General features: G+C 65.7%; 116 protein-coding genes and 5 pseudogenes (2 of these 121 only partly in view). 75 read left to right on the forward strand and 46 right to left on the reverse strand.

Going from position 1 to position 112927, the window contains the following annotated elements; all coding sequences use genetic code 11:
- From BTH_RS05000 to BTH_RS05015, 4 genes are all read right to left on the reverse strand, one after another.
- Window positions 1–864, reverse strand: partial view of an aminomethyltransferase gene (locus BTH_RS05000; protein ID WP_025370228.1) — the 5' portion only. Its footprint begins 36 nt before the window's first position; the window shows 864 of its 900 coding nt (coding positions 1–864); the start codon lies at window positions 862–864; its stop codon lies beyond the left edge, outside the window.
- A 130-nt stretch (window positions 865–994) separates the two neighbouring features.
- Window positions 995–1210, reverse strand: a complete 216-nt coding sequence (locus BTH_RS05005; protein ID WP_009896379.1) for a hypothetical protein — start codon at window positions 1208–1210, stop codon at window positions 995–997.
- Between the two features lie 569 nt (window positions 1211–1779).
- Window positions 1780–2967, reverse strand: coding sequence for a hypothetical protein (locus BTH_RS05010; RefSeq protein ID WP_223297106.1), 1188 nt, complete (start codon window positions 2965–2967; stop codon window positions 1780–1782).
- 577 nt (window positions 2968–3544) lie between these two features.
- Complete coding sequence (locus BTH_RS05015; RefSeq protein ID WP_009896383.1) at window positions 3545–4207, reverse strand: NADPH-dependent FMN reductase; 663 nt, start codon at window positions 4205–4207, stop codon at window positions 3545–3547.
- 400 nt (window positions 4208–4607) lie between these two features.
- Here BTH_RS05015 and BTH_RS05025 point away from each other — a divergent pair.
- From BTH_RS05025 to BTH_RS05040, 4 genes and pseudogenes are all read left to right on the forward strand, one after another.
- Window positions 4608–6237: pseudogene (locus BTH_RS05025) on the forward strand (glycine betaine/L-proline ABC transporter ATP-binding protein).
- Entirely contained in the window at window positions 6230–7132 is a 903-nt protein-coding gene (gene choW / locus BTH_RS05030) for a choline ABC transporter permease subunit (RefSeq protein WP_009896389.1), read from the forward strand. The pseudogene BTH_RS05025 and the gene choW overlap by 8 nt, the downstream one beginning before the upstream one ends.
- Window positions 7133–7247: 115 nt before the next feature.
- The gene (locus BTH_RS05035; RefSeq protein WP_009896391.1) at window positions 7248–8246 is read left to right on the forward strand and encodes a GlxA family transcriptional regulator; all 999 of its coding nucleotides are present in this window, start codon (window positions 7248–7250) and stop codon (window positions 8244–8246) included.
- A gap of 100 nt (window positions 8247–8346) precedes the next feature.
- Window positions 8347–9297 carry a choline ABC transporter substrate-binding protein gene (locus BTH_RS05040; protein ID WP_009896393.1) on the forward strand — a complete coding sequence of 317 codons (951 nt, stop codon included), beginning with the start codon at window positions 8347–8349 and terminating at the stop codon, window positions 9295–9297.
- A 270-nt stretch (window positions 9298–9567) separates the two neighbouring features.
- Here BTH_RS05040 and BTH_RS05045 read toward each other — a convergent pair whose 3' ends face one another.
- The 9 genes from BTH_RS05045 to BTH_RS05085 all read right to left on the reverse strand — a co-directional run bounded on the left by BTH_RS05045 (window position 9568) and on the right by BTH_RS05085 (window position 18763).
- Entirely contained in the window at window positions 9568–10569 is a 1002-nt protein-coding gene (locus BTH_RS05045) for a hypothetical protein (protein ID WP_009896395.1), read from the reverse strand.
- Window positions 10570–10774: 205 nt separating this feature from the next.
- Window positions 10775–11467, reverse strand: coding sequence for an aspartyl/asparaginyl beta-hydroxylase domain-containing protein (locus BTH_RS05050; RefSeq protein ID WP_009896398.1), 693 nt, complete (start codon window positions 11465–11467; stop codon window positions 10775–10777).
- 346 nt (window positions 11468–11813) lie between these two features.
- The gene (gene denD / locus BTH_RS05055) at window positions 11814–12785 is read right to left on the reverse strand and encodes a D-erythronate dehydrogenase (RefSeq protein WP_009896400.1); all 972 of its coding nucleotides are present in this window, start codon (window positions 12783–12785) and stop codon (window positions 11814–11816) included.
- Complete coding sequence (gene otnI, locus BTH_RS05060) at window positions 12782–13591, reverse strand: 2-oxo-tetronate isomerase (protein WP_009896402.1); 810 nt, start codon at window positions 13589–13591, stop codon at window positions 12782–12784. The genes denD and otnI overlap by 4 nt, the downstream gene beginning before the upstream one ends.
- A gap of 76 nt (window positions 13592–13667) precedes the next feature.
- Window positions 13668–14990, reverse strand: a complete 1323-nt coding sequence (locus tag BTH_RS05065; RefSeq protein ID WP_009896404.1) for an MFS transporter — start codon at window positions 14988–14990, stop codon at window positions 13668–13670.
- A gap of 103 nt (window positions 14991–15093) precedes the next feature.
- Entirely contained in the window at window positions 15094–15735 is a 642-nt protein-coding gene (locus BTH_RS05070; RefSeq protein ID WP_009896405.1) for an aldolase, read from the reverse strand.
- Window positions 15732–17075: a 3-oxo-tetronate kinase gene (otnK, locus tag BTH_RS05075; protein WP_009896406.1), complete on the reverse strand. Its 1344-nt coding sequence runs from the start codon at window positions 17073–17075 to the stop codon at window positions 15732–15734. Before otnK ends, BTH_RS05070 begins: the two co-directional genes overlap by 4 nt.
- Window positions 17076–17097: 22 nt before the next feature.
- On the reverse strand, window positions 17098–17988 hold the full coding sequence (ltnD, locus tag BTH_RS05080; RefSeq protein ID WP_009896407.1) for an L-threonate dehydrogenase: 891 nt from the start codon (window positions 17986–17988) through the stop codon (window positions 17098–17100).
- Window positions 17989–18058: 70 nt separating this feature from the next.
- Complete coding sequence (locus BTH_RS05085; RefSeq protein WP_009896409.1) at window positions 18059–18763, reverse strand: FadR/GntR family transcriptional regulator; 705 nt, start codon at window positions 18761–18763, stop codon at window positions 18059–18061.
- A 189-nt stretch (window positions 18764–18952) separates the two neighbouring features.
- Here BTH_RS05085 and BTH_RS05090 point away from each other — a divergent pair, with 189 nt between their 5' ends.
- A complete protein-coding gene (locus BTH_RS05090; RefSeq protein ID WP_009896411.1) occupies window positions 18953–19567 on the forward strand; it encodes an HAD family hydrolase in 615 nt (204 codons plus the stop codon).
- 317 nt (window positions 19568–19884) lie between these two features.
- The gene (locus BTH_RS05095; RefSeq protein ID WP_009896413.1) at window positions 19885–21777 is read left to right on the forward strand and encodes an SAM-dependent methyltransferase; all 1893 of its coding nucleotides are present in this window, start codon (window positions 19885–19887) and stop codon (window positions 21775–21777) included.
- Between the two features lie 266 nt (window positions 21778–22043).
- Here the strand turns inward: BTH_RS05095 and BTH_RS05100 are convergent, their stop codons facing one another.
- From BTH_RS05100 to BTH_RS05120, 5 genes are read right to left on the reverse strand one after another with little or no spacing between them, the layout of a single operon-like run.
- Window positions 22044–22859, reverse strand: a complete 816-nt coding sequence (locus tag BTH_RS05100; RefSeq protein ID WP_009896414.1) for an amidohydrolase family protein — start codon at window positions 22857–22859, stop codon at window positions 22044–22046.
- Entirely contained in the window at window positions 22856–23863 is a 1008-nt protein-coding gene (locus BTH_RS05105) for a hydroxyacid dehydrogenase (protein WP_011401096.1), read from the reverse strand. The genes BTH_RS05100 and BTH_RS05105 overlap by 4 nt, the downstream gene beginning before the upstream one ends.
- Window positions 23864–23867: 4 nt before the next feature.
- Complete coding sequence (locus BTH_RS05110) at window positions 23868–24947, reverse strand: LacI family DNA-binding transcriptional regulator (protein ID WP_025404172.1); 1080 nt, start codon at window positions 24945–24947, stop codon at window positions 23868–23870.
- Window positions 24948–24966: 19 nt separating this feature from the next.
- Complete coding sequence (locus BTH_RS05115; protein ID WP_009896418.1) at window positions 24967–26862, reverse strand: TRAP transporter large permease subunit; 1896 nt, start codon at window positions 26860–26862, stop codon at window positions 24967–24969.
- Window positions 26863–26877: 15 nt separating this feature from the next.
- Complete coding sequence (locus tag BTH_RS05120) at window positions 26878–27909, reverse strand: TRAP transporter substrate-binding protein (RefSeq protein WP_009896420.1); 1032 nt, start codon at window positions 27907–27909, stop codon at window positions 26878–26880.
- A gap of 421 nt (window positions 27910–28330) precedes the next feature.
- On the opposite strand from BTH_RS05120, the gene BTH_RS05125 reads away from it, so the two are divergent.
- A complete protein-coding gene (locus BTH_RS05125) occupies window positions 28331–29059 on the forward strand; it encodes a glutathione S-transferase (protein ID WP_009896424.1) in 729 nt (242 codons plus the stop codon).
- 172 nt (window positions 29060–29231) lie between these two features.
- Here the strand turns inward: BTH_RS05125 and BTH_RS33220 are convergent.
- A protein-coding gene (locus BTH_RS33220; protein WP_099005207.1) for an IS5 family transposase occupies window positions 29232–29989 on the reverse strand; the annotation gives its coding sequence in 2 pieces (ribosomal slippage) (window positions 29232–29674 and window positions 29674–29989; 759 coding nt in all).
- A 208-nt stretch (window positions 29990–30197) separates the two neighbouring features.
- On the opposite strand from BTH_RS33220, the gene BTH_RS05135 reads away from it, so the two are divergent.
- A complete protein-coding gene (locus tag BTH_RS05135) occupies window positions 30198–30902 on the forward strand; it encodes a YceH family protein (RefSeq protein ID WP_009896426.1) in 705 nt (234 codons plus the stop codon).
- A 266-nt stretch (window positions 30903–31168) separates the two neighbouring features.
- On the opposite strand, the gene BTH_RS05140 is transcribed toward BTH_RS05135, so the two are convergent.
- Complete coding sequence (locus BTH_RS05140; protein WP_009896427.1) at window positions 31169–31981, reverse strand: AraC family transcriptional regulator; 813 nt, start codon at window positions 31979–31981, stop codon at window positions 31169–31171.
- 95 nt (window positions 31982–32076) lie between these two features.
- Between BTH_RS05140 and BTH_RS05145 the strand changes: the two genes are divergently transcribed.
- Complete coding sequence (locus BTH_RS05145; protein WP_009896429.1) at window positions 32077–32328, forward strand: hypothetical protein; 252 nt, start codon at window positions 32077–32079, stop codon at window positions 32326–32328.
- A gap of 292 nt (window positions 32329–32620) precedes the next feature.
- On the opposite strand, the gene BTH_RS05150 is transcribed toward BTH_RS05145, so the two are convergent.
- A complete protein-coding gene (locus tag BTH_RS05150) occupies window positions 32621–33853 on the reverse strand; it encodes a GlxA family transcriptional regulator (RefSeq protein WP_009896431.1) in 1233 nt (410 codons plus the stop codon).
- A gap of 288 nt (window positions 33854–34141) precedes the next feature.
- Between BTH_RS05150 and BTH_RS05155 the strand changes: the two genes are divergently transcribed.
- The 6 genes from BTH_RS05155 (at window position 34142) to BTH_RS05180 (ending at window position 41301) form a co-directional block, all read left to right on the forward strand.
- Window positions 34142–35527 (forward strand): L-serine ammonia-lyase, encoded by a 1386-nt coding sequence (locus BTH_RS05155; protein ID WP_009907526.1) that lies wholly within the window; start codon window positions 34142–34144, stop codon window positions 35525–35527.
- Between the two features lie 16 nt (window positions 35528–35543).
- Complete coding sequence (locus BTH_RS05160; RefSeq protein ID WP_009896433.1) at window positions 35544–36788, forward strand: sarcosine oxidase subunit beta family protein; 1245 nt, start codon at window positions 35544–35546, stop codon at window positions 36786–36788.
- A 128-nt stretch (window positions 36789–36916) separates the two neighbouring features.
- Window positions 36917–37210 (forward strand): sarcosine oxidase subunit delta, encoded by a 294-nt coding sequence (locus tag BTH_RS05165; protein ID WP_009896434.1) that lies wholly within the window; start codon window positions 36917–36919, stop codon window positions 37208–37210.
- The gene (locus BTH_RS05170; protein ID WP_009896435.1) at window positions 37207–40215 is read left to right on the forward strand and encodes a sarcosine oxidase subunit alpha family protein; all 3009 of its coding nucleotides are present in this window, start codon (window positions 37207–37209) and stop codon (window positions 40213–40215) included. Before BTH_RS05165 ends, BTH_RS05170 begins: the two co-directional genes overlap by 4 nt.
- Window positions 40205–40840, forward strand: coding sequence for a sarcosine oxidase subunit gamma (locus tag BTH_RS05175; protein ID WP_011401100.1), 636 nt, complete (start codon window positions 40205–40207; stop codon window positions 40838–40840). The genes BTH_RS05170 and BTH_RS05175 overlap by 11 nt, the downstream gene beginning before the upstream one ends.
- Entirely contained in the window at window positions 40840–41301 is a 462-nt protein-coding gene (locus tag BTH_RS05180) for a dihydroneopterin aldolase (protein ID WP_009896437.1), read from the forward strand. Before BTH_RS05175 ends, BTH_RS05180 begins: the two co-directional genes overlap by 1 nt.
- 278 nt (window positions 41302–41579) lie before the next feature.
- Here BTH_RS05180 and rpsU read toward each other — a convergent pair whose 3' ends face one another.
- Window positions 41580–41792 carry a 30S ribosomal protein S21 gene (gene rpsU / locus BTH_RS05190; protein WP_009896439.1) on the reverse strand — a complete coding sequence of 71 codons (213 nt, stop codon included), beginning with the start codon at window positions 41790–41792 and terminating at the stop codon, window positions 41580–41582.
- A gap of 650 nt (window positions 41793–42442) precedes the next feature.
- Here rpsU and BTH_RS05195 point away from each other — a divergent pair.
- Together BTH_RS05195 and BTH_RS05200 are read left to right on the forward strand one after the other, a co-directional pair.
- The gene (locus BTH_RS05195) at window positions 42443–42646 is read left to right on the forward strand and encodes a cold-shock protein (protein WP_009896440.1); all 204 of its coding nucleotides are present in this window, start codon (window positions 42443–42445) and stop codon (window positions 42644–42646) included.
- 200 nt (window positions 42647–42846) lie between these two features.
- The gene (locus BTH_RS05200) at window positions 42847–43062 is read left to right on the forward strand and encodes a hypothetical protein (RefSeq protein WP_009896441.1); all 216 of its coding nucleotides are present in this window, start codon (window positions 42847–42849) and stop codon (window positions 43060–43062) included.
- Window positions 43063–43354: 292 nt separating this feature from the next.
- Here the strand turns inward: BTH_RS05200 and BTH_RS05205 are convergent, their stop codons facing one another.
- The gene (locus BTH_RS05205; protein WP_009896443.1) at window positions 43355–43801 is read right to left on the reverse strand and encodes a DUF3761 domain-containing protein; all 447 of its coding nucleotides are present in this window, start codon (window positions 43799–43801) and stop codon (window positions 43355–43357) included.
- Window positions 43802–44073: 272 nt separating this feature from the next.
- Between BTH_RS05205 and BTH_RS05210 the strand changes: the two genes are divergently transcribed.
- The 6 genes and pseudogenes from BTH_RS05210 to BTH_RS05235 all read left to right on the forward strand — a co-directional run bounded on the left by BTH_RS05210 (window position 44074) and on the right by BTH_RS05235 (window position 50018).
- A complete protein-coding gene (locus BTH_RS05210; protein ID WP_009896448.1) occupies window positions 44074–44334 on the forward strand; it encodes a hypothetical protein in 261 nt (86 codons plus the stop codon).
- Between the two features lie 189 nt (window positions 44335–44523).
- Window positions 44524–44862: pseudogene (locus BTH_RS05215) on the forward strand (NAD(P)-dependent oxidoreductase); the annotation flags it as partial.
- A 39-nt stretch (window positions 44863–44901) separates the two neighbouring features.
- Entirely contained in the window at window positions 44902–45387 is a 486-nt protein-coding gene (locus BTH_RS05220; RefSeq protein ID WP_009896451.1) for an OsmC family protein, read from the forward strand.
- Window positions 45388–45914: 527 nt separating this feature from the next.
- Window positions 45915–48065 (forward strand): sensor histidine kinase, encoded by a 2151-nt coding sequence (locus BTH_RS05225; RefSeq protein ID WP_025370236.1) that lies wholly within the window; start codon window positions 45915–45917, stop codon window positions 48063–48065.
- A gap of 25 nt (window positions 48066–48090) precedes the next feature.
- Window positions 48091–48543 carry a response regulator gene (locus BTH_RS05230; protein WP_009896454.1) on the forward strand — a complete coding sequence of 151 codons (453 nt, stop codon included), beginning with the start codon at window positions 48091–48093 and terminating at the stop codon, window positions 48541–48543.
- Window positions 48540–50018, forward strand: a complete 1479-nt coding sequence (locus BTH_RS05235; protein WP_009896456.1) for a hybrid sensor histidine kinase/response regulator — start codon at window positions 48540–48542, stop codon at window positions 50016–50018. Before BTH_RS05230 ends, BTH_RS05235 begins: the two co-directional genes overlap by 4 nt.
- A gap of 63 nt (window positions 50019–50081) precedes the next feature.
- On the opposite strand, the gene BTH_RS05240 is transcribed toward BTH_RS05235, so the two are convergent.
- The 14 genes from BTH_RS05240 to BTH_RS05295 all read right to left on the reverse strand — a co-directional run bounded on the left by BTH_RS05240 (window position 50082) and on the right by BTH_RS05295 (window position 59868).
- Window positions 50082–51278 (reverse strand): MFS transporter, encoded by a 1197-nt coding sequence (locus BTH_RS05240; protein WP_011401103.1) that lies wholly within the window; start codon window positions 51276–51278, stop codon window positions 50082–50084.
- Between the two features lie 24 nt (window positions 51279–51302).
- A complete protein-coding gene (locus BTH_RS05245) occupies window positions 51303–52430 on the reverse strand; it encodes a tyrosine-type recombinase/integrase (RefSeq protein WP_004548994.1) in 1128 nt (375 codons plus the stop codon).
- On the reverse strand, window positions 52420–52629 hold the full coding sequence (locus BTH_RS35840; RefSeq protein WP_076881460.1) for an excisionase: 210 nt from the start codon (window positions 52627–52629) through the stop codon (window positions 52420–52422). The genes BTH_RS05245 and BTH_RS35840 overlap by 11 nt, the downstream gene beginning before the upstream one ends.
- 36 nt (window positions 52630–52665) lie before the next feature.
- Window positions 52666–54420, reverse strand: a complete 1755-nt coding sequence (locus BTH_RS05250) for a hypothetical protein (protein WP_009896459.1) — start codon at window positions 54418–54420, stop codon at window positions 52666–52668.
- 14 nt (window positions 54421–54434) lie between these two features.
- Entirely contained in the window at window positions 54435–54713 is a 279-nt protein-coding gene (locus BTH_RS05255; RefSeq protein WP_009896461.1) for a hypothetical protein, read from the reverse strand.
- The gene (locus tag BTH_RS05260) at window positions 54713–55108 is read right to left on the reverse strand and encodes a hypothetical protein (RefSeq protein WP_009896463.1); all 396 of its coding nucleotides are present in this window, start codon (window positions 55106–55108) and stop codon (window positions 54713–54715) included. Before BTH_RS05260 ends, BTH_RS05255 begins: the two co-directional genes overlap by 1 nt.
- 2 nt (window positions 55109–55110) lie before the next feature.
- Window positions 55111–55782, reverse strand: a complete 672-nt coding sequence (locus tag BTH_RS05265) for a hypothetical protein (RefSeq protein ID WP_009896464.1) — start codon at window positions 55780–55782, stop codon at window positions 55111–55113.
- Window positions 55783–55795: 13 nt separating this feature from the next.
- Window positions 55796–56503: a hypothetical protein gene (locus BTH_RS05270; RefSeq protein WP_009896465.1), complete on the reverse strand. Its 708-nt coding sequence runs from the start codon at window positions 56501–56503 to the stop codon at window positions 55796–55798.
- 261 nt (window positions 56504–56764) lie between these two features.
- On the reverse strand, window positions 56765–57538 hold the full coding sequence (locus BTH_RS05275; protein WP_201762981.1) for a prohibitin family protein: 774 nt from the start codon (window positions 57536–57538) through the stop codon (window positions 56765–56767).
- Window positions 57539–57573: 35 nt separating this feature from the next.
- A complete protein-coding gene (locus BTH_RS05280; protein WP_009896469.1) occupies window positions 57574–57723 on the reverse strand; it encodes a hypothetical protein in 150 nt (49 codons plus the stop codon).
- A gap of 183 nt (window positions 57724–57906) precedes the next feature.
- The gene (locus tag BTH_RS35445) at window positions 57907–58029 is read right to left on the reverse strand and encodes a hypothetical protein (protein ID WP_009896472.1); all 123 of its coding nucleotides are present in this window, start codon (window positions 58027–58029) and stop codon (window positions 57907–57909) included.
- A gap of 144 nt (window positions 58030–58173) precedes the next feature.
- Complete coding sequence (locus BTH_RS35450) at window positions 58174–58305, reverse strand: hypothetical protein (protein ID WP_009896475.1); 132 nt, start codon at window positions 58303–58305, stop codon at window positions 58174–58176.
- Between the two features lie 10 nt (window positions 58306–58315).
- Window positions 58316–58591 (reverse strand): hypothetical protein, encoded by a 276-nt coding sequence (locus tag BTH_RS05290; RefSeq protein WP_011401105.1) that lies wholly within the window; start codon window positions 58589–58591, stop codon window positions 58316–58318.
- A gap of 884 nt (window positions 58592–59475) precedes the next feature.
- Window positions 59476–59868: a hypothetical protein gene (locus BTH_RS05295; RefSeq protein ID WP_009896479.1), complete on the reverse strand. Its 393-nt coding sequence runs from the start codon at window positions 59866–59868 to the stop codon at window positions 59476–59478.
- A gap of 85 nt (window positions 59869–59953) precedes the next feature.
- On the opposite strand from BTH_RS05295, the gene BTH_RS29925 reads away from it, so the two are divergent.
- Both BTH_RS29925 and BTH_RS05300 read left to right on the forward strand, forming a co-directional pair.
- Entirely contained in the window at window positions 59954–60196 is a 243-nt protein-coding gene (locus BTH_RS29925; protein WP_076912134.1) for a YdaS family helix-turn-helix protein, read from the forward strand.
- Between the two features lie 122 nt (window positions 60197–60318).
- Complete coding sequence (locus tag BTH_RS05300; protein ID WP_011401108.1) at window positions 60319–60651, forward strand: hypothetical protein; 333 nt, start codon at window positions 60319–60321, stop codon at window positions 60649–60651.
- On the opposite strand, the gene BTH_RS34945 is transcribed toward BTH_RS05300, so the two are convergent.
- A complete protein-coding gene (locus BTH_RS34945; RefSeq protein WP_011401109.1) occupies window positions 60648–61001 on the reverse strand; it encodes a hypothetical protein in 354 nt (117 codons plus the stop codon). The two genes, BTH_RS05300 and BTH_RS34945, sit on opposite strands and share 4 nt — an antisense overlap.
- 79 nt (window positions 61002–61080) lie before the next feature.
- Between BTH_RS34945 and BTH_RS05310 the strand changes: the two genes are divergently transcribed.
- From BTH_RS05310 to BTH_RS05490, 44 genes and pseudogenes are all read left to right on the forward strand, one after another.
- A complete protein-coding gene (locus tag BTH_RS05310) occupies window positions 61081–61521 on the forward strand; it encodes a phage regulatory CII family protein (RefSeq protein WP_009896483.1) in 441 nt (146 codons plus the stop codon).
- Window positions 61469–61987: pseudogene (locus BTH_RS34950) on the forward strand (DNA cytosine methyltransferase); the annotation flags it as partial. The gene BTH_RS05310 and the pseudogene BTH_RS34950, both read left to right, overlap by 53 nt.
- A gap of 235 nt (window positions 61988–62222) precedes the next feature.
- Window positions 62223–62720, forward strand: coding sequence for a hypothetical protein (locus BTH_RS34955; protein ID WP_226383136.1), 498 nt, complete (start codon window positions 62223–62225; stop codon window positions 62718–62720).
- A 4-nt stretch (window positions 62721–62724) separates the two neighbouring features.
- The gene (locus BTH_RS05320; RefSeq protein WP_009896486.1) at window positions 62725–63861 is read left to right on the forward strand and encodes a DNA-methyltransferase; all 1137 of its coding nucleotides are present in this window, start codon (window positions 62725–62727) and stop codon (window positions 63859–63861) included.
- Window positions 63858–64856: a phosphoadenosine phosphosulfate reductase family protein gene (locus BTH_RS05325; RefSeq protein WP_009896489.1), complete on the forward strand. Its 999-nt coding sequence runs from the start codon at window positions 63858–63860 to the stop codon at window positions 64854–64856. Before BTH_RS05320 ends, BTH_RS05325 begins: the two co-directional genes overlap by 4 nt.
- 34 nt (window positions 64857–64890) lie before the next feature.
- Window positions 64891–65712, forward strand: coding sequence for a ParB/RepB/Spo0J family partition protein (locus tag BTH_RS05330; protein WP_009896491.1), 822 nt, complete (start codon window positions 64891–64893; stop codon window positions 65710–65712).
- Window positions 65709–65969, forward strand: a complete 261-nt coding sequence (locus BTH_RS05335) for a helix-turn-helix domain-containing protein (protein WP_004526650.1) — start codon at window positions 65709–65711, stop codon at window positions 65967–65969. Before BTH_RS05330 ends, BTH_RS05335 begins: the two co-directional genes overlap by 4 nt.
- A 153-nt stretch (window positions 65970–66122) precedes the next feature.
- On the forward strand, window positions 66123–67115 hold the full coding sequence (locus BTH_RS05340; RefSeq protein WP_015967393.1) for a helix-turn-helix domain-containing protein: 993 nt from the start codon (window positions 66123–66125) through the stop codon (window positions 67113–67115).
- The gene (locus tag BTH_RS05345; RefSeq protein ID WP_011401112.1) at window positions 67112–67663 is read left to right on the forward strand and encodes a DUF1064 domain-containing protein; all 552 of its coding nucleotides are present in this window, start codon (window positions 67112–67114) and stop codon (window positions 67661–67663) included. The genes BTH_RS05340 and BTH_RS05345 overlap by 4 nt, the downstream gene beginning before the upstream one ends.
- A complete protein-coding gene (locus tag BTH_RS05350; protein WP_009896497.1) occupies window positions 67660–68016 on the forward strand; it encodes a hypothetical protein in 357 nt (118 codons plus the stop codon). Before BTH_RS05345 ends, BTH_RS05350 begins: the two co-directional genes overlap by 4 nt.
- 14 nt (window positions 68017–68030) lie before the next feature.
- A complete protein-coding gene (locus BTH_RS34960; protein WP_038712799.1) occupies window positions 68031–68453 on the forward strand; it encodes a DUF1364 family protein in 423 nt (140 codons plus the stop codon).
- Window positions 68454–68455: 2 nt separating this feature from the next.
- Complete coding sequence (locus tag BTH_RS29935; protein ID WP_011401114.1) at window positions 68456–68788, forward strand: hypothetical protein; 333 nt, start codon at window positions 68456–68458, stop codon at window positions 68786–68788.
- A complete protein-coding gene (locus BTH_RS05355) occupies window positions 68764–69024 on the forward strand; it encodes a hypothetical protein (RefSeq protein ID WP_009896498.1) in 261 nt (86 codons plus the stop codon). The genes BTH_RS29935 and BTH_RS05355 overlap by 25 nt, the downstream gene beginning before the upstream one ends.
- A complete protein-coding gene (locus BTH_RS05360; RefSeq protein WP_009896499.1) occupies window positions 69021–69464 on the forward strand; it encodes a hypothetical protein in 444 nt (147 codons plus the stop codon). Before BTH_RS05355 ends, BTH_RS05360 begins: the two co-directional genes overlap by 4 nt.
- 49 nt (window positions 69465–69513) lie before the next feature.
- Window positions 69514–69783: a BrnT family toxin gene (locus BTH_RS05365; RefSeq protein ID WP_004549731.1), complete on the forward strand. Its 270-nt coding sequence runs from the start codon at window positions 69514–69516 to the stop codon at window positions 69781–69783.
- Window positions 69767–70051, forward strand: a complete 285-nt coding sequence (locus BTH_RS05370; RefSeq protein ID WP_011401115.1) for a BrnA antitoxin family protein — start codon at window positions 69767–69769, stop codon at window positions 70049–70051. The genes BTH_RS05365 and BTH_RS05370 overlap by 17 nt, the downstream gene beginning before the upstream one ends.
- Before the next feature lie 137 nt (window positions 70052–70188).
- Complete coding sequence (locus BTH_RS35555; RefSeq protein ID WP_043288996.1) at window positions 70189–70590, forward strand: HNH endonuclease; 402 nt, start codon at window positions 70189–70191, stop codon at window positions 70588–70590.
- A 91-nt stretch (window positions 70591–70681) separates the two neighbouring features.
- A complete protein-coding gene (locus BTH_RS05375; RefSeq protein ID WP_025404174.1) occupies window positions 70682–71161 on the forward strand; it encodes a terminase small subunit in 480 nt (159 codons plus the stop codon).
- Window positions 71161–72903, forward strand: coding sequence for a terminase large subunit (locus BTH_RS05380; RefSeq protein ID WP_011401117.1), 1743 nt, complete (start codon window positions 71161–71163; stop codon window positions 72901–72903). Before BTH_RS05375 ends, BTH_RS05380 begins: the two co-directional genes overlap by 1 nt.
- Before the next feature lie 7 nt (window positions 72904–72910).
- Window positions 72911–74206, forward strand: a complete 1296-nt coding sequence (locus BTH_RS05385) for a phage portal protein (protein ID WP_009896509.1) — start codon at window positions 72911–72913, stop codon at window positions 74204–74206.
- The gene (locus BTH_RS05390) at window positions 74184–75026 is read left to right on the forward strand and encodes a head maturation protease, ClpP-related (RefSeq protein ID WP_011401119.1); all 843 of its coding nucleotides are present in this window, start codon (window positions 74184–74186) and stop codon (window positions 75024–75026) included. Before BTH_RS05385 ends, BTH_RS05390 begins: the two co-directional genes overlap by 23 nt.
- A gap of 4 nt (window positions 75027–75030) precedes the next feature.
- Window positions 75031–76308, forward strand: a complete 1278-nt coding sequence (locus tag BTH_RS05395) for a phage major capsid protein (protein ID WP_025404175.1) — start codon at window positions 75031–75033, stop codon at window positions 76306–76308.
- A gap of 71 nt (window positions 76309–76379) precedes the next feature.
- The gene (locus BTH_RS34295) at window positions 76380–76544 is read left to right on the forward strand and encodes a hypothetical protein (RefSeq protein ID WP_009896514.1); all 165 of its coding nucleotides are present in this window, start codon (window positions 76380–76382) and stop codon (window positions 76542–76544) included.
- 3 nt (window positions 76545–76547) lie between these two features.
- Window positions 76548–76889, forward strand: coding sequence for a head-tail connector protein (locus BTH_RS05400; RefSeq protein WP_009896515.1), 342 nt, complete (start codon window positions 76548–76550; stop codon window positions 76887–76889).
- A gap of 2 nt (window positions 76890–76891) precedes the next feature.
- Window positions 76892–77221, forward strand: a complete 330-nt coding sequence (locus tag BTH_RS05405) for a phage head closure protein (protein ID WP_009896516.1) — start codon at window positions 76892–76894, stop codon at window positions 77219–77221.
- A complete protein-coding gene (locus tag BTH_RS05410) occupies window positions 77214–77636 on the forward strand; it encodes an HK97-gp10 family putative phage morphogenesis protein (RefSeq protein WP_011401121.1) in 423 nt (140 codons plus the stop codon). Before BTH_RS05405 ends, BTH_RS05410 begins: the two co-directional genes overlap by 8 nt.
- The gene (locus tag BTH_RS05415; protein ID WP_009896520.1) at window positions 77633–77980 is read left to right on the forward strand and encodes a hypothetical protein; all 348 of its coding nucleotides are present in this window, start codon (window positions 77633–77635) and stop codon (window positions 77978–77980) included. The genes BTH_RS05410 and BTH_RS05415 overlap by 4 nt, the downstream gene beginning before the upstream one ends.
- Before the next feature lie 62 nt (window positions 77981–78042).
- Window positions 78043–78501 (forward strand): phage tail tube protein, encoded by a 459-nt coding sequence (locus BTH_RS05420; protein WP_009896521.1) that lies wholly within the window; start codon window positions 78043–78045, stop codon window positions 78499–78501.
- 27 nt (window positions 78502–78528) lie between these two features.
- Window positions 78529–78993 (forward strand): phage tail assembly chaperone, encoded by a 465-nt coding sequence (locus tag BTH_RS05425; protein WP_009896522.1) that lies wholly within the window; start codon window positions 78529–78531, stop codon window positions 78991–78993.
- Window positions 78993–79277 (forward strand): phage tail assembly protein T, encoded by a 285-nt coding sequence (locus tag BTH_RS05430; protein WP_004526674.1) that lies wholly within the window; start codon window positions 78993–78995, stop codon window positions 79275–79277. Before BTH_RS05425 ends, BTH_RS05430 begins: the two co-directional genes overlap by 1 nt.
- A gap of 13 nt (window positions 79278–79290) precedes the next feature.
- Entirely contained in the window at window positions 79291–83391 is a 4101-nt protein-coding gene (locus tag BTH_RS05435) for a phage tail tape measure protein (protein WP_009896523.1), read from the forward strand.
- The gene (locus tag BTH_RS05440) at window positions 83388–83726 is read left to right on the forward strand and encodes a phage tail protein (RefSeq protein WP_009896524.1); all 339 of its coding nucleotides are present in this window, start codon (window positions 83388–83390) and stop codon (window positions 83724–83726) included. The genes BTH_RS05435 and BTH_RS05440 overlap by 4 nt, the downstream gene beginning before the upstream one ends.
- Before the next feature lie 8 nt (window positions 83727–83734).
- Complete coding sequence (locus BTH_RS05445) at window positions 83735–85141, forward strand: tail fiber domain-containing protein (RefSeq protein ID WP_009896526.1); 1407 nt, start codon at window positions 83735–83737, stop codon at window positions 85139–85141.
- Window positions 85138–85821 carry a phage minor tail protein L gene (locus BTH_RS05450; RefSeq protein WP_009896528.1) on the forward strand — a complete coding sequence of 228 codons (684 nt, stop codon included), beginning with the start codon at window positions 85138–85140 and terminating at the stop codon, window positions 85819–85821. Before BTH_RS05445 ends, BTH_RS05450 begins: the two co-directional genes overlap by 4 nt.
- Window positions 85822–85870: 49 nt before the next feature.
- A complete protein-coding gene (locus tag BTH_RS05455) occupies window positions 85871–86623 on the forward strand; it encodes a C40 family peptidase (protein WP_009896529.1) in 753 nt (250 codons plus the stop codon).
- Window positions 86620–87204 (forward strand): tail assembly protein, encoded by a 585-nt coding sequence (locus tag BTH_RS05460; protein WP_009896531.1) that lies wholly within the window; start codon window positions 86620–86622, stop codon window positions 87202–87204. Before BTH_RS05455 ends, BTH_RS05460 begins: the two co-directional genes overlap by 4 nt.
- Entirely contained in the window at window positions 87201–90506 is a 3306-nt protein-coding gene (locus BTH_RS05465; RefSeq protein ID WP_011401124.1) for a host specificity protein J, read from the forward strand. The genes BTH_RS05460 and BTH_RS05465 overlap by 4 nt, the downstream gene beginning before the upstream one ends.
- A complete protein-coding gene (locus BTH_RS35560; protein ID WP_025404176.1) occupies window positions 90506–90814 on the forward strand; it encodes a hypothetical protein in 309 nt (102 codons plus the stop codon). The genes BTH_RS05465 and BTH_RS35560 overlap by 1 nt, the downstream gene beginning before the upstream one ends.
- Window positions 90814–91530 carry a hypothetical protein gene (locus BTH_RS29950; protein ID WP_080511277.1) on the forward strand — a complete coding sequence of 239 codons (717 nt, stop codon included), beginning with the start codon at window positions 90814–90816 and terminating at the stop codon, window positions 91528–91530. Before BTH_RS35560 ends, BTH_RS29950 begins: the two co-directional genes overlap by 1 nt.
- 53 nt (window positions 91531–91583) lie before the next feature.
- Window positions 91584–91868 (forward strand): holin, encoded by a 285-nt coding sequence (locus BTH_RS05470; RefSeq protein WP_009896536.1) that lies wholly within the window; start codon window positions 91584–91586, stop codon window positions 91866–91868.
- Window positions 91869–91870: 2 nt separating this feature from the next.
- Window positions 91871–92320, forward strand: coding sequence for a D-Ala-D-Ala carboxypeptidase family metallohydrolase (locus BTH_RS05475; RefSeq protein WP_009896538.1), 450 nt, complete (start codon window positions 91871–91873; stop codon window positions 92318–92320).
- Window positions 92317–92799 (forward strand): DUF2514 family protein, encoded by a 483-nt coding sequence (locus BTH_RS29955; protein ID WP_043288963.1) that lies wholly within the window; start codon window positions 92317–92319, stop codon window positions 92797–92799. Before BTH_RS05475 ends, BTH_RS29955 begins: the two co-directional genes overlap by 4 nt.
- Before the next feature lie 138 nt (window positions 92800–92937).
- Entirely contained in the window at window positions 92938–93726 is a 789-nt protein-coding gene (locus BTH_RS05485; protein ID WP_009896543.1) for a DNA adenine methylase, read from the forward strand.
- Window positions 93727–93828: 102 nt separating this feature from the next.
- Window positions 93829–94725 carry a hypothetical protein gene (locus tag BTH_RS05490; protein WP_011401129.1) on the forward strand — a complete coding sequence of 299 codons (897 nt, stop codon included), beginning with the start codon at window positions 93829–93831 and terminating at the stop codon, window positions 94723–94725.
- A gap of 44 nt (window positions 94726–94769) precedes the next feature.
- On the opposite strand, the gene BTH_RS29960 is transcribed toward BTH_RS05490, so the two are convergent.
- The 7 genes and pseudogenes from BTH_RS29960 to betI all read right to left on the reverse strand — a co-directional run bounded on the left by BTH_RS29960 (window position 94770) and on the right by betI (window position 104422).
- Complete coding sequence (locus BTH_RS29960; protein WP_009896547.1) at window positions 94770–94973, reverse strand: hypothetical protein; 204 nt, start codon at window positions 94971–94973, stop codon at window positions 94770–94772.
- Window positions 94970–95431, reverse strand: coding sequence for a hypothetical protein (locus tag BTH_RS05495; protein ID WP_009896550.1), 462 nt, complete (start codon window positions 95429–95431; stop codon window positions 94970–94972). The genes BTH_RS29960 and BTH_RS05495 overlap by 4 nt, the downstream gene beginning before the upstream one ends.
- A gap of 215 nt (window positions 95432–95646) precedes the next feature.
- Window positions 95647–95940, reverse strand: a pseudogene (locus tag BTH_RS33230) (MFS transporter); the annotation flags it as partial.
- A 233-nt stretch (window positions 95941–96173) separates the two neighbouring features.
- Window positions 96174–99551 carry a 3-keto-5-aminohexanoate cleavage protein gene (locus BTH_RS05505; RefSeq protein ID WP_009896555.1) on the reverse strand — a complete coding sequence of 1126 codons (3378 nt, stop codon included), beginning with the start codon at window positions 99549–99551 and terminating at the stop codon, window positions 96174–96176.
- 1050 nt (window positions 99552–100601) lie between these two features.
- Window positions 100602–102299, reverse strand: a complete 1698-nt coding sequence (betA, locus tag BTH_RS05510) for a choline dehydrogenase (RefSeq protein WP_009896556.1) — start codon at window positions 102297–102299, stop codon at window positions 100602–100604.
- A gap of 19 nt (window positions 102300–102318) precedes the next feature.
- Window positions 102319–103788 (reverse strand): betaine-aldehyde dehydrogenase, encoded by a 1470-nt coding sequence (gene betB, locus BTH_RS05515; protein ID WP_009899904.1) that lies wholly within the window; start codon window positions 103786–103788, stop codon window positions 102319–102321.
- 46 nt (window positions 103789–103834) lie between these two features.
- Window positions 103835–104422: a transcriptional regulator BetI gene (betI, locus tag BTH_RS05520; RefSeq protein ID WP_009896559.1), complete on the reverse strand. Its 588-nt coding sequence runs from the start codon at window positions 104420–104422 to the stop codon at window positions 103835–103837.
- 997 nt (window positions 104423–105419) lie between these two features.
- Between betI and BTH_RS05525 the strand changes: the two genes are divergently transcribed.
- On the forward strand, window positions 105420–106319 hold the full coding sequence (locus BTH_RS05525) for an alpha/beta fold hydrolase (protein ID WP_009896560.1): 900 nt from the start codon (window positions 105420–105422) through the stop codon (window positions 106317–106319).
- Window positions 106320–106378: 59 nt separating this feature from the next.
- Here BTH_RS05525 and BTH_RS35845 read toward each other — a convergent pair.
- Window positions 106379–106709, reverse strand: a pseudogene (locus BTH_RS35845) (hypothetical protein).
- On the opposite strand from BTH_RS35845, the gene BTH_RS05530 reads away from it, so the two are divergent.
- The 5 genes from BTH_RS05530 to BTH_RS05550 all read left to right on the forward strand — a co-directional run.
- The gene (locus BTH_RS05530) at window positions 106599–107876 is read left to right on the forward strand and encodes a glycosyltransferase (protein WP_009896562.1); all 1278 of its coding nucleotides are present in this window, start codon (window positions 106599–106601) and stop codon (window positions 107874–107876) included. The pseudogene BTH_RS35845 and the gene BTH_RS05530 overlap by 111 nt on opposite strands.
- Window positions 107873–109444, forward strand: a complete 1572-nt coding sequence (locus BTH_RS05535) for a DHA2 family efflux MFS transporter permease subunit (RefSeq protein ID WP_009896564.1) — start codon at window positions 107873–107875, stop codon at window positions 109442–109444. The genes BTH_RS05530 and BTH_RS05535 overlap by 4 nt, the downstream gene beginning before the upstream one ends.
- 132 nt (window positions 109445–109576) lie before the next feature.
- A complete protein-coding gene (locus BTH_RS05540) occupies window positions 109577–110542 on the forward strand; it encodes a glycosyltransferase family 2 protein (protein ID WP_009896566.1) in 966 nt (321 codons plus the stop codon).
- Between the two features lie 52 nt (window positions 110543–110594).
- Entirely contained in the window at window positions 110595–112157 is a 1563-nt protein-coding gene (locus BTH_RS05545) for an efflux transporter outer membrane subunit (RefSeq protein ID WP_025404178.1), read from the forward strand.
- Window positions 112158–112351: 194 nt separating this feature from the next.
- On the forward strand, window positions 112352–112927 hold the beginning of the coding sequence (locus BTH_RS05550) for an efflux RND transporter periplasmic adaptor subunit (RefSeq protein WP_048901535.1). 693 nt of this gene lie beyond the right edge of the window; 576 of the gene's 1269 nt are visible here — the first part of the coding sequence; it begins with the start codon at window positions 112352–112354; its stop codon lies beyond the right edge, outside the window.

Here is a 112927-nt window from a genome sequence, read left to right on the forward strand (position 1 = left end):
CCGCGGCACGATCGTCGGCCGCAGCAGCCGCGTGTCGTAGCCGGCCATCCGGCGGTCGTTCTCGGCAAGACACAGCTCGATCAACTCGCGCGGATTCAGTGCGTCGCCGACGGTTGCCGCCGTGTTGGCCGGAAAATTCGCATCGCGCGCGACGCCGTCGACGTCGGTGCCGCGAGCGATGCCGATGCGCTCCCAGATCAGGAACGCCCATACCGCGGCGACGCGCGCGAACAGCCACGGCCTGCGCCACCATCGCGTGTTGCGCCAGTACCATCCGAACCAGTTCGCGAAGAACAGGATGTGGCGGCCTTCCTCCTGGATCACGGGCTCGAATGTCTCGACGAGTTCTTCCGGGAAATAGCCGGAGCGCTGCGCGCAGCGGAACAGGCCGAATGCGAAGAAGCTGTCGATGCACTCGCTGAAACCGGTGACCATCCATGCCCATTCGGCGTCCTTCGGCGCCGGATACGCGGGCTCGCGCGCGAGCCGGATGCCGTACGCTTCGACGAGCTTCGAGAGCACGACCTTGTGGCGCGCTTCCTCCGCGGCGTCCATGTCGAGCGCGGCGCGCAGCAACGGATCGCTCACCGTCGCCGCGAACGTCGCGACGCGAATCGACGCGCGCCCTTCGGTCTGCACGGCGATGTCCCAGATCGGCAGCGACGTCAGGCGCTGAAGCGCTTCGGGGGGGAGGGCGGGCCAATCGATGACGGCCGGCTTGTACGGGTTGTGGGTATCGAGCAGCATCTTGCAGAACATCTGCTTGTGCGCGTCGGAACCGATTTGCACGGGGCCTCGACTCTCATGGACCCAGTTGCGCATAGCGTGATCCGCCGCTTGCTCTTGTCGCAGCGTGTCAGACATGGCTTGATTGGTATCGTGATGTCAGGAGCGGACGATTCTTGCATAGCTCGAGGAATCACGTATTTTGGCGGCCGTCGCCGCAGGCGCCGCCCGTCGGGGCCGCGCGTGCCGGCCGGCGGCGGCGACAGGCTCAACAGTGGGAGTCGACCCACAGGCGTCCCCAGCGGAACGCGTAGGCGAGCGCGTGTTCTTCGTCGAAAAAGAAATCGATGGCGTCGAACGAGTAGGCGCGCGCGGGCGCCGGGCCGGTTTTCTCGATCGTGAGGTTCGCGGCGAACAGGCCGTTCGGCAAGCGCGCCGCCGCGGGCGCGACCTCATAGCCCTTGTAGCGGATCGAACGATTCATGGCTTTCGCGAAGGTGGAACGAGACTGCAGCGTAAGCAATCGACGCGTGCGCGTGAACCAATCTTTATGCGTAAGCAAATCACCCGCTCGCGCGTTCTTTGACGATGCGAGAGCGATGGAATGACCGATGCTCCGACGCTGCGTCTACACGTCAACGGCCGGCATCGGGGCGCATGGCGCGCAGACGGGATCGGCGCGGCCGACGGGGGGCGGCCGCAAGCGGCGATGGCCGTTGCGGGTACGACGACGAGGGGGCGTGACGGACCGGGGCGGGCGTGTTTGCAGCCGGTCGTATCGATTGCTCCCGGACGGCAGCGGGATCTGACCTGACGCGCGATCGGTGTCGCGCGGGTGACGCGCAACCGCGCAAGCGGGCCGCCATACGCCGGGCTGTCGCGCGAAACGCGTGGCGTGGCTGCGCCACGCGGGCGGCAAGTCGGATGCCGCACGGATATCGCGCCGCGCGTCCGCCCCGCCCGCGTTCGTGCCGTCGAGGAGCGTCGCGAAGGGATCGGTCGAGGGGGCGGCGGGGCCGCGGGGCAGGTGGCCGAGAACCGGATCAACCGTGCTTATCGAAACCTCGGAGAAGCCGGGTCCGGTACGCGTTGATGGCCCTGGAACAATTCAGACATCAGTTCAGTGGCCGCTCCCTGGCCGAACAGATGCCCTGCGTCTCTTTGGCCCGCTCCGAGTACGTCGTGGCGGCGCATGGATTGGCCGAGATAGGTCAGCGCGCCCTCGATCACTTCCACCGTGCTGTGGTAGCCGAGGCCGACCAGGAACGCGCATGCGCCCGCCGCGCGCGCGAGATGCTGCACTTGCTGCGCGGGAGAATGCACCTGCATGGGGTCGTGATGCTCGGCGCGCGTCTCGAGGCGCGTATGCAGCGTTCCGACGAATTGCCGTTCGGCCGGCTCGCCGCGCAGCATGTCCCAGGTCTGCAGGATTTCCGCGGGCGATCCGGACATGTGTCCGGCAAAAGGCTCGACGGTGCCGTCGACGCGATTCTCGGCAATATGGGCGACATCCCATTGGGTGGGGGGAATGCGTGCATGACGGGGAACGCCAATGATCTCGTCGGCGTCCTCTCCCAGATTGTGTATGCCGGTGCGATCGAAATGCGCGGCGGCCGGCCGGGTTCTTTCGGCTGTCTTGTCCGGCCCGACCGCGCGAGACCCGCCTTCCTCCTGCACACTCTGGATGGAGCGGGGGGGCGGCGGAGCCAGTCCTGCCTCTGCGAGCCTTTCGGAGAGGTTCGCGCGAAGTCGTACGGACGCTTCAGGAAGGCGATCGGTGCCCGTGGTCGCGCCGGTCGCCGCATACAGAGCGCCGATGTCCCCCATGAGCGCGATGACGATCGCTCGATCGTGCGCGGACGAACGATCGGGGGTCCGGCCGACCCGACTGAGCACGTCGAGCAACGCGCTGGGGGACCGACCGGGCATCAATCCTTCCGCTCCGAACAGGCGGGCCCCCAGGGCCTGCTTGTCCTGGGCGTCCAGCGCCGCGTAGATTGGGTGCAGACTGTTTGCGGCTTGACCGAGTTCGTGTCGCAGCGACTCGCTCGGCTGGTACAGAACCTGTCTGGCGGCGGTGGTTTGTAGCGCCGCCAGTTGCCGCGTGTCGCCGCACGTTTCCGAACGTGTGGCGGGATCGACATGCTTGACGGCCGCCCGCGCGGCGCCGGGCGCGCCTGGCGACGGCATCGCGAGCGACGGTTGCGCGATGGCGGTTGCGCCCGGGCTTTTGGAAGGCAAATGACTTAGCACGCCTGACGGAGGTTGCCGGCCGGATGGCGACGAACGCGCGGACACCGGATCGCCCGGAGCGCGGTCGGAATCCGAATTCGCTTGCCCGCAGCTCGGATGACCGATGCCGCTAACGCTTGAGTCCATGGTGGCGGTTGATGATCGAGAAGAGTGGTGCGAGCCCTTCACGCGTCCTGTGCTCACGGGGCTTGCATGCGAGAGCGTATGGCTCACGGTATTTCGCTTCCGGAGCGGGCGCCGGCGCGTTTGCGAATTGCGGTCTGCGGAAGCGAACGTCCTTCTCGGATCGGCCGCTCGGTTGAATCGCCGAGGCAATGACGGCGACCATCGGGGCGCTCGATTGATTCGCCGGAATTCCGGATGCGCGACGGCGGCCTTCTCCGGATGGCCGAGGCGTTTCGCATGACGCCGGGCGCGCCGGCCGCAGCGGGCTCCGACGCGCTTGGGCGAAACGTGGCGGCAAGGGCTTCGAGCAGGCCGCGGGGCATCGCCGCTCGTTCGCCTTGCAGGTCCGCTCCGCCGGTCCGTTGTCGCCGTCTTCGCGGGCGGGGCCGGCGTGCGCTCTTCAGTTCGTCGCCGCTTCCAGCGCAGGCGCGAGCGCGTTGCCGTTCGTGACGCGAGTTGCCGCTCGGTGCGACGCGAACGCGAGCGCGAATTCAGCGGCCTGCGCGCCGACGGTTTCGAGTTGCGCGGCGACCTTCGAATCCGAGCAGCCGTCGAATGTCTCGAAACGGGTTTCGAGCGTGTTGACCGCCGCGCCGAACGGCGTCGGCCAGCCGCGCAGCGCGTGGACGATCGCGCGCAGCGACGTCAGCACGGTGCCCGCCGCCTGCCAGCCGTATGCGGTGACGATGCAGCCGACCGCGCGCCCGTCGAGATACGGGCGCTCGTCGGCGCGCAGTTCCTCGAGCGTATCGAGCGCGTTCTTCACGAGACCGGACACGCCGCCGTGGTAGCCGGGCGTCGCGATGACGATCGCGTCGGCCGCGCGCACCGCGTCGATCAGCTCGCGCTGCGCGTCGGTGAGCGCGCGGCATTCGGGCGCGTAGTGCGGCAGCGTATGCAGGAACGGGCCGTCGAACAGGCGGGTGCGGGCGCCCGCGGCCTGCGCGCCGCGCAGCGCGAAGCCGAGTGCGCGCTCGGTCGACGAAGCCGCGCGGGTCGTGCCGCCGATGCCGACGATGAATGGTCGGCGGTGTTGATCGAATGCGGTCAAAGTGCGCTCCATGAGGGTGCGGCGCCTGGCGGGTGCAGGCCGAGCGTTGCATGTTAGCGATCCGATCGGCGCGCGGGAAACGACTTTTCGTTCTATCGATATACCCGTCGGCCGCTCGCGCGGCTTCGCGCGCAATGCAATTGGATAGCAGAAATGCTTGGTTGGGATGCGGCCGCCCGGCCCATATGATCGCTTCCGTCTCCTCCATGAAACTTCTCTGACATGGGTTGGCCCCGCCGGTCGGAATGTCGGCGGGGCTTTTTTTCGTTCGCGCGATCGAGCGTGCGCGCGGCGAGATGCCTGCGTCCGCCAAGCCGCGCGCCGGACGCGTTCGGCGCGTTGCCGCCGAGCGTTCCGAAGTCGACGACGATGGTCGATCGTCATCGAAGACGAAGCGGGGCCTGCGTCCCGGCTGCGTCGCCGATTCCGGCGAGCAAGGCGCGCATCGCTGCGCATGCCCGCGATTAGGTCTGCGGAAATCCCGCGCGCGCCGATTGCCGCCGCGTCGCCGCGTCCGGCAAAAAACGACAAATGTCCGACGACTCAAAGCCGAACGCCGAGCAGGCGGGCCGCGCGTCAAGGCCCGCGATGCGGCGTCGCGCAAACCCGGTGCGAGCGATCCCGCGCGGCGCATGGGCGCGCGTGGCCGCGCGGCGCGTCCGTCACGGCCGCTCCGCGTGCGCTGCGGCGCGTCATGCGGATCTGCGGGGCCTTTTGCCAGCGCTTCGAAACGGTCGTTCGCAGCACTTGTATCGACGTGTCGTATTTGCGCAAGCGTTTGTCGCAATTCGTCGGCTGCACGGGGTTTTTTCTGGCAACCATGTAGGCACGCTGTGACGGCGTATTTCCCCGCTCAACGAGGAGACGTTGCAATGGATGCACCGAAGGTCGTGGTCGATGGTCTGTGCAAGGTGTTTGGAAGCAATCCGCGGCAAGCGCTGGACATGCTCGCCGCAGGCGCGACGAAGGATGAAGTGTTCGCGCGCACGGGCCAGGTGGTCGGCGTGCACAACGTATCGTTCGACGTGCGGGAGGGCGAGATTTTCGTGCTGATGGGCCTGTCCGGCTCCGGCAAGTCGACGCTGATCCGGCTCGTCAACCGGCTCGTCGAGCCGAGCGCGGGCAAGGTGATGATCGACGGGCGCGACGTCGCCGCGGTGCGCCGCGCGGAGTTGACCGCGCTACGCCGCACCGACATGAGCATGGTGTTCCAGTCGTTCGCGCTGATGCCGCAGCGCACGGTGCTGTCGAACGCCGCGTTCGGCCTCGAAGTGGCCGGCATGGGCCGCAAGGACCGCGAGCGGCGCGCGATGGACGTGCTCGAGCAGGTGGGCCTCGCGCCGTTCGCGCACAAGCTGCCCGCCGAGCTGTCGGGCGGCATGCAGCAGCGCGTCGGCCTCGCGCGCGCGCTCGCGGTGAACCCGTCGCTGATGATCATGGACGAGGCGTTCTCCGCGCTCGATCCGTTAAAGCGCAAGGAAATGCAGAACGTGCTGCTGCAGCTCCAGAAGGAGCAGCGCCGCACGATCATGTTCGTGTCGCACGATCTCGAGGAGGCGCTGCGCATCGGCAGCCGGATCGCGATCATGGAGGGCGGCCGGCTCGTGCAGGTCGGCACGCCGCAGGAAATCATCGCGAACCCCGCCGACGACTATGTGCGCGCGTTCTTCGAAGGCATCGACACGAGCCGCTACCTGACCGCGGGCGACCTGATGCTCACGGGCGCCGTGCCGACCGTGTCGAAGCTCGATGCGACGCACGTGGCCGCGTCGCTGAACGGCAGCGCCGAATATGCGTTCGTGCTCGACGAGGCGCGCAAGATCCGCGGCTTCGTCACGCGCGACGCGCTGAACGGCGCGCCGCCGAAGGTGCGCCAGGTCGAGAGCATTCCGCGCGACGCGACGCTCGATCACGTCGTCGAGCGATGCGTCGCGCATCCGCACGCGCTGCCCGTCGTCGACGACGACGGCTGTTACTGCGGCTCGGTCGATCGGGCCGTGCTTCTGAAAGCCATCACGCGTTCGCGAGGTTCCCATGTCTGAACTCATTCCGCTCGGTAGCTGGGTCGACCAGTCGGTTCACTATCTGCTCGACCACGACGCGAAGACGTTCGATGCGATCGGGCGCGCCATCGAAGGGCTCGCGGCGCTCGTCGAGCACAGTCTGCAAGCCGTGCCGATGTGGCTGATGATGGCGATCTTCATCGGCGTCGGGCTCTGGCGCGTCGGCTGGCGTTTCGCGATCTTCACCGCCGCGTCGCTGTTCCTGATCTTCGCGACGGGCTTCTGGGATCAGACGGTCGTCACGCTCGGCCTTACGCTGTCGTCGACGATCGTGAGCCTCGTGCTCGGCATTCCGCTCGGCATCTGGGCCGCGAAGAGCAAGTGGGTCGCGGCGATCGTGCGGCCGATCCTCGACCTGATGCAGACGATGCCCGCGTTCGTCTACCTGATTCCGGCCGCGATGCTGTTCGGCCTCGGCCGCGTGCCGGGCATCCTGTCGACGGTGATCTTCGCGATGCCGCCCGCCGTGCGCCTGACGAGCCTCGGCATCCGCCACGTGAACCGCGAGATCGTCGAGGCGGGGCAGGCGTTCGGCTGCACGCCGTGGCAACTGCTGTACAAGGTGCAGTTTCCGAATGCGCTGCCGTCGATCATGCAGGGCGTGAACCAGACGATCATGATGGCGCTGTCGATGGTGATCATCGCGTCGATGGTCGGCGCGGGCGGCCTCGGCAACGACGTGCTCGCGAGCATCCAGCGCCTCGACATCGGCCTCGGCTTCGAAAGCGGCCTGTCGGTCGTGCTGCTCGCGATCATCCTCGATCGCATCACCGAGAGTTTCGGCCGCGCGCCGGGCACGGCGAAGGCGCCGCTCTTCTCGGGGTTCCGGCAACTGTTCGGCCCGCGCTCGCGCTCGTCGGTCGCGCAGGCCTGACGTTTTCCGCCTTCGCTCGCTTCCTCGGTTTTTTCCGTTTCGCCGATCCGGCCGTCTCCGGCGGGCCCGCCCGCCGCCGGAGCGGCTTCGTGCAACCCGTTCGCTGGAGAACGATGTGACGTCCGCCGCCGCTGCCGCCCCTGCCGCCTGCGCCAGGCCGGTTTCCTCGGTCGAGCATTTCGGGTTCCTGACGTTGCCGAATTTCTCGATGATCGCGTTCACGAGCGCGGTCGAGGTGCTGCGCATGGCGAACTACGTCGCGCGCGCGGACCATTACCGCTGGTCGATCTTCTCGCTCGACGGCGCGCCCGTGCGCGCGAGCAACGGGATCGCGGTGCGGCCGACGCAGCCGCTCGACGTCGGCGATCCGCCCGACGTGGTGATCGTCTGCGGCGGCATCCGGATTCGCGAGGCGGCGGACGAGCGGGTGCGCGACGCGCTCGGCGCGCTCGCCGCGCGCGACGTGCCGCTCGGCGGCATCTGCACGGGCGCGTATGCGCTGATGGCGTGCGGGCTGCTCGACGGCTACCGGTGCGCGGTGCACTGGGAGAACCTGTCCGCGCTGCACGCGGAGTTTCCGCAGGTGCGTTTCGCCGACGAGCTGTTCGTCGTCGATCGCGACAGGCTCACCTGCACCGGCGGCACCGCGCCGCTCGACCTGATGCTGAACCTCGTCGGCGCGCGGCTCGGGCAGCCGCTCGCCGCGCAGGTGTCCGAGCAGTTCATTCTCGAGCGCATCCGCGGCGCGACCGATCCGCAGCCGATCCCGGTCGACGCGCGCGTCGGTTTCTCGCGCGCGGAGCTGATCGAGGTGGTGCGGCTGATGGAGGCGAACATCGAGGAGCCGCTGTCGCTCGAGGAGCTCGCGCGGCTCGTGCGGCTGTCGCAGCGGCATCTGCAGCGGATGTTCAAGATCTATCTGAACGTGTCGCCGACGCACTACTACCTGACGCTGCGCCTGAAGCGCGCGCGCGATCTGCTGCGCACGACCGACGCATCGATCGCGCACGTGACGACGATCTGCGGCTTTCACTCGCCGTGCCATTTCAGCAAGGCGTACCGCGCGCAGTTCGGCCATGCGCCGAGCCACGAGCGGCGCGTGTCGGCGCGCTGAGCGCGTCGCTACAAACGCGCGGCCGCCGGGGTCGCGGCGCGCGTGCCAGCCACGAACCGATCCCATGTTGACGACATCTTTGTTGATGAGGAGAAGCACGATGAAGCGAAATCTGATCGCGGCGGCCTGTGGGCTCGCCATCGCGGCCGCGCCGTTCGCGAGCGCCCAGGCGGGCGATCCGCCGACCTGCAAGGCGGTGCGCTTTGCGGACGTCGGCTGGACCGACATCGCCGCGACCACGGGGCTCGCGTCGACGATGCTCGCCGGGCTCGGCTACGCGCCGACGAAGACGATCGCTTCGGTGCCGATCACGTTCGCGGGGATCAAGAGCAAGCAGATCGACGTGTTTCTCGGCTACTGGTCGCCGACGATGGACCCGATGATCGCGCCGTTCACGAAGGCGGGCACGATCAAGGTGCTCGCCACGCCGAACCTGACGGGCGCGAAGTACACGCTCGCCGTGCCCGATTACGTGTATCAGGGCGGCCTGAAGTCGTTCGCCGACATCCAGAAGTACGCGGACAAGCTCAACGGCAAGATCTACGGGATCGAGCCCGGCAACGACGGCAACGCGCTCATCAAGAAGATGATCGACGCCAACCAGTTCGGCCTCGGCAAGTTCAAGCTCGTCGAATCGAGCGAGGCGGGGATGCTCGTCGAGGTGAACCGCGCGATTCGCGACAAGCAGTGGATCGTGTTCCTCGGCTGGGAACCGCATCCGATGAACGTGCAGATGAAGATCGACTATCTGAGCGGCGGCGACGACGTGTTCGGCCCGAACTACGGCGAGGCGAAGGTGCTGACCGCGACGCCGCCCGATTACGCGGCGCGCTGTCCGAACGTCGCGAAGTTCGTGTCGAACCTGCAGTTCTCGACGTCGATCGAGAATCACGTGATGCTGCCGATCATGAACAAGGAGGACCCGAACAAGGCGGCGGCCGAGTGGCTGAAGGCGAATCCGCAGTCGCTCGACAAGTGGCTGGCCGGCGTGACGACGTTCGACGGCAAGCCGGGGTTGCCCGCCGTCAAGCACTACCTCGGCATTCAGTAACGTCCGCACGCGTCGTACGGTGCGGGCGTGTCGCCCGCGCCGCGCGCCGCGCCGCCGAACCGGCTTCGGCATGCGCCGTTGCGCCGAGCCGGTTCGGCGTGGTGTTTCATCGAGGCGCTTCGTCGCTGCGTTCGCGCTCGCGCTCACGTGTTGTTCGCGCCCCGTCGCGGTCCTGTCGAAGCCGCCGTCGGCGAAGGCGGCGATCTTCGCGCGACTGCCGCCGGGCGGCGAGCGATCGGGCGCGTGCGGCGCCTTTACGCCGCCGCGGGATCAGAAGAAATCGAGCGCGCCGAACACCTTGTTCGCCGTCTGCTTCGCGTCGGGCGACAGATTGCTGTCTTCGACCGCCTGCTTCGCGACCGACGTGCCGACGTTCTTGACGACGCTCAGCACGGCCGACACCGGATTGAAGCGGCCCTTCGTGACGATGTCGACGACCGCCTTGCCGATGCCCTTGAACACCGCGCCGATGTACTTGCCGGCCTGCTCGAAGCCCCATTGGAGGTTGTCCTTGTTGGTGCCGTCGAGCCGCACGTGCGTGTCGCTCGTCTGGTCGAGCTGGTGCCCGGTTGCGCGCAGATGCTGCCAGCCGCCGCTGCCCACGACGTCCTGCAACAGGCCCGCTTCGGTGCCGTGCCGTGCGTCGCCGTCCTTCGTGAACCCGTCGATCTTGCCGTCGCCGACGACGCTGTCCGGCCGCTCGCCGCCTTCGCGGTTCTTCGAGCTCTTCACGTACGTGAGCAGCGCCGCGGCCTTGTACGCCTGATCGGGATTGTTGTACATGTCGCCGCCGACGAACTGGTTCAGCTTGTCGCGGATTCCGCTCTGGTTGCCCAGATGCTTGAGGAGCGGATTGTCGTCGATGATTTGCTGCGCGGTGCGGTTGTCGCCGGGCGGGCGTTTCGTCGATTCGTTCGGCATCTGCGTCGCGAAGCGCGCCATCGACGGGTCCGGCGACGCAACGCAGCGCGCGGGCGGGGCGTCGTCCGGCACATCGTCCGGCGCATCGGCGAGCGGCGGCGGATCGTCGGCATCGGCCGGTGGCGTCGTTGTCGCGAGCCGCAACGGCAATTGCGGCGATTGCAGTAGCCATCGCGGCGACAGTTGCCGCGAATCGGGCTCGCCGGCGTCGTGCGTCGCATGCCGCAGCAATTTGTGCAATTGTTGCCGGACGTCGGCGTGGATTGCGAACGGCCGCCGCTCGTCGCCGAGCGCGGCCGGGAGGTTCGTCGCGAGCGGGGCGCTGACGATGTCGCTGCAGATTCGGATCATGACGGAGTGCGGAAAGGTGGCCGGCAGCGGGCGATGCCTTGATGTTAGTGGCGACGCGGCGCGACGCGTCCGTGCGATGCGAAGCGCGCGCGCGGGAAGCGAAGCGGGCGGCGGCGCGCGTTGCCGACGCCTTTGAGCGCACGGCCGGTGCAAGCCCTCCCGCAAGCCCCCGTCAGCAAGCCCGTCATTCGCGTGAATTGCGGCCCTAGACCGGAATCGCGCCGCCGCGCAGCCGGATCGCGACGCGCACGAGCCGGATCAGCGCGCCCGACAGCAGCGCGAGCGCGGGCGGCAGATCGCGGCGGCGGATGTCGAGCAGCAGCACGATCCGCACGTCGCCGCTCTCGTTCCAGACCTCATGCTCGAACGTGTCGTCCCAGAGCAGGAACTGGCCTTCGCGCAGCCGGTGGTCGCGGCCGTCGATCCTCAGCACGGCGGCCGGCGTGCCGTTCTCGCGCACCGGCATCGACAGCACCAGATAGCCGCGCAGAATGCCGCGAAACGGCCCGCGATGCGGCGGGATGTGCTTGCCGGGCGCGAGGAACGAGAACGACGCGGACAGCACGTCGGGCGACGCCGCGACGATCGACGCGAGCGTCGGGCAACGTTCGATGTTCTGCGCGAAGCGCACGCCGTACGCCTGCATGATGAACATCCGCCAGTCGCGCGCGTCGTTCGCCGAGATCGCCGCCTGCTCGCGCATGATTTCGTGGAAGCGTGGAATCCGGCTCAGGTCGCGCGACACGGCGAGCGCCTCGCTGCGGATCGCACGCCACGCGCGCGTGAAATGCGCGGCGTCCGGGAACAGCGCGGCCGTGTCCAGCACGGCGCCGCAGTGCAGCCGTCGGTCGTAAAGGGCGCGCAGCTTGCGCGCGCCGAAATCGTAGAGGGCAGCCATATCCCAACCGTTCGTCGGGCCGATGCGTCGTGCGCGCGGCCGGTCGTTCGGCCGCTCGTTCGCGCGTCCGGCGGCACGCGGGCGCGAAATCGAGGACCGGGTTCTTATAACCATAGTCGCAAATGCGGCCGGTTGCGCATGCATCGGCGGCCCGTGTCGCGCGGATGCAGCAGGACAGGCTGGCGGAAGCGCTCGCCGGGCGCCGCGGCGCTTCGTCTTGTCATTGCGCCGGCCGTGCCGCGCCGGTTGTCGTCCGGGGCGTCCGGGGCGGCCGTACGGCTGTAGCGCCCGGGGAGCGGCGCGGGCGGGCATCGCGGCTTGGCGTCGGCCGGCGGCGAGCGGCGGCTTATTGCCGATCGTCCTCGATGTAGCCGCGAATCACTTCGGCGAAGCTCGCGTCGCCGCTCAGGCCGAGCGCCTCGGCGCGCGACGTGTCCCAGCGCCCCGGCCAACTGCCGACGATCTTCACGACGCGCGCGTCCTCGGCACGCCGGATCAGCTTCACCGCTTCGATGCCGGCGACCTCGCGCAGCGCGTCGATCATCTCGTCGACCGTCACCGAGATCCCCGGCAGGTTGATCGTGCGCCGGTTGCCGAGCAACGCGCCGTCGAGCTCGCAGCCGGCGACGAGCGCGTCGATCGCGCGGCGCGGCGACAGCAGCCACAGCCGCGTGTCGCCTGGCACCGGGCACACCGCTTCCTCGCCGTTCAGCGACTCGCGGATGATCCCGCTCGCGAACGACGAAGCCGCCGCGTTCGGCCGGCCCGGCCGCACGCTGATCGTCGGCAGCCGCAGCACGCGGCCGTCGACGAAGCCGCGGCGCGCGTAATCGCACAGCAGCAGCTCGGCGATCGCCTTCTGCGCGCCGTACGACGATTGCGGATTGAGCGCGGTGTCGTCCCGCACGAGCTCGGGCAGCGCGCCGCCGTACACCGCGACGGAGCTCGTGAACACGACGCGCGGCCGGTGGCCGCGCGCGCGGCACACATCGAGCAACAGCCGCGACGCATCGAGGTTGATCCGCATCCCGAGGTCGAAATCGGCTTCCGCCTGGCCGCTGACGATCGCCGCGAGATGGAAGACCGCGTGCGTGCGCGCGTCGATCGCGGCGTCGAGCACCGCGCGATCGGCGATGTCGCCGACGATCGCCGTCACGCGCGGATCGCCGAAGTCATGGCCCTTCACGACGTCGAGCAGCACGAGCTCGTCGATGCGCTCGGGCGCGCCGTTCGGGCCGGCGAGCTCGCCGCGCGCGAGCAGCCGTTTCGCGAGACGCTGGCCGAGAAAGCCGGCGCCGCCAGTGATGAGAACCTTCATCGCAATGTGCCTCGTGAGAATGCGGGAGATGACAGGTACGGCGCGAGCCAGCCGAGGCCCTCGGAGGTGCCGGCCTTCGGCCGATACTCGCAGCCGATCCAGCCGTCGTAGCCGAGCGCGTCGATCAGCTCGAACAGGTACGGATAGTGGATTTCGCCGACGTCCGGTTCGTGACGCTCCGGCACGCCCGCGATCTGGATGTGGCCGATGCCCGCGATGTCGCGCTTCAATTTCATCGCCAGGTCGCCTTCGACGATCTGGCAGTGATAGCAGTCGAACTGCACCAACAGGTTCGGCGCGCCGACTTCGCGGCAGATCGCCTGTGCGTCGTCCTGGCGGTTCAGGAAGAAGCCCGGCATGTCGCGCGGGTTGATCGGCTCGATGACGATCGTCACGTTCTGCGCGCGCGCCGCTTCGGCCGCGTGCGCGAGGTTGCGCAGATACACGTCGCGATGCCGCGCGCGATCCTGCGCCGGCGCGATCAGGCCCGCCATCACGTGGAGCTTGTCGTTGCCGATCACGCGCGCGTAGTCGAGCGCGGTGTCGATCGCGCGCCTGAATTCGTCCTCGCGGCCCGGCAGCGACGCGATCCCGCGCTCGCCCGCCGCCCAGTCGCCGGGCGGCGCGTTGAAGAGCGCCTGCACGAGGCCGTGCGCGTCCAGGCGCGACTTCAGCTCGGCGGCGGGGAAGTCGTACGGGAACAGGTACTCGACCGCCTTGAAGCCGTCGCGTGCCGCGGCGGCGAAGCGGTCGAGAAACGCGTGCTCGTTGTACATCATCGTGAGGTTGGCGGCGAAGCGTGGCATGGCGTCGGTTCCAGGGCCGGAGGTTGAAGGGCGAGGGCGGGCGCATTCCGGCACGCGGCGTCCCGCCCGAGATCGATTATCGGTTGACGAGCTTCGCCGGTGTGAGCCACACCGCGATCGAGCCGATCACGAGCATCGCGGCGAGCACGTGCATGCCGGCCGACGTGCTGTTCGTCGCGTCCTTCAGATAGCCGATCAGATAGGGGCTCGCGAAGCCGGCGAGGTTGCCGATCGAGTTGATGATCGCGATGCCGGCCGCCGCGCCCGTGCCCGCGAGGAACGCGGTGGGCAGCGACCAGAAGAGCGGCGCGCAGGTCAGCACGCCGCCCGCGGCGATCGACAGGAACACGACCGACACGGCGGTGTCGTGCGAATACGCGGCGGCCACCGAGAAGCCGACGGCGCCCATCAGCGCGGGCACGATCAGGTGCCAGCGGCGCTCGCGACGCTTGTCCGCGCTGTGGCCGAACAGGTTCATCGCGACGATCGCGAACGCGAACGGAATCGCGCTCAGCAGGCCGATCTGCAGCGTATCGGTGATGCCCGTCGATTTGACGAGCGTCGGCATCCAGAACGTGAGCCCGTACTGGCCGGTGACGAACGTGAAATAGATCAGCGACATCCACCACATGCGCGGATCGCGCAGCACGCTCGCGAGCGAATGCGCGTGCCTGTCGCGCTCGTGCGGCTGCGCTTCGATCTCGTCGGTCAGGAGTCTCTTCTCGCGCTCGGTGAGCCACTTCGCGCCGCGGATGTCGTTGTCGAGATAGAGGATCGTCGCGATGCCGATCGCGATCGCGGGCACCGCCTCGATCACGAACATCCATTGCCAGCCGTGAAAGCCCGAGCCGCCGTGGAACCGCTCGATGATCCAGCCGGACAGCGGATTGCCGAAGATGCCGGAGACCGGAATCGCCGACATGAACACCGCGATGATCTTCGCGCGGCGATGCGTCGGGAACCAGTACGTGAGGTACAGGATCACGCCCGGATAGAAGCCCGCTTCCGCGAGGCCGAGCAGGAAGCGCAGCACGTAGAACTGCGTCGGCGTTTTCACGAACGCGAACAGCGCGGACAGCAGGCCCCACGTGATCATGATCCGGGCGATCCAGATGCGCGCGCCGAGCCGGTGCATCAGCATGTTGCTCGGCAGCTCGAACAGGAAATAGCCAAGGAAGAAGATGCCCGCGCCGAGGCCGAACACCGTCTCGCTGAACGCGAGATCCTGCGACATCTGCAGCTTCGCGAAGCCGACGTTCACGCGGTCCAGGTATGCGACCACGTAGCAGAGCATCAGGAACGGCACGATGCGCCAGAACACTTTCTTGTACGTGAGGTCGAGCTCGGCCTGTCCGGCCGCCTCGAGCGGCCGGGCCGCGGCTGCTTGGCTGGGAATCATTTCCGCTGTCTCCATGAGTTGTCGACGCCGGCCGCTTGCGCGCGGCCGTGCGCTTTGTCGTGTGCTGGTGAATGGGCCCGCGCACACGGCGGGCAGGACTGCGTTACCAGCGCGCGCCGAACGCGTCGCGCAATTCGGCCAGCGCGGACTCGCCGAGCGGCTCGGGTTTCGGATGCGTGATCAGCCAGAGACGCGCGGTCTCCTCGAGTTCCTCGAGCGCGTACGATGCGTGCGCGACCGACGGGCCCCAGACGACGGGGCCGAGCCGCTCGAGCAGCACGCCGCGCACGCGATCGGCGAGCGCCGCGACTTCGGCGGCCACCGCCGGGTCGCCCGGCCGGCGATAGCGAATGAGCGGAATGTGGCCGACCTTCATCACGTAGTACGGCGTGATCGGCGGCAGCACGTCGGCCTCGCTCCAGACGCCCGCGAGCGTGAGCGCGACGAGGTGCGTCGAGTGCGTGTGGACGATGCCGCGCGCTTCGGCGTTGCGCGCGTAGATCCCGCGATGCAGCGCGAGCGTCTTCGACGGCTTGCCGCCCGATACCGCGTGGCCCGCGAGATCGACCTTCGCGATGTCGGCCGGGTCGAGCCGGCCAAGGCACGCATCGGTCGGCGTGATGAGCCAGCCGTCGTCGAGCTTCGCGCTGATGTTGCCCGCGCTGCCGGCCGCGTGGCCGCGCGCGTAGAGGCTCGCGCCGATCTCGCAGATCTCGTCGCGCAGTTTCGTCTCGACGGTGCTCATGCGGCGCCCTCCAGCGCGCGCAGCGCCTTCTCGAAGAAGTCGATCGAGCCGAAGTTGCCGGACTTCAGCGCGAGGCCGAGCGGCTGCGCGCGGGGCGTTTCGCGGGGGCTTCCTTCGGTCGCTCCACCGGGGCTTCCTTCGGTCGTCGCGGCGGCGGGCACGCCGGGGTCGATCTGCGCGCCGATCCGCAGCGCCTTCACGCCGAGCGCCTGCACGACCGCGCCGGACGTTTCGCCGCCCGCGACGACGAACTTGCGCACGCCGAGCTCGCGCAGTCCGCGTGCGATCGCGGCAAGCGTCGCCTCGACGAGATGGCCGGCGGCTTCGACGCCGAGCGCCTGCTGCACCTGCTTCACTTCGTCGGGCGCGGCCGTCGCGTAGATCAGCACCGGCTGCGGCAGATGCAGGCGCGCGAACGCGAGCGCCTGTTCGACGACAGGCTCGCCGCGCGCGGCCGCGAGCGGATCGATCCGGAACGCCGGGCGCGCGGCGCGCCACGCCGCGACCTGCGCGTTGGTCGCCTTCGAAGCGCTGCCGGCGAGCACCGCCGACGCGCCTTCGATCGCGGGCAGCGCGGCCGCGTCGCCGCGCTCGGGCAACAGAGCGCCGAGCCGGAAGTTCGACGGCAGCCCGAGCGCGACGCCGGAGCCGCCCGTGATGAGGGGCAGGTCCGCGCACGCCTCGCCGAGCACGTACAGATCGAGGTCGGTCAGCGCGTCCGCGATCGCAATCCGCACGCCTTCGCGGCGCAGCGTGTCGATCGTCTCGCGCACGGCGGACGTGCCGAGCGCGATCGCGTCGTGGCGGATCAGGCCGACCTTCGAGCGCGTCTGCCGCTGCAGCACGCGCACGAGGTTCGCATCCTTCATCGGCGTGAGCGGATGGTTTTCCATCCCCGATTCGCTGAGCAGCGCATCGCCGACGAACAGATGGCCGCGATACACGGTGCGGCCGTTTTCAGGAAACGCGGGGCACGCGATCGTGAACGCGTGCTCGCCGCCCAGCGCGTCGAGCAATGCGTCGGCGACGGGGCCGATGTTGCCCGCGTCGGTCGAATCGAAGGTCGAGCAGTATTTGAAGAAGAACTGGCGGCAGCCCTGCGCGCGAAGCCACTCGAGCGCGGCGAGCGATTGCGCGACCGCATCGGCGGCGGCAATCGTGCGCGACTTCAGCGCGACGACGATCGCATCGGCTTGCACGGGCGCGCCGGCGGCCGGCACGCCGATCGTCTGCACGGTGCGCATGCCGCTCTTGACGAGCATGTTCGCGAGATCGGTCGCGCCGGTGAAATCGTCGGCGATGCAGCCGAGCAGGGGGCGAAAGGCTTGATCGGTGCTCATGGCGGCGGAGATCTCCGGGAAATCAGCGGCGCGCCGGCAGTGCGATGCCGGGGAAGGTCTTGATGACGGCCGAGTCGTCCTCGCCGCCGTGGCCCGCGCTCGACGCGCTCATGAACATCTGGTGCGCGGCGGCCGACAGCGGCAGCGGGAATGTGGTGCGGCGCGCGGTGTCGAGCACGAGGCCGAGATCCTTCACGAAGATGTCGACGGCCGACAGCGGCGTGTAGTCGCCGTTCAGGATGTGCGGCACGCGGTTCTCGAACATCCACGAATTGCCGGCGCTGTGCGTGATCACGTCGTACAGCGCGTCGGGGTCGACGCCTTCGCGCAGCCCGAGCGCCATCGCCTCGGCCGCCGCCGCGATGTGCACGCCCGCGAGCAACTGATTGATGATCTTCACCTTCGAGCCCGCGCCGTGCGCGTCGCCGAGCCGGTAGACCTTGCCCGCGATCGCGGCGAGCACGTCATCGCACGCCTCGTACGCGGCGGCGGGGCCCGACGTCATCATCGTCATCTCGCCCGCCGCCGCGCGCGCGGCGCCGCCCGACACGGGCGCGTCGAGCATCAGCAGGCCGGCCGCCGCGAGCCGCGCGCCGAGCTGGATCGCGAACTCCGGCGCGACCGTCGCGCTCGAGATCACGACGCCGCCGCGCGGCATCGCGGCCGCGGCTCCGCGCTCGCCGAACAGCACCGCATCGGTTTGCTCCGCGTTGACGACGAGCGTGATCACGACGTCGCACCGCGCGCCGAGCTCGGCGGGCGTCGCGCAGCGCACGCCGCCTTCGGCGGCGAAGGCGGCGAGCACGTGCTCGCGCACGTCGCATGCGTGCACGCGAAAGCCCGCGCGCAACAGCGAGCGCGCGACGCCCAGGCCCATCGCGCCCAGTCCGATGACGCCAACATTCCGTGACATGGTCAAAACCTTCCTGTCGATTCGTTCGGGAGGCGATCCGCGCGCGCCGTGCGGCCGCGCGCGGATCGGATCAGCAAATGCCGGCTTCGGCGAGACGGCGCGCCGCGTTGTACATGTGCGCGCGGGCCGCGTTGCGGGCGGCGGACGGATCGCGCGCGCGGATCGCGTCGGCGATCGCCGCATGCTCCTCGCGCACCTGCCGCGAGAAGTCCTCGCGGGTGGCCTCGTTGCCGCGCGTGACCTTCACGCCAGCCTCGAGGTACTGATTCAGGAAGCTGAGCGTCTTCAGGAAATACGGATTGCCGGTGACGCTCGCGATCATCCGGTGGAACGCCACGTCCTCCGCGACGCCGTCGCGGCCTTCGGCCACCGCGTCGTCGATCTTCGCGAGCGCGGCGTCGATGTCCTCCATGTCCTCGTCGGTGCGATGGAGCGCGGCTTCGGCGGCCACTTCGGCCTCGATCGCGCGGCGCACCGCGAGCAGGTGCGGCAGCGCGCTCGCCTCGACCGCCTCCGCGTAATCGATCCGCAGCGGCCGGATCGCCGCGTGCTGCGCGATGTAGACGCCGCTGCCCTGGCGCGGCTCGACGACGCCCTCGTTCTTCAGGCGCGAGATCGCCTCGCGGATCACCGTGCGGCTCACGCCGAACTCCTGCGCGAGCACCGCTTCGGTCGGCAGCTTGCCGGTGCCGGCGAAGCTGCCGATCTCGATCTGCTTCAGAAGCTGCTGGGCGACCGTGTCGCTCATCGCCCGGGTCGGGATTTTTTCGAACATGGCGAAAGTTTTGTCATGTGATATGGTCATCATACAACTTGGAGATCGGGTGGGCATTCGGGATAACCCTTGGGGGCGGGTTTTGGCGAAACCGCGCACGGGCGGCCAGAATAGAAGTTTTCCGCTGTCCGGAGCCCGCCGCCCGCTGGCGGCTCGGCGCTTCCGGACCCACGACGCGAGGCCGACCGCATGACGCCGCCGATCAAGCTGGTGCTGTTCGACATGGAGGGCGTGCTGTCGGCGTACGACCGCGCCGCGCGCACCGCACGCCTCGCCGACCTGACGGGGCGGCCGCCCGACGCGGTGCGCCGTGCGATCTGGGAGTCGGGCCTCGAAGCGCGCGCCGACGCGGGGCTCATCGGCGTCGACCAATACCTGAGCGAGCTGGCCGCGCTGCTCGGCGCGCCGGTGAGCCGCGACGACTGGCTGATCGCGCGCCGGGCGTCGATCACGCCGAACCTGGACGTCGTCGCGCTGGCCGAGCGCGTCGCGCGGCGCAGCCGGATCGCGGTGCTGACGAACAACTGCCGGCTGGTCACCGATTACATCGACTATCTGAATCCGCCTGTCGCGCGCGTGTTCGGCGCGCACGTATATCCGTCGGCGACGTTCGGCGCGGCGAAGCCGGATGCGCAGGCGTATCTCGGATGCGTCGGATGGCTCGGCGTGACGGCGCAAGAGACGCTGTTCATCGACGACGCCGATGCGAATGTCGAGGGCGCGGCGAGTGCCGGGTTGCTGGCGTGCAAGTTCGTGAGCGTGCAGGCGCTGGCGGAGGAGCTCGAGCGGCGGCGGTTGATCTAGACGCGGATGCGCGGCGGCGGGCGGCGGGCGCGGGTCTGGCGCGTCGAATTCAATCGCGATGGCGCTTGCATTCGAGTCCGCGCGCGGGTTCGCCCGTGCCTTATTGTCATGTCATGGGGCCGTGCCGGCGTCCGATTGCCGCCGGCCGTCCTGGGTCGTTCGATGACCGCGAAATCCGGCGGCGGACTCGCGCGGCATGATCTGTAGTATGACGGTCCTGAACTCGGGTACGACGAGCGCGCTTACGAGCGTGCCGGTTTCCCTTGCACCTGACGCTACGTGATGTTCTATCGTTGGCACCGACGACTGGGAAGGCAATGCGACTGAAAATCGGCGAACTGGCGAAGACCGTGGGACTGAGCGTTAGAGCGCTGCATCACTATGACGCAATCGGTTTGCTATCGCCGTCACAGCGCACCGAGGGTGGCGCGCGCCTGTATGGGCGAGACGATCTCATCCGGCTGCATCGCATCGAGGCGCTGAAACGGTTCGGGTATTCACTTCCGGACATCAAGGCCAGCCTGGATGGCCAACTCGCCGGTGGGCCGCTGCAGATCCTGCGGCGCCAGATCGCGGAGCTTGACGCACAGGCGTCGCGGGCGCAGCGCCTGAGCCGCCACTTGCGACACCTCGTCGACATGGTGGCCGCCGGCAGCGAGACCGCGGCGGTCGACTGGCTGAACACGCTGGAGCTGATGAACATGTACCAAAAACACCTTGACGACGACGAACTCGACACGCTGCTTGCATCCGGGCCGGATACGGTCGCGCCGATGGACCCGGCGTGGGTCGAACTCGTCGACGAGGTCCGCGGCGCGATGCGGCAAGCGCTGCCGGCCGAAAGCGACGCGGCCCAGGCGCTGGCCTGGCGCTGGATCCGGCTGATGATCCGAATGACCCGCAATGACCCGGCGCTCGCCACCAAGCTGATGAGGATACAGCTCGGCGAGCCGCGCGCTCAGCACCTCGTCGGCATCACGGCGGCGATGTTGACGTGGGTCGGCGAGGCTTTCGCGCACGCGCGCTGCACCCTGTTCGCCAAGTACCTGAGCCCGGCGCAGACCGAAGAGGTCCGGCGTCGCCAGCTCGCGGACACGAACATGCACGCATGGCTGGCGCTGGTGGCCGAGCTGAGGGCGCACATGGAGGCGGGCGTCGATGCCGGCGCCGCGCCGGTGCAGGAGATCGTGAAGCGCTGGCAGCAGCTCTTTCGCGAGAGCTTTTGCGGTGACGACGAGGTCCTGGAGGCGCATGTGCGCGATGCGTTGATGCGCGAGCCGGACCTGCAACTCGGGGGCGGCTTCGACGACGCCCTGCTGGCCTATCTGCACAAGGCGCATATCGTCGGCCACGACATCGCGCCGGGCGACGCCGGGCCCAAGCCGAGCGCCCTGATGGTGGCGAAGCAGCGCGCGGCGCACCAGCTGCTCGACCGGCCGCTGGTGCTCGACGATCCGGTCGCGCTGGCCATCCTCGGCGCCGCGCAGGGGCAGGCGCTGCGCGACGATCTCGACAGGTTCCGCAATCCGGCATCGTTGGGGATGCGCAGTTCGGTGATCGTGCGCAGCCGGCTCGCCGACGACGCGTGGGCCGAGGCCATCGAGCGCGGCGTGCGCCAGTACGTCGTCCTCGGCGCGGGGCTCGACACCAGCGCGTACAGGCGTCCCGACGCGCCGGGCCGTATCTTCGAGGTCGACCTGCCGGCGACGCAGCGGTGGAAGCGCACGCGCCTGCGCGAGGCCGGCATTGCCGAGCCGCCGTCGCTACATTTCGTGCCGGTGGACTTCGAGACGGTCAGCCTCGCCGAGGGCTTGGCGCGTGCCGGTTTCGATGCAAGCGCGCCCGCCGTTTTCAGCTGGCTCGGCGTGACGATGTATCTCGACGAGGCGGCGATCATCGAGACCTTGCGCTTCATCGCCGGCTGCGCCAAAGGCAGCGCAGTGCTGTTCGAATATGCGATGCCTCTGTCCAGCCTGCCTCCGATGATGCGCATCGCGATGGAGCAGTTGACGGCGCAATTCGCCGAACGCGGCGAGCCGTGGAAGAGCTTCTTCGAACCGGCTGCGCTGGCGCGGATGCTGACCACGCTGGGCTTCGGCAGCATCCGCGCCTGGACGCCGGACGAACTGAACCGACGCTATCTCACGAACCGCGCCGATGGACTTCGCATCGGCGCTGCGCCGGTGCGTCTGATCATGGCGACCGTCTAGCGGTGCTGGCCGGATCGCGCGGCCTATACCTCGATCCGGATGACTCCGGCCTTCGTTTCGAGCGCGCGCCGGATTCCGATGCTCGTTCGGGGAACCTCGAAGGACCGTTGCGACGCGCAAGGAGCCGGCCGGAGCCGCGGCTCGACGTCGCCGCGATGGCGTCATCCGAACGGCCGCTGCGGCCCTGGCTTCGGCCTCTCGGCTCCGGCGCGGCTTTCCGGCTTGGGAGCCGGGCCAGCCGGCCGGCACCGCGGTTTCAGCCGCGCCTAAAACCCGTACAACTCAACCGGATTGTCGACGAGTATCTTGCGGCGAATCTCGTCGCTTTTCACGAGCCGCATCGCCCAGTCGAGCATGCGGGCGTCGTCGGGCACGGGCCGCACGTTGGGGTGCGGCCAATTCGATGCCCACACGCCGCGCTCGGGAAATCGTGTCGAAAGCGTGCGCACGAGCCACGACACGTCGTCGAAATCAGGCGCGCCGTCGCGCGAACTTTCGTATGGCGCGGACAGCTTGATCCAGCAACGCGGCCCGTCGAGCAGGCGGCACAATGACGCGAACCCTTCGCTTTGCGGCGTGACCGGCGCGAGAAACTTGCCGAGATGATCGATGACGAGCTTCGACGGCAGGCTCGCGAGCCTCGCTTCATGATGCGGCAGGGTGTGCGCGTCGAACTGGAGGTTGATGTTCCAGCCCATCGGTGCGATGCGCGCCGACATATCCGTGAGCGCGTCCCACGGCAGCAAGCCGCCCGGAAGCATCATGAATCGCACGCCACGTATGCCGGCATCGTGCAGGCGCTGCAGTTCCCCGTCGCCGACATCGGGCGGCACGACCGCGATGCCGCGCGCACCGTCGCCGAGCCGCGCGATGGCCGCGAGCGTGCAGCGGTTGTCGAAGCCGTACCCCGTCGGCTGCACGACGATCGCGCGCGAGAAGCCGAGCGCGCGCTGCACCTCCCGATATGCCGATGCAGGCGCCGGAGGCGGCGTGAACGTCGCGCTCGCCGCCAGCGGATAGCCTTCCTCATACACGTGGATGTGGCAGTCGCACGCGCCTTCGAAATCGATCGGAGCAATCATTGCGCGGCCGCCTGCATGGCGAAGTTCGAGAGGCGGTATGCGTGCGCCGCATTCACGGCACCGACGGGCGTGCGGCCTTGAAACAGCGCCTCGGTTTGCGCGATCGTTTCCATCGATTGGTGCTCGATGGCGCCCGGCGTCAGCCCGCCGATGTGCGGCGTCGCGATCACGCGCGAATGGGCCGCCAGCGAAGGCGAGGGCATCTGGTCTGCCGCGCGGCCCACATCGAGCGCGCATCCTGCGAGATGACCGCGCTCCAGCGCGGCGAGCAGCGCGGCATCGTCGACGAGTTCGCCGCGCGCCGCGTTGATGAAGTACGCGCCGGGCTTCATCGCCGCGAAGGCGCGCGCGTTCATGAGGTTCGTGGTCTGCGGCGTGGCGGGCGCGAGGCATGCGACGAAGTCGGCCTCGCCGAGCAGATCCTCCAAGCCGGCCTGATGCACGCGCGCATCGTCGATCGTGACGTAAGGATCGGACACGATGACGCGCATGCCGAATGCCAAGGCGAGATCGCACAGGTAGCGCGATATCTGCCCATAGCCGATCACGCCGAACGTGCTGCCGCGCAACTCGCGGCCCATCTTCTGAGCGGGGGCTTCGTGGCGGTGATACGCCTGCGCATACGCGGTCGTTCCGCGCGCGAGATCGAGCATCACGCCGATCACCCACTCCGACACGGCCGGCACGAAGCCCGCGCTCGCCTGCGTGACGAGCACGCCCAGTTCGCTCGCGGCGTCGACATCGATCGTGCGGATATCCACCGCGCAACGCACGAAGGCGGCCAGCTTCGGCAGCGCTTCGAACAACGCGCGCGGCGCGGGCGTCTGCCGGTACGCGATGATGACATCGGCGTCGCGCGCGGCGCCGGCGAGTTCCGCCGGCGTCAGCTCCCGATCTTCGGCGTTGTACGTGACGTCGGCGAACTTCGCGAGCGCCGCCGCCGCGCGCGCGCCGAAATAATGATCCAGCATGTGCCGGGGGTGACTCACGAATACTCTGTTCATGTCCTTATCCTGATTTTCTGGCTCGCTTTGCTTTCGCGGCGGTTTTGCCCGGGCGCGCGACCGACTCGCGCTCCACGAGCGTGATGTCCGTGAAGAGCGCCTGCTCCGATGCGGGCAGCGGTTCGTCGTGCGGACGCATCGCGCGCTCGACCATTTCGGCGGCCATCGCCGGCACCGGCAGTTGCACGGTCGTGAGCGCGGGGTTGGAGATCGCCGCGAGGAAATGCCCGTCCATGCCGACGATCGACACGTCCTGCGGCACGCGCAAGCCGCACTCGCGCAGGCCGGCCATGAGGCCGAGCGCCATCAGGTCGTTGACGGCGACGATGCCGGTCGGGCGCGCGTCGTCTTGCGCGAGCAGGCGCGCGAGCGCGCGGCCGTTCTCCGCGATCATCGAATCGCCGTATTCGTTGACCGGGCCGCTGTCGAGCACGCGCGCGTGCTCCGCCAGCCCCGCATCCCGCGCCGCCGAGAGAAAGCCGTCGATCTTGTCGCGGCGGCTCATCGTCGCGCCGCTCAGCGTGGCGAAGGCGAGGCGCGTGTGGCCGTGCGCGATCAGATGGCGCGTCGCGATGCGCGCGGCCTCGAAGTTGTCCGGCGTGACGTGTTCGACGCGCGTGGTCTCGCCTTCGGTCGCGCGGCGGTCGTAGCTGACGACGACCATGCCGCGATCGACGGCGGTTTCCAGATGGTGCTCGTTCGCAAGCGACGAAATCACGATCACGCGCCGCACGCCCTGCGACAGCAGATCCTCGAAGAACGACGCTTCCTTCGCCGGATCGCGATACGTATTGCCGATCATCAAGCGATAGCCGTAGCGCTCCTGCGCGTACGTTTCGACCTCACGCGCGATATAGCCGTACATCGGATTGGCGATGGACGGCACCAGCAGCCCGATGATCGGCGTCTGTCCCGTCTTGAGCTGACGCGCGAGCGTGCTCGGCCGATATTGCAGCGCGTTTATCGCGGCCTGCACGCGCGCGAGCGTTTCCTGACGCATCTGGCCGGTGCGGCCGTTGAGCACGTTGGATACCGTGCTCACGGAAACCCCGGCCTCGCGGGCGACATCCTGAATGGTGCTCATAAGGTTTTGCATCTGCCGGCTACAGGCCGAGCCGGGTCGGCAACCACAACGAAAAGGACGGCACCAGAATCAGCGCCACCAGTGCGGTGCACAGCACCAGCAGGTATTTGAGCATAGGACGCGCCACGGCCTTCATTTCCGTGCCGGTGATGGCGCAGGTCGCGAACAGGCCCAGGCCGATCGGCGGCGCGAACAGGCCGAGCCCCATCGCGACGACGATCACCGTGCCGAAATGCAGCGGGTTGATGCCGAGCTGCGCGGCGATCGGGGTGAGGAGCGGCCCGAAGATGATGAGCGCGGGCGCGCCTTCCAGCACCGCGCCGAACACGATCATGATGAGCACGGACAGCAGCAGGAACGTCGTCGGCCCGTACTGATGCGCGAAGACGATCATCGAATCGGAAACGAGCGCGGGAATCTGCTCGATGGTCAACGCGAACGACACGCTGGAGGCCGCGGCGACGATGAACAGAATGCTGCTCGCCATCGATGCCGAGCGCACGAACACGCGCACGACCGATTTCGGCGTGAGTTCGCGAAACGCCAGCCCGCCGACGATGAGCGCATAGACCACGGCGAACGCGGACACTTCCGTCGACGTCGCGATGCCCGACGTCACGCCCTTGCCGATCATGGTGATCATGACGAGCGCGACGAGCGCGCCGCCGAGCAGCGGCATCCACGCGCGCGGATGGGGGAGCGCATCGGCGAGATTGATGCGGCGCCCGCAAATCACCGCGACGGCTGCGAGCGTCGCGGCGAGGACGGCGGCCGGCACGACGCCCGCGAGGAACAGCCCCGCGATCGAAATGTTCGCGACGAAGCCCATGATGATCATGTTCACGCACGGCGGAATGGTTTCCGCCATCACGGCGCTGCAGGCGAGCAACGCCGCGGCTTCGTTCGGGTCTTCCCGGCTCAGGCGCACGGCCGGCATCACGACCCCGCCGACCGCCGCGATATCCGCGAGCTTTGAACCGGACACGCCGGAGAAGAACGCCGTCGCCATGATTGTGATAAGGCCGAGGCCGCCGCGCACGCGCCCGAAAATCCGCAGCAGCAGCTCGATCAGGCGCGACGACATGCCGTTGGTTTCCATCAGCAGTCCGGCCAGCACGAAGAACGGAATCGCGAGCAGCACGAAGTGGTCGGTGCCGGCCATCACCTGCTGCGAGTAGACGAGCATCGGCAGGGACGGTTCCGCGAGGAAGTACAGCAGCGCCGAGAACGCGAGCACGAAGCCGATCGGCACGCCGAGCACGAGCCCGCCGATGAATCCGGCCATCAGCAGGAAGCCGGGCTTGAGCGCGTGACCGGGCACGAACGCGTTCCACGCGAACACGGCCGCCGCGAGCAGAACGCAGCCGATCAAGGTGCCGAGCACGGTCTTGCGCGCGCCGTTGAGCGCGTTGGCGAGCGCGAACACCGTCATGAACACGCTGCCGATGACGAGCGGATACACGTTGATCCACGCCGGGAGGCCGCTCGGCGTCATCTGGCCGTAGGAGTCGGCCAGCAGCAGGCACGACGACACGCACAGATTCCCCGCGACGCCCGCGATCACCCAGTGTCCCGCGTGAACGAGCGCCGGCTGCCAGCGCTTGGGAAACATGCCGCGAAACAGGTCGATGCCGACGTGCTGGCTGCGCGCAAGCACCGTGGCGGCGCCGAGGAACACCAGTACGATCATCAGCGCCGCGGCGACTTCCTCGGCCCAGTCGAATGGATCGTGCAGGAAATAGCGGTAGATCACGGAGAGGAACACCACGAGCACGTCGGCTGCGAGCACGGCCGCGCACAGGTACTCGATCCAGTGCACGAGGCGCGCGAGGCCGCGTGCGAGCACGGTGTCATGGCCGACGCCCGGTGCGGCGCGTTGCGCCTGTGGTCCGGGCGTCACGGAGAAAGTGGTCATGGTATGCGTGCCTCGTTAGCCGCGCGTCGCGGCGATGGCGGTGAAGAGCGGCGCGGTCGCCGGATACTGCTTCGAGAAGCTCGCGTACAACTGCGACTGCATCTCGCCGCGCGCGGTGTCGCGGTCGGTCTTCGACATCGGATAGAACGTCATGCCACGCTTTCTCAACTCCTGCTCGGCGCTGGCGGCCGTCTGGATGGCCGCGGCGCGCTGCTTCGCGGTCGCGTCCTGCGCCGCCTTCTGAAACGCGGGGCGCAGATTCTCCGGAATCTTCGCCAGCGCGGAGCGGCCCATCACCACGGCGAGCGGGCTGAAGGCGTGCTGCGTTTGCCAGCACGACTTCACGACTTCGTCGTACTTGCCCGCGAGCACGGTCGCGCAGTCGTGCTCGAAGCCGTCGACGACACCTGTCTGCGCGGCCATGTACAACTCGCCGATGGGAATGGGCGTCGGTACGGCGCCCATCAGCTTGAAGGTTTCCATGAAGGCGGGCGTGGGCAGCACGCGCAGCTTCACGCCCTTGATATCGGCAAGCGACTGCGTGGGCTTCTTCGTGAACACGTTGCGCGCGCCGAAGGAATAGCCCCACGTAACGAGCGAGCAGCCCGCACGCTGCTGCAGCATGGCGTCGAATGATTTGCCGACGGTGCCGTCCAACGCGCGCCCGACATGGTCGAAGTTGTCGAACAGATAGCCGAGATCGAGCATGCCGAGCTCCGGCAGCACGGTCGCCCAGATCGACGAGCCGGCGACCATCATGTCGACCGCGCCGACCTTCACCTGCTGGACGACATCGCTTTCCTTGCCGAGCTGGTTGTTCGGGAAATAGTCGATCCGAATCTGGTCGCCGACGCTCGCCTTCAGGTTCGCGGCGAGGTTCTGATACCACACGTAATGCGCGGCGTTTTCGTTCGCCGGCATCGAGGATGACAGCCGCAACGTGGCCGTCGGCTGGGCGCGCGCGATCGCGGGAAAGCCCGCGCCAGCCGCCGCGAGCGAGGCCGCCGAGACCGTTTGAAGGAACCGTCGCCGGGAAATGGAATGCATGGTGTTGTCTCCTGGATGCCGCTCTGAGTGCGGGCGGGTATGTTCAGCGCGACACGACAGCGGCGGCGCGACTGTATCGATTTAGTGTATCGATACAGTAGATCGTCGAATCGCGAGATCAAATGGGCGTTTACCCGCGTTCGCGCCGTCCGCCCGTGACGCCGCGCGTGTTCGCGCACCGATCAGGCGGCGGCGACGCGGCGGTGAACTGGCGATTGGCGGCGTTCGCGCTGCGCCGGCGGCGGCGGTCGAAAATGCGCCCCGATCTCGTCGCCGATCGGCCCGCCGCGCGCGGATGACGTCATCGGCCGGTTGCGCCTAGACTGTCGCTTTCCGTTTGCGGCGAGCCGCGATGCTCGACCGCGAAACTCGAAGCCGAGTGCCGGTTCCAACGTCTTTCACGCAACGAAACGGAGGCAGCATGCCCTACGAGCTTTACTACTGGCCTGACATCCAGGGGCGCGGGGAATTCGTGCGGCTCGCGCTCGAGGCGGCCGACGCCGAATACGTGGACGTCGCGCGCGAATCGTCGCGCAAGGGCATGGGCGTGCCGGCGATGATGCGGCTGCTGGAGCGCGATGCCGTGGAACGCCTGCCGTTCGCGCCGCCGTTTCTCAAGGCGGGCGACCAGATCGTCGGGCAAACGGCCAACATCCTGCTGTTCCTCGGCGCGCGGCATCACCTCGCGCCGCGCGACGACGCGGGGCGGCTTTGGGTGCATCAGTTGCAGTTGACGGTGTCCGATCTCGTCGTCGAGGTTCACGATTCCCATCATCCGATCGCGAGCGGCCTGTATTACGAGGACCAGAAAGCGGAGGCCGCGATGCGCGCGGAGGATTTCGTCAAGCATCGGCTGCCGAAGTTTCTCGGCTATTTCGGCAAGGTGCTCGCGCACAATCCGCACAAGAGCGGCTATATGGCGGGCGACGCCCTGACGTATGTGGATCTGTCGATGTTCCAGCTGATCGAGGGCCTGCGCTACGCGTTTCCGAAGGCGATGGCGCGCCTCGAGAAGAAGCATGCCGGGCTGGTCGAGCTGCATGACAGGATCGCGCGGCATCCGCCGATCGCGCGCTATCTGGCGTCCGACCGGCGCATTCCGTTCAACGAGCAGGGGATATTCCGGCATTACAGCGAGCTGGACCGATGAGCGATGCGCGCCGTCGTCGCTCGGCGCGCATCCGCTGACGATCCGAGCCGTGTCGTTATGCCGCGCCGATGCGAACCGATGCGCGCACGCTCGCGAAAGCGCTGCGCCGCCGCGGGGGCGCGGCCGATGGGCGACGCATCCGCTCGACCGGTTCGCCTAGGGCGTGTTCACACTATCGAAGGGCTTCGATAATCAGGGCGAAGTTGATAAAGGCAATGAACATCAAGTCGAGTTTGTCGAAGCGCGAGAAGATGCGACGAAAACCCTTCAATCGACGGAACAGCCGCTCGACTTCGTTACGACGCTTGTACATTTCCCGGTCGTATTCCCAAGGCTCGACGCGCGTACTCAACGGAGGGACGACCGGGATGAAGCCGAGATCGAGCGCGAGTTGTCGGGTTTCGTTACCTTCGTACGCCTTGTCCATCAGCAGGTGCAGCGGCCGATTCGGCGGCCCCAGGCGTTCGAGCAGTGCACGTCCCTGCGGCGCATCGCCGGCTTGACCGGGCGACAGTGCGAACGTTATGGCTGTTCGAGCATCCGCGGCAACCATATGAATCTTGGTTGTCCATCCTCCGCGAGACTTGCCGATGGCTTGAGGTCCATTTTTTTTAACGCACCGGTGCCGTCAGGATGAACCTTCACGATCGTGCTATCCAGCGATACCGCTTCAATCCGAACGCGAATGATCTGCGCGCGCTGCAACTCCGTGAACACTCGGTCCAGTACACCGTTGCGAGACCAACGGTTCATGCGCGTGTAGATCGTGTGCCAGCGGCCGAAACGTGGTGGCAGGCCGCGCCATTTACATCCGTGCTCGGCCACATAAAGGATCGCGTTGAGCACTTGCAGGTTCGACAGGCTCACATTGCCACGCTGTCGCGGCAGGCAATGTTCGATCTGCTTGAATTGGGCTTCGGAGATTTCCATCTCCGAAGCATAACCTCAAACTAATGTAGTGTGAACACGCCCTAGGCGGCCGCGACGGCCACGGCGAGCGCCTCGGCACGGTCGCGCGGCGGGCAGCGGGTATTACCCGAAGCGTCGCGCCCGGCTATCATCTGATTCGGCGGCCGGGATCTTCCGGCGGCCGAACGATCCAGTTTCAATACGAGAGCAGCCCGCAGCGACATCACCTATGAACTCCACTCCCGACGCATTCCAACGCCCGGCCATTCGCGCCCTCACGCCGCTCGAAGCGCGCGTGCTCGGCGTATTGATCGAGAAGCAGCACACGGTGCCGGATACCTATCCGCTGTCGCTCAACGCGCTCACGGCCGGCTGCAATCAGAAGACCGCTCGCTCGCCGGTGATGAACGTGTCGGAGGCCGAGGTGCTCACGTCGATCGACGGCCTGAAGCGTCTCAGTCTCGCGTCGGAGGGCAGCAGCAGCCGCGTGCCGCGCTTCGAGCACAACATGAATCGCGTGCTCGGCATTCCGAGCCAGGCGGCCGCATTGCTGACGATGCTGTTGCTGCGCGGCCCGCAGACGGCCGCGGAGCTGCGCCTGAACACCGCGCGCCTGCACGGCTTCGCGGACATCTCGTCGGTCGAGGCGTTCCTTGACGAGCTCGCCGCGCGCGCGCCGGCCCTCGTCGTCAAGCTGCCGCGCGCGCCGGGCGAGCGCGAGAGCCGGTGGATGCATCTGCTGTGCGGCGACGTGGCCCTGGACGAGGCGCTCGCGCACGGCGTGCAGGAAGATGCGGTGCCGCCGTCGGAGTTCGAGGCGTTGAAGGCCGAGCAGAAGGCGTTGACGGCGGAGCTCGCGCGTCTGCGGGCGTTCGTCGAGTACATGGCGAACGAACTGGGGATCGACGCCGACAAGTTCACGCGCGAATCGTAAGCGTTTGAATTTCTCGCGAAGCGCGGGGCCGTCGCATCACGCGTTCGTGCCGGCCAGTTGACCTGCGGCGTCGGAACGGCGGAGCGCGTTGATGCGATGCCGGAAAAGCGCGTCGGCGTCCCACGCGCGCGCTTCTGAGGATCGGCGGCGCGATCCGGCGCACGGCTCGTCCTCGGGCGAGGGCGCGGTCCGGCGGGAGACGTTCGTTACTCGGACGAATTCGCACCTGCGCTCGACGGCCCGCGGTGCGCCGCCGCGCACGGCGCTCACGCGAAATACCGCGCCGGCGTCACCCCGAAGCAGCGCCGAAACATCGCGATGAACGCGCTCACGTTGTCGTAACCGAGATCGAGCGCGACGCGCGTCACGGGCGCGCCCGCCGCGAGCATCTCCAGCGCGCGCATCGCGCGGATGCGCTGCCGCCACACGGTGAAGCTCAAGCCCGTCTCGGCGACGAAGCGCCGGCTCATCGTGCGCGGCGAGACCCCCGCCCACCGCGCCCATTCGTCGAGCGTGCGGTTGTCGGCCGGCTCGTCGGCGAGCGCCCGTGCGATCCTCGCGAGCCGCGCATCCCGCGGCAGCGGCACGCCGAGCGGCTCGCGCGCCGCGCCGCGGATCTCGTCGACGATCACGCCAGCGATGCGCTCGCGCGCGGCGTCGCGCGGCGCGCCGTGTCGTGCGTCGGGCGGCACGTCGTTCCAGCTCGCCGCGCGCTCGACGGCCGCGCGCAGCAGCGGCGACATCGACACGATGCACGGCGCGTCCGGCAGCCCGGCGCATGCGCCTGGCGCGACGTAGACGGCCCAGCCGGAGAACGGCCCGTGCGAGCGCATCGCGTGCGCGACGTCGGGCGGAATCCAGACCGCGTGCGTCGCCGGCACGACCCAGCAGTGATGCGCGGCATCGACCGACAGCAGCCCCGCGAGCGCGCCGAACAACTGGCCGCGCGCGTGCCGATGGCTTCGCGTCACGCGTACGTCGGCGCTGCGAAGCAGCGCGGCATGCAGCAGCGGGCCGCCTGCCGACTGGGTGAGCGCGGGCGGCACGACGGGCGGGGCGGGAGGCGTCGGCGAGGGCATGGCGTAGATGGCGTATCGATTGGCCTTTATACCGCAGTCTCGCCGCGCGCGGCAATCTACGATGAGGCTTCGTCATCACCACACTGGAGTTCACGATGAAAGCCGAGGCCGTTCTTCCCGATCACGTCAATCGCGTCGAGATCGCCGGCGTGTCGATTCGCAAAGGCACCGTCGCAGCGTTTCTCGCCAACGCGCGCGTTTGGTCCGATGCGCAAGCGTCGGCGCAGGCGCGCGCGCAAGCCGAGCGGGATCTGCTCGACACGCTGCCGGCGCTGCGCGCGCTCGGGTTGTTCGACGTGCTCGAGATTCGCGACGCGCGGCTTCGCGCGTTCGTCGACGCACGTTGAATCGTCGCGGTGCGGTGCGCGTCGCGGCCGCGCTCGCCTGGCACGCCGCGCAAACGGCATGCGCCGGGGCGCTCGACGCCGCCGCGCGGCGATATCGAGCGCGACGCGCTCGAGTCACGTGCCGCGCCGGAGTGGTCGGCGCGGCATGGCGCGAAAAAGTCCGCCGGACAGCATGATCGGCGACGAAGCGCTCCGGCTCCATGCGTCGCCGCTCGCTGAATCAGCCGCGCCATTCGTGACGCGTTCGGCGTGACGCCGGTCGGTGGCGGCGAACGCCGGCGGTGCAACATGCTCAGCGAGCGCCCCTCCCGCCGCCGGCCGCATCGGCGTCGGTGTTCTTCCCCCTATCGGCCTCGAATTCCGTCCCGCAATCCGCCCGGCAATCCGCCCGGCAATCCGCCCCGAATTCCGCTCCGAATTCCGCTCCGAATTCCGTCTCCCAATCCGTGCCCGCATCGGCCTGCGCATCGTCGGATGCGCCGGCGATCGCCGCCGCGTCCACATCGCCCGTCGCGCCGCCTTTCTCGCGGTAAGCCGCGGGTGACGCGCCGAACTGCTTGCGGAACTCGCGCCCGAGGTGCGACGCGTCGGCGAATCCGCAGCTCGACGAGATGTCTGCGACGGTGCGGTCCGAGCTCGTCAACAGCCACGCGGCCGTGCGCAGCCGCACCTGCTTGGCGAACGCCTGCGGGCTCTTGCCCGTCTGGGCCTTGAACAGCCGCTCGAGCTGCCGAGTGGACAGGTCGAGCTTGCACGCGAGCTCGTCGAGCGGCAGCGCGCGCCCGACGTGCTGCTCCATCAGCAGGATCGCGCGCTTGACCTTCGGATGCGTCGCGGGCTCGAGCCCCGGCGGGTGCGGCTGCGGCGCGTTGCCTTTCTGCATCTCGCCGACGAGCAGGATGCGCAGCGCCTTCTGCACTGTCGCGTGATCGAAGTGGCGCAGCAGGATCGCCGCGGCGACGTCGATCGATGCGCGTCCGCCCGAGCACGTGATCCGCCGCCGGTCGATCACGAACAGGCGATCGGCGATCAGCAGGTCCGGATCGGCGTCCGGAAATCGCTCGATGAAATCCCAATAATGGAACCAGCTCACGCACACGCGGTGCCCGTCCAACACGCCCGCGCGCATCAGCGCGAATGCGCCCGTGCAGATCCCGACCAGGTTCGCGCCCGCCTCGGCCGCGCGGCGGACGAACTGCAGCGTCCGCGGCCCCGCCTGCGGCCCGGAATGCAGCAGCCCGCCCACGACGACCACATAGTCGAACGCTTCGGCTTCGTCGAACGTCTGCCACGGCGTCACCTGGATTCCGCAGCTCGCGCGCACCGGCGCGAGCGTGTCGCCGATCACGCTCCACGAGCAGCGCACGGGCTTGCTGTGGTCGCCGTCGTCGGCGGACAGCCGCAGCATGTCGACGAAACCCGAGAACGCGGTCAGCGTGAAGTTAGGCAGCAGCACGATCCCGAAGCGCAGGCGCGGCGGCGCGGAATCGGCGGCAAGGGGGGAGGCGGGTACGTCGGCGGTCATGTCTGCAAAATCGTCGGTTGGCCGGGGCGCGGCCCGGCGTGTCTCCAGTCCGCGGGCATCCGAAGGCCGGCCGCCGCGCAGTCCGTACTGCGAGCGTGGCCGATCGGGCCGCGCGGAACTTGTGTTTTTTCGCCGCGAACCATCGCCGAAACGCACGGAATGGCCGTCTGCCGCGGCGGTTGGCGGCGGCGTCCCACGCCGATGCCGTTTTTGTTCTATCGGCGGATTTTACGCTTTGATGTACTGATGCCCAACGTCAACCACGCATCGTTACGCAAGGGCAGCCAGATGAACGTCAGCGTTTTCGACCTGTTCAAGATCGGTATCGGTCCGTCGAGCTCGCATACCGTCGGCCCGATGATCGCCGCATGCCGGTTCGCGTCGCATGTCGAGGATGCGAACCTGCTCGGCTTCGTGCGCCGCGTGCGGGTGGAGCTGTACGGCTCGCTCGGCGCGACGGGCAAGGGCCACGGCACCGACAAGGCGGTGCTGCTCGGCCTCGAAGGGCACTTGCCCGACCTGATCGATCCCGATCTGATCGAGCCCCGCCTGAAGGCGATCCGCGCGGAGAAGTCGCTCGCGCTGCTCGGCAAGCGCGGCATCCGCTTCGACGAGAAGGACGACATCGGCTTTTACCGCAAGCTGATGGGCGGCACGAGCGTCGTCCACCCGAACGGCATGCGCTTCCAGGCGTTCGACGAGCACGGCCAGTTGCTCGTCGAGAAAGAGTATTACTCGGTCGGCGGCGGCTTCGTCGTCAATCGCGACGGCGATCGCGTGAACGGCGTGCGCGCGGCGGCCGACGTGCCGTATCCGTTTCGCACCGGTGAGGACCTGATGCGCGCGTGCCGCGCGAGCGGCCTGTCGATCGCCGAGCTCACGTTTCGCAACGAATGCGCGCTGCGTCCCGCCGACGAAGTGCGCGCGGGCCTCGTCGCGATCTGGAAGACGATGGCCGCGTGCGTCGAGCGCGGCTGCAAGGCCGACGGCGAGCTGCCGGGCCCGATGCGCGTGAAGCGCCGCGCGGCCGATCTCCACACGCGGCTGCGCAACCGGTCGGAGGAATCGTTGCGCGATCCGCTGTCGATGCTCGACTGGGTGAACCTCTACGCGATGGCGGTCAACGAGGAGAACGCGGCGGGCGGGCGCGTCGTCACCGCGCCGACCAACGGCGCGGCGGGCGTGATCCCGGCCGTCCTCCATTACTACGTGAAGTTCGTGCCGGGCTCGAACGAGCAGGGGATCGTCGACTTCCTGCTGACCGCCGCCGCGATCGGGATCATCTACAAGGAAACCGCGTCGATCTCCGGCGCGGAGGTCGGCTGCCAGGGCGAGGTGGGCGTCGCGTGCTCGATGGCTGCGGCGGCGCTCGCCGCGGTGATGGGCGGCACCCCCGGCCAGGTCGAGAACGCGGCCGAGATCGGCATGGAGCACAACCTCGGGATGACGTGCGACCCCGTCGGCGGCCTCGTGCAGATTCCGTGCATCGAGCGCAACGCGATGGGCGCGATCAAGGCGCTCAACGCGTCGCGCATCGCGCTGAAGGGCGACGGCCAGCACTACGTGTCGCTCGATTCCGTCATCAAGACGATGCGCGAGACGGGCGCCGACATGAAGACGAAATACAAGGAAACGTCGCGCGGCGGCCTCGCCGTGAACGTGATCGAATGCTAACGAAGGGTCCATCAACATGAGCCGCTACTCGATATTCAGCCTGTTCCGCAACGGCCTGTCGTATCACGAGAACTGGGAAAAGCAGTGGAAGAGCCCGGAGCCGAAGCGCGAGTACGACGTCGTGATCGTCGGCGGCGGCGGGCACGGGCTCGCCACCGCGTACTACCTCGCGAAGGAGCACGGCGTCACCAATGTCGCGGTGCTCGAGAAGGGCTGGATCGGCGGCGGCAACACCGCGCGCAACACGACGATCGTCCGCTCGAACTACCTGTGGGACGAATCCGCCGCGCTCTACGAGAAGGCGATGAAGCTCTGGGAGGGCCTCGCGCAGGACCTGAACTACAACGTGATGTTCAGCCAGCGCGGCGTGATGAACCTCGCGCACACGCTGCAGGACGTGCGCGACACCGAGCGCCGCGTGAATGCGAACCGGCTGAACGGCGTCGACGCCGAGTTCCTCACGCCCGCGCAGATCAAGGAGATCGAGCCGACGATCAACTTGAACAGCCGCTATCCGGTGCTCGGCGCGTCGATTCAGCGGCGCGGCGGCGTCGCGCGCCACGACGCGGTGGCCTGGGGCTTCGCGCGCGGCGCGGACCGCGCGGGCGTCGACATCATCCAGAACTGTCAGGTGACGGGCATTCGCCGCGAAGGCGGCGCGGTGGTCGGCGTCGATACGGTCAAGGGCTTCATCAAGGCGAAGAAGGTCGCGGTGGTCGCGGCCGGCAACACGACGACGCTCGCCGACATGGCCGGCGTGCGGCTGCCGCTCGAAAGCCATCCGCTGCAGGCGCTCGTGTCCGAGCCGATCAAGCCGGTCGTCAACACGGTCGTGATGTCGAACGCAGTGCATGCGTACGTCAGCCAGTCCGACAAGGGCGACCTCGTGATCGGCGCGGGCATCGATCAGTACACGGGCTTCGGTCAGCGCGGCAGCTTCCAGATCATCGAGGGCACGCTGCAGGCGATCGTCGAGATGTTCCCGGTGTTCTCGCGCGTGCGGATGAACCGCCAGTGGGGCGGGATCGTGGACGTGTCGCCGGACGCGTGCCCGATCATCAGCAAGACCGACGTGAAGGGCCTTTACTTCAACTGCGGCTGGGGCACGGGCGGCTTCAAGGCGACGCCGGGCTCGGGCTGGGTGTTCGCGCACACGATCGCGCGCGACGAACCGCACGCGCTGAACGCGCCGTTCGCGCTCGATCGCTTCTACACCGGTCATCTGATCGACGAGCACGGTGCGGCTGCTGTCGCGCACTGACCGAGCCACCGCGCATTGACTGCATGGGGCCGGAGTGAAGCGCTGGAGCGCTAACTCCGGCCGACCGCGAAGCATGGGGCCGGAGTAAGCGCTAAAGCGCTAACTCCGGCCGACAGAGGAGAACGAACATGTTGCTGATCGAATGTCCATGGTGCGGCCCGCGCGCCGAATCCGAATTCAACTGCGGCGGCGAAGCCGATATCGCGCGCCCGCTCGATACCGACAAGCTGTCCGACCGCGAATGGGGCGACTACGTGTTCATGCGAAAGAACCCGCGCGGCGCGCATCGCGAGCAGTGGCTGCACGCGCAAGGCTGCCGCCGCTGGTTCGTCGCGCAGCGCGACACCGTCACCTACGAATTCCAGGGCTACGAAACGTTCGGCGGCGCCGCCGCCGACGCAGCAAAGGACACGAGCAAATGAGCCAGAAAGACCGACTCGGCGCAGGCGGGCGCATCAACCGCGCACAGCCGCTCACCTTCACGTTCAACGGCCGCACGTATCAGGGCTTCCAGGGCGACACGCTCGCGTCGGCGCTGCTCGCCAACGGCGTGCACTTCGTCGCGCGCAGCTTCAAGTATCACCGCCCGCGCGGGATCGTGACGGCGGGCGTTGACGAGCCGAACGCCGTCGTGCAGCTCGAAACCGGCGCGCACACGGTGCCGAACGCGCGCGCGACCGAGATCGAGCTGTATCAGGGGCTCGTCGCGACAAGCGTGAACGCGAAGCCGTCGCTCGAGCACGACCGGATGGCGGTGATGCAGAAGTTCGCGCGCTTCCTGCCGGCGGGCTTCTATTACAAGACGTTCATGTGGCCGCGCAATCTGTGGCCGAAGTACGAAGAGAAGATCCGCGAGGCGGCCGGCCTCGGCAAGGCGCCCGACACGCTTGACGCCGACCGCTACGACAAGTGCTACGCGCACTGCGACGTGCTCGTCGTCGGCGGCGGTCCGGCGGGGCTCGCGTCCGCGCACGCGGCGGCCGTCAACGGCGCGCGCGTGATCCTCGTCGACGATCAGCGCGAGCTGGGCGGCAGCCTGCTCGCGTGCCGCGCGGAGATCGACGGCAAGCCGGCGCTGCAATGGGTCGAGAAGATCGAGGCGGAACTCTCGAAGCTCCCCGACGTGAAGATCCTCACGCGCAGCACCGCGTTCGGCTATCAGGATCACAACCTCGTGACCGTCGTGCAGCGGCTCACCGATCATCTGCCGGTGTCGATGCGCAAGGGCACGCGCGAGATGATCTGGAAGGTGCGCGCCAAGCGCGTGATCCTCGCCACGGGCGCGCACGAGCGGCCGCTCGTGTTCGGCAACAACGATCTGCCGGGCGTGATGACCGCGTCGGCCGTGTCGACATACATCCATCGCTACGGCGTGCTGCCGGGGCGCGTCGCGGTCGTCGCGACGAACAACGATCGCGGCTATCAGTGCGCGCTCGACCTGAAGGCGTGCGGCGCGAAGGTGACGGTCGTCGACGCGCGCGCGTCGACGCGCGGCGCGCTGCCCGCGGTCGCGAAACGCAACGGCGTCACGGTGATGAGCGGCGCGGTCGTGTCGGCCGCCGCGGGCAAGCTGCGGGTCGCGTCGGTCGACGTCGCGTCGTACGCGAACGGCCGCTCGGGCGGCAAGATCGCGACGCTGCCGTGCGATCTCGTCGCGATGTCGGGCGGCTTCAGCCCGGTGCTGCACCTGTTCGCGCAATCGGGCGGCAAGGCGCACTGGAACGACGACAAGGCCTGCTTCGTGCCCGGCAAGCCGGTGCAGGCGGAAGCGAGCGTCGGCGCGGCGGCGGGCGAGTTCGAGCTGTCGCGCGCGCTGCGGCTCGCGGTCGACGCGGGCGTGGCCGCGGCGAAATCGACGGGCTTCGCCGCCGAGCGGCCGCCCGTGCCGAAGCTCGCCGAGGCGGTCGAGGACGCGCTGCTGCCTTTGTGGCTCGCGAGCGGCGCCGAGGCGGCGGTTCGCGGTCCGAAGCAGTTCGTCGATTTCCAGAACGACGTCGGCGCGGCCGACATCCTGCTCGCCGCGCGCGAAGGCTTCGAATCGGTCGAGCACGTGAAGCGCTACACGGCGATGGGTTTCGGCACCGATCAGGGCAAGCTCGGCAACATCAACGGGATGGCGATTCTCGCGCAGGCGCTCGGCAAGACGATTCCGGAGACGGGCACGACGACGTTCCGCCCGAACTACACGCCAGTGTCGTTCGGCGCGTTCGCGGGCCGCGAGCTCGGCGATTTCCTCGACCCGATCCGCAAGACCTGCGTGCACGAATGGCACGTCGAGCACGGCGCGATGTTCGAGGACGTCGGCAACTGGAAGCGGCCGTGGTACTTCCCGCGCAACGGCGAGGACCTGCACGCGGCGGTCAAGCGCGAATGCCTCGCGGTGCGCAACGGTGTCGGCATCCTCGATGCGTCGACGCTCGGCAAGATCGACATCCAGGGCCCGGACGCGGTGAAGCTGCTGAACTGGGTCTACACGAACCCGTGGAACAAGCTCGAAGTCGGCAAGTGCCGCTACGGGCTGATGCTCGACGAGAACGGCATGGTGTTCGACGACGGCGTGACCGTGCGCCTGGGCGAACAGCACTTCATGATGACGACGACCACGGGCGGCGCCGCGCGCGTGCTCACGTGGCTCGAGCGCTGGCTGCAGACGGAGTGGCCGGACATGAAGGTGCGCCTTTCGTCCGTCACCGATCACTGGGCGACGTTCGCGGTGGTCGGCCCGAAGAGCCGCAAGGTCGTGCAGAAGGTGTGCAAGGACATCGATTTCGCGAACGACGCGTTCCCGTTCATGAGCTATCGGGACGGCACGGTCGCCGGCGTGAAGTCGCGCGTGATGCGCATCAGCTTCTCCGGCGAACTCGCGTACGAAGTGAACGTGCCGGCGAACGCGGGCCGCGCGGTGTGGGAAGCGCTGATGGAAGCGGGCGCGGAGTTCGACATCACGCCGTACGGCACCGAGACGATGCACGTGCTGCGCGCGGAGAAGGGCTACATCATCGTCGGTCAGGATACCGACGGATCGATCACGCCGTTCGATCTCGGCATGGGCGGGCTCGTCGCGAAGTCGAAGGATTTTCTCGGCCGCCGCTCGCTCACGCGCGCCGATACCGCGAAGAGCGGCCGCAAGCAGTTCGTCGGGCTGCTGACCGACGATGCGCAATACGTGCTGCCGGAAGGCGGCCAGATCGTCGAGCTCGACGCGGCCGCGCGCGCGGACGGCACGACGCCGATGCTCGGCCACGTGACGTCGAGCTATTACAGCCCGATCCTGAACCGCTCGATCGCGCTCGCGGTCGTGAAGGGCGGATTGAGCCGGATGGGCGAGCGCGTTGCGGTTTCGCTCGCGAACGGGCGGCGCGTCGCCGCGACGATTTCGAGCCCGGTTTTCTACGACACCGAAGGGGTACGCCAACATGTGGAATGAAACGAGAAACGAAGCTTCGGTGGCGGCGCATACGCAGGGCGGCGCACGGCTCGAATCGCCGCTCGTCGGCGCGGGCGACGCGCTGAACGCGCACGACGCGCGCGGCTCGAGGAAATTCCGGTTTCGCGAGCGGCCGTTCCTGGATCTCGTGAACGTGCGCGGCGAGCCGAACGATCCCGCATTCGTGCGCGCGTTCGAGCAGGTGGTCGGCTGTCGGCCGCCCGTGAAGCCGAACACGATCGCGCGCGGCGCGGACCACGACGTGCTGTGGCTCGGCCCCGACGAATGGCTCGTGCGCTCGAACGGCGCGGTCGCGGCGGGCGTGCTCGAAGCGAAGCTCGCGCAAGCGGTGCAGGGGCGCTATGCGGCGGCCGTCGACGTCGGCAGCGGCTACACGGTCGTCGAGATGAGCGGCGAACGCGTGCGCGACGTGCTCGCGCGCGGCTGTCCGCTCGATCTGCATCCGCGCGTGTTCGGCGTCGGGCAGTGCGCGCAGAGCCATTACTTCAAGGCGTCGATCGCGCTCGTGCGGACGGGCGACGATTCGTTCGACATCGTCGTGCGCCGCAGCTTCGCCGATTACTTCTGCCGCATCATGCTCGACGCGGCGGGGCCGCTCGCCTGATGAAGCCTGTCGAAGAGCCGTTCGCGGCGCTCGATCCGGCGCGCGCGCATGGACGCGGCTGGAGCGTGTTCGTCGATGCGCTGAAGGTGCCGGCGCGCATCGGCATCCACCCGCACGAGCACGCGGGCCCGCAGCCCGTCGTGATCGACGCGCGGCTTGCCTATCGGCGCGAGCCGTCGGAGGCGAGCGGCGACGGCTGGATCGACTACGACGCGTATTGCGCGCGGCTCGCATCGTTCCTTGCGCACAAGCCGCATACGCGCCTGCTCGAGACGCTCGCGCTCGAGATCGCCGTGCTGTCGTTCGACGAGTGGCCGGCGCTCGACGCGCTGACGCTCGCGCTGCACAAGCCGAAGATCCGGCCGGGGACGAGGCGGGTCGGCGTCGAGCTCGACTGGACGAGGGCGGATTATCTGGCGTGGCGCGCCGCAAGCGCGCGAAACGCCGCGCCCCGGGAGTGACGTTGGGCGCGTGTGCCGGAATTCGTTCGGATGCCGGAAGAACGGGGCATGCCGAGGGGCGGGGCGCTCATGGCGCGCGGCGCCATTTTCCGCGGGCGAATCGATCTGGCGGCATGCATCGGCTGGTTGTCGCGAGCGGGCTTCGGCCGCCCGTTGCGATGCACGCGATTTTTGCCGCGCATCGAGCGGCGCGGCCTTGCCGCGCGCGAAGCGGGGGGCGTCGCGCGCGGCCCGACGCGTGCGCGCCGATCAAGCGCGCGCCGGTCGAGCGCGTGGGCTCAGTACTTCTTCTTCGGCGGCATCGAGCGGCGAACCTGCTTGCGCAATCTCGCGACAGCGGCGGCCTTCTTTCGCTTGCGTTCGGTGGTGGGCTTCTCGTAGCTCGTCCGTGCGCGCAGCTCTTTGATCAAGCCGGTTTTTTCGATTGAACGGCGAAAGCGCCGCAGCGCGACTTCTACCGGTTCATTGGGGTTGAGAATGATCGTGGTCAAATCTGTCCTTGATGATGGCCCTGGCAATGCGCGTCATGCGTGATCGCGCATATTCACTGCTTGCCGGTAGCGCGTAGGCCATGAGGGGCAACGACGGATGCGCTCGCTACTTTTCCGTCGCTGATGTCGTCGGCTGATTGACGTTTGGAACGCGGTGCGTCCGGCATGTCGGCCGACACGAACGGCCGCATTGTGCGTGCGGCGTATGCATTGGCGCGCGTCGCGCAGCGACGCGGCGACCGTGGGGCGCGTGGCGGCGACGAAGCCGGGCGCACGCGTGCAGTCAGGGGGCCGCGCATCCGGAGCATGCTGTCGAGCGCGCGACGCGGTCACTATACACGTGAATGGGCGTCGAGCGCGATTCATTTCAGAATCGGCGGCATCGGCGGAGGGAGAATCGGAAGGCGGGCGCCGACTGTCATGAACGGCGCGATCGCGCGTCGAACGCGGATTTCGAAGTTTTTTCAGAAATGTCTTGACCGAACGGGCCGCGGCGCGTATTGTCGCGGCAGAAGTTCTCAAGAAGTTCGATTGAAGTCCATCACACCGCCTGCGCGGAATTCGTTGCCCTCTCCCTCCTTGATGCTTCCCTCGCGCCTGCTGCATGCCTGAAACAGGGCAGGAACTTTCACATTTTTTTTAGGATTCTTATGGAAACCGGTACTGTCAAATGGTTCAACGAAACCAAGGGTTTTGGCTTCATCACGCCTGATTCGGGTGGCGACGATTTGTTCGCGCATTTCTCCGAAATCCGCAGCGAGGGGTACAAGACGCTGGCCGACAACCAGAAGGTGAGCTTCGAGACGAAGCGGGGCCCGAAGGGCCTCCAGGCTGCCAACATCAAGCCGCTGTAAGCCGTAACGCTTCTACGCCCGATGCCGCGACCGCGCGCATCGGGCTCATCGGCTGGACTTGCGCTACGCCGGCACCACGCCTCGATCTCCTCTCCCAACGCGACGCCCGCTCATTTGCCCGCGTCCGCGCTTCTCCATGAACGAAATTGCACCGCTCGAGATCGGCGGGCTCACGTTCGACGACTAAAATTAAAACGCATATGACATCCAAGACCTACCGCGGTTATGCGGTTCGATCATTCGCCCATCGTCTGCCCGACGGTTATTTTTCCGCGAATCTGTTGCTCGAAAACGCACGGCTTTGCGACGGCGGCGGCCGTTACTGCTTCTACGCACTCGATTATTTTCACAGCGAGGAAGAGGCCGTTCGCCACTCGGCCCGCTGGGCCCGGAACTGGATCGATACGCGCGGCTGAGCGCCGGGCGCGCTGCATCGCCGGATGCCGGCGGTGCCTCGCGATGCGCGACGCGGCATCGATGCGGGCGTCCGGCGAGGCGCCGCGAGCCCGCAGCGGGCGACGTGGTCCGCCTCTCTCTCGATTGCACTCGGTCCTACGTATCGATCGATGCGTTCGCATCGATTGCCGGCGCGTCGCGCGAGAGCCGGTGCGCCGCGGCGCCGAAACGTGATCTCCGCTGACGCGCGGCGCATCGCGATGCGGGGCCGGGATGCTTCGGGCATCGCCGAAGCATCCGCGCCGGATCAGATCACGAGCAAGCCTCGCCGTGCGACGCGTGGAAGCCCTTCGCCTTCGCGGCCGCTTCCGACATGTATTCGCCATGCTTGGTCTTGCCGTAGTACTTGTCGGCTGCGCAGTGGTACACCTTCGTGTCGGTGTTCACCCACACCTGGCCGGGCGCGCCGGCGGGCGCCGCGCTCTTCGTCGCGGCGGCCGGGCTCGACGTGCCGGAAGCGGCGGCCGGCGCCGTCGCGGCCGATGCGCCGCTTGCCGCCGCAGCCTTCGATGCGCCGTACGACGTCTTCAGGCCCTTGTGGCCCGAGCATGCGCCTTTCTTCGCGGCGCCCGAGTAGAACGAGCCGTCCTTGCACAGGCCGGTCGCGCCGGCGGGCGCGCTCGCCGGTGCTTGAGCGAAGCTGCTGATCGAGATGCACAGGCCGGCGGCGAGTGCAGAGAGAATGACGGTCGTTTTCATTTCCACTCCTGACTATCCTTGGGGTTGGCGCGCGAGCGCGTGCGCGCGTGGCTACGCGCGCGGCTCTGACACAAAAGCTTGCGCCAGTACTGACATTAACTTGCGGGCGCCGCGCGTGGTTGACACGCGGCCGCGCGAGCGGTGCATCAAAAGTGCAACGATGCGTGACGACATGTAACAACCGGTCGCGTGCGCGTGCGACAGGGCGGGCGGCGCGATCGTGAGATACTCGCCACCCTGCCGCGCTGCGGCGCATATCGACGGGAGCCGCCGTGTTTGCGAGTTTTGAGCCGACCCACACAGGATTTGTTGCCGAAATCGACGGCTGCCGATGCAGCATCGAGGGTGCGCCGTCGCCGATCGCCGAGCGGATCGACTGGCGATGGACGATCGCGCAGCCGGGGCCGGACAACCTGGACGGCTCCGATCCCTACCAGTATGAAGTGCTCGCGACGGGCGAGACTGTGACGCCGCTGCAGGCCGAGCAGCAGATCGTCGCGTGGCTCGAAGCGCATCCGCCCGAGGAGGCGTGAGCTCGCGTCCCGCCGCTCGCCGCGACGTCGGCTCGTCATGACGTAGGCGTCGCGCCGCGTTTCGCGAATTTCCAGCGCGCTGGCGGCACTCGCCGGAAAGACCGGCGCGCCGGCCGCGCGGCCTGACTCGACCGAGCCCGCGCGACGAATGGGGCTTCCCGCCGGCACGCTGCATTCCATTGGTACACTGGCGTCAACGTTCCTTGCGCAGACCACAACCGCCTGTCGCGCGAAAGCACCGCGTACCGCTATTTCGCCGCGCTCGGCTTTCTCGTCAACGTGTCGCGCGGCAGCGTCGTCGACACGGCGGCGCTTGCCGGTGCATTGCGCGCGGGCCGCCTCGCGGGCGCGGGGCTCGATGCCTACGAGGGGAGCCTGAGCCGCCGCGCGCTCGCGGCGCTCGGCAACGTGGTGCCGACACCTCGCGTGGGCGGCTGGTCGCCGCCGGCGCGCGAGCGCTCGGTATGCCGGCTCCTCGATCGCGCGGCGCGCCACTTCGCGGGGCAGCCGGGGCTGACGCCGCTCTGACGAACGACCATTCCGACGCGAACATACCAAGGAGAAGCGATGTCGACCTACACGGCCGAAGTTGTGTGGCAGAAGCAGGAAAGCGAGACGTTTGTGGACAACCGCTACGGGAGGAAGCACGAGTGGCGCTTCGACGGCGGCGTTCGCGTGCCGGCATCGAGCTCGCCGCACGTGGTGCGCGTGCCGTTTTCCGATCCGACGGCGGTCGACCCGGAAGAGGCGTTCGTCGCGGCGCTGTCGAGCTGCCACATGCTGTGGTTCCTGTCGCTCGCCGCGCAGAGGAAGTTCGTCGTGACCGGCTATCGCGACGTCGCCGAAGGCACGATGGCGAAGAACGCGCAAGGCAAGGACGTGATGACGCGCGTCGTGCTGAAGCCGCACGTGACGTTCGGCGGCGAGCGCGCGCCGACGCGCGACGATGTCGATGCGCTGCACCACGCGGCGCACGACGCCTGCTATCTCGCGAACTCGGTCAAGAGCGACATCGATATCGAAGGAAGCTGGGCGCACGAGTCCGCGCGTTGAGCGCCGCCGCCGATCGTCGCGGCGGGCGGCGGCGCATGGCGGGCGCCGGGGGCGCTGCGGATCGCGCCCGCCGCCGCTCGGCTCGGTTCCGCTCGGCCCGATCGATCGCAGTCCGTCCGGCGCGTTTCACGCCGGCACCGGCGCCGGCGCGTGGCCGTGGCCGGCTGCGGGCCGCGCCGATGCAGGCGGGCGTTGCGCCTCCGTAGCCCGTCCGGGCGGCGCCTTTCCGCCGCCGAAGGTTGCGGCCATGGTGTCCGTCGCCTAATCTCCAGACATCATTTGTCCATTGCGCCCGCGCGCGCCCGGAGCGCCGGTCGTGCCGTCAGCGCTTTCGTCCGGGGCGCAACGGCCGGCGTCGGCGAGCGCCTGGAGCGGAAGGCGCCGCGTCCGTCGCCCGAGGGGCGCGCTTCGCGCGGCGCGGGAGCGGTCCGGAATGCGTGGCGGCGCGCTGCGGGCTCGTCAGGCGGCCGCCTCCCGCGATCGAGCTTGCGAACGGCTTTCTGGCAAAGACACCTGGGGGAGTCGAGATGGCCTCGGGCATCAGGCGGTTGGGGAAAACAGCGTCGCGCTGGATCGACTTCGGCTTGTGGACCGCCGCCGCGCTGCTGCTGCTGACGGCGGGCGTCGGCGCGCTCGGCACGGCCCGTCTGTTCGACAGCGAGGCGGACGTCCATCGCGCGAGCGAAGTGATATCGGGTCTCGAACGGCTGCTGTCGTTGGCCCGAGACATGGAGACGGGGCAGCGCGGATACATCCTGACCGGCAAGCCGGATTATCTTCAGCCTTACGAAGCGGCATTGCCCGAAATCCGCAAGGAGTTCGATGCCCTCGCGCCGCTCGTTCAGGACGACCCCGTCCAGCAGCGGCGTCTCGCGGCGCTGCGCACGCTGCTCAAGAGAAAGCAGGACGAACTCGCGGCGACGATCGCGCTTCGCAAGTCCGAGGGATTCGACGCGGCGCAGGCGATCGTCTCGAGCGATGCGGGCAAGATCTTCATGGACCGCGCGCGGACGATGGTCAACGATATGGAGGCGACCGTCCAGCAGCAACTGAGGGCGCTGCGCGATCGCGCGAGGGCGACGCGCGACGTCGCCATCGCCGTGGGGCTCGCGTCCGGGCTGCTGACGCTCGTCGTGTGCGTGTCGTTCGGCTATGTGATGCGCCGCCTGCTGCTCGTCGAGTCGGCCGCGAGCGACGATCTGTTCGCGCAGCGGGAACTGCTTCACGTGACGCTCGCGAGCATCGGCGACGGCGTGATCGCGACGGACGTCGACGGCCGCATCACGTTCTTCAACCGGGTTGCCGAGGAGATGACCGCGCTTGCCGCCGATGCCGTCGTGGGCCAGCCGATCGAGCAGGTGCTGACGTTTCGGCACGCGTTGACGCAACGCGTGATCGACAATCCGGCGCGCGTCGCGGTGGAGCGCAAACGCATCGCGGCCTTGCCCGTGCATACGCGCTTCGTCGGGCGCGGCGGCGGGGAGTTGCCGGTGGACGGCAATGCCGCGCCGACTTTCGACGCGAACGGCAAGCTCGTCGGCGCGGTGCTCGTCGTGCGCGACGTGTCGGAGCGCGAGCGGGCCGAGGAGCGATTCCGGCTCGCCGTCGAGGCCGCTCCGAACGCGATGATCATGGTGAACCGCGAAGGCAAGATCGTGCTCGTCAACTCGCAAGCGGAGAAATTCTTCGACTACGTGCGCGGCGACATGATCGGACAGGGCATCGACATGCTGGTGCCCGAGCGCTTTCGCGCCGGTCACGCGACGCACCGCGGCGCGTTCTTCGGCAAGCCGGATGCGCGACCGATGGGCGCGGGGCGCGATCTGTTCGGCCTGCGCCGCGATGGCTCCGAATTCCCGGTCGAAATCGGCCTCAATCCGATCACGACTTCGGAGGGCGCGTTCGTGCTGTGCTCGATCACCGACATCACCGCGCGCAAGCGCGCGGAACACGAGCTGCGCCGCAGGAGCGAGGAGCTCGCGCGCTCGAATCAGGATCTCGAACAGTTCGCATACGTCGCGTCTCACGATCTGCAGGAGCCGTTGCGCGCGGTCGCGGGGCCGCTGCAGCTGCTGCAGCGGCGATACCAGGGGCAACTCGACGCGCGGGCCGACGAGTTCATCGGACACGCGGTCGACGGCGCGACGAGGATGCAATCGCTGATCGACGACCTGCTGAGCTACTCACGCGTCGGGCGTCTCGAGGATGCGCGCCAGCCGGTCGATTGCGAGCGCGTGCTCGACGAGGCGCTGCGCAACCTGAGCGCGGCGATTCGCGAATCCGGCGCGCAGATCACGCATGACCGGCTGCCGATCGTGCACGGCATCGCGGCCCAGCTCGTGCTGCTGTTTCAGAACCTGATCGGCAACGCGATCAAGTTCCGCAGCAAGGAGCGCATCGCGCGGATTCATCTGGAAGCGGACACGCGCGACGACGCATGGGTGTTCCGGGTTCGCGACAACGGCATCGGGATCGATCCGCAGTACTTCGAGCGCATCTTCCTGATCTTCCAGCGCCTGCATACGCGGCGCGAATATCCGGGAACGGGGCTCGGGCTCGCGCTCTGCAAGCGGATCGTCGAGCATCATGGCGGCCGCATCGCCGTCGAATCCGAGCCGGGGCGGGGCACGACGTTCTCGTTTGCGCTGTCCCGGCCGGGCGCCGAGGAAACGCGTTGAGCGCGCCATCCGAAGGAGGTGAGCGATGATTGCCGATGACAGAGGGAATTTCGTCGAGATCCTGCTGGTCGAGGACAGCCCGACCGACGTGATGATGACCAGGGAGGCGCTCGAATACTACAAGGTGCTCAACCCGCTGCAGGTCGTCGAGGACGGCGTCGCGGCGATGGCGTACCTGAGGCGCGAGGGGCCGTACGCGAGCGCGCGGCGGCCGGGCCTCATCATCCTCGATCTCAACCTGCCGAAGAAGAGCGGCCGCGAAGTGCTGCAGGAGCTGAAGCTCGACCCGGAGCTCAGCACGATTCCGGTCGTGATCCTGACGACCTCCAAATCGGAAGAGGACGTCGCGCGATCGTACGGACTGCATGCGAATTGCTATATCACGAAGCCCGTCGACTTCACGAAATTCACGGATGTCGTGCACAGCATCAACGAATTCTGGCTCAGCGTCGTCACGCTGCCGCCCGCCAAGCCATGAGTTCGCTGGCGAAAAACGTCGAGATCCTGCTGGTCGAAGACAGCGTGACCGATGCGCTGCTCATCGGCGAGGCGTTGATCGACGTGACGGAGTTCACGCCGCACGTGGTCAACGCCGAGCTGCTGTCGGCGGCGCTCGAGCTTGCGGGGCGCGCGCATTTCGACGTCGTGCTGCTCGATCTGGGCTTGCCCGATGCGCACGGGCTCGACACGTTTCGCCAGTTCCACCGGCACGTGCCCGACGTTCCCGTGCTCGTGCTGACGGGGCTCGACGATCTGTCCGTCGGGCTGCAGGCGATTCAGGAAGGCGCGCAGGACTATCTGCTGAAGAAGCGGGTGGAGACGCCGCTGCTGAGCCGGGCGATACGCTACGCGATGGAGCGGCACCGCGTCGCCGCGGCGCTTTCGGCGAGCGAGGAACGCTTCCAGCTCGCGGTCAGCGGCGCGAGCGCGGGGCTTTGGGACTGGAATCCGAAGACGGGCGCGATGTATCTGTCGCCGCACTTCAAGAAGATCATGGGCTACGAGGATCATGAGCTGCCCGACGAAATCACGGGGCACCGGGAATCGATTCATCCGGACGATCGCGCGCGCGTGCTCGCCGCGCTGAAGGCTCACCTCGAGCATCGCGACACGTACGACGTCGAATACCGGGTGCGCACGCGCTCGGGCGATTTCCGATGGATTCAGTCGCGCGGACAGGCGCTGTGGAACAGCGCGGGAGAACCGTACCGGATGGTCGGCTGGATCATGGACGTGACCGATCGCAAGCGCGACGAAGACGCGCTGCGGGTGTCGCGCGAGGAGCTGCGCCGCCTGTCGGCCCACATCCAGAGCATTCGCGAGGAGGAGAAAACGCGTATCGCGCGCGAATTGCACGACGACCTGGGGCAGCAATTGACGGCGCTGAAGATGGCCGTCACGCTGGTCGACAACGAACTGAAGGAGGCCGGCTGGACGTCGCGCCCGAGCCGCTTGCCGAACGTCTATGCGCTGATCAGCCAACTGCTCGACTCGGTGCGACGGATCGCGGCGGACCTGCGCCCCGTAATGCTCGACGATCTCGGGCTGCCGGCGGCGATCGAGTGGCTGACGCACGAATTCGCCGCGCGATACCGGATTCCGGTGACGAGCCGCATCGAAGCCGACGACATCGCATTCAACCGCGGCAGCGCGACCGAGGTGTTCCGCATCGTTCAGGAGGCGCTGACCAATGTCGCCCGGCATTCGGAGGCGACCGAGGTCACGCTCGACATCATTCGGGACGAACCGAACTGCATCGTGCGGATTGCCGACAACGGCTGCGGCACCGCGCGCGATACGCGTCCGAACCGGCATTCGCTTGGCCTGCTCGGGATGCGCGAGCGCGCGGCGCGCCTCGGCGGCGAGATCCGGATCGACACCGCGCCCGGCCGGGGATTCGCCTTGACCGCGACGCTGTCGCTCGCCGTGATCGAGGCGGCCGATTCGACCTGACGGCGTCGATGTCGGCGGCGATGTCGGCGGCGATCGCGCGGGCCGTGGCGAGCGACGCGGCGCTCAGTTCGCCGCCGCGCCCGCGGCGTCGTGCGCGGTGGCGTTTGCGGCGTTCGTCGATGCGAGCGCTTCGAGCGCGAGCCCTTTCGTCTCGATCCCCAGCGCGGCCACCGCCAGCGCGGCGACGACGAACGACAGCGCGCCGAGCGTGAACACGCCGCCTTGCCCGAACACGGGCAGCACGATGCCGACCGCGTACGGCCCGATCAGCGAGCCGACCCGCCCGATCGCCGACGCGAAACCCGAGCCGGTGGCGCGCGCGCCGGTGCCATAGAGCTCCGGCGTATACGTGTAGAGCACCGCCCACATCCCGAACAGGAAGAACTGCATCGCGAGCCCGGTGCAGACGAGCAGCGTCACGCTGCCGCCGAACAGCGCGCTCTGGCCGTACGCGTACGCCATTGCGCCGCCGCCGACGAGCGACGCGATGCAGGTCGGCTTGCGGCCCCAGCGCTCGACGAGCCACGCGGCGCACAGGAACCCGGGAATGCCGCCGAGCGAGATCAGCACGGTGTAGAACACCGATTGCGTGACGGCGAAGCCGGCCTGCTGCAACAGCGCGCCGAGCCACGACGTGAGACCGTAGAAGCCGAGCAGCGCGAAGAACCATAGCAGCCAGACCATCGTCGTGCGGCGGCGGTACGCGGCGCTCCAGATCTCGCCGAACGGGCCGCGGCCGTGCGCGCATGCCGGCTCGACGAGCCGCGACGGCGCGGGCAGGCTCGATACGCGCGCGGACTTCATCACCTTCGCCTCGACGTGCGCGAGCACGCGCTCGGCTTGCGCGAGCCGGCCGCGATGTTCGAGCCAGCGCGGCGATTCCGGCACGAGCCGGCGCACGACGAGCACGAACACGGCGGGCAGCGCGAGCAGCGCGAACACGGTGCGCCAGCCGAACAGCGGCAGCACGAAGTACGACACGATGCCGGCGGTGATGAAGCCGAGCGGCCAGAAGCCGTCCATCAGCGCGATCAGCCGGCCGCGCTTCGCGGCGGGGACGAATTCGGACAAGAGCGTCTGCGCGACCGGGAACTCCATCCCCATGCCGATGCCGAGCAGCACGCGATAGGCGATCAGCGCGTCGGCGCTCTGCGCGGTCGAGCACAGGTATGACGCCGTGCCCCATAGCACCATGCTCCACTGGCATGATGCGATGGCACAGGACGGCAGGCCAGCAAGGCTTTTAGGGGAGTCGTCCAAAATTCTCCCAAAATTCGTCCAAAATTATTTGGACTGAGCCAGCTTGACTTCCGTCCACTCGCGCCCGCGATTGTCCCGATAGAGGGCGGTCATTTGGGCCGACGTATGGCCGACGAGCGCCTGTGCGAACGCTGGCCCGTACTCATCGGAATACAGGCGAATCGCCAGCGATCGAATCTCATGAAACGATGGCGGATTCCTTCCTTCTCTTCCAGTTATACCGGCAACGTCGCGCATTTCGGCAAACGTCTTGCTGATCGTGTCGTGGTAGACCTTCTGCCCCGGTTTGACGCTGCCGCGCTGATGGATGAAATGCACCATGTGCTTCGACACAACAGAATCACGGCATCGCTTGATGACGGCTTCAATTGTTAGCTTGACGGAGGAGAGGCCGACATGAACCGGAATTTTGAGCTTCACCTTGCCCTGACTCTTAATTGGCTCAACCCACAGGAAGCCGTCCTTGACCTGATCGAAAGTCATCGCCGCGATGTCGGAGAGTCGCTGCCCGGTGAGCAGCGCCAGTTCAAACGCATTTGCAGCCCAGCAGCGAGTCGAATCTTCGCGAGTCCTTGCCACGATGGCATTGAAGTCATCAAGCGTGAGTCGGTCGCGCGACACATCAACGGGCGGCGCTTTGACTGGTATGGCTGGATTCTTTCCCAACTCGATGTGTCCTGCCGCCTCGGCAGATCGAAAAACGTCTTGCAAGCGGCTTCGGATTTTCGCCGTGATCGTAGCGCCGCGGCTTTCCGTGATGCCTTCAATGTAGTCATTGATTTCCTTCGTCGATACTCTCATCAATGACTGGGTGGAGAACGGCGCAGCCTTAATCGCCCGGATCTGCGACTGAACGGATTTGATCGTATTGCCAGCTTTGCCTGATGCCTCAAACTTTTGTAGGTACTTGTCGCACCACTGATCCAGCGTTAGCTTACCTCCATCGATCCGATTGATTAGTGACACGTCGCCAGCACGGTGCAGCAGTTCTGCATTTGCAGTTCGAGCTTGGGCGGACGCCACCTTGAAATCTCTCCCTAAGCCGTAGGATTTTCCAGTGGCCGTATTCTTGTACCAAAAGTAGCCAGCCGAATTCTGATACAGATTGGCTGGCCAGTTCCTGCGATCCGCATTCCTTCGTCTAGCGGCCACTTGTCATCCTCTCAATTTTTTCCGCAACAGGGTCAACGTACTCGGCATCGGGGCGACAGAAATACCCTCTTCCTACTTTGCGTGGAACTGGGCGGATGCGTCCAGCCTTGATCCAGTTAAGCAATGTGTTTTGATGCGGTCGGTGCTCGCCGAATACCGCGTCGGCCCAAGCCGCCACTGGAATCAGCCTCGCTGTCATCACAATCTCCAGTTCATTCGATTTTGCTGTTCTCGCTCACGATTTGCTCTCTTGGGTGCGGGCGGCGTCGGCGACCTGATCGGCACTCGCTTTGTACTCTGTGAAGGTCAACGGTCTTAGCCCCTTCCTTTCCGCCGCGGGCATGTAAATGGTCTCGTACTCGTATTTGATGTGCGTGCGATACCGCTCGGCATCTCGCTTGACATCGTCCGCCAGGTCTACGCTTGTCCGCGTCGGGGGATGCACAGGACACGGCCGCCGCAGCGAGCCGTCGCCGCTCGGGCAGGTGCATTCCTTCGACTCCTCGCTTGGCTGCTGTGTGGAGTCGAGAAGGGCGCGCAGTTCAGTTGCCTCCGTCTTCAGCCCGTGGAATTCCAGCGTGTCGGCAGCTCTGCTGATCGTCTGCTGTTCACCGACCGTCAGGGTCGACGACTTTGCGTCGGCGTAGAGCAGGTGCTTGCCTTTGCCCAGCGTCTGCCGTCCGCGCTCGTTGAGGGACATGAACGAGATGCCCGTGGCCGAATCCCCCGGCTTCGAGATCGTTACGGACCCTACCGCTTCTCCCGCATCGGCGGGGGCGCGCGAAATCAACTCGCGGTCGATGCACGTCAGGCAGACGTAGCCTCCCATCCAGTCGATTCGGAGCGGCGTGTGCTTGTGCTCGCCGCACCCAGCGCAGTTCGTCGCCTGCGTGCTGGCGTAGGTATGCGGCTCGCGCGCCTCTGCCGGTGCGTCTGCCTGCGCTCGATACAGATCGACTTCGAGTCGGAGCACTTGAGCGGCGCGCACGACGCGTTCGATGGCGTTGAGGCCGTCGTTGTCGTCGACCTTATCGTCTCCGATGATCGTCGCGTAGACGGTGGCCAGCGTCTCCGTCATCCGCTTCGCGACGTAGGCATCTTCGTCGAGTGCGTCTGCCTGCGCGGGTTGCGGTGTCGTATCGCCCATGCCGGCCGCGTAGGCGTCGCGGGCAATCTGCTTGGGGTTCGTCTCGCCCTTCGCTGCATAGTCGGCGTACCAGCCTTCGAACTTTGAATCGCCGACGTGGCGCTTATCGGCCTGCGCGGGTTGCAGGGCGGCGTAGAGCGCGCGAATTTCGTGATCTGCTGCGCACTCAGGCGCTTGCAGGCGCTTCGCGGTTTCTTCAGAGCAGTTGTGCCATTGCCCTGCCGGAAGGTCCGCGACGATCCGGTATTGCCACTGAGCCACCGCCTCCGCAGCGGACGATGCTGCCGCGCGGGCGTAGCGAGCGCCCGCCTTAAATGCCATCCATGCAATACCGCGCGTTGCAGCGTCAGCAATGATGTTCCCTACTTCGGAGTCGAACGCCGCGCGCTCATCCGCCGGCGAGGGTGCTTGCAATCCGCACACAGCACACGGATTGTTCTCTGCCGACGGTGACCCCTCGCAACCCACGCATAGCGCTGCTATCGATTTCGGATAGGGCTGGCTCACGCAGAGCCGGAACGTTTCGGCGCACAGCTCCGCGAATCGCTTCGGCACGACACGCGCGGACGATCTGTCCGGGCAGCATGCCTTGAAGTCGGCGGGAATATCGCCGAGGCGGCCGCACTCGGGGCAGAAGCGGATCATCTCTTCGATCGGCGCTGCTGCGGGGTGCTCACCAGGGAATGCGGCGAGGATGCCCGCGAGCCCGGAAATTGCGTCTGCGCACTGGCCGACGAACGTGCCGTCGCCTGTCTCGACTTGCTGAAGCACCTGGATCGCGTAATCTATCGCGTCGCGGCGGTCGTCCGTCAGCGCATCAGCGCGGCTATTTTCGGTGGTCATGGTGGTTCCTCTGCTCAAGAAGGCTTGCGGATTTCGACAGGGCACGGAGTGGTCATCACGTCGTGCAGCGCTGATTCGAGCCAGCCCTTGACCCATTCATCTCCCGCGACGCTTCGCAGCAGTTGGTAGGCGGACAGCAGGGACGCCGACAGGTACGTGACCTTTTCCGAATCGGTCATCGTGGCGATGCCGTTGCGGGTGTAGTCGTCCAACACGAGCTTTATCATCCGCATATCTTCGGCTTTCTCGGCGTCGCTGTATGGCGAATCAGCGTGGATCTTCGCGGTGGTCATTATTCGCGGCCCTCCACGTCTGCCGCAGTGATGACGTACTCACTCACGTTGACGACGCTGTAGAACGTCGGTTTTGCATGCTTCTCGATCCAGCCCGAGAGAAGCGTTTCGAGTTCGGCCTTTGCTCCCGGCGCGATGTCCGGATATCCATCAGCAGCTTCGCCGACCTCGTCATAGGCGCGGTCGCCGATCATATCGATCACGTCGTTGGCGTCGCACAGGCGCTCGGTCGGGATCGGCTCGACATCGCCGTAGAACACAACATCGCCGACAGCGAGCTCGTCGTGCATATCGAGTAGTTCGTCGAGCGCATCGCACGAGAAGAACTCGTTGTCTTTGCTCCAGACCGTGCGTCTCACATCGGTGGTAGCGCTGCTTCCCGTTTCGTTCGTCATGCTCAAAGATCCTCCAACAGCTTGTCGATCGGCTTGCGCGATTGCAGGACGACGAGAGCCATTTGTCTCTTACCTTCGTCGAACCCCGCCCGATAGGCGGCTTGTTCTGCGGGTGTGCGCCCGGTCGGCTCCGTTGTATGCCGTGTGCGATCGCGGCGCACCTTGGGGGGAATTGCACGTGCAAACAGCGCGTGCGGGCCGTCTTCGGTGTCGTAGATCTCGAGCAGCACCCAACCTTCGCCATCGGGTGGCGTCGGCGTCCATGCGCTGCAGTCGGCGTCGGCGTGCTCGTGGTACTGCTCGTAGCTTTCGGCATCGACGTCGGATTCCATGCTGACGAATGCCGATTCGATGCCGAACGCCTCAAGGAACCTGTCGACGCGCACATCCTCGTCGCAGAGGGGAAGTGCGGGATGCGTCAGCCAGCCTTGGTCGTCGCGCTGGATCTCGCGCGGTGCGAGCAGCTTTTCGCGCAGACCTTCGAGCGAAACGAAGCCGTCGAAGAGCGATTCGCGTGTCGCGGTTGCGAGATCGAGCCGAAGAGCCTTTGCCTGCTTCAGTGCCTCGTTGCGCTGCGGCGACTCGGGCAGTAAGTCGATTGCGCCGACCAGCTCGAATGCGTACTGCGTCAGGTTCACGATGCCGTTCGCGCGCGGTTTCGTCTCATTCGTCATGTCGTACCTCCGTTCAATAGTCGCGGCCGGGGTAGTAGGTATTGATGCTGTTCTCGTCTCCGTCGATGATCAGCTTCGTGCCGGTAGCGTAGAGCTGGAACAGGCGGCGCTTGAAGCCGTGCATGGGGCCGACAAACAGCGTTTTGCTCGGATCTTTTTGGTCGATCTGCACGCTGTATACGCGGCCGTCGTGGACGTCGATCTGATACGGGCAACTGTAGGATTCGGTGCCGTGCTCCTTGTCCAAGTAGATGTGGTAGAACTTCGAACTGGTGATGCTCGCTTCGCGAACAATCAGCGTGATTCGATTCGACTCATCGCACGAGCACGGGCGATACTGGCGATCGGAGTGCTCGTCCTTGATGAATTCCTCGACGAGTTGCGAAAGCTTGATCTCTGCCGGTGCGGGTGCGAGCAGCTCCTTCATCTGCTGCTCGATCTGCGTTTCGATCGTCGCGTTCAACTGCGCGTCGACCTGCTGTCGGATGATCTTGAGAATGAGATCGTTGTATCCGGGCAGACCAAGGTTATGAAAATCGACTTGCAGCGCGGCTTTGACGCGCTCTTTCAATTGCTCGCCGAAGGTCGAGTACGAGCGAAGTTCCTCGTCGATGATCGACGTGATCGTCTTCGTCAACTTTTCTTCGATCGCCTTCTCGATCGCGCCGGCCGCGACGATGTTCGAGAAGGCGGTGGAGACAGCTTGTTGCAGTTCTTTCATGGCTTGGCCCTCATGCACGTCATTGGAATTCGAAAAAATGCTGGCCCGGACAGGCGCCAGCAAAGCGGGGATTCAAGGGCGGACACTCAGCGCTCGCATAAGGCAGCGTTGCATGGAGTGAACGGAGTGACGGAGCCCAACCGCCACCGCCGAGCGTCCGCTCTTGAATCTCCGCAGGGGAAAAAGAGGGTGCCGAACTGGCCACCCTTAAAGGCCGCCCATATCCGAGGGGGAGAGCCCGGGCGCAGGCTCAGAGCTTCGTTACCTGATCTGAACGAACGGGACGCTGTTCGCGCCCATGTACTGGGGAAGCTTGCCGTCCCACTTTTCGATCGCCATCTGTTGCAGCATCTGGTTGTTTTCACGCAGTGCTTTCGCTTTCACTTCGAGCGCTTCGGCTTCGCCCTTGGCGATTGCGACCTGCTTCGCTGCATCCGCCTCGGCAGCACGCAGTTCGTTCTCTTTCTGCTGCGCGATCTGTGTCGCGGCGATCTTCCCGTTGATCGAGTTCATAACCTGCTCGGGGAGACGCATCTGATTCACGAAGTAGACCTTCTCGACGCTGATTCCGACCGTCGCGGCGTTTGCCTTTACCTCGTCCTCGACGCGCTGCTGAAGCGCCGCTTTGCCCTTGCCGTAGACGTCCTCGACGGCCATCGACGCGCCGGCGAGATTCAGTGCGTCGCGCACCATCGCGCGCAGATAGACACCCGTGATTTCGTCGACGCCGCGACGGTACTTCTGGAACACCTTCGGTGCGTTGTCGTGCGGGATCGCGTAGCTGATTCCAATGTCGGTGTTGACTGACAGTCCCTCCACCGTTTGGAACGTGAACGACTCGTCGGACTTGTCCGTTCTGTCCCACACGTAGGACTGCGTGAACGTCGGGAAGATGAACATGTCGACGTTCGGTCCGTTGAAGTAGCGGCCGGGCCCCTTCACTTCGACGTTGACGCCCCGGTCGTCGCCATAGCGCTGCACCTTCACGCCGACATAGCCGGCCGGGACGTTGTCGCAGCCGGTCGCGAGGAACATCACGGGCGCGAGGATCAAAATCAGAAACAGGCGTTTCACTTGTTCTCCTTGATATGAGGGGGAAGAAATTTCACGAAGGCGGCGGCATACGCCAGCCACACGAACGGCACGGCGAGCAGGGCGACGCTGCTGTCCTGATTCACCAGCCACGGGGTCACGATCGACAGCAGCACCAGAAACAGCACGGCCGCGACGATGAACTTCGAAGCGGTTTTTATTGGTATCTCCGGTAAAAAATGGCGGGGCGCACGTACGGGCCGCCCCGCCGAAAGGCCGCGCTTATCCGAGAGGAAATCCCGCGCGCGGCGAGCGGGGTTTAGGAATGCGAAATTAATTGCATGGAATCTTGCGTCGAAATTTGTCAGCTATCAGGTTGAAAGACGCGACGCCGTTTGTTCGAGCGCGTCCTCACGCTCGTCTGCTTGCGCGCACAGCAAGAGGAATAGGGCGACTGCTACCGCGGCCCCCACCCAAACCTTGAGCATGTTCATGTCAGTTCTTGCGCGCGTCCTTGTAGCCGAGCTGGTAGCCGATCGTGCCGGCGCGGGGAGCGCGGCCGAGTGCTCGATCGTTCCAACCGCGGATGTACTCGCTGATCATTTGTCGTTCCATCGTGTCTCCGGTCTTGGAAGGTTTCAGGTGTCGCTTCGAACTTCGAGGACGCCCACTGCGATCAGGTGTTGCGCGATTTCGCGCATCAGATGCTCGACAAGAGCGCCGCGAGGCATGCGGCGCAGCTCGAGCAGGTTCTTTGCGGGTTGGCTCACGATCTACCTCCTAGACCTTGAGTCCGACCGTACGCAGGAACAAGCGTCGGTCGTAGTCGAGCTTCATGCGAGCTGCATGTCGCATGGCATGCGCCCGGCCGATGTTCTCGCTGTACCGATGAGATAGGCCGAGCAGCGCCCACGTCTCGCGGCTCGCGTTCGCGCTCACCTCAAGATCAGCAGCTGCGTTTTCCAACCATTCGACCGACACGGTTGGGATCTTCCGTTTCGATTCCACTGGATCTCCTTTCGAAGAGTCACGATCGCGATCCTCGTTTCCCCTCATGATTTAGTAGTCCGAATTCAATGAAACGATGAGGGTGCAACGCTGATCGATCTGCTTCCATGTCAGTTTTCATGGGATGGGGCCACTGCCGCGACTTCCGGCTTCGCTTTCCCCTCCGAACGACAATCCGGCAATCTCGCGAACCGCCACGTGCGTCGCGACCAACTCCGGCGTCCTCTGGCTCCCTCGCCGCGGCCAGACCACGTCCGCATCGGCAGGACCCTATCTCATGAAAGCTGAGTGGTGTCGGGCGCTACCCCGTTTCTCGGCTACACCGTAGAGCCGACCGGTTGCTCCCTTGCGGGTCCCGGTACGCTGGCACTCTTAAAGATCGATCCGCCGGAGCGGTGCAGCGAACAGCGGCTGCCATGGATCGAACTTTAGCGAAACGCGAAATCTTTGTCTATAGCGAAACGCGAAATATCTAATGAAATTTCGTCCGTCCCTACATCAGCTCCGCGGGAGGGCATGGTTGAACTTGGCCGTATGATCCGTCGAATGATTGATGAGGCGGGGGCACTGCTTCCTTACACCCTGACAGAATTGACGTTGATAGGCCAGATTGTCCTTGGCAGAATACTGTATGTATTTACAGTATTTAATAAGATGAAAGAGGGCCACCTTGAAGGAAGAAGCGATAGCGCGCCTGCGATGTAAGCCGGGGGATTTGGTTAGGGTCGTTGTGGCGGTAAATCCGGAGCTGTTGGGCGCTGTCGCGCTTGTGCAGCGGCGGCGTCCCGACGGACGCTGGAATGTTCTCCTAGATAGGAGTGCGCGGGGCGTCACCCTGCGGGGCGGGCGCGTCGTTGAAACGAGAGAATTCTGTTTCAGAGATGAGTCTCTCGAACCTATCGCAGGTATCGACGAGCTACTACGTTCGAGATTCAGTCACCTGCCGGGCGGTCGTCGTCTTCTGGATCGGGGTGAGGAGGGCGAGCCAGAAGGCCTTTGATGAACGCCTCGACCTGAGCCCGGCCGCCAGCGTCAAGCCGTTCCCATCCCGCAGGCGTGCGGCTTCCCGCCTTGGGAGAGGGAGAGTTCCGCTCATGATCGATGTCGAGCCAACCACGCGGCTTGCCCGCCGCTTCTTCGATTCGACGGGCGGTGTCCTTGCGCATGCCGCGCTTCTTGCCGGTCTGGGAGTCCCTTGCGCCATCGCGCAGGTTAGCGTATTGGGCGAGACTCATATCGAGCATTTTTGCTGCGGCCGTAGGGCTGCCGCATTCCGTCTCGAGGAGCCGCAGATTGTCTCGCCTGATTTCGTCAATGTCCTTCATATATCAAATTCAATAGCAAAACGCTAAAGCAGTACATGCGCGAAACGCTATAGACAAAGGTTTTGCGTTTCGCTAAAGTCTCGATATGGATCTGAGAACCTACCTCGACGCGGAGCGCGGCCGGCTTGTCAAATTGGCTGAAGCCATCGGCGCTCACGCCTCTGATATCAGCGCATGGGCCAATCGGCGTAGACCAGTGCCAATACCGTTCGGCTGGCCTATCGAGCAGGCGACGATGGGCGCCGTTGGTCGGCGTGATCTCTTTCCTCTCAACGTAGTTCGAGACGTGTGGCCCGATCTCGTCGGAGAGACGGGGCAGCCTCTATAACGCGGCTTCGTGTTCCTTCGTTGATGAAGGTGGTTGGGGTGCTGCGAGATGTTTTATCTTGCGTGGGTTAACGATATCCTATTGAACGTGCTGTCCCTTACGGGCCAGCGGAAGGAGTCAACGTGACAAATGCTAACGACAAGTGCGCTGTGACGATCGAGGCAAGTCCCATTGGAACGGGGCGCGTCTTGATCGATGGCGTTGAAGTCCGGTGCGTCCAGAGCGTCAACGCGCGTATCCGCGCTGGACAGGGCGCCGTGGTGGAGCTGGGATTGGCCGCGAACGGCGGCACTCAGATCCACTACGACGGCGCGAATCTCTACATCGAAGAAACTGCCATGCCCGCGGCACTCGAAATCGCTCTGTGGAAACACCTCGAGAAGAAGTACGGCCGCGAAATCGACGTTACAACGATGAGTTCGTCGACGCGCGATTACTGCCTCGTTGGCGACTAGATTCGCGTGATCTCGACGCCGCTTCGCACGAGTCGAAAGACATTTTCCGAGACGCGGTTCAGTGGCTCACCGTTCGAAAGTCGATATTCCTTCAGGCCCAACTCGCTGCTCTGTTCAGCGAACGTGCTTGTGTCGATCACGTCCTGGCGGACAACGACGTTGTACTTGTTGCCGCTTTCGTCGACTGCTTCGAAACGGTCAGTAATTACGCTCATTGGGTCTCCGTTTGTGGCTACTTCGTGGTGTGGAAATCCGAATTCTGCCATGGGCGTGAGACCCACCCATTTGAACCAAAGCGTGTGTCGCCTGTGGAAAGCGGCGTAGACGCTCAATAGCAACACCCAAGCCATTCACGAATCCTCGTTCAAAGCGTTGAGGATGAGTTTAGTAGTGCGAATGGTGAGAAAACACGTTTGTTTGGAGGATCGATTGAACATTCTCGATACGGCGCACGCCGTCGCTCACAACTATCCGGGCGGGTGCGAATCGCTCGCACCGCGCCTCGGTGTATCGCCCGCCGTGCTTCGGAGCAAGGTGAATCCGAACACGGGTACGCACAAGCTCACGCTTCAGGAGGCGGTACGCATTGGCGAGGTGACGGACAACGACGCGATTCTCGAAGCGTGGGCGGGCGAGCGCGGCTACGCGCTCGTGAAGTTGCCGAGCGCCGTTGACTGCTGCGACGCTGCGATCGTCGAGCTGATGGGCAAGGCGTGGTCGACGCACGGCGACGTCGGGCAGGAGATCGTGAAGACGCTCGAAGACGGCCGTGTCGAGCGGCACGAGATCGAGCGCGTGGATCACCGAATCTTCAAGCATGCGCAGGTGCTTCTCGATATCTCCGCGCGGCTGCGCGGCATGGCCGAGTAGTGGGGAGCGCTTGAGTGTCGCCTACTACAACGAGCACGATCAAGTCGCCGCGGAGTGGCTGCGCAACCTCGTTGCGGCAGGCCGCATCGCGCCCGGTGACGTCGACGAACGCGACATCCGCGACGTGCATCCCGACGACCTTCGTCCATACGCCCAGTGCCATTTCTTCGCAGGCGTCGGCGTCTGGTCCTACGCGCTTCGTCGCGCCGGATGGCCCGACGATCGACCTGTTTGGACGGGTTCCTGTCCGTGCCAACCTTTCTCCGCGGCAGGCAAAGGACTTGGGTTTGATGACGAGCGGCATCTCTGGCCTGCGTGGTACTGGCTCATCGGTGAGCGCCGTCCTGCAATCGTCTTTGGAGAGCAGGTTGCGGGGTCGGCTGTCGACCCTTGGATCGACCTTGTTCAAGCTGACGTGGAAGCGTTGGACTACGCCTATGGGTGTGTCCCGTTTCCGTCTGCGGGCGTCGGCTCCCCGCATATCCGAGACCGGGCGTATTGGATGGCCTACGCCGCTCGCGAGCGACGCGCGAGGATCAGCGGGCGTCGGCAAAACCGAATTGCCGAACATCGCGAAGCTGGCCGGTTGGCCCACTCCAACCGCATGCCAAGCGGGCGGGGCTCCGGAGCAGTTCTTAGAACGGAAGCTACGCGCGATCGCGCGCGGCTCGAAGATGGGCGTGAGCCTGACGGATCTTGGAATGGTTGCGCAACTGTCGGGCTGGCCGACGCCGACTGTTGGCAACGCGGAGGGATCTCAATCGTTCGCGGGCTTGAGCGCGACGGGCAAGACGCCGGACGGTCGCAAGGTCGCGGTGAGCCTGAATCATGTGGCGCAGTTCGCGGGCTGGGCAAGCCCGACCACGGGCGATGCGAAGGTGCGGGACTACCAACGCAGCGGTGCAACGGGGACGATCAATCTAGCGCTGAACGGAATGGCCAAGCTGGCGAGCATGCAACCGTTGCAGCCGGCCGCCGAAGCGGAGTTGAAATTGCCACCGCTGATCCCGGCCCGATTAACGGCTTCTGGCGAGATGCTGATTGGCTCCTCTGCCGGGATGGAAAGTGGCGGCCAGTTGAACCCGGCACATTCCCGTTGGCTCATGGGGCTCCCGCGCGAGTGGGACGACTGCGCGCCTACGGCAACGCGATCAACGCGGAAGCGGCGGTTGCGTGGATCGAAGCGTGCCGAGGGGTGATCGGATGAACTGGCTCGACCGCTCCCACCGCGGCGACTGCCGCGACCTTATGCGCGCGATGATCGCCGATGGCGTGAAGGTGCAGACGATCGTGACGTCGCCGCCGTACTGGGGCCTCCGCTCGTATCTGCCCGACGGTCATCCGGACAAGCATCGCGAGATCGGCAGCGAGCCGACACTGCGCGAGTTCATCAACACGCTGGTCGGCGTGTTCGATCTGGCGCGCGCGCTGCTAGCCGACGATGGCACGCTCTGGCTGAACATGGGCGATGCCTATGCCTCATCGGGCGGACAGACGCCGATGCGCGGAGAGACGTTTGCCGGGCGCGCTCGCGCTAAGGAGAACATCTGCCTGAGCAACAGGAAAGCGGGCATCGACGGTCTGAAGGTCAAAGATCTGATGGGCCAGCCGTGGCGTCTTGCGTTTGCATTGCAGGATGCCGGCTGGTATCTCCGACAGGACATCATCTGGCACAAGCCGAACCCGATGCCCGAGAGCGTGCGCGACCGCTGCACTAAGGCACACGAATATCTGTTTCTGCTTTCGAAGAGCGAGCGCTACTACTACGACTTCCACGCGATGCAGGAGCCTGTGAGCGGTGGTGCTCATGCACGTTCGCCCGGCAATCGGTCACACAAGGCCACAAATGCATTTGCGGCGGGCGACGAGCATCACCGCACGAAAAGCGGACTCGTCGCGTACGCCGAGCGGCAGCGCGCCGCGGGCGTCAATCCGAAAGCTGTAGCGGTCGCCGGTTGGCAGACGGGACCGGGCGCACATTCGACTGTCGAGCACAACCGCGGCGCTCGTGCAAAGCGGCAGAAGCAAAACGAATCGTTCTCGGCAGCCGTCACCGACGTTGTCACGAGTCGAAATCGCCGGAGCGTCTGGACGATCCCGACGCAGTCGTTCGACGGTGCCCACTTTGCAACTTTCCCCGAGGCGCTCGTCGAACCTTGCGTGCTCGCCGGCAGTCGGCCGGGCGACGTCGTGTTCGATCCGTTCTTCGGCAGCGGCACGACCGGACAAGTAGCGCAGCGCCTCGGCCGCCGTTTCATCGGCTGCGAACTCAACCCGGACTATGAGCCGCTGCAGCGCGATCGTCTGCGGCAGCCGGGATTCGTTTTGGAGGTCATGTGAGCGAGCGCCCAACCCTCCACGTCGTTTCTCTGTCCGGCGGCAAGGACAGTACCGCGACGCTGTGCGTCGCACTCGAACAGCACGGTTCGGAGAACGTGCGTGCTGTGATGGCGGATACCGGAAACGAGGATGAGCAGAACCTCGAATACGCGCTCGACTATTTGCCTCGCGCGCTCGGTATCCCGGTGGACGTAGTGCGGGCCGACTTCACTGACGAATTTGCGACAAAGCGAGCGAACCTTGCGCGGATCGCCGCCGGCGAACCTGAGTCAGCCGTGTACGGCAAGCGCGAGTTCATGTACCGCTGGACGCCCGAGGCGGCCGCACGAGCGCTTGAAGTGCTACATCCGACCGGAATCCCATTCCTTGACCTTTGCCTTGTCCGCGGCGGATTTCCATCACGCAAGCGGCAGTTCTGCACGCAGTACCTGAAGACCGAGCAACTTGTCGGCTACGCATTGCGTGAGATCGACCGCGGCTACGCGGTGTGGTCGTGGCAGGGCGTTCGCATTGACGAGAGCGATTCGCGTCGAGAGCGTCTTCAGGGTACGGGCGCGTGCGTGAAGGCATTCGAGGTGGTCGGCGGCGGCCTTTTCAATTACCGCCCCATTCTGCGCTGGAGTGCCGCCGACGTATTCGAAGCGCACGCGGCGGCCGGCATTCGACCAAATCCGCTGTACCGGCAAGGCATGTCGCGCGTTGGCTGCATGCCATGCATCAACGCCGGGAAGTTGGAACTGCGAGAGATCGCGCGCCGGTTTCCCGAGCACGTCGAGCGCATTGCGGAATGGGAGCGTCTCGTGTCCGAAGTCTGCAGGCCGGGTAGCCCAGTCTCGTTCTTTCATCAGGGCACAACGGGCCATACGGGACAGGCGTCCACGATTTGGAAGGTCGTCGACTGGTCGAAGACGAGCCGCGGCGGCCGTCAATACGACCTTCTCGCGGACGCAGAACCTGCGACGGCATGCTCGTCCGCATACGGGCTCTGCGAATAGCTCCACACACCAACTATCTCAACAGGAGCCACTGATGGCCAAAAACTCAATCGACGTCTACGGGGCATCGGGCAAGGGCAACGTCCTTTCGATGGACCCCGACAAGCTGACGCTCGTCACGGACCCGAAGCACCCGCTGTACGACCGGCGCGTACATCAGGCGCCGAACCCGAAGACGGTTCGGAACTATCGCGCGCAGGGCGTGCTTGAGCCGGTGCTCTTCTACAAAGACCCGGAGACGGGCGAGAACCTCGTGATCGACGGCCGTCGCCGCGTGATCAACGCGCGCGAGCTGAACCGTCAACTGATCGAGGCGGGCGAAGAGCCGATCACGATTCCGGCGATCCCGAAGCGCGTCATGCGCGACAGCGACAAGTCGTTCGTCGGAATGATGGTCAGCACGAACGAGATCCGCGAAGAAGACTCGCCGATCAACCGGGCCGAGAAGATGGCTCGCATGCTCGACGTCGGCCACACCGAGGATGCTATCGCCGTCGCGTTCGGTGTCGAGGTGCCGACCGTGCGCTCTGCTTTGAAGCTGCTCGACTGCTGCATGGCGGTGCGTGACGCTGTTGAGGCGGAACAGATCACTGTGTCGCACGCGCTGAAGCTTGCGAAGCTGTCGCCCGACGAGCAACGCGCGAAGGTTCAGGCGTTGATCGATGCCGCTGACGGCAAGGAAGGGCACGCGCGCTCGCGTGCGCAGAAGGCCGTGCTCGGCGGTACGGCGGCGCGCGTACGTCCGCGTAAGCAGATCGAGGCGGCGCTCGCGGAGGCGACGGGCGAGCGCTTGGCGGCGCTGCGATGGGTGCTCGGCATTGACGACGCGGAAAGCGCACAGGAGGCCACCGAATGAGTTTCGAGCACCTCAACCGCGCTATGCGCGAGCAGTTCCCGCCGACGGCCAAGGTGATCCTGATCTTTCTGGCGCGGTTGGCCGACGAGCAGGGGAATTGCGATCCGTCGATCGACGCCATTGCGGAATTCGCGGGCGTGACGCGCGTGACCGTGTCGTCGACCCTTCGCACGTTGGAGGAGGCCGGTGCGCTGCGCATTACGCGCCGGCCCGGTCATCCGAGCGCCTATCGCTTGACTCTCGGGAGAGCGTCTTGACTCCGACCGACATCAAAGAGCCCATTCCGGCGCGCGCTGGCGAAGTGACGCCCGTTGCGGTGACAGCTCGCGCAGCGGCCACGCGTACGTGTCTGTCATGTGGCGCAAAGACTGACGCTGACGGCGCGTTGCCGTGCGGGCACTGAGGAGCCTATGAGCGTCAAGGTTATGAACGCGGTGTTCGAGCGCTATCCGGAAGGCGGCGGCGAGATGATTCTCGCGCTGGCACTTGCGGACCATTCGCACGACGACGGCACGCACATCTATCCGAGCGTCGACAAGTTGGCTGCGAAGACGCGCCAATCGCCGCGTGCAGTGCAGTACCAGCTTCGCCGGATGCAGCAGTCGGGCTGGCTAATTCTCGTGAGCGAGTCGAAGGGCGGGCGTGGGAATACGCGCGAATACCGAATCAATTCGGACTGGATAAACGGTGCAGAACTTGCGCCCATTTCGTCGGGTTCAAAGGGTGCAAAAAATGCACCCAATGGAAAGGGTGCAAACGACGACGTAAAGGGTGCAACTGGCGACATAAAGGGTGCAAATCACAGCACTAAAGGGTGCAAAGCTTTTGCACCCGAATCATCAGGAACCGTCATAGAACCATCAGAGAACCATCAACCCGCGCGGCGTGCGCCGCGAGTTGCGTTGCATGGCGAACTGCGATCAATCGAGCTGCCCGACTGGTTGCCCGTCGACGCGTGGCTCGACTGGTGCGAGCACCGCGAGGCGAAAGCGGCGGAGAAGTCGGCCCCGTGGACACGCCCGGCGGCGAAGGTGTCGCTGCGCCGCCTCGAGAAGCTGAGAGAGCTTGGGCATGCCCCGGCGGACTGCATCGACGAAGCGGTATTGCGCGGCTGGACGGGGCTGTTCCCGGTAAAGCCGGACGGCGCGGCGACGACCGGGCAGGACGTTCCTTCCGATTGGCACAAGAGCGCGCAAGGTGTCACTGACCGCGGTAAGCAACTCGGCATCGAGCAGCGCGAGGGCGAAGTGTTCATGCGTTTCAAGGCGCGCGTCGTCAAGGCGGCCGGCCCAGGCGAGGCGATGGAGGAAATGCTGCGCGAGGCTGCCCGCTTCGGGAATGAGACCTACGAGCAGTTGTACCGGTACTTCAACGACATCCCGCGCGATCAGGAGGCGACGTGACGAAGCGCGCTTCATGGCCGCTCGTTGTTCCCGAGGGTACGGCGATGGTTGGCACGGCACGCGTGCGCGACGACCGAACTATCGGTCGCAGCTTCGCCGAGCGCGAGCTGGCGCGCCGCACGGGCAATCAACCGAACTCCGAATTCGACGAAATCGCATCCGGCGACCTCGACCGGCCACTCTTCACGCCGGTAATGACGGCGAAGCGCTCGAAGTACCGCAACACGAAGTGCGAGCACGACGGCATCAAGTTCGACAGTAAGCGCGAGCGCTCGCGATGGTTCGAGCTGATCAAGCAACAAGACGTCGGGCTGATCAGCGGTCTTCGGCGTCAGGTGGAGTTCGAGCTGATCGCGCGTCAGCGGCGCTCGGACGGCTCGATCGAGCGAGCCGTCAGATACGTCGCCGACTTCACCTATCGCAATTCGGCTGGTGAGCTTGTGGTCGAGGACGTGAAGTCAGCGGTGACACGGAAGAACAAGGACTACGTCATTAAACGAAAGCTGATGCTCCGAGAGCGCGGCATCACGATTCAGGAGGTCGAGTGAAGAAGATGGTGAGCTTGAGCACGGGTAACTGGCTGATCTGCGATTGCTTGAAGCGGAAGGCCGGCCGCCGCGGGCTGACGATTGAGCAGATCGGATACGAAGCGTCGATGACGACCGATACCGTGAAGGGGCGCATACGAAACCTTCTCGGCAAGAAGTTCGTTGAACGGATCGAAGGCTCGCGCCCCACGACATACCGCTGCTTGCTCAAGGACCTTCCGGCGCCGACGGAATCGCCACAGGAGCGCATTTTGAAGCAAGCGGCTGAGCGGAATCGGGAGCGCAGCGCAGCGATCGCGCACGCGGCATTGGCAGTCGACCTGATGATTCGCTCTTGCATGACGGTTGCATGAGGCGATCAGCACCATTGAAACGTACGGGCTTCAAACGAAAGCCGCATTCGCCGTTCAGCAGCCTGACGCGAACGGCGACGCTGAAGCGTCAGAAGGCGATCGTGAAGCGGATCAAGCGGCCGACGGTCGCCGAGGGCTCGAAGTACTTGGCGGCTTGCCGCGGCGAGGAATGCTATCTCCGCGTGCCGGGCGTCTGTTGCTCGATCGGGTGGCCGCATGAATCGGTCGTCGATTGTCACTCGAACCAGTCGAAGCATGGGAAGGGCGCCGGGACCAAGGCGAAGCACGAGTACACCGTCCCCGGATGCGGACCTTGCCATTACTGGCTCGACTTTGGCCCGGCGCCACGCGCGGAGAAGGTCGCAACATGGGGCCGGGCATATATGGAATGGGAGCCGATACGGGCCCGAAAGATGGGAGAAGCAAATTGCCAGTGAGGATGTGGGTTGAGATTCCGGACGGCTCGTATAGCGTGCCGAGACATCGCGGACGTGGCGGAATTATCGTCTGTGAGCGGAAGCGTGAGATCGACGCGACAGTATTTTGGATCGCTCGTATCGCAACCGTTAAGCGCCAGTTGGTCGCGGCCGTCGAGGTGGATGCGTTTATTCCCGAAATGCACCGATCGCGCATCCCGGAGTGCGATGGCCGTTGGGTGGAGCCGGGCGTTTTCCGGACGAAGGCATACGTGCATCGCAATCGGCATTCGCGCGTGCTCGGCGCATTCATCGAGAGCGGAGATAGCGCATGGGACGTGCGGGGGATGTCTTGAGCGCCTATCTCTACTTCGACTTGGGTGAGATTGCGGAGCCCGTGGCAAAGATGGCGTTGCGTCGCAATGAAGCAAGCACGGGTCGCCGCGTCATCGCGTTTCCGGGCTGCCCGCTCGAAGGCGTCGAACTCAAGGGCGGCCAAATCGAGATGCGGTTTCCACGCAGCGAGGAGATACGCACTGTCCTGATTAACTGGCTGATGTACTGGGGAATCCCGTTTCGAGTCCTGCCATGAACGAGCAAAACGAACCGACGATCGACGAGAGCAACCAGATAGAGGAACTGCTCGACGAGTGGTACGACTGGCAATCGGGATACACACCGAACCTCGGACATGGAAGGGTCGCCGCCACGTGCCGAGGCTTCGCCGAAGACGACCGGACCGAAACGGCGGAGGAACGAGCAGAGAAGGCCGATCGGAAGGCGGCAAAGCGGCGCGCGGAACTGGTTGACGTCTGCGTCGATGCATTGGCATGGCAGGAGCGCGCAGCGATTCAGCAGCACATGAAGGCGAAGCGCGTTAGCGAGATGAACCGGGAATGCGGTGCGCGCGTCTGGCTCAATCCTCGCCGGTCCGCTTTGCTGGACGCGCATGCGACGTATCAGCAGGCGAAGCGGTCGATTCTTGGGCCGCTGAAACGTCGCGGCCTGCTGAAGTGTCCCGAATTACTGTAGCTACAAATATCCCTTGCATTGAACATTTATCGTAGCTACAATAATTTGCATGGACATCACCTTTGACCCGACCAAGAACGAAACGAACATTGCCAAGCATGGAGTGTCGTTGGCGCTTGCAGCGCAACTCGACTGGTCGGACGTGTTGTCCTACGTGGACGACCGACGCGACTACAGTGAAGTGCGCGAAGTCGGGTTCGGTGTGATCGGCGATCGCCTCTATTGCGTGGTGTTCACGCAGCGCGGCGACTCGATGCACATCATCAGCATGCGTAAGGCGAACAAGCGGGAGGTCAAGAGCTATGTCGAGCAAGCGTAAGATCGTCATGCCGACGGACGAGGAAGACGCGGCAATCAACCGCGGCATCGCGGCCGATCCCGACACGTTCGAAGTGCCGGCGGAAGACTTCGCGAAGATGACGCGGCGAGGCAAGCGTGGTCGTCCGCCGCTCGAAGCGCCCAAGGTGCAATTGACGGTGCGCTACGACGTCGACATCGTGGACGCCTTCAAGGCAACAGGCGAAGGTTGGCAGACGCGTATGAATGATGCGTTGCGCGAGTGGCTGAAGGAGCACCAGCCTGCGTGATTGCCGACGATGATGTCGTTTAAAAAAAGGGGTTGTAAACCGCGCCACGTTTCGCTATATTGACGATGTCGGGCGCGAGGTGCGCCCAAACGAAGCCCGCTAGGCGAAAGCCTTGCGGGCTTTTTGCATTGGTGGCCATGAATCGAAAGTTGACGACGCTCAAGCCTCGTGTGCGGCAGATGGTGGCTGCGCGAGTGTCAATGAGTGAGTCGGGTTCTTGGCGAGCCGGGAAGTCGAGCAGCACGGCGCGCGGCTACGGGTACGAATGGCAGCAATTGCGCGCGGCTCACCTCGCAGTGCGTCCGCATTGCGTGTACTGCTTGCGCGCGCTAGGGATGGCGGGATGGTTGCCGGCCGACGTGGTGTTGGAATGCGCTGCGCGTGGGATCGTCGAGCCGATTGGAACGATTTGCGATCACATCATTCCACATCGCGGAGACAGGCGACTGCTTCTCGATCCAGCGAACATTCAGACGCTGTGCAAGCCGCATCACGACAGCGCGAAGCAGCGCGAGGAGCGAGGCGACGGCCGACGATGAAGCCGGGGGTGTGAAAAGTCTGGTGGTCGCTTCGGCCTAGACCGCACGTTCCCTCACGCGCAGAAAATTTCCCCTTTTCAGGATTTTGTTAATGGCTTTAACAGCGAAAAAGCGGAAGTTCGCCGATGCTGTTTTAGCCGGTAAGTCCAATAAGGACGCGGCTATCGCGGCAGGCTACAGCCCAGCGACAGCTTCGGCGGCCGGGTCGCGCCTTGTTAAAGACAAGGACGTGGCCCTGTATCTCGCCGCGAATCGGGTGCAGGCGGAATCTAAGTCCACCGAACGCACACAGCAGGCGTCGTCGCCGCAGAAGCCGTCCGGGTTCGACCTGAACGCGATGACGAACTTCACTGACCCGAAGGCGTTCTTGATCGCGGCGATGAACGATGCCCGGACGGAGCCGAAGCTACGGATCGATGCGGCAAAGGCGCTGATGCCGTTCGTTCACAAGAAGCTTGGCGAGGGCGGCAAGAAGGAACAGAGCGCCGAGGCGGCAAAAAAAGTCGCGAGCCGGTTTGCTCCATCGGCGCCGCCGCGCCTGGTCGCTAACGGTGGCAGGAAGGTTGACTGATGGAATGGACTACGGCATGCCCTGATTGGGAAACGCGGCTGATCGAGCGCCGATCAATCATTCCACCGCCAATCTTCCGTGATCCGGCCGAGCATGCTCTGGCGATCTTCAAGCAACTGAAGGTGGTGGATCTCCCGAAGGTATGGGACGCTGAGATCGAGGAATGGCGGCCGCCCACGTTTGGCGAATGCTCCGAAGAGTGGGTCTTCGACTTCGTGCGCGCCATCTTCGGCGGTTGCGATCCCGAGACAGGTAAGCAGCTGATCCGTGAGTATGGGCTGCTGATCTCGAAAAAGAACACGAAATCGACTATCGCCGCCGGCATCATGCTGACGGCGCTCATTCTGTGCTGGCGCGAGGAAGAAGAACATCTGATCTTGGCACCGACAAAGGAGGTCGCAGATAACAGCTTTAAGCCGGCAGCGGGGATGATTCGGACTGACGAAGAGCTGTCCGCGTTGTTCCACATCCAAGATCACATTCGCACGATCACGCACCGCGTGAACCGAAATAGCCTGAAGGTCGTCGCTGCCGACACGGACACCGTTTCCGGTAAGAAGTCAGGCCGTATTCTGGTCGACGAGCTTTGGCTGTTTGGCAAGCGCGCGAACGCTGCGGCAATGTTTCTCGAAGCGCTGGGCGGTCAGGTGTCGCGAGACGAGGGTTGGGTCATTTTCCTGACCACTCAGTCCGACGACCCGCCGGCCGGTGTGTTCCGACAGAAGTTGAATTACTGGCGTGACGTGCGGGACGGGAAGATCAACGACCCGAAGACGCTAGGCATCCTGTACGAGTTTCCTGCGGCGATGGTGATGGCGAAAGCCTACATGCGGCCGGAGAACTTCTACATCACGAACCCGAATCTCGGGCGGTCCGTCAGTGCTGAATGGCTGCAGGACCAACTGCGACTGTATGAGGGGGAGCGCGATGGCACCTTCCAGAAGTTCCTCGCGAAGCACCTGAATATCGAAATCGGCATAAACCTCCGGACTGATCGGTGGGCCGGCGCCGATTTCTGGATAAGCGCCGGACTTCCGGAGCGTGTGGAGCTGTTCGACCTACTAGAACAATGCGAGGTGATCGCAGCCGGAATCGACGGTGGCGGGCTTGATGACTTGCTCGGGCTGGGGGCCGTCGGGCGCATGTGCGGATCGCGAAACTGGCTCGCGTGGGCGCACGCTTGGGCGCATCCGTCTGTACTGGAACGCCGGAAAGAGATTGCTCCGGCACTTCACGATTTTGAGAAGGCGGGTGATTTGACGATCGTCTCCCGGATCGGTGATGACGTTGTGCAGGCTGCCGAGTATGTCGCGCGTATCGAGCGCGCGGGGCTTCTGTACAAAGCCGGTGTCGACCCGGCTGGCATCGGCGCCGTTCTCGATGCGCTGGCGGCTGCAAAGGTGCCGGAAGACAAAGTGATCGGCATTTCGCAGGGCTGGAAGCTCTCCGGGGCTATCAAAACGACGGAACGGCGCATCGCGGCGGCATCGGGACAGCGAATCGATGGCGATGAATCCCCGGATGGCGCGCTATATCACGGCGGCCAGCCTCTGTTGACGTGGGCCGTCGGAAACGCGCGTGTCGTGCCGGTCGGTAACGCCGTGAATATCACCAAGCAGGTGAGCGGGACGGCCAAGATCGACCCGCTGATGGCACTGTTTAATGCGGTTTCGCTTATGGGGCTCAATCCGCCAGCGCAAGGCCAATCGGTCTACGAAACGCGCGGCATTCGTTTTCTCTGAGGTGGGAATGGGTTGGTTCGATTTCATCCGGCGTGGTAAGCAGCCGGAGGCCGACGCTCGCCCGCACGTCGAGCCGTCGTTTCAGGTGGCAGCACCCGCTACGTCGCCACCCGGCGAATCGTTCAGCGGGCTCGACGATCCGCGATTGAAGGAGTACATCCGGCGCGGCGAGCTGGACGGCGGAGCGGGGCGCGAGACTCGCGCGCTACGAAACATGGCTGTCCTTCGCTGTGTCACCTTGATCTCCGGGACGATAGGCATGTTGCCGATGAATCTGATCAACAGCGACGACAGCAAGAGGGTACAAGCCGACGATCCCGCGCATCGGTTGCTGAAGTACCGGCCGAACGATTGGCAGACGCCGATGGAATTCAAGAGCTTGATGCAGTTGCGCGCGTTGCTTGATGGTCAGTCGATGGCGCGAATCGTTTGGACTGGCAACCGACCTATTCGGCTCATTCCAATGGATCGGGGATCTGCCAAGGGGCGTCTCACGGCATCGTGGCAGATGGTCTACGACTACACCACGCCGGCCGGCGATAAGGTCGAACTGCCGGCGCGTGAGGTGTTTCATCTGCGCGACCTATCTCTCGACGGAATCAATGGTATTTCGAGGGTCAGGCTATCCCGTGATGCTCTGGAACTGGCTGAACAGGCTGAGCGGGCCGCGTCGCGCACGTTCACAACCGGCGTGATGGCGGGTGGAGCGATCGAGGTGCCGAAGGAACTCTCGGACAACGCCTACGGCCGCATGAAGTCGTCGATTCGTGAGAACCACAGCGGATCGGAGAACGCAGGCAGTTGGATGCTGCTGGAGGAAGGGGCGACGGCGAAGCAGTTCTCGAACACGGCGGAGTCAGCGCAGCAGATCGAGAACCGCAATCATCAAATTGAGGAAGTGGCGCGTATGTACGGCGTGCCGCGGCCGCTGTTGATGATGGATGACACAAGTTGGGGGAGCGGTATCGAGCAGCTTGCGATCTTCTTCATCCAGTACGGACTATCGCACTGGTTCGTATCGTGGGAGCAGGCTGCAGCGCGCGCTTTTCTGCCCGAAAAGATGCTTGGTCAGCGGCAGTTCAAATTCAACGAAGGCGCATTGCTGCGGGGCACGCTGAACGATCAAGCGGCCTTCTTCTCGAAGGCACTCGGGGCCGGCGGGCAATCGCCGTGGATGAAGCAAAACGAAGTCCGCGAGACGCTCGATTTGCCCCGCGTCGACGACCCGGTTGCAGATCAGCTCCGGAATCCTATGACACAGAAACCGAAAGGAAGCGGCGATGAGCCTCCTGCAACTACCTGAAATCCGCGCTGACCATCGACTCGGCGCGGCTCAATTCGATGTCCGTCCGGACGCACTGGAGCGGTGGAATCCCGATGTGCGATCTGCTGTGGCTGACGATGCCGCGTCGATCTCGATTTACGACTCGATCGGCGACAACTGGGAAGGCACTGGCGTTACCGCGAAGCGGATCAGCGCTGCGCTGCGCAACATCGGCGCGCGCGATGTAGCGGTGAACGTCAATTCGCCCGGCGGCGATTTCTTCGAGGGCGTCGCGATCTACAACCTGCTGCGTGAGCACAAGGCCAAGGTGACGATCAACGTCATGGGGCTGGCGGCCTCCGCAGCGTCGGTGATCGCGATGGCCGGCGACGAGATCCTGATGGGCGATGGCGCGTTCCTGATGATTCACAACGCATGGGCTGTCGCGATCGGCAACAGGCACGACATGACGGCTGCTGCAGCGACGCTCGCGCCGTTCGATGCAGCGATGGCGAAGCTGTACGCGCAGCGCGCGGGGATTCCGGAGGCAACGGCCGCTGCGATGATGGACAGGGAAACGTGGATCGGGGCCGATCAAGCGGTCGACGACGGTTTCGCGACGGGAAAGCTCGATAGCGCGTCCGTCGTAGCAGAAACGAATGCGAGTGCCGGCCGGAAGGCAATGGCTCTCATCGAGGCATCGATGGCGCGTGCGGGCTACTCCCGATCCGTGCGCCGCGATGCACTCAAAGCCCTATTCGACGGCAAGCCGGGCGCTGCCACCGGAAACGCCACGCCGGGCGCTGGCGACGAAGTTGCAGCTTCGCTGCATACCCTCATCAACGCTCTTCAAGGATGACAAGTTGAGCAAAAAACTTCTAATTACCGCGCTCGCGGCAGCCCTGTCGGGCACGGCTGGTGCGGTGCCGCGCGGCATCATGTCCGTGCGCGCCGAGACTCCGGGCGAAATCAAAGCCCTGATCGACAATTTGCAGAAAGCGTTTCACGATTTCAAGGCTGAGCATACGAGGCAACTCGATGCGGTGAGAGCCGGTCTGCCGATGTCGGACGCTATGGCGAAGGTCGACAAGGTCAGTGCCGATCTCGAAGCACTTCAGGCGGCCGTCGACGAGACCAATATCAAGCTCGCTGCAGCGCAGATGGGTGCGAACGGCGCGAAGCCGCTGCGCGACGCCGAATATACCGACGCGTTCAACGCTCATTTCAAGCGTGGCGACATCAACGCCGCACTTCACAAGGGCGAGGACGGCGAGGGCGGATACCTGACGCCGATCGAGTGGGACCGCTCGATCACGAAGAAGCTCGTGCAGATCTCGCCGATGCGTCAACTGTGCCGCGTTCAGTCGGTTTCGAAGGCCGGCTTTTCGAAGCTGTTCAACATGGGAGGCACGGCAAGTGGGTGGGTCGGTGAAGCCGACGATCGCCCGCAAACGGGCACGGCCGCGTTTGCGTCGCTCGCGTTCGGGCACGGCGAGATTTACGCGAATCCCGCCGCGACGCAGGGCATTCTCGACGACAGCGAAATCGATCTCGAATCGTGGCTCGCCGAAGAGGTGCAAACTGAATTCGCGAAGCAGGAGGGACGGGCATTCCTCGCCGGTGATGGTACGAAGAAGCCGACCGGCATTCTTACGTACGTGGACGGCGGCGCAAACGCGAAGAAGCATCCATTCGGGGCGATCGGGGTGGTGAACAGCGGCGCTGCCGCGGGCATCACGTCGGACGGCATCATCGATCTGATCTACGATCTGCCGAGCGCGTTCACGGGCAACGCGCGCTTCACGATGAACCGCAATACGCAACGAGCGGTACGCAAGCTGAAAGACGGCCAAGGCAATTACCTGTGGCAACCGTCGTACGTTGCTGGCCAGCCGGCGACGCTCGCGGGCTACCCCGTGACGGAAGTGCCCGACATGCCGGATGTCGCGGCGAACTCAACGCCGATTCTCTTCGGCGACTTCATGCAGACGTATCTGATCATCGATCGCATCGGCGTGCGCGTGCTGCGCGATCCGTATACGGCGAAACCGTACGTCCTGTTCTATACGACGAAGCGCGTCGGTGGCGGCCTGCTTAATCCGCAGCCGATGCGCGCGCTGAAGGTGGCGGTGAGCGCGTAACGAGCCAATCGAATGGGAAGCGGGGTTGAAGGGGCACTTGTGGCCCCTTCTTTTTTTGCAGGAGGGATTGTATGGCGAAGCTCATCAAGCCGTTCAAGGGCGTTAAGAACGGCGAAATCTATCCAACCTTGCTCGAGGTTGGCGAAGAATGCCCGCCCGAGCTGGAAGACGGCGCGCGCGAACTCGGCGCGCTTGAGGGCGCGGATGACAAGAAGCCGGCCACGGCGAAGAAGTAAGCGATGGCACTTGTCGAACTGAAACTTGCGCTGGGATTTCTGCGCCAAGACGCTGGCATCGAGGATGACGTCGTGCAAGTGCTACTCGACGGCGCGGCGCAATCCGCGATCGACTACCTAAATCGTCAGGTGTATGAGTCCACGGAAGCAATGGAAGCGGCAATTGGCGCCGGCACTGCGGGTGATAACCCGATGGTGGTCAACGCCGCTATCAGGGCGGCAATCCTCAAAACGATGGCGGAACTGTATGTGAATCGCGAGGACTCCACTGCCGGCGTCGTCGCAGAACTTCCGTTCAATGCGCGGACGCTTTTGCGGCCGCACAGAATCATTCCCGGAGTGTAGACGTGCTGCGAGCAAGTGGGCTAACCGAGTTCATCATCGTTGAGCGCCCGAGCGGCGAGAAGAACGAGAACGACGAACCGATTCCGAGTGCCTGGATTGAGCGTGCTCGATTGTGGGCCAACGTTCGCTTCCTGAGCGGAAAGGAGTATGTCGTATCCGGCGCGGTCCGCGGCTCGGCAGTCGCCAGCATGCGCATTCGCTATCGGGCCGACATCGATGAGCAAATGCGCGTTCGATACGGTGGCCGGCTCTATGACATCACCGCTGTGCTGCCCGCCCGGGCGCGTGGATACGTCGATCTGTTGGTCAAGGTGGGGGAGAAGTATGTCTAGTGTACAGATCGTCGGCTTGAACGACCTTCGAGCCGACTTCGAACGACTCGCGAAATCGCAATCGCGCGCCGTATTACGGAGAGCGACGATCGCGGGGGCGGCTGTTATCCGCGACGAGGCGCGCAAGCGCGCACCGAAGAAAACCGGGAAGCTGCGCCGCAATATCGTCTCAGCAGCACTTCGGCAGAAAGACGCTCCGGGCTTGGCGACGGCAGGCGTGCGTGTCCGGGCAAAGGGCAAGGCTGATTCGCCGAACAACGCGTTCTACTGGCGCTTCGACGAGTTCGGCACGCAGCACATGAAGGCCCAGCCGTTCATGCGGCCGGCGTTTGACGCGTCGATCGGCGAGGCCGAAGGGGCGATTCGCACCGAGTTGGCGCGCGCGATCGATCAAGCGCTCGGAGGGCGGCGGTGAGCGTGATCGTAATCCGTGACGCCTTGCAGGGCATAGGTGGTGCGAAGGGGTATCTCGGCGTCGCACCGGAGAAGGCGCCGGCGCGGTATTTCGTCGTCACGCGCGTTCACGGCGCGCTCGATATGGCACTTGCCGGCCCGACTGGTGGCCGTTCTGGTTCGTATCAGATCGACTGCTACGCACCGACGTTTACCGACGCGGACCGTCTTGCCGATCTGGCGGTTGATCGCGCGATGTCGGTTCAGGATCGGTTCTCGGTTGGAGGTGTCGACGAGCTGCCGGACGACTATTCGGCGGACACAGGACTTTTCCGCGTCAGCTTGGAACTGTCGATCGAGTTTTGACCTGCGCCACGACAATTCATTTGGCCCGCCGTGCGCGGGCCATTTTTCATTTGAGAGGGTATATGGCAGCAGAGAAGAGCAAGCGCACCAAGGCGCAGGGAACCAAGGTCGAGGTGTCGAAAGTTGCGTCGACCGATCTCGACGCGGCCGATCTGGTGTTCGTCGATCTTAGTACGACGGGCAAACAGATTCAGTGGCAGGGCGGGCAGTCGGAAGAAATCGACGCGACGACGTTCGCGAGCGACGAAAAGGAATCGGAGCTCGGCTTGCCCGATCCGGGCGAGTTCTCGGTCGACGGCAATTACCAATCGAACGACGAAGGGCAGAACATTCTGCGTGCCGCGCGCGCGACGGGCGAAAAGCACGTGTTCCGTGTCACGTTCGCCGACAAATCGCAGTTTCTGTTCGCCGGCATGGTGCGTCAGTACACGTGGGCGGCGTCGGTCAATGGGCTGATTTCGACGACGTACAGCGTGCGCGTGAGCGGCTCGCCGAAGATCGTGCCACCGCCGGCGGCGTAACTCCCCGATCGCAGATAGGAAATGAGCATGGAAAACGAAAACCAAGGCGTGACGAGCCTGCGTGCAGCGGTGCTGAACCCGCTGACCGGTTGGCGGTACGAATTGATGAACGTACCGGAATGGAATGGCGAAAAGATCGCCGTGCGCGAGCCGACGGTTGGCGATCGCATGTTCTGGATCGAAGCGCTTCGGGACATCGCCGGGGTAACGGAGGGCGACGACGAAACGGCGGTTCGCGAGAAGTTCACGCGCGCGAGCGACGACGTGCACATGCAGGCGAATGCGCGGCTGTTCGTTCGTGTCGTGTTCGGTGAAACGCCGGATGGTTGGCGGCGGCTATTCTCGGACGACGATGCAACCGCGGTCGCGGCTGCGTTCGGCCCCGTGCACAACCGCATCGTCGTGAAGGCGCTCGAATTCGGCAAGCTCGACGTCGACCCGGTCGAAGACGCAAAAAAGCCTTCTGCCGAACCCCAGGCCTTCGCTTCCTGATGTCGCTCGCGCTGCGGCTCGGCAAGACGTTGGCCGAGCTGTGCGAGCAGATGTCGTCCGCCGAGCTGAGTCTCTGGATCGGGTACGACGCGGAATCGCCGGTTGCAGACGATCGTGCGGATCTGCATGCGGCGATGATCGCGGCGGCGGCGTTTCAGTCGCAGGGCGCAAAGGTCAAGGTGTCGGACATGATGCCGAGATGGTCCGGCGAGCCCGCGACGGCGGAGGGAGAGGAAGGCGGCGGTGATCCGTTTCAAGCCGCCCTGATGCGCATGGCGAAGTAGGCGAGAACACACTATGGCAACAAGCCTTCGCGAGCTGATCGTCAGCGTTACGGCGAATACGACCGAATACGACCGCCGCATGCGCGGTCTCTCGTCGACGGCCGGCTCGTATTTCAATGCGGTGCGCGATGGCGGGCGCACAGCGGATGCGGCGTTTGCCTCGAACGCCGCAAGCGTGCAGGTCACGGTGCGTGCGCTCGACGCGGCGCGCAGTTCGATCCGCGAATACGCACAAGCCGCCGCAGCGGCGTTCGGCGTGCATCAGTTGATCGAGTACGCCGACGAATGGACGAACCTGAGCAATCGCCTTCGGATCGTCACGCGTGACGAGATCGATTTCGCGATTGCGCAGAACGACGTGCTGCGCATCGCGCGCGACACACGGCAACCGCTCGACGCGACGGCCGAGCTGTATCAGCGGATCGCAAACAACGCGTCGCATCTCGGGTTGTCTATCAAACAGGTCGGCCCGCTTGTCACCACGATCAGCAAGGCGGTCGCGTTGTCGGGTGTCTCGGCAGATACTGCTCGTATGGGGCTCGTGCAGCTTGGACAAGCGTTCGCGGCGGGGCAGTTGCGCGGTCAGGATCTGAATAGCGTGCTCGAAGAGTTGCCGGGTGTCGCGGATGCTATCGCGCGCGGCATGGGCAAGAGTTCGGCGCAGCTCAAGTCGATGGCCGAAGAGGGAAAGCTGACCGTCGGTAATCTCGTCGAGGCGCTGACGCGCGCGGCGGGCGGCACGGATACTCTGTTCGAGAAAATGCAGGCGACGGTCGGGCAGACGATGACGCGCCTGCAGACGGAGATCGTCAAGTATATCGGCGAGTCGGATCAAGCGACGGGCGCGAGCGCGAGGCTTGCGCAGGGAATCGCGTACGTCGCAGAGCACCTCGACGGCATCGTGAAGCTCGGCGTGTCGCTCGCGGCTGGGCGGATCGCCGTGTACTTTGGGCAATCCGCAGTCGCGGCGACGCAGGCGGCGACAGCGTGGGTCGGCGCCCGGCGAGCGCTCGTCGAGGAGACGATCAAGCAACACGAGGCGGCACAGGCAGCGCTCGCCAAAGCGCAGGGCGATCGCGCTGCCGCGGCGGCGAAGCTTCAGAACGCGCAAGCGGCGGAGGCTTCAGCGCAGGCCGAGCTCGCGGGCATGCGAGCGATGCGCGAAAGCCTTGCGATGCAGTCGGCATTGACGGCTGGCTCGATCAAGTACACGGAAGCGAAGCTTGCCGAAGCGCGGGCGGTCGAGGCGACGGCGCAAGCTCACGTCGCAACGGCGCGCGCCAACGTCGCCGGCAGTCAGGAAATCGGCGCGCGCATCGCGGGCACGCCGTACGCGGCGATCATCGCTCGCGAGACGGCAGCCGCGCAGCAGGAGCTCGAACGCGCCGAAGCGTCGCTCGCGCTTGCACTGCAGCGGCGTACGGCGCTTGAGGCGGCAGCGAAGCAAGGCACGATCGACAAAGCGCGTTATACGGCGTCGCTGGCCGAGACGGACCGCGGCCTTGCGCAAGCCGAGCGTGATGTCGCGCTTGCCACGCAGGCTCGTGAGCGAGCGGAACGCGCGGCGACCGCGACCGCGGCGGGTCTGAAGACGGCGACCGAAAGCGCGGCGACGGCGCAGACGGCGCTCGCGCGTACGGGCACGATGATGCGCTCGGTTGGTTCCGGCTTGCTGGCGGCGGTCGGCGGCTTACCGGGGATTCTGGCGACCGTGGGCACGGTGGCGCTTGGGGCTGCCGCGAACTGGCTGCTGTTTCGCGACAACGCGAGCAGCGCGACGTCGAGTCTGATCGACATGCAGGCGCCGCTCGATCAGATCATCGACAAATATCGGCAACTGACGCCGCTGTTACAGGAATCTGAGCGGCTGCGCACGAAGCAAGAGGCGTCGCGGGCGGCCGATGACGCGCAGTCGGCATATCGGAGTTTGGCGACGCGGGCGGCGCAAAGTGTCATGGTGCCGGCGTTTGGCGATGCGCCGTCGGTGGTCTCGGATGCCGATCAGGCAGCGCTCGATCGATTCCTCGCCGGCCTGGATCGCCTCAAGACGTCGAACCTCGGCGTCGACGAGAAATCGCGCGAGATCGGGCGACTGATCGACCGCTTCGTGTCGGCGACGAGCGGCGGCGAAGCGCTGCGCGAGGAACTGGTGCGCGCCGCGGGTGCGATCGACACGGCGGGCCTCGCTTCGCAGAAAGGCGCACAGGCACTCGCTGCAATGGATGCTGCGGCAAGGGGGGCCGCCGAGGGCGTTCGGCTGCTTTCTGACGCCAACAACTTCTTCGCCGGAGGCATGGCATCGGAGGCGTGGGAGAAATACGTCCACAAGCTCAGGGAAGAATCCGACGTCATCGGTATGACGGCCCGCCAGAAGGCCGAGTACGAAGCGCGGACGAAGGGCGCGAATGATGCGCAGGCCCGCATGGCCGGCCTCGTCGCCGGACGAGCGGACGCATACAAGTCGCTCGAAAAAGCGATTGCCGACAAGGATGCGAAAGCCGCAGCGGGGGCGCGAACCAACATCGACAATCTGACGCGCGAACTCGCGCTGATGAATCAGCAAATGGTGGTCGCTGCGGCGTTGGCTGATTTTCAGGCGGCTATCCGCACTAATAACTTTGGCAAGTTCGCAAAGTACGGTTTCGGCGAGAAATCGGGCGACGTGGAGCTCGCTGCAATGGTCGCGCGAGCGGAGGCGAACGGCCGCGGACAGCAGGCGTTCGACGAGACAATCGCGTCCGCGGCGGCACAGACGGCGCGTGTATCCACCAACGCCGCGGCGGCCCGCGTAACGAAGGGCGGTGGCGTTCATTCGCTGGAAAGCGAGCGCATGCTCGACAACATCCGGCAGCGGATCGCGCAACTGCGCGTCGAGGCGGTCGCAACCGACAAGCTGACGCAGTCGCAAAAGGATCTCCTCGCGTTCGATCAAAAGGTGACGGATCTGCGCAGCAAGCGCAAGAAGCTGTCGGACGACGACAAGAGCCTGCTTCGCGATCAGCAGGCGATTCGCGGGATGTACGAGCAAGCGTCGCAACTGGAAAAGGAGGTGCGCTATCGCGACGCGATCAACAAGCTGAAGGAGCGCAGTGCGCAGATCGACGCGGAGCTCGGTGACTACGCGGCCGAGCGTCAGCGTGACGTGCAGCGCGAACTCGGGGCGATGTCGATGGGTGACAACGCGCGCGAGCTGAATCAGGCCATCAATCGCGTGAGCGACGAGTTTCGCCGTCGACGGGACGAACTGACGAAGGGCGCGCGAAAGGACGGCACGCTGGGTTCGCCCGAGTACATCGCCGAGATCGAGCGCATCAACACGGCCGAGGCGGAGCAGGTCGCGCGCGAGCGCGGCTATCTCGAGCAGCGGCTCGCGTTGCAGGCCGACTGGCGCGTCGGCGTGAAGCGGGCGATGGCGGTCTATCAGGAATCCGCGCAGAACGCAGCGCAGATGGCCGAGGAGGCGCTGACGAGTTCGTTCCGCAATGCCGAGGATGCACTCGTGTCGTTCGCGGCGTCGGGCAAGCTCAATTTCCGCGGACTGATTGACAGCATGATCGCCGACCTCGCGCGGTTTTCGGCGCGTGCGGCGATGTCTCAGGTGTTCGGAGCGATCGGCTCCGCTTTGGGATTCGGCGGTGTCTCTGATGCCGTCGGCGCGCTCGGTGGTGCGGCAAGCGCGGCTGTCGGCTCGAACGCCTACGGCTTTCATCTCGCGACGGGCGGGGCGGTGTGGGGACCGGGCACGTCCACGAGCGACAGCATCCCGGCGCAGCTTTCGAACGGCGAGTTCGTGGTCCGCGCCGCAGTGGTGTCGCAGCCGGGCGTGCGCGCACACCTTGAGCGATTGAACGCAGGGGGGCGATCCGGCTTCGCGCGATTCGCCGCGGGTGGGCTCGTTGGCGGGAGCGCGGGAGGAGGGGATTCGCCGGCGCGCAACGGCGGGATCTCGGTCAGCGCGCCAGTTTCGATCGAGGGCGGATCGTCGAACCCCGCGAGCCTGATCGCGGTTGGGGAGTTCCGAAAGATGCTGGAACAGATGATACGCGAGCTCATACAACGTGAACGCCGGCAGGGCGGAACCTTGTGGAGAGCGCAAAACGGGATTGCAGGATGAAAGACACATTTGAATGGCCGTCGACGGTACAAGGGCACGGCGGCGATACGACGCTGCGTGTGCGCAAAGCCCAGTTCGGCGACGGCTACACCCAGCGGGCCGCGGACGGCCTGAATAATCGCGAATCGACATTCGATCTGCGGTTTGTCGGTAACGCGGCGAAGGTTGCCGCGATCATCGATTTCCTCGATCGGCATGCGGGCGCGGAGTCGTTCTACTGGACGCCGCCGCTTCGCGCCCGCGGACTCTTCGTCTGCGAAAAGTACTCCGAGCCGATCAAGAACGGCGCCGTCTACACGATGACGGCGCAGTTCGAAGAGACGTTCTCTGTATAGGAGTTCAGATGTCGATACTTCAAAAAATCGTCTTGGGCGAGCCACCCAGCGGAAGTGGCGGCGACAACAACCGCGTCGCGCACATCAAGACGAACGAGAATTTCGGTGTAGTCGAACGTTCGACTCCGCTCGATCTCAGGTATCTCAACGATAGTACGAACCTGACGCCGGACGATATCGGAAAGCGGTTCGGGATTTGGATGGCCGAGCCGGGAAAGGAAGTCGGGTTTCCGCTCGCGTCGTCCGTGCCGCCAAATTCCTGTATTCACTTGTTCAACGTTCAGGGAAGGGTCGTGATCAAGTTTCAAGCCGGCGACCTGTCTCAACTGAACGTGCTGAATGCCGGCGACTGGGTGAAGTACGTGTCGGACGGTGTGAAGATCTGGCACGTCGCGGAGCGCGGCAAGATGATGTGGGATGAGGTTGTCGGCGGCAAGTTGTCAGTCGGCGGCGCGCTGGATACTGGTGGTGATCTATCGGTTGCGCGTCAGAGCGACGAAGGGCACGTTGTACTAGGCAAGATGCCCGGCTATCTCTACGGCAACAGTGGGTCGGTGGGTTGGTGGTCTTCAGATGCCGGAGGATCGTACCAGTACCTACTCAGCGACCATACGTTTCGCGTCAACGACGAGGTAGTCGCGGTATGCGACAAGGGGAACGCCCTTCGATTCGACTGGGGGAAGAAGACCGCCGGCCAGCTCGGGGCGACGGTCGACGGCAAATACCTAGGCTATCTCTGGCACAGCGGTAATCTTGCCCAGCCGATGACACTTGACACGCCGCAGTTCGTTGGGACAAAGAAGACGTTCACGCAGGCGCAGGAAATCGCTGTCGGTGCCACCGGGCTTCATACGCAAGCGTCGCTGTACCTGAACGGAATGGGCGGTCTCAGCTATCTCGGATTCTCTGGGCTGAACAACACCGTTGGCGCTCAGCTTCGGATTTCCAGCAACACCTCGGTCGCTGAATTGCAGTGCGTCAACTACAACGCGACAACGTTCGGGGTGTTGACCGCTTCGAATTTCAATCAGGCGTCCGATAGTGCTTTCAAATCCGATATCCAGACGCTTGAGAACGTAATGGCGCGGCTGCGCGGTAAGCGGGGCGTGACGTTTCTGCAAAAAAGCAGTCCGGAAGCGGGGCGACAGGCTGGCGTCATCGCAAACGAGTGGTGGGATTTCCCGGAACTGCTCGGCGAGGGGCCCGAGATCGACGAGGACGGCGATTTCATCGTGCGGCAGTACGACGAGAACGGCAAGGAGCTCTTCGGCGAGAACGGGCCGCCGAAGGGGCGGCCATCGCTGATCTTTCGGTACACGAACGCCGTCGCGGTCTTGTTGGCGGGGATGCTTGAGATGGACGCCGCGTTACAGGACGCGGTCAAGCGGATTGCCGAATTGGAGGCAGCGAAGTGACCATTACCGCGGACATCCAACAGCTCGAGCCGGGTCGACTGATCGAGCTTTTCGAGGTCGACTGCACGGAAATCGGCGCCGACGTGCTGCGCTTCCATGGACACATGCAGTCGACGTCGATCGTGTGGCAAGGGAACGAGTACAAGCCGTGGCCGATACAGGCCGCGGGCTTCGAGCAGACATCCGACGCGCAGCAGCCATCGCCGACGCTGCGGGTGGGCGACATTAACGGAACGATTTCGGCGCTGTGCGTTGCGCTTGGCGATCTCGTCGGCGCGAAAGTGTTCCGGCGCCGAACGCTCGCGCGCTACCTCGACGCCGTGAATTTTCCGGCCGGCAATCCGACGGCGGACCCGAACGAAGAAATGCCGACGCAGCAGTGGCGGATCGAGCAGAAGAGCGACGAGCAGCCGGGTTTGCACGTTGAATTCACGCTCTCGTCGCCGCTCGACTTCGGTGGCCAGCAACTGCCGAAACGGCAGATTATTTCGATCTGCCAATGGGAGTATCGCGGCCCCGAGTGCGGCTATACCGGTGCGGCGTGTTTCGACAAGGACGACAACCCGGTGAGCGATCCCGCGCTCGATCGGTGCAGCAAAAAGATCAGCGGTTGCGAACGTCGATTTGGCGTGAATAACGCGCTGCCGTTCGGCGGCTTCCTGTGCGACACGATGGCGTGACGCGCAATTCAATTTCGATACGAGGACCCGCCAAACGGCGGGTTTTTTTATGGACGAACAGATCAAGAAGGCGATTGAGGCGCACGCGCTCGCAGAGTATCCGCGCGAGTGCTGCGGGCTCGTCGTGAAGACCGAGAGCGGCGAGATATACGTGCGCTGCCGCAACCTTGCGGCCGTGCCGACCGACCAGTTCGCGCTCGCGTCGGAGGACTACGCCGCGGCCGAAGACATGGGCGAGATTGTCGCTCTTGTGCATTCGCATCCGGGGGCGTCGGCGCAGCCGAGCGAAGCGGATCGCGCGATGTGCGAGCGCAGCGGTATCGAGAAATGGGTGATCGTCTCGCTCGGCGTGCAGGCCGACGGCTCGATCGGCATCGACGACTGGTGCGAGTTCGAGCCGGCCGGCTATGTCACGCGGTTGATCGGCCGGCAGTTTGTGCATGGCGTGCACGACTGCTACGCGATCGTGCGCGACTGGTATCTCGCTGAGCGCGGCGTCTTGCTACCCGACTTCGAGCGCGAGGACGACTGGTGGAACGACGGCCGGTCGAACCTCTACCTCAACCACTATCAGGACGCCGGTTTCCTTGACGTCGGCCGTGGCGTGACGTTGCAGGTCGGTGACGTGTTGCTGATGCAGATCCGCAGCAAGAACGACGTGCCGAATCACGCGGGCGTGTATCTCGGCGACGGGCAGTTTCTGCATCACATGCACGGGCGTTTGTCCGCGCGCGCGGTGTGGGGCGGAATGTGGGCCGATTGCTGCACGACGGTGCTGCGCTACGCGGGAGGGCGGAAATGAACGAGACGCTATGCACGATTCGGCTGCACAGCACGCTCGGCGTGCGGTTCGGTCGCATCCATCGTCTCGCCGTTTCGTCGACCGCGGAGGCGGTGCGCGCGCTGTCGGTGCTGATTCCTGGCTTCCGCGCGTTCCTGATGTCGGCGCGCGACGATGGTCTGACGTTTGCCGTTTTCAATGGTCGGCGCAACATCGGTGAAGACGAGCTCGAGCATCCGGTGGGGCGCGACGAGATTCGCATTGCGCCGGTAATTATTGGCAGCAAGCGCGGCGGGCTCTTCAACACGATTCTCGGCGCCGCACTCGTCGCTGTCGGCGCGATCGCGACGTTCGGTTTCGCGCAGCCGTGGGGTGCGTCGCTGATGGGGCTCGGTGCGTCGATGGCGCTGGGCGGCATTGTGCAGATGCTGAGTCCGCAACAGGCCGGGCTCGCGGGGGCGGCCAACAACGGCACGTCGTACTACTTCAACGGACCCGTGAACAGTGCGGCGCAGGGCGAACCGGTGCCGCTCGTTATCGGCGAAATGATCGTCGGCTCGAAGGTGGGCAGCTCGGGAATCTATGCGGAGGATCAGGTTTGAAGAAGCTCCATGCAGAAAGAGGGCTGAAGCGGATCTACGGCGCGAAGGGCGGCGGCGGTGGTGGTGGCAGCAGCGAATCGCCCGACAGTCTGCATTCGATTGCGCGCGCGAAGGTGCTCGATGTGATCTCGGCGGGGCCGATCGTGGGGCTGGTGAATGGCCTGCAGTCGGTCTATCTCGACGGCACACCGATCCAGAACGCGGACGGTTCGCTGAATTTCCAGAACTACACCGTCGACGTGCGGACGGGCACGCAGGATCAGGACTACATCCCGGGCTTTCCGGCCGTCGAGCGTGAGGCCGGCGTCGGCGTGCCGCTGACGTCCGACGCGCCGTGGGTGCGCCAGATCCAGAATACGCAACTGACCGCGGTGCGTGTGCGCTTCGGCGTGCCGGCGCTACAGCGTCAGGACACGTCAAATGGCAACATCACAGGCTATCGCGTCGACTATGCGATCGACTTGTCGGTCGACGGCGGGTCGTATACGCAGGTGCTGGCCGGTGCGTTCGACGGCAAGACGACGTCGCTCTACGAGCGCTCGCATCGGATCGAGCTGCCGCGCGCGAAAAACGGCTGGCTGATCCGTGTGCGCCGTATCACGCCGAACGCGCACACGGCGACGATCGCCGACGCGATCAACATCGAAGCGATCACCGAAATCATCGATCGGAAGCTTCGCTATCCGATGACGGCGCTCGTCGGCATGACGTTCGACGCACGTTCGTTCTCGAGCGTGCCGGTGCGTTCGTATCACGTGCGAGGGATGATCTTCCGTGTTCCGACAAATTACGATCCGGAGACCCGCACGTATTCGGGCACTTGGGATGGCACGTTCAAGGCAGCATGGACGAACAATCCAGCTTGGGTCTACTACGGCCTACTGCTCGACAAGCTCAACGGATTGGGCGACCGTGTCGATGCGTCGATGGTCGACAAGTGGGCGCTGTACGCAATCGCGCGTCACTGTGACGAGCTGGTATCGGACGGGAAGGGCGGCAAGGAGCCGCGCTTTACGTGCAACTGCGTGATTCAGACAAAGGCGGATGCGTTCAAGGTCGTGCAGGATATCGCAAGTGTCTTTCGCGGGATTTCGTATTGGGGGGCCGGCTCCGTCGTCGCGTCGGCCGATATGCCGTCCGATCCGGTCTACCTGTACACGGCCGCGAACGTCGTCGGCGGTTCATTCAAGTACGTCGGCAGCGAGCGCAAGACGCGCTACACGGTCGCGCTCGTCAGCTACAACGATCCGACGAACCAGTACAAGCAGGCTGTCGAAGCCGTGCAGGACGACGACGGGATCGCGCGATACGGCGTCATCAAGACGGAGGTCACGGCGTTCGGCTGCACGTCGCAGGCGCAGGCGCACCGTCTCGGTCGGTGGCTGCTGCTGACGTCGCGGTACGAGACCGGGACGGTCTCGTTTCAGGTCGGGCTCGACGGGACGCTTTGTGCGCCGGGACAGGTGATCGCCGTTGCCGACCCTAAGAAGGCCGGCCGCCGGATCGGCGGCCGTATCCGCGCCGCAGCCGGCGAGACGATCACGCTCGACAAGGCGCCGACTATCGCCGCCGGCGATCGTTTCACGGCGATCTTGCCGTCGGGCATCGCGCAGGCGCGGGTGGTGAAGGCCGTCAACGGTGACACGGTGACGCTTGCCGCGCGCTTCGACGCTGATCCGGTGCCGGGCGCTGTGTGGATGGTCGAGAGCAACGAACTCGCCGCGCAGCAGTATCGCGTGGTGAGTGTGCAGGAGAGCGACGACAACGGCCAGATCGTCTACACGATCAACGCGACACAGTATGAGCCGGGCAAGTATGCGGCGATCGACGACGGCGCGCAGATCCAGCAACGGCCGATCACGATTGTTCCGCCTTCGGTACAGCCACCGCCGTCGAACGTACGCCTGTCGACGTACTCGGTAGTCGATCAGGGCATTTCGAAAACGTCGATGGTGATCGCGTGGGATGCGGCGAACCACGCGACGAGCTACGTCGCCGAATGGCGCAAGGACAACGGCGAGTGGGTGCGGGCGCCGTCGACGGGCGGTTTGCAGGTTGAGGTGCCGGGCATCTATCAGGGCAAATACCTCGCGCGCGTGCGCGCCGAAAACGCGCTCGGCGTGACGTCGATTCCGGCGTATGGCGTCGATACGCAGCTGACCGGGAAAACCACTCCGCCGCCGTCGGTCGTGTCGCTGACCGCGGCGGGCATCGTGTACGGGATCGACCTGAAATGGGCGTTCCCGGGTGACGGCTCCGCCGGCGACACGCAGCGAACGGAGATCTGGTACAGCCGCACGCCGAATCGCGACGACGCGACCAAGTTCTCCGACTTCGCGTATCCGCAGGCGTCGACGTCGTATCAGGGGCTCGCGGTCGGGCAGGTGTTTTATTTCTGGGCGCGCCTGGTCGACACGTCCGGCAACGTCGGGCCGTGGTTCCCGGCGAAGGGGCCGGGCGTGCAGGGTCAGCCGAGCACGGATCAAAGCGACTATGAGAAGTATTTCGCCGGCCAGATCGGGAAGTCGGCGCTTGGCACGGAGCTGCGCGCGCCGATCGACCTGATCACCCCGCCGATGGCCGGCGACGCAACGATCTACGCGGGCGACGAAAGACTCAATGCTGGCGTGTGGTCACTGCAAGCGGCGATCGCCGAGGGCGATATGGCGGTCGCGAAGAAGGTCGAAACAGTCGCGGCCCAGCTGCACTCGGGCTCGAATCTGCTGAACGCCGCGGTGCAGAAGGAGACGATTGCGCGTGTCGAAGCTGATCGTGCGATGGCGCAGGACATCACGACGGTGCAGGCGCAGGTGGACGACAACGTGGCTGCGGTGCAAACCGTTGCGAAGTCCTACGCCGACCTGAACGGACGTGTCGCGGCTTCGTATCAGATCAAGGTACAGACGACCGCCGACGGCCACAAATACATGGCGTCGATCGGTGTGGGCATCGACAACGAAAACGGCGTCGTCGAATCGCAGGTGCTCGTGTCGGCGAAGCGGTTCGCCGTGATCGACGAGGACGGCTCCGGTGTGATCGGTGCGCCGTTCGTCGTGCAGGGCGGGCAGGTGTTCTTGCGTCAGGCGCTGATCGGTGCGGGCTGGATTACGAACGCGATGATCGGCAGCTACATCCAGTCCGACAACTACATCGCGGGGCGGCAGGGATGGCGGTTGGATAAGACCGGTTGGTTCGAAATCAACGCAGCGGACGGCAGCGGAAATCGGCTTGTGATGGATGGTAGCAGTGTCCGTGTCTACGACGGTAACGGCGTGCTGCGGGTGCGCATGGGGATGTGGTAATGGGGACAGGGCTTCAGATTTTCGACGGCGCTGGTCGGGTCATTCTCGATGCAAGGTCGCGTGCAGGGCGAGTCGTCGGTATCGCGTGGACAGGTGGGGGGGATGGAAGTGTGGCAGCGGACATGTCCGGCGGGGAGCCATTCTGGTCGTTCATGCCCGCTCACATTTTTTATCGAGTATCAGGCGCCGAGCCATCCCCGATTATTGCGATCGACAGGAACGGCTTGAGCTGGCGGTACAGCGGCAATACGAGTGGGTCTAATGCGTACACGCAGGTTCCCGGGTGGATAGTTTATGGAGTTTATTAATGCCGGCAGGATTTCAGGCGTTTACGGATAGGGGCGTGTATCAAATCGATGGATTGACGCCGAATTACCAAATGGTGCAGGCGATGTCGGCACAGTCGGTGGATACATCGCTGCGCCTCGCGGTCAACGATGCATGGAAACCATTCAATGTGACTCTTCCCAGTGTCGCGTTTACGTTCAATGCAACGGCAGGTCCGATGTACGGCGTATATGCGTCAGATGGTGTTGGCATCACGGTTTGGAGTACCGATGTTAACGGGGCTACATACACCCTGAGATTTGTAACGGAGCGACCGTGCACCGTGTATTTTTTTCAGTTCGATCAGGTGCCGCCGTCGTCTGGAAATTTCGGGCTTCAGGTATTCAATGGGCAAGGGCGCCTCATTGCTGACTCATCCAAACCATTTCTGCGCGTGCTCGACGTTATCTACAACGAATATGTTCCTGGGGATGGGTGGATGGTAGCTGGTGCTCCGAGCCCGCAGTGGGACTCTCGAGCATACGGCGTTCCAATCATCGTTTCGGGAATTTATCCGGTCCGTCACGCGTGGAGCTATGACCCTGGGGGCGTCGAGTTGAGTTCAATTCGCGTGAGCGGGAACAGTGTTTCGTGGGGGACAACAATGTACGGAGGTGGCCGAAAGCCGAACTTGGCAGGATTTCGAGAGCAGTGGCATTCGCGCTTCATGGTGCTGGATGCGACGGGGATTGTGTGATGGGCCGCCAATTGGCGGCCCTTCTTTTTACGGGGCAGGAACGGGGAGCGGTAATGCAAGAGCACGAAAAGACGATTCTGGAGTTGATTCTCATGGGCGGGCTGATTGGCATTGCGAAAGTGTTGGTGGGTAGCGAGCAACTGACGTTCCGGCTTGTGGCTGGGCGTGCCGTGCTCGGTTCGGCGACGTCGATGGTCGCGGGTCTTGCGCTGTTGCAGATCCCTGATCTGCCGCCGATCGCGTTGCTCGGTCTGGGTAGCGCGCTTGGCATCGTCGGGTCGCAGTACCTCGAAGTGCTGCTGCGCCGGAATGCCAAACGAATGATTGCGGGGAAGTGAGGATGACGAATCTGACAGCACATTTCACGCTCGAGGAATTGACGGCGAGCGACACGGCGCGCCGGCGCGGCATCGATAACACACCGTCGGCCGCCGTCACGGCGAACCTGCGCAGGACGGCCGAAATGCTCGAGCGCGTGCGCGACGTGCTCGGCGGGCGACCCGTGCGCATCACCTCGGGCTATCGAGCCGCGGCGCTAAATCGCGCAGTTGGCGGCGTTCCGAGCAGCGCGCATCTGTCGGGTCTGGCCGCCGATTTCGTCTGTCCGAAAATCGGCACGCCGCTCGACATCTGCCGGGCGATCAGGGCGTCGCCGATCGAATTCGACCAGCTGATTCAGGAGGGCACGTGGGTTCACATCGGCCTTGCGCCGATCGGGGCGAAGCCGCGTCGACAGGTGCTGACGGCATCGTTTGGCTCGACGAGCACGACGTACTCGGAGGGGATATGACCTGGCTCGATCTGCGGGTTTGGTTCGCGATCGTCGCGGCGGTGGTCATCGGTTCCGCGGCTGGCTATTTCAAGGGTCATCGCGACGCCGACCAGTCGCGCACCGTAGAAACTCAGGCGCAGCGAATTCGCGAGCTCGTCGTCGAGCGCGACGAAAGCGACCGTATCGCGCGCCAACAACAGGGGAATGCCGAAAATGCTGCGAAACAACGTGAACAGGCTCGCGCTGCTGCTGATGCTGCCGATGCTGCTGCTAACAGCCTGCGCAAGCAGGTCGCCGAGCTTGTCGCCGGAATGCATGATCCCGGCGCTCCGGCCGGAAGCGCGGCAGCCGGCGGCGCCCTCGATCTGCTTGCCGACCTGTTCGGCCGGGCTGACGAGGCTGCGGGAGAGTTCGCGCGAATCGCTGACGACCGAGGCGTTGCCGGGCGGCAATGCGAAAGCGACTACGACGCGCTGACGGCCGCAGTGCCGCGATAGAAACAGGGCGACAGAGGGTTGTGCGGCAACACGCCCCTCTGTCGCTATTCCACTGTCTGAGCCAGTGAATCGGCCAAGGCCCTGCTTACCTACGTAGGCGGGCCGGATTCTACACCAAGTTTAAAAACGGCTTTCACAATGGCAAATCCCATCATCCCTTGGATCGGCGGCAAGCGTCGACTCGCTGACCACATCATCCCGCGCTTTCCGAAGCACGACTGTTACGTCGAGGTGTTCGCGGGCGGGGCGGCGCTGTACTTCATGCGACCGCCGGCCAAGGTCGAGGTGATCAACGATATCAACGGCGAACTGGTGAACCTGTATCGCGTCGTTCAGCACCATCTCGAAGAGTTCGTGCGTCAGTTCAAATGGGCGCTGACGAGCAGGCAGGTGTTCGAGTGGCTGAAGCATACGGTCCCGGAAACCCTCACCGATATCCAGCGTGCGGCGCGGTTCTACTACCTGCAAAAAAGTTGCTTTGGCGGGAAGCTCGAAGGTCAGACGTTCGGAACGGCGACGACTACGGTGCCGGGCCTGAACCTGCTGCGCATTGAGGAAGAGCTATCGGCGGCGCACATTCGCCTCGCGAATGCGTACATCGAGCGGCTCGATTGGGCGACCTGCATCGATCGTTACGATCGGCCGCACACGCTGTTCTACCTCGATCCGCCGTACTTCGAGACTGAAGGGTACGGCGTCGCATTCCCTTTCACGGAGTACGAGAAGATGGCCGAGCGGTTGCGGTCGATCAAGGGGCGCGCGATCGTCAGCCTCAACGACCATCCGGAGATCCGGCGCGTGTTCGCCGGTTTCCATATCGAGAGCGTGCCGATTCAGTACACGATAGGCGGCGGGAAGGGCGTCGAGCGCCGCGAGCTGATCATCTTCAGTTGGGACGACGCCGCGCAACCGGTCGGCCTGTTCTAACCGAGGCCCGCGCTTGCCGCGGGCTTTCTATTTCCAGAATTCGTAATCAATATGTAAAATCTACGATCCGGGGATATAACAACTTCCGACCTGAGAACCACAATGAAAAAAACGCTGATTTCCGTAGTTCTGGCTGGGCTCACACTTACGGCGTGTGGTGGCGGTGACGATTCGCCGACGCCGTCCGCATCCGGTCCGGCAATCCGCCTTGCGTATTCGGGGGTGCCGCTGGTGTCGACGCAGCGCGCACGCGCAATGGCTGTTGCGGTGGATGTGTCGAATGCGGCGTCCGCGCCGGATGCTTCTGCCGGCGACGTGCAGCCAACGATCACCGCGCTGCAGAACGCATTCAAGGCGAGGGGTGCCGACATCGCGGTCTATCCTGGCGTCGTCAGCGGCTCGAAGCTGCACGACATCGTCATGAGTGAAAACGGCGGCATCGGGCCGACTGACGCCGAGATTGCGAACTCGAAAACGAACATCAGCGAATGGGCGCTGGTGTACTTCGAGCTCGACGACATGTCCGGATACATCGATTCGGCACGGCGGGGCGCCGAAGTTGATCAGTTCAAGCGCGACCTGCAGGTGTACGGCGCGCGCGAATATCTCAAGGGGCGAGTCATTTTCGCGGCTCGGCCGATCGTATCGTGTGCGGGGCCAAAAGAGGTTCGAACCGTCAACGACGACGGCATGGTGGTGGTGAGCACGTATAAGCCGACGTCGCAGGTGCTTTACGAGGTAATCGAGGGCGCCGGCATCGAGGGGTTGGTATCGCCCATTGGTGGCATTTACAGGCCCGATGTTTCCCATATGGGCGCAGACTGCAGCACGCCCGACCAGACGGTGCGAGATGCGCACCTAGCCAGCATCGCTGATCCGCTGGTCGATCGGTACAAGGTCGCGCTCGATACGATCAACAAGTGCAAGTACAACCGTGAGGCGATCCCGGAAGAAGGGCGGTCCGCGCAATGTTGGGGTATCGAGCCGGTCAAGAAGTAGTTCCTTCGTTGCCCCGGTCGCTCGACCGGGGCTTTACGCGTCGATCACCGCTTCCGTTGGCGTGGATTGATTCCGTTTTGCTCTAGCAGTTTGCGCAAACGAGCGTTGTCGATCAGTAGCGTTGCGAACGATATGACGAGCAGGATCGACGGAAACCACTCGCCGGTGAGCCGGACGATGATCCAACTGGCGGCTAAGCATATCGCTGCGGTGACGATCAATAGCAACCGATCTGTGATCCACTTCATCTCATGCCCCTGAGCGCCAAGTTCATCTTCATCCCGTAGGTGTTGTTCGGGCCGGGCGCGAAGATTTCGGGGTGGCGCAACATTTGCGACATCACGAGCGGATGAACGGACAAGCCGTGACGAGCAGCCCACTGCAAGATTGCGATAGAGGTGTTCGCTCCACGTCCGGACTTGCATGAAGTCGCGGCATCGGTAGCGACCATTAGGCTCCCGATGACGGCACCGAGATAGGCGCAAGCCAAGATGCTACCCGCAGCATTCAGCGCCTCTAGTTTAGTCGCTGCGCCCGCTACCTCGGCGACTGTCGCGTCGGGGCCAAGCGTCTTCAGTGTCGACATGATCGAGGTGAGGCTCGCGATCGAGGTCTGTAGCGTCGCGAACAGAGTGGTGGGAACGGGAAGGCGAAGCGCGTCCATGTTCGCTTTGAACGCATCGTAGAAATTCGTGCATTGCGCCATTTGGAATGTCGCCGGCGGCCTCCGGCGGTGTGTTTGGTCACGGACGAGTATAGACGATGACGCACTGGCTGCCACTGGATGCCGTCCAAAATGCGTCTGTAAGTGCTTGTTTCCTAAAGGGCGTATCAGTGTGTTTTGGGGCGGTTCTGAATCGGCAAAAATCAATGTTAAGTGTTTGATAATAATGGATAAAGTTCGGTTTGGTTGCGCCTTCTCCACTGGAAGACGGGCCGCCGGCCGAAGCGGTCCGCGAGCAGTCCCGCGATCGCGGCGCCGAGCACCATTCCGAAGAAGCTCGCGCTCGCGACGAGGCCGGCCGTCGCCGTCGACAGGCCGAACTCCCGCTTGATCGAGCCGAGCACGAAAGTCATCGTGCCGAGATCGACCGAATCGAAGAAGAACGCGATCGCGATGATCGCGAAGATGAGCTTGTGGTACCCGGAAAACGGCAGGCGTTCGAGGCGGGCGGCGGCGCTGGCGCGCGAAGGGGCGGCGGGAGCGGCTGGCATGGCGGTCTCTGGTCGGAAGCCGGCCCCGCGCGGGATGCGTGGGGCGTGGCTCGCCCAGTAGACTTGACCATTATTCGCCGCCATAGAAGGAAAGCGGCATGCGGCTGGAACGGGCGCGCCATCGGCCGGGGGGGCGGCGCGACCGCGCTCGCGGCGGCGGCGCGCGGGCCGTTGCCGCGAGCCCGGCCGGGGCGCGCATGCCGGCGCACGATGCCGCCGGCATGCGCCCGCGCTTATGCGAGCGCTCGTCGCGTCGTCTGGTTCGCGCTCGACCGATAGTCGGTCATCGACGATTGCAGCTCGCGCAGGATCGCGTGTGCGCCGGTGTCGGCGGGCGCATCGTGAAAGCGCGCGATCCATTGACGAAGCCACAGCGGGCTTGCGGCGAGGTAGCGGCGAATCGAGTGGCCGTCGTCGAGCCGCGCATGGTCGTCGAGCAGGAACACGCCCGTGAGCCGCGCGACGATCTTGCCTTGCCGGCCGTCCTGCCAGACGGGGGTCGCGTGATCGTAGCGGTAGTCGGCGGGCTGCGTGTGCACGAGGCAGTGCTGCAGCACGTCCGCATGCTCGCCGGGCTGAATCACGTAATGGCGGCTTGTCGTGCCGGCAAGGCTGCGCACGTCGTTGAACGCGGTCACGTCGACGACCGACGTGCCGAGCCAGTCGAGATGAATGTCCGCGGCGGAGCCGAACGACACGAGCAGCGCGCGATCGAAGAACGCGCGCAGTTCGTCGCCCGTGAGGCCGAGCCGCTCGCCGTCGCGGCATGCCTGCACGTCGAGCTGCTGCGCGGTCGCGATCCCCGAGCTGTGCGCGAAGCACTTGAGCAACGGCAGCCGTTCGATCTGCTCGGCATTGATGCGGCGCGCACGCGCGCCGTCCTGATACAGCGGGAAGCCGGCTGCGTCGCGGCGCACCAGTTGCCGCTCGGTATAGGCGAGCTTCGCCGGCTTGTCGACGAGGCGCGGCAAGATCAGCCGCTCGTAGATCAGCTGCGACTCCTCGCTGAAGTAGATGCCGGACGGGTCCGCGTTCAGCGCGAAGCGGTTGTGCAGCATGCTCGCTTCGATCACCGTTTCGCCGTCGTCGCGGCGCCCCGAATGCGTGATCGCGAGCAGGCGCAGCGGCGTGTCGCGGCGCGTCTGCCGGGACGGGCGCAGCGTGGGATCGGCGGCGATCTGCGCGACGAAGCCATGAAACAGTTGCGCCATCCCGTTGGACAGCTTGATGCCGAGCGGGTAGTTGGTGGTCGGCGTGCTCGGCAGCACGACCCAGTCGACGCTCGCGATCGCGGCGGCCAGTTCGTCGGGCGCGACGTCGCGGCGCACGGGGGGCTCGCTTGCGTCCGCCGGCGTCTCGAGCACGGTCCACAGCGGGCCGCATGCCTTGCGCGACGCATTCGAGCGATCGCGCAACTCGAGCGTGAGTTCGCGCAGCGCGTGATAGAGGAGCGCCATCGTCGCGCTGTAGCGCGGGCTCTGCCGCAAGCCGAGATTGACCACGTTGCTGTAGTCGCTGTTGTATCGGCAAGGAATCCCCACCAGATATTCGAGGCAACGCAGCGGCAGCGGCTTGAACTGATCGACGCGCACGCTGTAGCTCGCGTGCTCGCGCGTCACGGTCTTGCCGGGGCGCGCGTAGTCTTCGAGCGCGCGGTCGTACGCTTCGATCGAATAGCCGCGCGGCACGAGCAACTCGCGCGCGAAGTTCAGCGCCTGCGGAATCTGGATGTAGCGCGCGACCAGATATTCGTGGTCCTCGTAGCGGTCGAGCTCTTCGACGAACGAGCGAATCGTGATGCCGAAGCTGCGCGCGGCCGTCAGCACGTGCTCGGCGAGCGCGGCGGGATCGGCCGGCAGCGATTCGGCGCTCGCGAGGTGGGCGGCGAGCCGGTCCTCGATCTTGCGGTACGTGTCGACGATCGGGTGCAGCGCGTCGAGGATCGTATCGGCCGACACGAGACGCTCGTCGGCCGGATAGTGCGCGAGCGCGGCCTCCGCCTGGCGGAACAGCGCGACGTCGGGGCGCGACATGCCGAGTTCGTCGCGCAGCGTTTCGGCATCGACGATGCCGATGCCGCGGCGTTCGAGCTCGCGCCGCAGCCAGCGCACCTGATCGCCCGTTCCGCACGCCTTGCGCACGCCGCCCGGCACGCGTGCGTCGAAGACGTTCAGCGCGTCTTCGAGGCCGACGCGGATGCCGTCGAGATCAAGCGCGATCGCGACGTCGACGAGCAGCGCCTGGAACGGGCCCGGCAGCAGCAGCGAGATCTTGCATGACGGGAAGTTGTCGCGGAGCTTCTCGACGGTGGGACGCAACTGCGTCGCGGCGAGTTCGACGGCTTTCTCGTGCGCGTCGTCGGTGCCCGCCTGCAGCAGCTTCGCGATCGCCTTGCGCGTGGGCACGTCGATCAGCGAATCGTCGCTCGTGTCGCCGCTCACGGGATCGCGGTGGTATTGGTCGACCGCGGCCACGAGCATGAACAGCACCGGAACGCCGGCCTTCACGAGCGGCGATTGATAGAGCGTGACCGAGTTCTCGACGATCGTGTGGTTGAACACCTCGATCTCGGGCCGCACGCCGACTTCCGCGAAGTGGGCGAGTTGATCCGCGAGGAACGCGTTCGGGTTGTCATAGCCGCCGCCCGCCTGGAACACGACGGGGCCGGGGCTGAACGACGCGACGTCGGGCGCGAGCTGCGCGTGGCCGTAGCGCTTCAGGTGCGCGCGCCGCAGCGGGCTTTGCGACGCGCGGCGGTCGCCGCGCGCGCTCGTCGACAGATTCAGGATGGCGGACGGCTCCAGATCGAGCAGCGTCGGCATGATCCGGTCGTAGTCGTCGAGCACGATGTGATTGCGCTGCGAGCCGATGCCGATCGGCGTGTTCAGCCCGGGAATGGCGAGCGTTGCCTGATCGTCGGTCGCGCGCGTGTGCAGATGGACCACCGCGGCGCCTTCGCGCAGGGCCTCGCGCGATGCGTCGACGATGCCGTTCGCCGTGATGGGCAGGTAGGGCGAGCGCGCTTTGCCCGGTTGCCAGTGGCCGGCGCCGCACATCCGCCAGCCGTTTTCGAACAGCGAATCGAGCACGGCCGCGTTGTCGGCGCGCATCCGCTCGACGAAATCCGGCGACAGGTAGGTGTGGATCCGGTCGTGCGCCCAGGTCAGGCTGCCGTCTTCGGTGGCGGTCCAGCCGAACGTCGTGAGTTGCAGGACGATCTGGCGAACCAGATCGACCGACGATAGCCGCTCGAGCGTGTTGCGGGTGATCAGCGGCGGCTGCGCGAGCGACGGCGAGGTCTGCGTGCGGTGCCAGACCGAGCCGCTCGGCGTCCAGCCATTGTTGCGCAGCGCGTCGTGCACCGTTGCCGATGCAGGCGCGCCGTCGTAGTCGGTCAGATCGATCGGTGCGTCGTAGCCGTATTCGCGCACGATGCCGCCTGCGGGCACGGCCTCCCATCCATTGGCCTCGAGCGCCTTGATCGTCGCCTCGCGCCGATCGGCGGGCAGCAGCTCGAGCAACGCATGCGGGATGAACTTCGGCTCCAGTGGATCGAGGAACTTCGGGACAGCGCCGACGGGAGCTGCAGTGATGTAGAAGGTCTTGACCATGATCGTCCTGAATTGCGTTAAAAAGTGATCCTAAATAATCGAGATCGGATACGGCATTTCATGGCGCCGCTGAATCGCCGGGCCGGGCAATGTTGCGTTTCGCCGGGGACCGGATCGAAAGCGGCAGGCCCGCATGAATGCGGGAGGCACCTTTCCAACCAGGAGAAGGCGCCTTGCAATCATCTTACAATAAAATTACGCGATTTTATAAAAATAATTATGTGTTGAATTAGATGAAATTAAAATACGCTTAATTTCGATGATTGTTAATTTATTCGGCTTGTTTGTTTCGGATGGGGTGAGGGCGATTTTGCGGATGCGTGGCGTTCCTGCAGGGTGTGGTGGCGATTAAGCGATCTTTATCTTGATTTGCGGTTTGCGTGCGGCGATAAAGCGGGGTGCGATCTTTTATAAATTTTTGAATTGAGGGTGATTGAATTGTTGATCCGATTCGATATGTTTTCTTGTTGTTTTCGAGTCGATATGGAATGCGTGAGTTTAAATTCGAGAAATTCGTATCTCGCCGTGTTGCATTTCGGCGAGTTCAGTGCCGGATCGAATGCGCTGTCGAGGCGACGGCCGGGCCGAATATCGACGGGCGATGACCTACCCGGCGGGCGGGGATATCGCACGCGAGCAGACGGGAAGAGCATGAGGAGGGCGGACGATCCGCGTGCACATGGCGCGTAGCCGGCCGGCTGCGGGGCAATCGGCGGTGGTCGTATGGCGGGAGTGGCGGGAGTGCGCCGGCGCGGCTGCGAACCTGCGTCGCGCAAGGGGGCGCGGCGTCGGGAATCGTGCAATGCGGCTTGAGCGAAGCTCGAGGAAGGACGTGGAGCTTTTCGTCGCCGCTATCGATGCCGAAAGGACATGGGGGAGGCCGTCGCGCGGAACATGCGCGGCTTGGGCGAGAAGGGCGCGGCATGCACATCGAGCCTGCCGGTCTCGTTGCCACGCTCGCGTGGCCCGCCGGCGCTTCGTGTCGCGCCGGCGGTCACGTCGAATGTTCTCGAGTATCGACGCGCAGCCGGCGCGACCTCCGCAGCCGCCTTACACGGCGGCGGGCGCTCGGGCAGGCTTGCCGCCGCGCGCGGGCGCGCCGTTCGCGACGTAATATCGCGCGTTCGACCGTTCGAGCGGCTTTCGCTTGCGGATCTTGTCGGCGATCTTCTCGGCGATCATGATCGTCGGCGCGTTCAGATTGCCGGTCGTGATGATCGGCATGATCGACGCATCGACAACCCGCAATCCGTCGATCCCGTGCACGCGGCCTTCATTGTCGACGACCGCCATGTCGTCGTAGCCCATCTTGCACGAGCACGACGGATGGAACGCCGTTTCCGCGCGCGCGCGCACGAACGCGTCGAGCTCGTTGTCGCTCTTCAGGTCCGCGCCCGGGTTCAGCTCGCGGCCGCGGAAGCGGTCGAGCGCCGGCTGGTGCATGATCTCGCGCGTCGCGCGAATCGCGTCGCGGAATTCGCGCCAGTCGAGCGCTTCGGCCATGTAGTTGAACAGGATGCTCGGATGCGCGTTCGGATCGCGCGATTTCAGCTTCACGCGGCCGCGGCTCGGCGAGCGCATCGAGCCGACGTGCGCCTGGAAGCCGTGCATCTCGATCGCATTCGAGCCGTTGTAGTTGATCGCGACGGGCAGGAAGTGATATTGGATGTTCGGCCACAGATCGTCGTCGCGCGTGCGGATGAAACCGCCCGCTTCGAAGTGGTTGCTCGCGCCGAGGCCTGTGCCGTTGATCATCCAATCGAGACCGATCTTCGGCTGGTTCCACCACTTGAGCGCCGGATACAGCGATACCGGCTCCTTGCACTCGAACTGGATGTACATCTCCAGGTGGTCCTGCAGATTGCGGCCGACGCCGGGCAGATCGAGCACGACGGGAATGTCGAGCTCGCGCAGCCATTCGCCGGGGCCGACGCCCGAGCGCTGCAGCAGTTGCGGCGAGGCGATCGCGCCGCTGCACACGAGCACCTCGCGGCGCGCGTGCGCGGTGACGCGCGCGCTGCCGTGCAGGAACGTGACGCCCGTCGCGCGCTTGCCGGAGAACAGGATGCGATCGGCGAGCGCGTGCGTGACGATTTCGAGATTCGGCCGCGCCCGCGCCTGGTCGAGATAGCCGCGCGCGGTCGAGGCGCGGCGGCCGCGCGGCGTGACCGTGCGGTCCATCGGGCCGAAGCCTTCCTGCTGGTAGCCGTTGAGGTCGTCGGTGCGCGGATAGCCGGCCTGCACGCCGGCCTCGACCATCGCCTCGAACAGCGGATTCACGCCGGGCTTGCTCGTCGTCACCGAGACCGGGCCGTCGCCGCCGTGATAATCGTTCGGGCCGACGTCGCGCGTCTCGGCCTTCCTGAAGTACGGCAGGCAGTCGAGATACGTCCAGTCCTCGAGGCCCTTGTGCGTCGACCAGTTGTCGTAATCGAGCGCGTTGCCGCGGATATAGCACATCCCGTTGATCAGCGACGAGCCGCCGAGCCCCTTGCCGCGCCCGCACTCCATCCGGCGGTTGTTCATGTGCGGCTCGGGATCGGTTTCGTATGCCCAGTTGTAGCGGCGGCCCTGCAGCGGGTACGCGAGCGCCGCCGGCATCTGCGTGCGGAAGTCGAACCGGTAGTCGGGGCCGCCCGCCTCGAGGAGCAGCACGGTGACGTCCGGGTCCTCGGTGAGGCGCGTCGCGAGCACGTTGCCCGCGGAGCCCGCGCCGCAGATGATGTAGTCGAATTCGCGTGTCGTCATCGTTGCGTTCTCCTGATGCTTAGAACACCGGTTGATAGCGGCCGAGCTCGACCTGAACCGATTTGATTCGAGTGTAGTGCTCGAGCGTCGTGATGCCGTTCTCGCGTCCGACGCCGGATTGCTTGTAGCCGCCAACCGGCATCTCGGCGGGCGACTCGCCCCACGTGTTGATCCAGCAGATGCCGGCTTCGAGGCGATGGATCGCGCGGTGCGCGCGCGACAGGTTCTCGGTGACGACGCCCGCCGCGAGGCCGTACTCGGTCGCGTTCGCGCGCGCGATCGCTTCGTCTTCCGTTTCGAACGACAGGATGCTCATCACCGGGCCGAAGATCTCTTCACGGACGATCTTCATGTCGTCGCGGCAATCGCCGAACACGGTCGGCGCGACGTACTGCCCGCTCGCGAAGTGATCGTTCACGAGGCGCGCGCCGCCCGCGAGCAGCTTCGCGCCCTCAGCCTTGCCGCTCTCGATGTAGCCGAGCACCTTGTCGAGCTGCGCGGCGCTCGCGAGCGGGCCGAAATTCGTGTCGGGGTCCGAAGGTTTGCCGACGCGGATTCGCGCGACGCGCTCGAGCACGCGCTCGACGAAAGCGTCCTTTACCGCCTGCTGGACGAACACGCGCGTGCCGTTCGTGCACACCTGGCCCGCGCTGAAGAAGTTCGCAGTGACGGCGATGTCGGCCGCGCGATCGAGGTCGGCGTCGTCGAACACGATGAGCGGCGACTTGCCGCCCAGCTCCATCGTCACTTCCTTGAGCGACGACGCGCCGGCGAGCGACATCACCTTCTTGCCGGTTTCGACGCCGCCCGTGAACGATACCTTCGCGATCCCCGGGTGCGCGGTCAGCAGCGCGCCGACCGAGCCGTCGCCCTGCACGACGTTGAACACGCCGGCGGGCACGCCCGCCTCGGTGTAGATCTCCGCGAGCTTGAGCGCGGACAGCGGCGTGACTTCGCTCGGCTTGAAGATCATGGCGTTGCCGGCGGCGAGCGCGGGCGCGCTTTTCCAGCAGGCGATCTGGATCGGGTAGTTCCATGCGCCGATGCCCGCGCACACGCCGAGCGGCTCGCGCCGCGTGTAGACGAACGATTCGGGGCGCAGCGGCACTTGCAGGCCCTCGATCGCGGTCGCGAGGCCCGCGTAGTACTCGATCACGTCGGCGCCCGTGACGATGTCGACGGCGCGCGTTTCCGCGATCGGCTTGCCGGTGTCGCGCATTTCGAGCTCGGCGAGCGCGTCATTGCGCTCGCGCAGCAATTCGACCGCGCGGCGCAGGATGCGCGAGCGCTGCATCGAGGTCATCGCGGCCCATTCGCGCTGGCCTTCGCGCGCGGATGCGACCGCGCGTTCGACGTCGTCGGCGCTCGCTTGCTGGACGCTCGCGAGCAGCTCGCCCGTCGCGGGATCGAACGTGTCGAACGTCTTGCCGCTCGTGGCGTCGGCATAGGCGCCGGCGATGTAAAGGCGTTGCAGACCGTATACGGACATAGCGGACATGGGAGATCTCCTTGTGTAGGCGAGGGCGCGTGGCGCATTACGCGCGCGGCGCGAGCAGCAGGTCGATGTAATCGTTGGCGAGCTTCAGCGCCGCCTTCGTGTCGAACGGTCCGCCGGCGAGCGCGCCGCGCAGCCACAGGCCGTCGATCAGCGCGGCGAGGCCGCTTGCGGCTTCGCGCGCGCGCGCAGGGGGCAGCGCTTTGGCGAACTCCGCGCACAGATTCGAATAGAGCCGCCGCGTGTTGACGTGCTGCAGGCGCCTTAGCGTCGGCTCATGCATGCTCTGCGACCAGAATGCGAGCCACGTCTTCATCACGGGCGCGCTGATCTGCGTGTCGTCGAAATTAGCGGCGACCACGGCGCGCAGGCGCGCGCGCGGTGCGTCCGACGCCGCGGCGCGATGGCGTGCGGTCGCGGCCCACAGGTCGCGCAGCACGTGGCGCATCGTCGCTTCGAGCAGGCCGTCCTTGTCGCCGAAGTAATGGCTGACGATGCCGGTCGAAATGTTCGCGCGCTGCGCGACGGATGCGAGCGTCGTGCCGGACAAGCCCGCCTCGTCGATGGAGCGCAGCGTTGCGTCGATCAATTGGGCGCGGCGGATCTCGCGCATTCCGAGTTTGGGCATCGCGGGACCTTGGTGAGCGCAGCGGCGGCGAAGCCCGAAGGATATCGGTTTTTTATTGATCGTTCAATCAATAAAAATAAGGGGTTCGATCGTTGCCGGCAAGCTTGCGGGGCGGCTGGTCCGGCTTGATGTGCGGCGAATGTGCGGTGTTGTCGACCGTCGGCGCGGCATCGCGACGGCGTGGGGTTAATCCATGCTTTCGTAAAGGTTAAGTGAAAGAGTGTTGAGAATGTTTAAAACGTTTTAATCGTAAATTCCGGCATTGAAAATTCATGTTATGGCGCGCCGGAAATGGTCGATGGGTATGAGGTTGAATATCCGTTTCGGTGCAAAATCGCCCTCGATTGGATAGTTCGATGGCGGATGAATGTGTGCGTGTGGTGTATCCCGGTGGGGCGGAATTGGAGATTTGCTGTTTGGGGCGCATATGGCAGGAAGGCGGGGTGGCGGGATTTGCCGTGCCGGGTTCGGCCCGGATCGTTTGTGTGACGGCCGTCTCGGCCGGCATCCGAGTGATGCGTTCTATATCACAGAAAATATTTCACGGCGATGAATGGGTTAATGCGGGAAGGGTTTTAGAGGGATTTGTTCAATGTTCGGAAGCGTACATTGATGAGTTTTTCGGGGTGAAATATTAAAAGTAGTTGAGGAGGTTGTATTCAGCGTATTAGTATTAACACCGCAAAAACGCAAGCCGCCGCGCGGTGGTCGTGAAAGCGGAATGGCGATGAGAAGCAGTTAATCCTTCAAGAGGCGTCATGAGAGCGAGAGGCGCTGGAGACCACGGGCGGAAGACGGCGGGGTGACCGCGTTGTGCCCGGGGGAGCGTATTGTCGGCCGGAGAAGGGGCGAGGCGATGCGCGGTTCCGGCGAGTGGGTAGCCGCTGCGGCGCGCGTGAGGCAGGGCGGGCAGATCGCGCGGGAGGGCGGCTACGTGGAGGCGTCCATCAAGGGCGCGGGATCAGCTCATTTGCCGAGCAGATGCGGGAGATACGCCATGCCTATCGAGAAACAGGTGGTAGCGCTGCCGAGCGGACTGAAGGTCCACGTCGAGCGTCATGTGTTCGATCCGGCCTTCGAGACGGTCATCCTCGTGAACGGCGCGCTGGCGACGACCGCGTCGTTCGGCCAGACGATTCGCTACCTGGGCGAACGCGTGAACGCGGTGTGCTTCGACTTGCCGTACGCGGGCCAGTCGCGCCAGCACAATCCGGGCGAGTACATTCTGACGAAGGACGACGAGGTGGAGATTCTGCTGCACCTGGCCGAGCGGTTCGAGCCGAGTTTCCTGCTGTCGGTGTCGTGGGGCGGGGTGGCGTCGCTGTTCGCGCTGGCGCGGGGGTGCGCGAGCGTGCGGCGGGCGGTGATCGCGTCGTTCTCGCCGTTCCTGAACGACGCGATGACGGATTACGTGACGCGCGCGCGCGATCACATCGCGGCGGGGGAGAACCTGAAGGCGGCGCAGTTGCTCAACGACACGGTGGGGCGCTACCTGCCGCGGATCATGAAGCTGTACAACTACCGGTATCTGACGAAGCTGCCGCGCACCGAGCAGGACCAGGTGGCGTTCCACGTCGACCAGATCCTGTCGATGCGGCCGGAGCAGTACCTGCCGGAATTCCGCCAGATCGGCTGCGCGGTGAAGTTCATCAACGGCGAGCTGGACGAGTACACGACGGCGTCGGACGTGCGGCGGCTGGCGGCCTACGTGCGGCGCGCGGAGTTCGCGACGATCCGGCAGGCGGGGCACTTCCTGGACCTCGAGGGGCGTCAGCAGCAGGAGCAGCTTCGCGCGGCGATCCTGGGCTTCTTCGGCGACGAGCGGGCGAGCGCGGCGCGCGACGACGCGCAGGACGAGACGCTCGCGCCGCTCGGTCAGTTGCCGGCGCTGTCGTAGCGGCGCGCCGTGGCCGGGCCGCGCGGGCGCGAGGCGCGCGCCGGGCGGTCGAGGCTCCTTCAAACAGGCAGGCGGATGGATGCGGGCCGGATCGGGCTGCATGACGCGGCGGCGGCGGGGCGCATCGGCATGACGGAAGCGTTCGCGTCACGGGCCCGTTGTTCGGCGGCGGCCCTGGCGGCAGGCGGACGAGCCCCGGCCGGCGATGGACGATCCGGTTCGAACAGGGCTGCGGCGAACGGTTCCGTCGACTGCCGCGCGGGATGGAATGACGAGGCGATGGCTAAAGTAATCGTGACGGCGATCGGGTCGGCGGGCGACGTGCACCCGTTGCTGGGGGTGAGCCGGGCGCTGTCGGCGCGGGGCCACGAGGTGGTGTTCTGCACGCATGCGCCGTTCGAGGCGGCGGTGCGCGCGAGCGGCTTCGCGTTCGTGCCGGTGGGCACGGCCGAGGACTACGTGCGGGCGATGGCGGACCCGGCGCTGTGGGATCCGCGCACGTCGTTCAAGACGCTGTGGCGGGTGATCGCGCCGGTGGTGAGGCCGCACTTCGAGGTGCTGCGCGCGCTGAGCGACGCGGACACGGTGCTGGTGGGCACGCTGTGGGCGTTCTCGGCGCGGCTGATGCAGGAGCGCTTCGGCACGCGGTACGTGTCGGTGCAGGTGTCGCCGTCGACGCTGCTGTCGGCGCATGCGCCGCCGACGCACAAGCGGCTGACGATCCCGAAGGGCCTGCCGCTGGCGGTGAAGGCGGGGCTGATGACGCTGATCGAGCGGCAGGTGCTGGACCGGGTGTGCGGCCCGGAGCTGAACGCGGCGCGGCAGGCGCTGGGCCTGGCGCCGGCGAAGCGGATCCTGGGCCGGTGGCTGCATTCGACGGACGGGGTGCTGTGCCTGTTTCCGTCGTGGTTCGCGCCGGCGCAGCCGGACTGGCCGGCGAACCACCTGCAAAGCGGGTTTCCGCTGTTCAACGACGCGGGTCCGGCGCAGGCGGATGCGGAGCTGGAGGCGTTCGTCGCGTCGGGCGAGGCGCCGGTGGTGTTCACGGCGGGCTCGACGCTGGTGGACGGCCGCACGTATGAGCACGCGGTGACGCAGGTGCTGCAGGCCACGGGGGTGCGGGGGATTCTGCTCGCGCCGGATGCGCCGGATGCGCCGGCGGCATCGGACGGGGCGGCGCTGCTCAAGCGCCGCTACGTGCCGCTCGCGGCGTTGCTGCCGCGCTGCCGGGCGCTGGTGCACCACGGGGGGATCGGGACGGCGTCGCTCGCGTACGCGGCGGGGGTGCCGCAGGTGGTGACGCCGTTCGCGCACGACCAGTTCGACAACGCGCAGCGGGTGGCGGCGAGCGGCTGCGGGGTGCGGCTGGACGCGCCGGTGCGCGGCGAGCCGCTCGCGCGGGCGCTGGCGCAGGTGCTGGGCGACGCGGCGATGGCGGCGCGCTGCGCGCAGGTGCGCGCGCGGATGGCGGCGGAGCCGAACGGCTGCGACGCGGCGGCGCGCTTCATCGAGCGCTTCGCGCCGGGCGTCGCGGCGCGGCGGGCGCAGCCGGCATGAGCGCGCAGGCGATGTCGGCGGATCAGGCGGGCGTTGCGCCGCCGGCGGCCGCCCCGCTGCGCGGCGCGAAGCTCGCGCTGCTGACGTTCGCGCTGTCGCTCGCGACGTTCATCGAAGTGCTGGATTCGACGGTGGCGAACGTGGCGGTGCCGGCGATCTCGGGCAGCCTCGGGGTGTCGAACAGCCAGGGCACGTGGGTGATCAGCTCGTACTCGGTGGCCGCGGCGATCGCGGTGCCGCTGACGGGGTGGCTTGCGCGGCGCGTGGGCGAGCTGAGGCTGTTCGTGGCGTCGGTGATCCTGTTCACGCTGACGTCGCTGCTGTGCGGGCTCGCGCGGGACCTGGAGGTGCTGGTTGCGTGCCGGGCGCTGCAGGGGCTGTTCTCGGGGCCGATGGTGCCGCTGTCGCAGACGATCCTGATGCGCGCGTTCCCGCCGGCGCGGCGCACGCTGGCGCTGGCGCTGTGGGGGATGACGGTGCTGCTCGCGCCGATCTTCGGGCCGGTGGTGGGCGGCTGGCTGATCGACAACTTCTCGTGGCCGTGGATCTTCCTGATCAACCTGCCGATCGGGCTGTTCTCGTTCGCGGTGTGCACGCTGATGCTGCGCCCGCAGGCGCAGCGCGGCGAGGCGAGCCCGATCGACGCGCCGGGGATCGTGCTGCTGGTGATCGGGGTGGGCTCGCTGCAGGCGATGCTGGACCTGGGGCACGACCGGGGCTGGTTCGATTCGCCGCTGATCACGGCGCTGGCGATCGCGGCGGGGGTGTCGCTCGTGTCGCTGCTGATCTGGGAGCTGGGCGAGGCGCATCCGGTGGTGGATCTGAGCCTGTTCCGGGAGCGGACCTTCACGTTCTGCGTGGTGATCATCTCGCTGGGGATGATGAGCTTCTCGGTGGTGGGGGTGGTGTTTCCGCTGTGGCTGCAGGCGGTGATGGGATACACGGCGTACCAGGCGGGGCTGGCGACGGCGTCGATGGGGGTGCTGGCGCTGGTGTTCTCGATCCTGGTGGGGCTGTACGCGAGCCGGGTGGACGCGCGGGTGCTGGTGACGTTCGGGTTCGGGGTGTTTGCGGCGGTGATGTGGTGGAGCACGCACTTCACGCTGTCGATGACGTTCGCGCAGGTGGTGACGCCGCGGCTGATTCAGGGGATGGGGCTGCCGTGCTTCTTCATACCGCTGACGGCGGCGACGCTGTCGCGGGTGCCGGACGAGAAGCTGGCGGCGGCGTCGAGCCTGTCGAACTTCCTGCGGACGCTGTCGGCGGCGTTCGGCACGGCGCTGAGCGTGACGTGGTGGGACAACCGGGCGACGTACCACTACGCGGTGGTGTCGCAATCGGTGACGCGCGCCTCGGAGAACACGCAGCGGTACGTGGACGCGCTGCACGCGATGGGGCTGCACGGCGCGCGGGAGCTGAGCTCGCTGCACCAGGTGGTGCGGCAGCAGGCGTACATGATGGCGACGAACGACATGTTCTACATGGCGAGCGCGACGTGCCTGCTGCTGGCGGGGCTGATGTGGCTGACGCGGCCGAAGCGGGGCGCGGCGGCGGCGCTCGGGCACTGAGGCGAGGCATGTCGCGCCCCGCATGACGAAGGCGAAGGAGAAGGGCGATGCGCCGAAGTCCTGGGGACGCGGCGCGTCGATGCGGCAACGAAGCGGGCATTTCGGCATTCCGAACCACCAAAGGGAAGAGCGATGACGATCCTGGGGGCGCTGGTGATTCTGTACGACCCGACGGACGAGCAGTTGTCGGGGCTGGAGGCGCTCGCGCGCGACAGCGACGCGCTCGTGGTCGTGGACAACACGCCGCACGAGCACGCGGCGGCGCGCGAGCGGGTGCGTGCGCTGTCGGCGCGGACGAACACGGTGTGGCGACACCACGGCAACCGGGGCGGGGTCGCGGGCGGGTACAACGCGGGGCTGTCGGTGCTGTTCGCGCAGGGCGTCGAGGCGGTCGCGCTGTTCGACCAGGACTCGACGGTGCCGGCCGGGTACTTCGAGCGGATGCGCGAGGCGTGCGCGCAACTGGGTGAGCAACCGGGCGCGCACGCGGGCGCGTTCATCGCGGGCCCGCGGATCTACGACGCGAACGAGCAGCGCTTCCTGCCGGAGCTGATGACGAGCGGGGTGACGGTGCGCCGCGTGCGGGTGGAGGGCGAGACGGCGCCGCAGCGCTGCGCGTTCCTGATCTCGTCGGGCAGCGTGATTTCGCGGGCCGCGTACGCGCGGCTCGGTCGATTCGACGAGGCGCTGTTCATCGATCACGTCGACACCGAGTATTGCCTGCGCGCGCTCGCGCACAACGTGCCGCTGTACGTGGTGCCGCCGCTCGTGCTGACGCACCGGATCGGCGCGCGGCGCCGGCACAAGGTGGGGCCGTTCGAGCTGACGGCGATGCATCACGGGTGGTTGCGCCGATACTACGGCGCGCGCAACGCGATGCAACTGGGGCTGCAGTACGGCTTGCGGTTTCCGGTGGCGCTGGTGCCGAATCTGCTGACGATATGGCAGGTGATCCAGGTGGTGCTGTGCGAGCGGGAGAAGGGCGCGAAGCTGCGCGGGATCGCGCTGGGCGTGCTCGACGGCCTGTTCGGGCGGCTGGGATCGTTCGACGATGCGCGCGCGGGCGCGGCGGCGCGCGAGCCGGTGCGGCAGGAATGAACGGAACGGGCCGCGGCGGGATACCGGAAAGCAAGAAGGACGCATCATACGAATGACGCAGACAGCAACGCAAGCAGCCACTCGCGCGATGATCGCGACAGGAAGCCGCGCGGCGCGCCGGCTCGCGGCAGCCGCGCTCGCGTGGGCGCTCGCCGGCTGCGTGCCGTCGGGCTTCGAGCCGGCGCTCGCGCCGCGCACGCCGGGCGACGACGCGCTCGCGCACACGGCGGGGGGCGCCGCGCACGGCGCATGGCCGAGCCCCGACTGGGTCCGGCAGCTCGGCGATCCGCAACTCGACGCGCTCGTCGACGAGGCGCTGCGGCAGAACCCGACGCTGCAGGCCGCGCAGGCGCGCATCGGCGTCGCGCAGTCGCAGCTGCAGCAGTTCGAATCGCTGACGGGGCTCACCGCGACGGCGGGCGCGTCGCTCTCCAAGGCGCACGTGCCGCGCTCGGGCGGCACCATCAATACGACGTTCAACGGCTTGCCGGTGTCGGTGCCGCTCGTCGGCGAATCGGTGGTGTCGTCGTCGTCGCTGTTCGTCGGGCTGAACTATCAGCTGGACCTGTGGGGCAAGAACGCGGCGGCCACGCGCGGGCTGCTGTCGATGCGCGATGCGGCGCGCGTGGAGGCCGAGCAGGCGCGGCTCGCGCTGTCGGTGGCGATCGTGACGCTGTACGGCGAGCTGGACCGCGCGTATGCGCTGCGCGAGCTGCTGCAGCAGAAGCGCCGCGCGAGCGAGCAGGTGGAGACGGTGCTGCGCGAGCGCGCGGCGCGCGGGATCGACAACGGCTACGATGCGGACGACGCGGCGCTCAAGCGGGGCAAGCTGCTCGAGCAGCTCGCGCTGACCGACGAGCAGATCCAGTTGCAGAAGCTGCAACTGGGGGTGCTGAGCGGGCGGGGGCCGGAGCGCGGGCTGTCGCTCGCGCGGCCGAAGCTCGCGCCGCTCGCGGACGCGCCGCTGCCGGCGCGGCTGCCGGCCGGGCTGCTGGGGCGGCGGCCGGACATCGTCGCGGCGCGGCTGCGGGTGGAGGCGGCGTACGCGGCGATCGACGGCACGCGCGCGTCGTTCTACCCGGACGTGAACCTGGCGGCGCTGGGCGGGCTGTTCGCGCTCACGCCGGCGTCGCTGTTCAAGCACGATGCGCTGGGGGGCTCGATCGGTCCGGCGCTGTCGCTGCCGATCTTCGATCGCGGCCGGCTGAAGGCGAAGCTGGGGGGCGACGTGGCGAACGCGGACGTGGCGCTGGCGCTGTACAACCAGACGGTGGATGCGGCGCTGGGCGAGGTGGCGCGGCAGTTGACGTCGCTGTCGACGGTGGATGCGCTGCTCGAGGCGCAGCAGCAGGCGGTGCGCTCGGCGCAGCGGATGGTGGCGCTGGCGCAGGACCGGCACCGGCGGGGGATGGGGATGCGCAAGGACGTGAACGTGGCGAAGCTGACGCTGCTGGACGAGCGTGCGCACGTGATCGAGCTGCAGGCGCGGCGGCGGACGCTGCGGGTGGGGCTGATCGGGGCGCTGGGCGGCGGCTTCGACGCGCGGCCGGCGGGCGGCGCGCCGCTCGCGCAGGGCAAGCCGTTCGCGGCGGCGAGCGACAGGCCGCCCGATTGAGCGGCACGCACGCATGCGGCCCGAAGCCACCGACACCCGAAGACACCGACACCAACGCCACCTTCACCGTGTACACGAGCGATTCAACCGACACCGCCCCCGAGCATCGAAGCCCGTCGGGCCGATCCGCGACGGCTTGCGGGCCGGCCCGGCCGTTGCCGGCCGGCGCCACCGACATCACGCACGCGAAGACCTTGAACGATACCGCCACCGATACCCCGCGCGCGAAGGCGCCCACCGATCCGGCCGCCCTCGACGGCGCGCACGCGCAGCCCGTGCCGGCGCACGAGCGCGGATCGCCTCCGCCGCCGGAAGCCGCGGCGACGCTCGCCGCGCGCCGCGCGACGCGCCGCCGGCGCTTCGCGCTGTTCTTCGGGCTGCTGGCGCTGGCCGCGCTGGCCGCGGGGCTCTACTGGTTCGTCGCCGGGCGCTTCAGCGAGGAGACGGACGACGCGTACGTGGCCGGCAACGTGGTGCAGATCGCCGCGCAGATCCAGGGGACGGTGACCGACGTGCTGGTGGCGGACACGCAGCAGGTGAAGGCGGGGCAGGCGCTGGTGAAGCTCGACGACGCGGACGCGTCGGCGGCGTTCGCGCAGGCGCGGGCGCAGCTCGCGCAGGCGGTGCGGCAGGTGGCGAACACGCGGCTCTCGATGGGGATGTACGAGGAGACGGTGAAGGCGCGCGAGGCGGACCTGAAGCTTGCGCAGCAGGCGTATCGGGCGCGAGCGGGGGCCTCGGTGGAGGTGGTCGCGCCGGAGGAACTGGCG

Source organism: Burkholderia thailandensis E264, from assembly GCF_000012365.1.
Taxonomy (GTDB): domain Bacteria; phylum Pseudomonadota; class Gammaproteobacteria; order Burkholderiales; family Burkholderiaceae; genus Burkholderia; species Burkholderia thailandensis.

Coding starts and splice junctions, on each gene's coding strand:
- BTH_RS05005 (WP_009896379.1), bottom strand. CDS start 1,210: ATGAATCGTTCGATCCGCTACAAGGGCTATGAGGTCGCGCCCGCGGCG.
- BTH_RS05015 (WP_009896383.1), bottom strand. CDS start 4,207: ATGGAGCGCACTTTGACCGCATTCGATCAACACCGCCGACCATTCATC.
- choW (WP_009896389.1), top strand. CDS start 6,230: ATGTCTGAACTCATTCCGCTCGGTAGCTGGGTCGACCAGTCGGTTCAC.
- BTH_RS05040 (WP_009896393.1), top strand. CDS start 8,347: ATGAAGCGAAATCTGATCGCGGCGGCCTGTGGGCTCGCCATCGCGGCC.
- BTH_RS05045 (WP_009896395.1), bottom strand. CDS start 10,569: ATGATCCGAATCTGCAGCGACATCGTCAGCGCCCCGCTCGCGACGAAC.
- BTH_RS05050 (WP_009896398.1), bottom strand. CDS start 11,467: ATGGCTGCCCTCTACGATTTCGGCGCGCGCAAGCTGCGCGCCCTTTAC.
- denD (WP_009896400.1), bottom strand. CDS start 12,785: ATGAAGGTTCTCATCACTGGCGGCGCCGGCTTTCTCGGCCAGCGTCTC.
- otnI (WP_009896402.1), bottom strand. CDS start 13,591: ATGCCACGCTTCGCCGCCAACCTCACGATGATGTACAACGAGCACGCG.
- BTH_RS05065 (WP_009896404.1), bottom strand. CDS start 14,990: ATGATTCCCAGCCAAGCAGCCGCGGCCCGGCCGCTCGAGGCGGCCGGA.
- BTH_RS05070 (WP_009896405.1), bottom strand. CDS start 15,735: ATGAGCACCGTCGAGACGAAACTGCGCGACGAGATCTGCGAGATCGGC.
- otnK (WP_009896406.1), bottom strand. CDS start 17,075: ATGAGCACCGATCAAGCCTTTCGCCCCCTGCTCGGCTGCATCGCCGAC.
- ltnD (WP_009896407.1), bottom strand. CDS start 17,988: ATGTCACGGAATGTTGGCGTCATCGGACTGGGCGCGATGGGCCTGGGC.
- BTH_RS05085 (WP_009896409.1), bottom strand. CDS start 18,763: ATGTTCGAAAAAATCCCGACCCGGGCGATGAGCGACACGGTCGCCCAG.
- BTH_RS05090 (WP_009896411.1), top strand. CDS start 18,953: ATGACGCCGCCGATCAAGCTGGTGCTGTTCGACATGGAGGGCGTGCTG.
- BTH_RS05095 (WP_009896413.1), top strand. CDS start 19,885: ATGCGACTGAAAATCGGCGAACTGGCGAAGACCGTGGGACTGAGCGTT.
- BTH_RS05100 (WP_009896414.1), bottom strand. CDS start 22,859: ATGATTGCTCCGATCGATTTCGAAGGCGCGTGCGACTGCCACATCCAC.
- BTH_RS05105 (WP_011401096.1), bottom strand. CDS start 23,863: ATGAACAGAGTATTCGTGAGTCACCCCCGGCACATGCTGGATCATTAT.
- BTH_RS05110 (WP_025404172.1), bottom strand. CDS start 24,947: ATGAGCACCATTCAGGATGTCGCCCGCGAGGCCGGGGTTTCCGTGAGC.
- BTH_RS05115 (WP_009896418.1), bottom strand. CDS start 26,862: ATGACCACTTTCTCCGTGACGCCCGGACCACAGGCGCAACGCGCCGCA.
- BTH_RS05120 (WP_009896420.1), bottom strand. CDS start 27,909: ATGCATTCCATTTCCCGGCGACGGTTCCTTCAAACGGTCTCGGCGGCC.
- BTH_RS05125 (WP_009896424.1), top strand. CDS start 28,331: ATGCCCTACGAGCTTTACTACTGGCCTGACATCCAGGGGCGCGGGGAA.
- BTH_RS05135 (WP_009896426.1), top strand. CDS start 30,198: ATGAACTCCACTCCCGACGCATTCCAACGCCCGGCCATTCGCGCCCTC.
- BTH_RS05140 (WP_009896427.1), bottom strand. CDS start 31,981: ATGCCCTCGCCGACGCCTCCCGCCCCGCCCGTCGTGCCGCCCGCGCTC.
- BTH_RS05145 (WP_009896429.1), top strand. CDS start 32,077: ATGAAAGCCGAGGCCGTTCTTCCCGATCACGTCAATCGCGTCGAGATC.
- BTH_RS05150 (WP_009896431.1), bottom strand. CDS start 33,853: ATGACCGCCGACGTACCCGCCTCCCCCCTTGCCGCCGATTCCGCGCCG.
- BTH_RS05155 (WP_009907526.1), top strand. CDS start 34,142: ATGAACGTCAGCGTTTTCGACCTGTTCAAGATCGGTATCGGTCCGTCG.
- BTH_RS05160 (WP_009896433.1), top strand. CDS start 35,544: ATGAGCCGCTACTCGATATTCAGCCTGTTCCGCAACGGCCTGTCGTAT.
- BTH_RS05165 (WP_009896434.1), top strand. CDS start 36,917: ATGTTGCTGATCGAATGTCCATGGTGCGGCCCGCGCGCCGAATCCGAA.
- BTH_RS05170 (WP_009896435.1), top strand. CDS start 37,207: ATGAGCCAGAAAGACCGACTCGGCGCAGGCGGGCGCATCAACCGCGCA.
- BTH_RS05175 (WP_011401100.1), top strand. CDS start 40,205: ATGTGGAATGAAACGAGAAACGAAGCTTCGGTGGCGGCGCATACGCAG.
- BTH_RS05180 (WP_009896437.1), top strand. CDS start 40,840: ATGAAGCCTGTCGAAGAGCCGTTCGCGGCGCTCGATCCGGCGCGCGCG.
- BTH_RS05195 (WP_009896440.1), top strand. CDS start 42,443: ATGGAAACCGGTACTGTCAAATGGTTCAACGAAACCAAGGGTTTTGGC.
- BTH_RS05200 (WP_009896441.1), top strand. CDS start 42,847: ATGACATCCAAGACCTACCGCGGTTATGCGGTTCGATCATTCGCCCAT.
- BTH_RS05205 (WP_009896443.1), bottom strand. CDS start 43,801: ATGAAAACGACCGTCATTCTCTCTGCACTCGCCGCCGGCCTGTGCATC.
- BTH_RS05220 (WP_009896451.1), top strand. CDS start 44,902: ATGTCGACCTACACGGCCGAAGTTGTGTGGCAGAAGCAGGAAAGCGAG.
- BTH_RS05225 (WP_025370236.1), top strand. CDS start 45,915: ATGGCCTCGGGCATCAGGCGGTTGGGGAAAACAGCGTCGCGCTGGATC.
- BTH_RS05230 (WP_009896454.1), top strand. CDS start 48,091: ATGATTGCCGATGACAGAGGGAATTTCGTCGAGATCCTGCTGGTCGAG.
- BTH_RS05235 (WP_009896456.1), top strand. CDS start 48,540: ATGAGTTCGCTGGCGAAAAACGTCGAGATCCTGCTGGTCGAAGACAGC.
- BTH_RS35840 (WP_076881460.1), bottom strand. CDS start 52,629: ATGACAGCGAGGCTGATTCCAGTGGCGGCTTGGGCCGACGCGGTATTC.
- BTH_RS05250 (WP_009896459.1), bottom strand. CDS start 54,420: ATGACCACCGAAAATAGCCGCGCTGATGCGCTGACGGACGACCGCCGC.
- BTH_RS05255 (WP_009896461.1), bottom strand. CDS start 54,713: ATGACCACCGCGAAGATCCACGCTGATTCGCCATACAGCGACGCCGAG.
- BTH_RS05260 (WP_009896463.1), bottom strand. CDS start 55,108: ATGACGAACGAAACGGGAAGCAGCGCTACCACCGATGTGAGACGCACG.
- BTH_RS05265 (WP_009896464.1), bottom strand. CDS start 55,782: ATGACGAATGAGACGAAACCGCGCGCGAACGGCATCGTGAACCTGACG.
- BTH_RS05270 (WP_009896465.1), bottom strand. CDS start 56,503: ATGAAAGAACTGCAACAAGCTGTCTCCACCGCCTTCTCGAACATCGTC.
- BTH_RS05275 (WP_201762981.1), bottom strand. CDS start 57,538: ATGTTCCTCGCGACCGGCTGCGACAACGTCCCGGCCGGCTATGTCGGC.
- BTH_RS35445 (WP_009896472.1), bottom strand. CDS start 58,029: ATGAACATGCTCAAGGTTTGGGTGGGGGCCGCGGTAGCAGTCGCCCTA.
- BTH_RS05290 (WP_011401105.1), bottom strand. CDS start 58,591: ATGAGGGGAAACGAGGATCGCGATCGTGACTCTTCGAAAGGAGATCCA.
- BTH_RS05295 (WP_009896479.1), bottom strand. CDS start 59,868: ATGAAGGACATTGACGAAATCAGGCGAGACAATCTGCGGCTCCTCGAG.
- BTH_RS29925 (WP_076912134.1), top strand. CDS start 59,954: ATGGATCTGAGAACCTACCTCGACGCGGAGCGCGGCCGGCTTGTCAAA.
- BTH_RS34945 (WP_011401109.1), bottom strand. CDS start 61,001: ATGGCTTGGGTGTTGCTATTGAGCGTCTACGCCGCTTTCCACAGGCGA.
- BTH_RS34955 (WP_226383136.1), top strand. CDS start 62,223: ATGGTTGCGCAACTGTCGGGCTGGCCGACGCCGACTGTTGGCAACGCG.
- BTH_RS05320 (WP_009896486.1), top strand. CDS start 62,725: ATGAACTGGCTCGACCGCTCCCACCGCGGCGACTGCCGCGACCTTATG.
- BTH_RS05330 (WP_009896491.1), top strand. CDS start 64,891: ATGGCCAAAAACTCAATCGACGTCTACGGGGCATCGGGCAAGGGCAAC.
- BTH_RS05335 (WP_004526650.1), top strand. CDS start 65,709: ATGAGTTTCGAGCACCTCAACCGCGCTATGCGCGAGCAGTTCCCGCCG.
- BTH_RS05340 (WP_015967393.1), top strand. CDS start 66,123: ATGAGCGTCAAGGTTATGAACGCGGTGTTCGAGCGCTATCCGGAAGGC.
- BTH_RS29935 (WP_011401114.1), top strand. CDS start 68,456: ATGTGGGTTGAGATTCCGGACGGCTCGTATAGCGTGCCGAGACATCGC.
- BTH_RS05355 (WP_009896498.1), top strand. CDS start 68,764: ATGGGACGTGCGGGGGATGTCTTGAGCGCCTATCTCTACTTCGACTTG.
- BTH_RS05360 (WP_009896499.1), top strand. CDS start 69,021: ATGAACGAGCAAAACGAACCGACGATCGACGAGAGCAACCAGATAGAG.
- BTH_RS05365 (WP_004549731.1), top strand. CDS start 69,514: ATGGACATCACCTTTGACCCGACCAAGAACGAAACGAACATTGCCAAG.
- BTH_RS05370 (WP_011401115.1), top strand. CDS start 69,767: ATGTCGAGCAAGCGTAAGATCGTCATGCCGACGGACGAGGAAGACGCG.
- BTH_RS35555 (WP_043288996.1), top strand. CDS start 70,189: ATGAATCGAAAGTTGACGACGCTCAAGCCTCGTGTGCGGCAGATGGTG.
- BTH_RS05375 (WP_025404174.1), top strand. CDS start 70,682: ATGGCTTTAACAGCGAAAAAGCGGAAGTTCGCCGATGCTGTTTTAGCC.
- BTH_RS05380 (WP_011401117.1), top strand. CDS start 71,161: ATGGAATGGACTACGGCATGCCCTGATTGGGAAACGCGGCTGATCGAG.
- BTH_RS05385 (WP_009896509.1), top strand. CDS start 72,911: ATGGGTTGGTTCGATTTCATCCGGCGTGGTAAGCAGCCGGAGGCCGAC.
- BTH_RS05390 (WP_011401119.1), top strand. CDS start 74,184: ATGAGCCTCCTGCAACTACCTGAAATCCGCGCTGACCATCGACTCGGC.
- BTH_RS34295 (WP_009896514.1), top strand. CDS start 76,380: ATGGCGAAGCTCATCAAGCCGTTCAAGGGCGTTAAGAACGGCGAAATC.
- BTH_RS05400 (WP_009896515.1), top strand. CDS start 76,548: ATGGCACTTGTCGAACTGAAACTTGCGCTGGGATTTCTGCGCCAAGAC.
- BTH_RS05410 (WP_011401121.1), top strand. CDS start 77,214: ATGTCTAGTGTACAGATCGTCGGCTTGAACGACCTTCGAGCCGACTTC.
- BTH_RS05420 (WP_009896521.1), top strand. CDS start 78,043: ATGGCAGCAGAGAAGAGCAAGCGCACCAAGGCGCAGGGAACCAAGGTC.
- BTH_RS05425 (WP_009896522.1), top strand. CDS start 78,529: ATGGAAAACGAAAACCAAGGCGTGACGAGCCTGCGTGCAGCGGTGCTG.
- BTH_RS05430 (WP_004526674.1), top strand. CDS start 78,993: ATGTCGCTCGCGCTGCGGCTCGGCAAGACGTTGGCCGAGCTGTGCGAG.
- BTH_RS05435 (WP_009896523.1), top strand. CDS start 79,291: ATGGCAACAAGCCTTCGCGAGCTGATCGTCAGCGTTACGGCGAATACG.
- BTH_RS05440 (WP_009896524.1), top strand. CDS start 83,388: ATGAAAGACACATTTGAATGGCCGTCGACGGTACAAGGGCACGGCGGC.
- BTH_RS05445 (WP_009896526.1), top strand. CDS start 83,735: ATGTCGATACTTCAAAAAATCGTCTTGGGCGAGCCACCCAGCGGAAGT.
- BTH_RS05455 (WP_009896529.1), top strand. CDS start 85,871: ATGGACGAACAGATCAAGAAGGCGATTGAGGCGCACGCGCTCGCAGAG.
- BTH_RS05460 (WP_009896531.1), top strand. CDS start 86,620: ATGAACGAGACGCTATGCACGATTCGGCTGCACAGCACGCTCGGCGTG.
- BTH_RS35560 (WP_025404176.1), top strand. CDS start 90,506: ATGGGGACAGGGCTTCAGATTTTCGACGGCGCTGGTCGGGTCATTCTC.
- BTH_RS29950 (WP_080511277.1), top strand. CDS start 90,814: ATGCCGGCAGGATTTCAGGCGTTTACGGATAGGGGCGTGTATCAAATC.
- BTH_RS05470 (WP_009896536.1), top strand. CDS start 91,584: ATGCAAGAGCACGAAAAGACGATTCTGGAGTTGATTCTCATGGGCGGG.
- BTH_RS05475 (WP_009896538.1), top strand. CDS start 91,871: ATGACGAATCTGACAGCACATTTCACGCTCGAGGAATTGACGGCGAGC.
- BTH_RS29955 (WP_043288963.1), top strand. CDS start 92,317: ATGACCTGGCTCGATCTGCGGGTTTGGTTCGCGATCGTCGCGGCGGTG.
- BTH_RS05485 (WP_009896543.1), top strand. CDS start 92,938: ATGGCAAATCCCATCATCCCTTGGATCGGCGGCAAGCGTCGACTCGCT.
- BTH_RS05490 (WP_011401129.1), top strand. CDS start 93,829: ATGAAAAAAACGCTGATTTCCGTAGTTCTGGCTGGGCTCACACTTACG.
- BTH_RS29960 (WP_009896547.1), bottom strand. CDS start 94,973: ATGAAGTGGATCACAGATCGGTTGCTATTGATCGTCACCGCAGCGATA.
- BTH_RS05495 (WP_009896550.1), bottom strand. CDS start 95,431: ATGGCGCAATGCACGAATTTCTACGATGCGTTCAAAGCGAACATGGAC.
- BTH_RS05505 (WP_009896555.1), bottom strand. CDS start 99,551: ATGGTCAAGACCTTCTACATCACTGCAGCTCCCGTCGGCGCTGTCCCG.
- betA (WP_009896556.1), bottom strand. CDS start 102,299: ATGACGACACGCGAATTCGACTACATCATCTGCGGCGCGGGCTCCGCG.
- betB (WP_009899904.1), bottom strand. CDS start 103,788: ATGTCCGTATACGGTCTGCAACGCCTTTACATCGCCGGCGCCTATGCC.
- betI (WP_009896559.1), bottom strand. CDS start 104,422: ATGCCCAAACTCGGAATGCGCGAGATCCGCCGCGCCCAATTGATCGAC.
- BTH_RS05525 (WP_009896560.1), top strand. CDS start 105,420: ATGCCTATCGAGAAACAGGTGGTAGCGCTGCCGAGCGGACTGAAGGTC.
- BTH_RS05530 (WP_009896562.1), top strand. CDS start 106,599: ATGGCTAAAGTAATCGTGACGGCGATCGGGTCGGCGGGCGACGTGCAC.
- BTH_RS05535 (WP_009896564.1), top strand. CDS start 107,873: ATGAGCGCGCAGGCGATGTCGGCGGATCAGGCGGGCGTTGCGCCGCCG.
- BTH_RS05540 (WP_009896566.1), top strand. CDS start 109,577: ATGACGATCCTGGGGGCGCTGGTGATTCTGTACGACCCGACGGACGAG.
- BTH_RS05545 (WP_025404178.1), top strand. CDS start 110,595: ATGACGCAGACAGCAACGCAAGCAGCCACTCGCGCGATGATCGCGACA.